70 protein-coding genes are annotated in these 80,793 nt (G+C 69.9%); 35 read left to right on the top strand and 35 right to left on the bottom strand.

Features of this window, described 5'->3' with window-relative positions:
• The 7 genes from AB0J91_RS23970 to AB0J91_RS23940 all read right to left on the bottom strand — a co-directional run.
• The coding region (locus tag AB0J91_RS23970) for an FAD-binding protein (protein ID WP_363872736.1) at nt 1-101 on the bottom strand (101 nt) is incomplete at its 3' end.
• Nucleotides 102-268: 167 nt separating this feature from the next.
• The gene (locus AB0J91_RS23965) at nt 269-1,093 is read right to left on the bottom strand and encodes a hypothetical protein (protein WP_363872727.1); all 825 of its coding nucleotides are present in this window, start codon (nt 1,091-1,093) and stop codon (nt 269-271) included.
• Nucleotides 1,090-1,695, bottom strand: a complete 606-nt coding sequence (sigM, locus tag AB0J91_RS23960) for an RNA polymerase sigma factor SigM (RefSeq protein ID WP_363872724.1) — start codon at nt 1,693-1,695, stop codon at nt 1,090-1,092. Before sigM ends, AB0J91_RS23965 begins: the two co-directional genes overlap by 4 nt.
• A 129-nt stretch (nt 1,696-1,824) precedes the next feature.
• Nucleotides 1,825-3,384, bottom strand: coding sequence for a protein kinase family protein (locus AB0J91_RS23955; protein WP_363872720.1), 1,560 nt, complete (start codon nt 3,382-3,384; stop codon nt 1,825-1,827).
• 84 nt (nt 3,385-3,468) lie between these two features.
• Nucleotides 3,469-5,277 carry a murein biosynthesis integral membrane protein MurJ gene (gene murJ, locus AB0J91_RS23950; RefSeq protein WP_363872717.1) on the bottom strand — a complete coding sequence of 603 codons (1,809 nt, stop codon included), beginning with the start codon at nt 5,275-5,277 and terminating at the stop codon, nt 3,469-3,471.
• A 102-nt stretch (nt 5,278-5,379) separates the two neighbouring features.
• Nucleotides 5,380-7,593: a DUF6049 family protein gene (locus AB0J91_RS23945; RefSeq protein WP_363872714.1), complete on the bottom strand. Its 2,214-nt coding sequence runs from the start codon at nt 7,591-7,593 to the stop codon at nt 5,380-5,382.
• Nucleotides 7,590-8,162, bottom strand: coding sequence for an NUDIX hydrolase (locus AB0J91_RS23940; protein WP_363785394.1), 573 nt, complete (start codon nt 8,160-8,162; stop codon nt 7,590-7,592). The genes AB0J91_RS23945 and AB0J91_RS23940 overlap by 4 nt, the downstream gene beginning before the upstream one ends.
• 124 nt (nt 8,163-8,286) lie before the next feature.
• Between AB0J91_RS23940 and AB0J91_RS23935 the strand changes: the two genes are divergently transcribed.
• A complete protein-coding gene (locus AB0J91_RS23935) occupies nt 8,287-9,771 on the top strand; it encodes a CCA tRNA nucleotidyltransferase (RefSeq protein ID WP_363872711.1) in 1,485 nt (494 codons plus the stop codon).
• A 151-nt stretch (nt 9,772-9,922) separates the two neighbouring features.
• Nucleotides 9,923-10,495 carry a YqgE/AlgH family protein gene (locus tag AB0J91_RS23930; protein ID WP_363785399.1) on the top strand — a complete coding sequence of 191 codons (573 nt, stop codon included), beginning with the start codon at nt 9,923-9,925 and terminating at the stop codon, nt 10,493-10,495.
• A gap of 124 nt (nt 10,496-10,619) precedes the next feature.
• Here AB0J91_RS23930 and AB0J91_RS23925 read toward each other — a convergent pair whose 3' ends face one another.
• Nucleotides 10,620-11,021, bottom strand: coding sequence for an SdpI family protein (locus AB0J91_RS23925; RefSeq protein WP_363872708.1), 402 nt, complete (start codon nt 11,019-11,021; stop codon nt 10,620-10,622).
• 290 nt (nt 11,022-11,311) lie between these two features.
• Between AB0J91_RS23925 and leuS the strand changes: the two genes are divergently transcribed.
• From leuS to AB0J91_RS23910, 3 genes are all read left to right on the top strand, one after another.
• On the top strand, nt 11,312-14,215 hold the full coding sequence (gene leuS, locus AB0J91_RS23920) for a leucine--tRNA ligase (protein WP_363872705.1): 2,904 nt from the start codon (nt 11,312-11,314) through the stop codon (nt 14,213-14,215).
• A gap of 256 nt (nt 14,216-14,471) precedes the next feature.
• Complete coding sequence (locus AB0J91_RS23915) at nt 14,472-16,415, top strand: acyl-CoA dehydrogenase (RefSeq protein ID WP_363872702.1); 1,944 nt, start codon at nt 14,472-14,474, stop codon at nt 16,413-16,415.
• A gap of 166 nt (nt 16,416-16,581) precedes the next feature.
• Nucleotides 16,582-17,589, top strand: a complete 1,008-nt coding sequence (locus tag AB0J91_RS23910) for a hypothetical protein (RefSeq protein WP_363872699.1) — start codon at nt 16,582-16,584, stop codon at nt 17,587-17,589.
• Here the strand turns inward: AB0J91_RS23910 and AB0J91_RS23905 are convergent, their stop codons facing one another.
• Genes AB0J91_RS23905 through AB0J91_RS23890 form a run of 4 tightly spaced genes read right to left on the bottom strand, consistent with a single transcriptional unit; the run spans nt 17,590 to nt 20,782 of the window.
• Nucleotides 17,590-18,870, bottom strand: a complete 1,281-nt coding sequence (locus AB0J91_RS23905; protein ID WP_363872697.1) for a cytochrome P450 — start codon at nt 18,868-18,870, stop codon at nt 17,590-17,592.
• A gap of 15 nt (nt 18,871-18,885) precedes the next feature.
• Complete coding sequence (locus tag AB0J91_RS23900; RefSeq protein ID WP_363785415.1) at nt 18,886-19,236, bottom strand: DUF742 domain-containing protein; 351 nt, start codon at nt 19,234-19,236, stop codon at nt 18,886-18,888.
• Nucleotides 19,233-19,640: a roadblock/LC7 domain-containing protein gene (locus AB0J91_RS23895; RefSeq protein ID WP_363785417.1), complete on the bottom strand. Its 408-nt coding sequence runs from the start codon at nt 19,638-19,640 to the stop codon at nt 19,233-19,235. The genes AB0J91_RS23900 and AB0J91_RS23895 overlap by 4 nt, the downstream gene beginning before the upstream one ends.
• The gene (locus tag AB0J91_RS23890) at nt 19,637-20,782 is read right to left on the bottom strand and encodes an ATP-binding protein (protein WP_363872694.1); all 1,146 of its coding nucleotides are present in this window, start codon (nt 20,780-20,782) and stop codon (nt 19,637-19,639) included. The genes AB0J91_RS23895 and AB0J91_RS23890 overlap by 4 nt, the downstream gene beginning before the upstream one ends.
• A 679-nt stretch (nt 20,783-21,461) precedes the next feature.
• Between AB0J91_RS23890 and AB0J91_RS23885 the strand changes: the two genes are divergently transcribed.
• A complete protein-coding gene (locus tag AB0J91_RS23885) occupies nt 21,462-21,776 on the top strand; it encodes a hypothetical protein (protein WP_363872692.1) in 315 nt (104 codons plus the stop codon).
• 7 nt (nt 21,777-21,783) lie between these two features.
• On the opposite strand, the gene AB0J91_RS23880 is transcribed toward AB0J91_RS23885, so the two are convergent.
• Nucleotides 21,784-22,482, bottom strand: a complete 699-nt coding sequence (locus AB0J91_RS23880) for a TetR/AcrR family transcriptional regulator (RefSeq protein WP_363872689.1) — start codon at nt 22,480-22,482, stop codon at nt 21,784-21,786.
• 185 nt (nt 22,483-22,667) lie between these two features.
• Between AB0J91_RS23880 and AB0J91_RS23875 the strand changes: the two genes are divergently transcribed.
• Nucleotides 22,668-22,934 (top strand): glutaredoxin domain-containing protein, encoded by a 267-nt coding sequence (locus tag AB0J91_RS23875; RefSeq protein ID WP_363872685.1) that lies wholly within the window; start codon nt 22,668-22,670, stop codon nt 22,932-22,934.
• 238 nt (nt 22,935-23,172) lie between these two features.
• Here AB0J91_RS23875 and AB0J91_RS23870 read toward each other — a convergent pair whose 3' ends face one another.
• A complete protein-coding gene (locus AB0J91_RS23870) occupies nt 23,173-23,457 on the bottom strand; it encodes a hypothetical protein (RefSeq protein ID WP_363785431.1) in 285 nt (94 codons plus the stop codon).
• Nucleotides 23,458-23,713: 256 nt separating this feature from the next.
• Between AB0J91_RS23870 and ptsP the strand changes: the two genes are divergently transcribed.
• Entirely contained in the window at nt 23,714-25,348 is a 1,635-nt protein-coding gene (gene ptsP, locus AB0J91_RS23865) for a phosphoenolpyruvate--protein phosphotransferase (protein WP_363872682.1), read from the top strand.
• Nucleotides 25,349-25,470: 122 nt separating this feature from the next.
• Here the strand turns inward: ptsP and AB0J91_RS23860 are convergent, their stop codons facing one another.
• Both AB0J91_RS23860 and AB0J91_RS23855 read right to left on the bottom strand, forming a co-directional pair.
• Nucleotides 25,471-26,148 carry a response regulator transcription factor gene (locus AB0J91_RS23860; RefSeq protein ID WP_363872679.1) on the bottom strand — a complete coding sequence of 226 codons (678 nt, stop codon included), beginning with the start codon at nt 26,146-26,148 and terminating at the stop codon, nt 25,471-25,473.
• A complete protein-coding gene (locus AB0J91_RS23855; protein WP_363872676.1) occupies nt 26,145-27,320 on the bottom strand; it encodes a DUF5931 domain-containing protein in 1,176 nt (391 codons plus the stop codon). The genes AB0J91_RS23860 and AB0J91_RS23855 overlap by 4 nt, the downstream gene beginning before the upstream one ends.
• A 207-nt stretch (nt 27,321-27,527) precedes the next feature.
• Between AB0J91_RS23855 and AB0J91_RS23850 the strand changes: the two genes are divergently transcribed.
• Nucleotides 27,528-28,724 (top strand): GGDEF domain-containing protein, encoded by a 1,197-nt coding sequence (locus tag AB0J91_RS23850; protein WP_363872673.1) that lies wholly within the window; start codon nt 27,528-27,530, stop codon nt 28,722-28,724.
• Nucleotides 28,725-28,826: 102 nt separating this feature from the next.
• Here AB0J91_RS23850 and AB0J91_RS23845 read toward each other — a convergent pair whose 3' ends face one another.
• The gene (locus AB0J91_RS23845; RefSeq protein WP_363872670.1) at nt 28,827-30,017 is read right to left on the bottom strand and encodes an AI-2E family transporter; all 1,191 of its coding nucleotides are present in this window, start codon (nt 30,015-30,017) and stop codon (nt 28,827-28,829) included.
• A gap of 326 nt (nt 30,018-30,343) precedes the next feature.
• On the opposite strand from AB0J91_RS23845, the gene AB0J91_RS23840 reads away from it, so the two are divergent.
• Nucleotides 30,344-31,099, top strand: a complete 756-nt coding sequence (locus AB0J91_RS23840) for a hypothetical protein (RefSeq protein ID WP_363872667.1) — start codon at nt 30,344-30,346, stop codon at nt 31,097-31,099.
• A 161-nt stretch (nt 31,100-31,260) separates the two neighbouring features.
• A complete protein-coding gene (locus AB0J91_RS23835) occupies nt 31,261-32,385 on the top strand; it encodes a hypothetical protein (protein ID WP_363872664.1) in 1,125 nt (374 codons plus the stop codon).
• A gap of 69 nt (nt 32,386-32,454) precedes the next feature.
• Here AB0J91_RS23835 and AB0J91_RS23830 read toward each other — a convergent pair whose 3' ends face one another.
• The gene (locus AB0J91_RS23830) at nt 32,455-33,750 is read right to left on the bottom strand and encodes a glycosyltransferase family 87 protein (RefSeq protein ID WP_363785453.1); all 1,296 of its coding nucleotides are present in this window, start codon (nt 33,748-33,750) and stop codon (nt 32,455-32,457) included.
• Between the two features lie 341 nt (nt 33,751-34,091).
• Here AB0J91_RS23830 and AB0J91_RS23825 point away from each other — a divergent pair, with 341 nt between their 5' ends.
• Nucleotides 34,092-34,949 carry a sensor domain-containing diguanylate cyclase gene (locus AB0J91_RS23825; protein WP_363872661.1) on the top strand — a complete coding sequence of 286 codons (858 nt, stop codon included), beginning with the start codon at nt 34,092-34,094 and terminating at the stop codon, nt 34,947-34,949.
• 133 nt (nt 34,950-35,082) lie between these two features.
• On the opposite strand, the gene AB0J91_RS23820 is transcribed toward AB0J91_RS23825, so the two are convergent.
• Nucleotides 35,083-36,180 carry an inositol-3-phosphate synthase gene (locus tag AB0J91_RS23820; RefSeq protein WP_363786341.1) on the bottom strand — a complete coding sequence of 366 codons (1,098 nt, stop codon included), beginning with the start codon at nt 36,178-36,180 and terminating at the stop codon, nt 35,083-35,085.
• 20 nt (nt 36,181-36,200) lie between these two features.
• Nucleotides 36,201-36,824 carry a PadR family transcriptional regulator gene (locus tag AB0J91_RS23815; protein ID WP_363785458.1) on the bottom strand — a complete coding sequence of 208 codons (624 nt, stop codon included), beginning with the start codon at nt 36,822-36,824 and terminating at the stop codon, nt 36,201-36,203.
• Nucleotides 36,825-37,036: 212 nt separating this feature from the next.
• Here AB0J91_RS23815 and AB0J91_RS23810 point away from each other — a divergent pair, with 212 nt between their 5' ends.
• The 5 genes from AB0J91_RS23810 to AB0J91_RS23790 all read left to right on the top strand — a co-directional run bounded on the left by AB0J91_RS23810 (nt 37,037) and on the right by AB0J91_RS23790 (nt 43,063).
• Nucleotides 37,037-37,441, top strand: coding sequence for a DUF5318 domain-containing protein (locus tag AB0J91_RS23810; RefSeq protein ID WP_207918906.1), 405 nt, complete (start codon nt 37,037-37,039; stop codon nt 37,439-37,441).
• 103 nt (nt 37,442-37,544) lie between these two features.
• Entirely contained in the window at nt 37,545-40,565 is a 3,021-nt protein-coding gene (locus AB0J91_RS23805; RefSeq protein ID WP_363872658.1) for a transglycosylase domain-containing protein, read from the top strand.
• Between the two features lie 144 nt (nt 40,566-40,709).
• Nucleotides 40,710-42,284, top strand: a complete 1,575-nt coding sequence (locus AB0J91_RS23800; RefSeq protein WP_363872733.1) for a glycosyltransferase 87 family protein — start codon at nt 40,710-40,712, stop codon at nt 42,282-42,284.
• 29 nt (nt 42,285-42,313) lie between these two features.
• Complete coding sequence (locus AB0J91_RS23795) at nt 42,314-42,718, top strand: hypothetical protein (RefSeq protein WP_363872656.1); 405 nt, start codon at nt 42,314-42,316, stop codon at nt 42,716-42,718.
• 150 nt (nt 42,719-42,868) lie between these two features.
• Entirely contained in the window at nt 42,869-43,063 is a 195-nt protein-coding gene (locus AB0J91_RS23790) for a PspC domain-containing protein (protein ID WP_363785466.1), read from the top strand.
• On the opposite strand, the gene AB0J91_RS23785 is transcribed toward AB0J91_RS23790, so the two are convergent.
• The 4 genes from AB0J91_RS23785 to AB0J91_RS23770 are packed head-to-tail and all read right to left on the bottom strand — an operon-like array spanning nt 43,027 to nt 46,624.
• On the bottom strand, nt 43,027-43,692 hold the full coding sequence (locus AB0J91_RS23785; protein ID WP_363872653.1) for a hypothetical protein: 666 nt from the start codon (nt 43,690-43,692) through the stop codon (nt 43,027-43,029). The genes AB0J91_RS23790 and AB0J91_RS23785 overlap by 37 nt on opposite strands.
• Nucleotides 43,689-44,519 (bottom strand): ABC transporter ATP-binding protein, encoded by an 831-nt coding sequence (locus AB0J91_RS23780; protein WP_363872650.1) that lies wholly within the window; start codon nt 44,517-44,519, stop codon nt 43,689-43,691. Before AB0J91_RS23780 ends, AB0J91_RS23785 begins: the two co-directional genes overlap by 4 nt.
• Nucleotides 44,516-45,931 (bottom strand): M20/M25/M40 family metallo-hydrolase, encoded by a 1,416-nt coding sequence (locus AB0J91_RS23775; RefSeq protein ID WP_363872647.1) that lies wholly within the window; start codon nt 45,929-45,931, stop codon nt 44,516-44,518. The genes AB0J91_RS23780 and AB0J91_RS23775 overlap by 4 nt, the downstream gene beginning before the upstream one ends.
• A 54-nt stretch (nt 45,932-45,985) precedes the next feature.
• On the bottom strand, nt 45,986-46,624 hold the full coding sequence (locus AB0J91_RS23770; RefSeq protein ID WP_363872645.1) for a GPP34 family phosphoprotein: 639 nt from the start codon (nt 46,622-46,624) through the stop codon (nt 45,986-45,988).
• Nucleotides 46,625-47,080: 456 nt separating this feature from the next.
• On the opposite strand from AB0J91_RS23770, the gene pdhA reads away from it, so the two are divergent.
• The 3 genes from pdhA to AB0J91_RS23755 are packed head-to-tail and all read left to right on the top strand — an operon-like array spanning nt 47,081 to nt 50,695.
• Nucleotides 47,081-48,322, top strand: coding sequence for a pyruvate dehydrogenase (acetyl-transferring) E1 component subunit alpha (gene pdhA / locus AB0J91_RS23765; RefSeq protein ID WP_363872642.1), 1,242 nt, complete (start codon nt 47,081-47,083; stop codon nt 48,320-48,322).
• Nucleotides 48,322-49,338, top strand: a complete 1,017-nt coding sequence (locus AB0J91_RS23760) for an alpha-ketoacid dehydrogenase subunit beta (RefSeq protein WP_363785480.1) — start codon at nt 48,322-48,324, stop codon at nt 49,336-49,338. Before pdhA ends, AB0J91_RS23760 begins: the two co-directional genes overlap by 1 nt.
• A 13-nt stretch (nt 49,339-49,351) precedes the next feature.
• The gene (locus AB0J91_RS23755) at nt 49,352-50,695 is read left to right on the top strand and encodes a dihydrolipoamide acetyltransferase family protein (protein WP_363872640.1); all 1,344 of its coding nucleotides are present in this window, start codon (nt 49,352-49,354) and stop codon (nt 50,693-50,695) included.
• Nucleotides 50,696-50,737: 42 nt separating this feature from the next.
• Here the strand turns inward: AB0J91_RS23755 and AB0J91_RS23750 are convergent, their stop codons facing one another.
• The 3 genes from AB0J91_RS23750 to AB0J91_RS23740 form a co-directional block, all read right to left on the bottom strand.
• A complete protein-coding gene (locus AB0J91_RS23750; RefSeq protein ID WP_363872637.1) occupies nt 50,738-51,208 on the bottom strand; it encodes a pyridoxamine 5'-phosphate oxidase family protein in 471 nt (156 codons plus the stop codon).
• A gap of 102 nt (nt 51,209-51,310) precedes the next feature.
• Nucleotides 51,311-51,583, bottom strand: a complete 273-nt coding sequence (locus AB0J91_RS23745; RefSeq protein ID WP_363872635.1) for a hypothetical protein — start codon at nt 51,581-51,583, stop codon at nt 51,311-51,313.
• Nucleotides 51,584-52,066: 483 nt separating this feature from the next.
• Nucleotides 52,067-52,621: an SCP2 sterol-binding domain-containing protein gene (locus tag AB0J91_RS23740; protein WP_363872632.1), complete on the bottom strand. Its 555-nt coding sequence runs from the start codon at nt 52,619-52,621 to the stop codon at nt 52,067-52,069.
• Between the two features lie 119 nt (nt 52,622-52,740).
• Here AB0J91_RS23740 and AB0J91_RS23735 point away from each other — a divergent pair, with 119 nt between their 5' ends.
• The gene (locus AB0J91_RS23735; protein ID WP_363785490.1) at nt 52,741-53,418 is read left to right on the top strand and encodes a TetR/AcrR family transcriptional regulator; all 678 of its coding nucleotides are present in this window, start codon (nt 52,741-52,743) and stop codon (nt 53,416-53,418) included.
• Nucleotides 53,419-53,483: 65 nt separating this feature from the next.
• Here AB0J91_RS23735 and AB0J91_RS23730 read toward each other — a convergent pair whose 3' ends face one another.
• Together AB0J91_RS23730 and AB0J91_RS23725 are read right to left on the bottom strand one after the other, a co-directional pair.
• The gene (locus AB0J91_RS23730) at nt 53,484-54,320 is read right to left on the bottom strand and encodes a MaoC/PaaZ C-terminal domain-containing protein (RefSeq protein WP_363872629.1); all 837 of its coding nucleotides are present in this window, start codon (nt 54,318-54,320) and stop codon (nt 53,484-53,486) included.
• A 14-nt stretch (nt 54,321-54,334) separates the two neighbouring features.
• Complete coding sequence (locus AB0J91_RS23725) at nt 54,335-55,666, bottom strand: 3-oxoacyl-ACP reductase (protein WP_363872626.1); 1,332 nt, start codon at nt 55,664-55,666, stop codon at nt 54,335-54,337.
• A 126-nt stretch (nt 55,667-55,792) separates the two neighbouring features.
• Between AB0J91_RS23725 and AB0J91_RS23720 the strand changes: the two genes are divergently transcribed.
• Together AB0J91_RS23720 and AB0J91_RS23715 are read left to right on the top strand one after the other, a co-directional pair.
• Nucleotides 55,793-57,070, top strand: a complete 1,278-nt coding sequence (locus AB0J91_RS23720; RefSeq protein WP_363872623.1) for an acetyl-CoA C-acetyltransferase — start codon at nt 55,793-55,795, stop codon at nt 57,068-57,070.
• Between the two features lie 352 nt (nt 57,071-57,422).
• The gene (locus AB0J91_RS23715; RefSeq protein ID WP_363872620.1) at nt 57,423-58,613 is read left to right on the top strand and encodes an ATP-binding protein; all 1,191 of its coding nucleotides are present in this window, start codon (nt 57,423-57,425) and stop codon (nt 58,611-58,613) included.
• Nucleotides 58,614-58,897: 284 nt separating this feature from the next.
• On the opposite strand, the gene AB0J91_RS23710 is transcribed toward AB0J91_RS23715, so the two are convergent.
• Genes AB0J91_RS23710 through AB0J91_RS23700 form a run of 3 tightly spaced genes read right to left on the bottom strand, consistent with a single transcriptional unit; the run spans nt 58,898 to nt 61,433 of the window.
• Nucleotides 58,898-59,302, bottom strand: coding sequence for a glycosyl hydrolase (locus AB0J91_RS23710; protein WP_363872617.1), 405 nt, complete (start codon nt 59,300-59,302; stop codon nt 58,898-58,900).
• Between the two features lie 21 nt (nt 59,303-59,323).
• A complete protein-coding gene (locus AB0J91_RS23705) occupies nt 59,324-60,058 on the bottom strand; it encodes a phosphotransferase (protein ID WP_363872614.1) in 735 nt (244 codons plus the stop codon).
• Nucleotides 60,015-61,433 (bottom strand): MFS transporter, encoded by a 1,419-nt coding sequence (locus AB0J91_RS23700; RefSeq protein WP_363872611.1) that lies wholly within the window; start codon nt 61,431-61,433, stop codon nt 60,015-60,017. The genes AB0J91_RS23705 and AB0J91_RS23700 overlap by 44 nt, the downstream gene beginning before the upstream one ends.
• 72 nt (nt 61,434-61,505) lie before the next feature.
• Between AB0J91_RS23700 and AB0J91_RS23695 the strand changes: the two genes are divergently transcribed.
• Nucleotides 61,506-62,417, top strand: coding sequence for a LysR family transcriptional regulator (locus AB0J91_RS23695; protein WP_363872608.1), 912 nt, complete (start codon nt 61,506-61,508; stop codon nt 62,415-62,417).
• A 2-nt stretch (nt 62,418-62,419) separates the two neighbouring features.
• Here AB0J91_RS23695 and AB0J91_RS23690 read toward each other — a convergent pair whose 3' ends face one another.
• On the bottom strand, nt 62,420-64,294 hold the full coding sequence (locus AB0J91_RS23690; RefSeq protein ID WP_363872605.1) for an arabinofuranosyltransferase: 1,875 nt from the start codon (nt 64,292-64,294) through the stop codon (nt 62,420-62,422).
• 175 nt (nt 64,295-64,469) lie between these two features.
• Here AB0J91_RS23690 and AB0J91_RS23685 point away from each other — a divergent pair, with 175 nt between their 5' ends.
• From AB0J91_RS23685 to AB0J91_RS23650, 8 genes are all read left to right on the top strand, one after another.
• Complete coding sequence (locus tag AB0J91_RS23685; RefSeq protein WP_363872602.1) at nt 64,470-66,317, top strand: NHL domain-containing thioredoxin family protein; 1,848 nt, start codon at nt 64,470-64,472, stop codon at nt 66,315-66,317.
• Nucleotides 66,318-66,531: 214 nt separating this feature from the next.
• Nucleotides 66,532-66,852, top strand: coding sequence for a co-chaperone GroES (locus tag AB0J91_RS23680; RefSeq protein ID WP_132672051.1), 321 nt, complete (start codon nt 66,532-66,534; stop codon nt 66,850-66,852).
• Nucleotides 66,853-66,940: 88 nt separating this feature from the next.
• Nucleotides 66,941-69,025 carry a VanW family protein gene (locus AB0J91_RS23675; protein ID WP_363872599.1) on the top strand — a complete coding sequence of 695 codons (2,085 nt, stop codon included), beginning with the start codon at nt 66,941-66,943 and terminating at the stop codon, nt 69,023-69,025.
• Nucleotides 69,026-69,565: 540 nt separating this feature from the next.
• Nucleotides 69,566-70,351: a basic amino acid ABC transporter substrate-binding protein gene (locus AB0J91_RS23670; RefSeq protein ID WP_363872730.1), complete on the top strand. Its 786-nt coding sequence runs from the start codon at nt 69,566-69,568 to the stop codon at nt 70,349-70,351.
• Between the two features lie 144 nt (nt 70,352-70,495).
• Nucleotides 70,496-71,293 (top strand): amino acid ABC transporter permease, encoded by a 798-nt coding sequence (locus AB0J91_RS23665; RefSeq protein WP_363786347.1) that lies wholly within the window; start codon nt 70,496-70,498, stop codon nt 71,291-71,293.
• On the top strand, nt 71,290-72,033 hold the full coding sequence (locus AB0J91_RS23660) for an amino acid ABC transporter ATP-binding protein (RefSeq protein ID WP_363872596.1): 744 nt from the start codon (nt 71,290-71,292) through the stop codon (nt 72,031-72,033). The genes AB0J91_RS23665 and AB0J91_RS23660 overlap by 4 nt, the downstream gene beginning before the upstream one ends.
• Before the next feature lie 385 nt (nt 72,034-72,418).
• Nucleotides 72,419-74,695, top strand: a complete 2,277-nt coding sequence (locus tag AB0J91_RS23655) for an oxidoreductase (RefSeq protein WP_363872594.1) — start codon at nt 72,419-72,421, stop codon at nt 74,693-74,695.
• A gap of 205 nt (nt 74,696-74,900) precedes the next feature.
• Nucleotides 74,901-75,770: an SGNH/GDSL hydrolase family protein gene (locus AB0J91_RS23650; RefSeq protein ID WP_363872591.1), complete on the top strand. Its 870-nt coding sequence runs from the start codon at nt 74,901-74,903 to the stop codon at nt 75,768-75,770.
• Nucleotides 75,771-75,992: 222 nt separating this feature from the next.
• On the opposite strand, the gene AB0J91_RS23645 is transcribed toward AB0J91_RS23650, so the two are convergent.
• Nucleotides 75,993-77,207 (bottom strand): ROK family transcriptional regulator, encoded by a 1,215-nt coding sequence (locus tag AB0J91_RS23645; RefSeq protein ID WP_363785522.1) that lies wholly within the window; start codon nt 77,205-77,207, stop codon nt 75,993-75,995.
• Nucleotides 77,208-77,328: 121 nt separating this feature from the next.
• Here AB0J91_RS23645 and AB0J91_RS23640 point away from each other — a divergent pair, with 121 nt between their 5' ends.
• From AB0J91_RS23640 to AB0J91_RS23630, 3 genes are read left to right on the top strand one after another with little or no spacing between them, the layout of a single operon-like run.
• A complete protein-coding gene (locus tag AB0J91_RS23640) occupies nt 77,329-78,663 on the top strand; it encodes an extracellular solute-binding protein (RefSeq protein WP_363872588.1) in 1,335 nt (444 codons plus the stop codon).
• Nucleotides 78,609-79,541, top strand: a complete 933-nt coding sequence (locus AB0J91_RS23635) for a sugar ABC transporter permease (RefSeq protein ID WP_363872585.1) — start codon at nt 78,609-78,611, stop codon at nt 79,539-79,541. Before AB0J91_RS23640 ends, AB0J91_RS23635 begins: the two co-directional genes overlap by 55 nt.
• A complete protein-coding gene (locus AB0J91_RS23630) occupies nt 79,541-80,380 on the top strand; it encodes a carbohydrate ABC transporter permease (protein WP_363872582.1) in 840 nt (279 codons plus the stop codon). Before AB0J91_RS23635 ends, AB0J91_RS23630 begins: the two co-directional genes overlap by 1 nt.
• Nucleotides 80,381-80,431: 51 nt before the next feature.
• Here AB0J91_RS23630 and AB0J91_RS23625 read toward each other — a convergent pair whose 3' ends face one another.
• Nucleotides 80,432-80,569, bottom strand: coding sequence for a hypothetical protein (locus AB0J91_RS23625; RefSeq protein ID WP_363785532.1), 138 nt, complete (start codon nt 80,567-80,569; stop codon nt 80,432-80,434).
• Between the last annotated feature and the right edge of the window lie 224 nt (nt 80,570-80,793).

Raw genomic sequence — 80,793 nt, 5'->3', positions numbered from 1 at the left:
AAGATCACCGGCTCCAGCTCTGCCCGTGCCGCGTACACCGCAGCGGTGTAGCCGGCAGGACCGGAACCAACGATGATCACGTTGCGGACGTCGCTGGTCACCGCGCCCCTTCCCTTCGTAGCGTCTCCGCCGCGCTGAGCGCGACCGTATTGGCATCAACGCGATCCTATTCGGCGATGTTCCCGAACCCCGGGACCGGTGCGTCACAGCACAACGCGCCCGGTGCCTCCCACGATGCGGGAGCCGGGCGCGTTGCGGGCGGTGCTGTTCAGCCGCCGAAGGTGCTGTCGGAGACGGTCGAGGGGTTGCCCGGGCCGCAGTCCGCGCCGACCGCTAAGAGGCGGAACTTGCCGAGGCCGCCGCCCGGCAGGATCAGCAGCTGGGCGGGTTCGCCGTTGAGGGTGATCTCGCGAGCGCCCATCGGTTTGCCGCCCCGCACGCCGTTGGCCTGCAGGCAGCCGATCAGCTGCTGCGGGTCGGCGAGTGTGGACACGTACTGGTCCGAGGCCATGACCTGCGAGAACTGCTGTCCGTCGAGGGTGACCTGGTCGCCGGCCAGGGCCAGCGGAGCGCTGTGGCCCCCACCCGGCTGGGTGGCGGTCGGGACCGGTGGCTGGGCGGTGTTGTCGTTGTCGCCGGTTCCGGGCAGCACGGCGAAGACCACGGCGGCTGCCGCCGCGGCGACGCCGACCAGCCCGGCACCGATGGTCGTCCTGCGGCGTCGGCGGGCCTTGGCCGCGGCGAAGTCGACGACCTGCGCCTCGTTCCCGGCGGGCGCCGACATCGTTGGCATCTGCTGCGCGGGTTGCGCGGGCGCGGACTCGCGGGTCCAGTTCCGGACCTCGTCCTGCAGCGCCGCGTCGATGCGCGCCGAGACGTCGTCGGGAATGGTCAGCGGGGGCAGGTCGGCGAGATCGGTGGTGGTGGCGTCGAGCGCCGCCATGATCTCCCTGGCCTCCGGGTCCGCTTCGACCTGACGACGCAGTTCGTCGGCGGTCGGTCCGTCCAGCACTCCTGCGTGCAGGTCGGCCAGCAGGTCCAGGGACCAAGGTGGTCCCTGCGGCGCCCCCGTGCGCCGGCTCTCCCCACTCATCGTCCCTCCCGTCGACGCATGGCCATCGCGTCATCTGGGACGTTCGCATCTGCACTTGGGTTCCGCAGGTGTCCCAGAAGTTTCGCGAGTCTTGCTCGGCCGCGTGCACATCGGCTCTTGACGGTGCCGTCGGCGATGCCGAGCATCACCGCGGTTTCGGCCACCGAATACCCCTCCACGTCGACCAGCACGATCGCCGCTCGCTGGTCCTCGGGGAGCTGGGACAGCGCTTCCTGCACGACCATGCTGGTGTCCCGATCGGCGATCGCGTCGCGCGGGACGGCAGGTTCGGGACCGGTCTCGGGCAGCGGAACCGTGGGCCGCGCCTGGCGGCGCCGGATCCGGTCCAGGCACGCGTTCACCACGATCCGGTGCAGCCAGGTCGTGACGGCCGATTCGGCGCGGAACGACGCGGCGTTGCGGAAGGCCGAGATCATCGCGTCCTGTAACGCGTCCGCCGCTTCATCGGGGTCGCGCATGGTCCGCAGGGCCACGGCCCACAGCCGGTCCCGATGTCGGCGGAAGAGCTCGGAGAACGCATGTGGATCCCCGTTGGTGTGCGCCGCTATGAGATCGGCGTCTGAGAGGGCAGGGACAGACACGGCTCAAGACAATACTGACTGTGAATCACGGGCAGGTCCCCGTGCGGGAATGGAATCGAATTCCCCTGGTCAGCCAACGAAAAAGCGGATGTGATCGTGACTGCGATCACATCCGCTTCGTCGTGTCGGTCAGGCCACCGAGCCGGTGACCGTGACCTCGTTGATCTGCGAGGAGAACTCGCTGCCCTTCTGGGGCAGCTGGGTGAGGACCACCATGATCTTGCTGCTGGGCGCGACCGCCTCCAGCTTGATCGGGGTGTCGCCCGCGGCGAGGACTCCGCTGCCGAGCAGCTTGGAGTCCATGCTCGGCGAGCCGTCGACCTGGCGGATCTCGACCTTCGAACCCGCGCTCGGCGAGTTGATGACGACCTGCTGCAGCACCGACGGGCGTTCCAGCGTCAGCACGGCACCGGTGGCGGTGTTGATGCCGCCGGGACCGAGCTGCTGGAAGTAGCCGAAGGTCGACCAGTAGGTGCCCGGGTCGCCGTCGAAGAGGTTGTTGATCCGCGCCGGCGCGTCCGGATCGCCCTGGGCGGTGAACGACGTCCCCTCCGTGACCCGCACCGGCGCCGCCTGCGAGGGCGGTTGCTGGGTGGCGGTTCCGGGGTTGTTGCCCTCGATCACCTGGCCGGAGCCGCTGGACTGGTTCGACTCGGTGAAGATGCCGATCACGCCGACCGCGATCCAGCCGATCACCAGGATCGTCGCGACCGCGAGCACGCCGACGCTGATCGCCAGCTTGCGGCGTTTGGCCTCGTCCGGCTTCGGGTCGTCGCGGCGCCACACCTCGTTGGACTCGGCCGGTGGCGCGCCGTTGGCCAGCGTGTTCGCCGACTCGTAGGTCGCGTACTGCTCCAGCACCCGCAGCACGGCGGCACCGGTCCGGACTCCCCCGGTGGTGCCGGTCGAATCCGGGTTGCCCAGCGCGCGAACCGCGACGGTGGACAGCTCCATCGGCACGGTCGGGCGAAGAGTGCGCGGTGCGACCAGGTTTCCGTCCGGTCCGGTCGGAGCCGACGGCAGGCCCTCGGGCGTGTCGCCGAGCGCCCAGCGCCCGGTCAGCAGCAGGTACAGCGCGGCGCCGAGCCCCCGCACGTCGTCGCTGGAGGAGGCGTGCGAGAGCGGACCCGGGAACGCCATCCGCACTTCGCCTTCGGGCGTGACCCGGATGCGCTGCGGGTGGTCGGCGCCCAGGACCAGACCGGCGTGGTGCGCCGATTCGACCGCCGCGGCCAGCGGTTGCATCAGCCGAGCGGCGGTTCCGGGAGGCAGCGGTCCTTCGGCGACCAGGTCCAGGAGGTCCGTGCCGTGCGTCCACTCGGCGATGACCAGGCCGAGAACGCCGGGCGGATCACCTGCGGACTGCGTGACGACGTCGAGCACCCGCGCGACGCCGACGTGGTTGAAGGTGCTGGCGTGCATCGCGCGTTCCAGGGTGCGTCGCGCGTTGGTGGCGGCCTGCGCGTCGGCGCGATCCCCGATCAGGATCGTCAGCGCGACGTCGCGGCCCAGGACTCCGTCCTTGGCACGCCACAGTTCGGCGTTGCAGCGCTCGTCCGAGCCGACCTTGGAGAGCAGCCGATACCGGCCGTGGTCCAAGACCCGACCCGGTGTGAGCTGCTCAGCCGAAGAATCGGCTTCCGGTTCGTCGCTGTCCGCCGCGATCCGCTCGGTGGGTTTGCTGGTCACCTTCCCTCTCCCGCTCCTTCCGGTCCGCCTACGGGTTGCCCTCACGGAAGGAGACTTCCTAGACGAGGGTACGTGACGAGAATGTCAGCGACGACGCAGCAAACCGGTGAGGCGCCCGATCGCGGGTTGAAGTTCGGCCACTCGAAGCATCGACATCAGCCCGAAGATCACCGCGAAGCCCACCACGCTGCCGATCAGCAGCTGGAGCCATCCGGTTCCGGCGCCCGCCGAGCCCGGGACGAGCGCGTCGATGCCGACCGCGACACCCCACGCGGCGAGTCCGCCGACCACCGAGGCGACGAGAGATTTGGTCAGGGTGACGAGGAATCGGCTGCTGCCGAGCGGGCCGAGCCGGTGCCGCAGCCACGCTTCGCCGACCAGCCAGCCGACGATGAAGGTGAAGGAGTTGACGAAGGTCAGGCCGAACACGATCTGGTTCGACGGCAGCATCGCGGCGACCAGGACCGCCAGCAGCACCTTCGCGACCGTCATCACGACCATGATCAGCGTCGGCGTGCGGGCGTCGTTGAGCGCGTTGAACGTCCGCATCTGCATCATCGTCAGCGCGTACGGCAGCACGCCGAAGGCCGAAATCGCCAGCGCCAGACCGAGTGTCGTGGCCGATCCGGTCTCGCCGCGCAGCGCGAACAGCGACAGCGCCAGCGGCACGCCGAGCGCGGTCATCACCGCGCTGACCGGCATCAGCGTCACCGTCGACAGCCGGTTGCCCAGCGACAGGTCGTCGATGACCTTGGCGTAGTCCTCGTCCGCCGCGGCCGCCGACATGCGCGGCAGGATCGCGGTCATGATCGAGAATCCGATGACGCCGTAGGGCAGCTGCAGCAGCATCCACACGTAGTTGTAGGTCGACCAGCCGCCCGCGTCGCCGGTGAAGGCCACGCGGCTCAGCGCGATCAGGCCGACCTGGCTGACCGCGACGTAGGCCAGCATCCACAGCGCCAGCCCGCCGAACTCCGACAGCCGCGAGTCCCAGCCCCAGCGCCAGCGGAAGGTGAATCCGGTGGCGCGCAGCGCGGGGACCTGGATGGCGGCCTGGCTGACCACGCCGAGCGTGACGCCGATGCCCAGCACCAGCACGTGCGCGTCGGTCATCGACACCGGGTTCACCGACATCTCGCCCGGCAGCAGCATGTAGACGCCGATCGTGACGATCACGACCAGGTTGTTGACCACCGGTGCCCAGGCCGGTGGGCTGAAGATCTGCTTGGACTGCAGGATCGCGCCGGCCAGCGCGGACAGGCCGTAGAAGAAGATCTGCGGCAGCAGCAGGTAGGCCAGGACGTTGACCAGCTCGGTGTTCGAGGTGTCCGACTCGGTGACGAAGATCCAGGTCAGCAGAGGGGCGCAGACCACGGCGATCAGCGTGCCGATGCCCAGCACCACCACGGCCAACGTCATCATCTGCTGAACGAACCGCTCGCCGCCGTCGGCATCGGCCTTCTGCGAGCGCACCAGGACCGGAACGACGACGCTGGTCAGCACCCCGCCGATGAGCAGCTCGAAGATGCTGTTGGGCAGCGTGTTGGAGACGTTGAACGAGTCGTTGACGACGCCGAAGCCGACCGCGAAGGCCAGCAGCAGCTTCCACAGGAAACCGGTGATCCGGCTGATCAGCGTCGCGATGGCCATCGAACCGCTGGCCTTGAGCAGCGAGGGCTTGCCGGGTGAGACCGGCCGGATGACCTGGGTCTGCTCGGCTGACTGCTCGAACGCCTGGTCCGGTCCCGGCTCGGCGGGGATCGCGGCGATCGGCTGCGTCTCGGCGACGTGCCAGCCCTGCCTGCTGCCCGCGCCAGGCACGGAGGTGCGGTGGATCGGCATGGTCGGGCCGTCCGGCTGCCCGCTCGTCCGCCGTGGATCTGGTCGGTTCACTGCCTCAATCCTTACCCGCCTGCGCCACCCGGGAGCACCGGGACGTTCGCACCAGGATCTCAGAAGCAGTTCGCGAACTTCCTTCGGTTCTCGGCCACCCCGTCAGCCCTGGTCGCGGTCGCCCTCGGGAGCGGACGGAGTGGACGTCACCGCGTGCGCCAGCGGCTGCGTCTCGGCCTCCTCCACCGACTTCTGAGCTACCGCGGTGCGCTCCCGGCGGGCCTTGGCCTTCTTCACGATCCGGCGCACCGACATCAGCACCAGCACGGCTCCCGCGATGCCCGTGAGCCACGGGATCATCGCGCCGTACTCGGTGGACTCCATCGGCAGCCGCTTGGTGGTGCCCAGCGGGGTGCCCGCATCGGCGGTCACGCTGATGTCGACCATGAACCGGCCGGCGCGCTGCGCGGAGGCCTCCAGCATGAACTGGCGTCGCCCGTTGGCGGGCACGGTGGCCAGGCCGCCGCCGAAGTCGTGCTGCACCTCCACGCCGGGAACCGTGGGGATCTTGAACCGGATGCCGACGGTGAACGGCAGGTCGTTGACCACGGTGACCGGGATCGGGCTGTCCGAGGACAGCCGGTTGGTGGTGCCCGGGTACTCCTCGATGCGGACCTTGCCGAGCATGTCGTTGATCGGCGAGGTCGCCCGGCGGACCCAGTCCTCGGCCGCGCCGGAGTTGCCGCGCCAGGCGCTGGAGACGCCGTGCAGCAGGCCGTTGCGCAGCGGTGTGGTGACCCGGCCGGGCGAGACGGTCTGGGCGCGGTCCGATTCGGAGGATCGCGCCAGGTCGCCGACCTTGAAGTTCTGCGCGGCCAGCTTGTCGATCGCCTCGCGCGAGATCTCCGAGCCACCTGCCTGCACGGGGTAGGTCAGTTCGGCCTCGTCGAGCGTCGCCGGGTTCGGCGAGGGCAGCGCGGTGAGCCGGATCAGCCCGTCGGAGTCCAGCTTCGACATGCCGGTGAGCAGTCCGCGCAGGTCGTCGGCCCGCATGTTCCAGCGGCGGGGCGGCACCAGAACAGAGGTCGCGTTCGGGACGAATCCGTCGGTCGCCCGGAAGGCCAGCGCACCGAGCGCGTTCTGCGAGGTCAGCGCGCCGCCGCTGGGCGGTGAGGGCTCGGTGACCTCCTGCTTGGTGTCGCGGTTGGGGTCGAGCGCGGACGCCAGCAGCGGGTCGATCGGGATCGCGGTCCGGTTCTGGCCGCGCAGCTTGACCGGGGTCAGCGAGCCCGGCGGGACGTTCACCGCGCGGGTGTCCAGCAGCATCGTCGACGGCAGGTCGCCCACGGGCCGCTCGGTCAGGGCGCCTTCGATCGGCCACATCACGTCGCGCGGTTCAACGCCGAGGCCGTCCGGGGCGCTGAGCAGCTTGGCGCCGTCCATCGCGCCGTTGACGAGGTCGCCGAGCCCGGCGCGTCCCAGCGCGACCACGTCGGCGTCGGCGTAGGGCAGCGGGATCACGCAGCGGCCGGTGGTGGCCTGCCGCAGCTTGGTCAGCCACAGGTCGGCGGCGGAGCGGCCGATGCCCTCGACGAGGGCTCCGTTGGGTTGGCGGACCTGGTAGCCGCCCTGCATGGCCTTGGCGGTGATCAGCAGGTCCGGGTCGATGGCGAAGCACAGCGCGTTGCCCAGCGAGGAACCGGCCGGGGCGCTGTCGCTGATGGCCTGCACGAGGTCGTAGAGCCGGCCTCCGGGCGCCAGCGAGGTGGACAACTGGTCGTCGACGAGGACGGCACGACCGCCCGGCAGCGCCTCGCGCTCCAGCCGCGGCGTGTCGACGATCGGCACGACCAGGGTCGTCGGGGTGGCCTGCGCGGGGCGCATCGGCGGTTGCCCGGGGAGCGAGGTGACCGGCAGCAGGAACTCGGACTCGGCGACCGTGCTGCGCCCGGCCTGGATGTTGACCACCAGCGGGTAGACGCCGGTCTGGCTCAGCTGCAGCGAGTTCGAGCCGGTCAGCGGGATGCGGACCTGGACGGGCAGCGACTGACCGGGTTCGAGCCGGTCGGTGACCGGCGAGAAGGACGGCTCGGTGATGCCGGTGACGCCCTCGCGCATGGCGCGCTGGACGGCGGGTTCGCCGTTCGGCGGGATGCCGCGCTCGATGCGGGCCTGGACGCCGTTCAAGGCGTGTCCGCTGCGGTTGGTCAGCCTGCCGCTGACGACGACCTCGCCCGGCGAACCCCCACCCACCACGGAGGGCGTGACCTTGGTCACTTCGAAGTCGGCTGAACTGCCGCCCTGCGCGGTCGCCGGAGTGACCGGCAGCATCGCGACCATCAGCAGCGCGCACAGCGCGGCCAGCAGAAACCTCACGCCTGCTCCGTCCCGCTCCCTCTCGTCGGTCGTGCCCCGAGGCGCTCGCCTCCAGCGAGACCCACACCGCCGCGATCGCCGTCGTCGCGCAGGCTCAGGGCCCGGCGCACCAGCCGGCGTTCGTCGGCGTAGGCCAACACCTCGTCCAGCTCACCGAGCGGCACCCATGCCACCTCGGTGACCTCCACGTCCTCGTCGGACAGCTCTCCGCCCACCGCATCCATCAGGAAGTGGTGCACGGTCTTGTGGATTCGTCGATTTCCCGCGACGAACCAGTAATCGATGGTGCCGATCGCGGTCACAACACGGCCGATGATGCCGGTCTCCTCAGCGACTTCCCGCACCGCGGTCTGCTCCGGCGTCTCACCAGGCTCGATGTGCCCCTTCGGCAGCGACCACAAAAGTCGCCCCCTGCGATCAAGCCTCCCGATGATCGCAGCCAGCCCGTGGACGCCGTCGACCACCAGCCCGCCCGCCGAGGTCTCGTCGACAGTCCGCAGCCGACGCCGTCGGCGCCGGTTTCGACGCCCCGGCTGGGAACCGCCGGAGCGGCCGGGCGACGGGGGCATGCCCTGATGGTAGTTGCTCCAGGATCGCGTGGTCGTCTTGCTCAGCGGCGCGGGCGGTGGAACCTCGGCGCACTTACGGGCGTGCGTCGTGGGTGGCCTCGCGTGGCCGATACCCTGGTTAATCGTGTCTAACGAGCAGCCCATCGGTTCCGGCCCGACGTCCTTGGAACGGGACGCCCAGCGCAACGCGGTCGTCGAGCTGATCAAGGTCGCACCGGTCGCCGAGGAGCTCGGCAAGCGGTTCGCCGCAGCCGGTCACCGGCTGTACCTGGTCGGCGGCAGCGTGCGGGACGCGCTGCTGGGGCGCCTGGGCACGGATCTGGACTTCACCACCGACGCTCGGCCCGAGCGGGTCCGCGAGCTGCTGGCCGGGTGGGCGGAGACGATCTGGGACACCGGGATCCAGTTCGGCACGCTCGGCGCCTTCCGGCACGGCACCACGGTGGAGATCACGACCTTCCGCGCCGACAGCTACGACCGCGTCGGCCGCAATCCCGAGGTGGCCTTCGGCGACACCATCGAGGGCGACCTGGTGCGCCGCGACTTCACCGTCAACGCGATGGCCATCCAACTGCCCGAGCGCGCCTTCGTCGACCTGCACGGCGGCATGACCGACCTGGTGGACAAGCGGCTCGACACCCCGGCCGCGCCGGAGGACTCCTTCGCCGACGACCCGCTGCGGATGCTGCGCGCCGCCCGTTTCGTCGCCCAGCTCGGCTTCACCCCGAGCGACCGGGTGGTGACGGCGATGACCGAGATGTCCGCCGAGATCGCCCGGATCACCCCCGAGCGGGTGCAGGTGGAGCTCTCGAAGCTGCTGTGCGGCGAGTTCCCGAGGCGAGGCGTGGAGCTGCTGGTGTCGTCCGGCCTGGCCGATCACGTGCTGCCCGAGGTGCCGGCGATGAAGCTGGAGATCGACGAGCACCACCAGCACAAGGACGTCTACAGCCACTCGCTGACCGTCCTCGACCAGGCCATCGACCTGGAGAAGGCGGCCGACCCGGACGCCGAACCCGACCTGGTGCTGCGGCTGGCCGCGCTGCTGCACGACATCGGCAAGCCGGCGACGAGGCGGTTCGAGTCGGGCGGCGGGGTGAGCTTCCACCACCACGAGGTGGTCGGCGCGAAGATGACCCGCAAGCGGATGCGCGCGCTGCGCTACCCCAAGGACGTCATCAACCAGGTCGCCGATCTGGTGTTCCTGCACCTGCGGTTCCACGGCTACAGCGACGGGCAGTGGACCGACTCGGCGGTGCGCCGCTACGTCAACGACGCGGGCCCACTGCTGCCCCGGCTGCACAAGCTGGTGCGCGCCGATTGCACGACCCGCAACAAGCGCAAGGCCAACGCCCTGCAGCGCGCCTACGACGATCTCGAGGAGCGGATCGATCGGATCGCCGCCGAGGAGGACCTGGCGAAGGTGCGCCCGGACCTCGACGGCAACGAGATCATGGGTCTGCTCGGGGTCGAGCCGGGACCGGTCGTGGGCAAGGCGTGGAAGCACCTCAAGGAGCTCCGGCTGGATCGCGGACCCATGTCCCGCGAGGAGGCGATCGAGGAACTCCATCGTTGGGCACGGGAGCAGGGAATCGAAACCCCAGGTCAGTGAGCTTCCAGCGGATCGGTATTAATATCGAACGATGACTATTGAGTGGAAATGCTCGATGTTCATCATTCGTTCGTATCGATTTCCCGTTTTCCGCCCATCTTGTTGCGCGAGGACGGGGTCACCTCCGCCCATCCGGTGAGATCATGCGGAGGTGGGATCGGACGCTGAGGTGGAGCCGGGGACGCTGCTGGTCGCTGCTCCGCAGCTGATGGACAAGAACTTCCGGCGAACCGTCGTCTACGTCATCCACCACCGCGCGGAGGGCACCCTCGGCGTCGTGCTGAACCGGCCGAGCGAGGTCGCGGTGCACGACGTGCTCCCGAAGTGGGGCGACCACGCCACGCTCCCCCAGTCGCTGTTCGTGGGCGGGCCCGTCGAGCAGCGCACGGCCATCTGCCTGGCCACGCTGCGAACGGGCGAGGACCTCACGGCGATCGACGGCGTGGTGGGAGTGCGAGGCCCGGTGGGCATGGTCGACCTGGACGGGGATCCGGAGGAGCTCGCGCCCAAGGCTCGCGGGCTGCGCTTCTTCGCCGGCTACGCGGGCTGGGACGCCGGCCAGCTGGCCGGGGAGATCGACAGGGGCGACTGGCTGATCGTTCCCGCGCTGCCGGACGACGTCATCGCCGACCCCGACACCGAGCTGTGGTCGAGGGTGCTGCGCAGGCAGGGGCCGCCCCTGGCGTTCCTGGCCACGCACCCCGGCGACGTGAAGCTGAACTAGTGGTCGCTTCGCTCGGCGGTGCGAGCTGAGTCCCCACCTGGAACAGCGGCTCCGGCGCGCTGGTTCTCCACAGCCTGTGGATAAACAGCTGTGGATAACTTGGGGACAAGTGCGGAAGTGCTGGTCAGCCGCCGCAGCAGCCGCCCGCGCAACCGCCGCAGCCACCGGCCGGAGCGGGGGCGGGCACGGTTTCCGCCGCGCGGTTGCCCACGACCCCGCCGAGGGTCATCAGCACGAACGCGCCGACCAGCCCGAGCACCGCGACCATCGCGACGCTGAAGCCGCTCGCCAGCGCGGGCATCGAGGCCCCGGCCAGCGCGGCGATCGCACCGGCGGCCAGCATCGCCGGACCGGCGGCGCGGTTGGCGAGCTCGAACGCCTCCTCGCTGCGCATCGCGGCGGGAGTCCGCACGCCGACGTAGGTGTTGAGGGGCAGCGAACCCCGAAGGCCCCGGAACCCGAGCAGCAGCAGGGCCGCTCCGCCGAGGATCAGAACCGCGCAAAGGATCACCTGAACAGCGAGCACCCCAGCAGCCTAAACCTCCGCTCGCGGCCGATCCGCCGGACATCGGCTTGAGGTGCCCTGCCCCACACGTCCGCCGCACGGCTGAGCGGAAACCGTTTTGCCTGGTCCGCTACCCTGGAAGCATGCACGCGAGGCTGCTTCTTGCGAGGCCGCGTTGAGTCGATAGGACCGGTTCGGCGCGGCGACCCCTCATGCCCGATCAGGGCCTGGGGGGTTTTCCGTTTTCCGGGGGCGGCACACTAGAGCGCACGAACGCGCGCGTTCCGGCGGAGCAGGGAAGGACGCAGAACATGACTGGCCAGCCAGAAGAGGTCAACACAGCGGGGCCGGCCTCTTCTTCAGAAGAGGTGCCGCCGTTCCGCTACACAGCGGGCACCGCGACCGAGATCGAGCAGCGCTGGCAGCGGGAGTGGACCGAGCGCGGCACGTTCCACGCGCCGAACCCGGCGGGCTCGCTCGCCGACGGCGAGGTGCCCGCGGACAAGCTGTTCGTCCAGGACATGTTCCCGTACCCGTCCGGTTCCGGTCTGCACGTCGGCCACCCGCTGGGCTTCATCGGCACCGACGTCTACGCCCGCTACCACCGCATGCTGGGCCGCAACGTGCTGCACACGATGGGCTTCGACGCGTTCGGCCTGCCCGCCGAGCAGTACGCGGTGCAGACGGGCACGCACCCGCGGACCACGACCGAGCAGAACATCGAGCGCTACCTGGGCCAGATCCGCCGATTGGGCCTGGGCCACGACGAGCGCCGTCGCATCGCGACGACCGACATCGAGTTCTACCGCTGGACGCAGTGGATCTTCCTGCAGATCTTCAACGCCTGGTACGACGCCGACGCCGACGGCGGCAAGGGCCGCGCCCGCCCGATCAGCGAGCTGGAGGCCGAGTTCGCCGCCGGTGAGCGCTCCACCCCGGACGGCCGCCCGTGGGCGGAGCTGTCCGACGACGAGCGCCGCGAGGTCGTCGACTCGCACCGGCTCGCCTACCTGTCCGAGGCGCCGGTCAACTGGGCGCCGGGTCTGGGCACCGTGGTGGCCAACGAGGAGGTGACCGCGGACGGGCTGACCGAGCGCGGCAACTTCCCGGTGTTCCGCCGCAACCTGAAGCAGTGGATGATGCGGATCACCGCCTACGCGGACCGCCTGGTCGACGACCTGGACCGGCTGGACTGGCCGGACAAGGTCAAGACGATGCAGCGGAACTGGATCGGCCGCTCGCAGGGCGCCAACGTGGTGTTCCCGGTCGGCGAGTCCGGTCGTTCCGTCGAGGTCTTCACGACCCGTCCGGACACCCTCTTCGGCGCGACCTACATGGTGCTGGCGCCGGAACACCCGCTGGTCGACGAGCTGACCGCGGCTTCCTGGCCGGACGCCACCGATGACCGCTGGACCGGAGGCGCGGCCACCCCGGCGGACGCCGTGGCCGCCTACCGGCGTGCCGCGTCGATGAAGTCGGACCTGGACCGGCAGGAGAACAAGGAGAAGACCGGTGTCTTCACCGGCGCCTTCGCCACCAACCCGGTCAACGGCACCCGCATCCCGATCTTCATCGCCGACTACGTGCTGATGGGCTACGGCACGGGCGCGATCATGGCGGTCCCGGGCCAGGACCAGCGCGACTGGGACTTCGCCACGGTCCTGGGACTGCCGATCATCCGCACCGTGCAGCCGGCCGACGGATTCGACGGCGAGGCCTACACCGGCGACGGGCCGGCTATCAACTCCGCGTCGGACACCACCGGCCTGAGCCTCAACGGCCTGGACATCGCCGACGCCAAGAAGACCGTGACCGCCTGGCTGGAGGAGCACGGCCACGGCCGCGGCACCGTCCAGTACAAGCTGCGCGACTGGCTGTTCGCCCGCCAGCGCTACTGGGGCGAGCCGTTCCCGATCGTCTACGGCTCCGACGGCGTGCCGCGCGCGCTGCCGGAGGACCAGCTGCCGGTCGAGCTGCCCGAGGTCGAGGACTACTCGCCGCGCACCTTCGACCCGGAGGACGCCGACTCGCGCCCGGAGCCGCCGCTGGCCAAGGCCGAGGCGTGGCGCCACGTCGAGCTGGACTTGGGCGACGGGCTCAAGCACTACGAGCGCGACACCAACGTCATGCCGCAGTGGGCGGGTTCCTGCTGGTACCAGCTGCGCTACATCGACCCGGACAACTCCGAGCGCTTCGTCGACCCGGCCAACGAGCAGTACTGGATGGGCAAGAACGCGCAGGCGCACGGCGGCAACGACCCGGGCGGCGTGGACCTGTACGTCGGCGGTGTGGAGCACGCGGTGCTGCACCTGCTGTACTCCCGCTTCTGGCACAAGGTGCTGTTCGACCTGGGCCACCTGTCCTCGGAGGAGCCGTACCGGCGGCTGTACAACCAGGGCTACATCCAGGCCTACGCCTTCACCGACCCGCGCGGCGTCTACGTCCCGGCCGAAGAGGTCGAGGAGTCGGAAGGGAAGTTCTACTTCCAGGGCCAGGAGGTCCGCCGAGAGTACGGGAAGATGGGCAAGAGCCTGAAGAACTCGGTCTCCCCGGACGAGATGGCCGACGCCTACGGCGCGGACACGTTGCGGCTGTACGAGATGTCGATGGGCCCGTTGGAGGCCTCGCGGCCGTGGGCGACCAAGGACGTCGTCGGCTCGCACCGGTTCCTGCAGCGGCTGTGGCGCAACGTCGTCGACGAGAGCACCGGCGAGCTGCGGGTGACCGACGAGGAGCCGGACACCGAGATGCTGCGCGCCCTGCACAAGACGATCGCGGGCGTCCGGGAGGACTTCGCCGAGCTGCGGTTCAACACGGCCGTGGCGAAGCTGATCGAGTTCAACAACCGGATCACCAAGACCTACGCGTCGGCTGCGGGCACGCCGCGTTCGGTGGTGGAGCCGCTGGTGCTGATGGTGGCGCCGCTGACTCCGCACCTGGCCGAGGAGCTGTGGACCCGTTTGGGCCGCACCGAGAGCCTGGCGCACGGGCCGTTCCCGGCCGCTGACGAGCAGTACCTGGTCGAGGACTCGATCGAGTACCCGATCCAGGTCAACGGCAAGGTGCGCTCCCGCATCCAGGTCCCGGCCTCGGCCGACCAGGACGCGGTCAAGGCCGCGGCCCTGGCCGACGACAAGATCGCGGCGGCCCTCGACGGCAAGGACCCCCGCAAGGTCATCGTCGTCCCGAACCGCCTGGTCAACATCGTCGCCTGACCTCATCCCACCTCGTAACCCGGAATGCGGCGGTGATCGGGGACCTGATCATCGCGGTATTCCGGGTTGTCCGGGTCGGGCCGGGTGGTGTGAGCGTGGTGTGGAGGGGCGTCCCCTTTGGGGGCGCCCCTTCGTCGTGTCCGGGGTGGGAGTGGCGGGTGCGGCACTACGCTGCGTGGTGAGTTACGTCGCATAGCAGGGTTACCCGTCGGTAACTACGGTGGGCGGCACACGGGACGAGCTAGTGGAGGCCGCGATGACCAACGCCGCATTCGACGCAGGTGAGCTCCGCAGTCTGCTGGACGGCCGGTGGGCGTCCGTGCGCGAGAAGGTCCGCGACTCGCTCGGCGAGAACGAGCTCGGCAACGCCGACGACCTCGACACCGAGAGCCATCGGGCGCGGACCCTGGAGCAGCTGCGCCTGCTGGCCAAGTCCGGCGTCCCCGAGCTCGGCTTCCCCGTCGCCCAGGGCGGCAGCGGTGACCAGGGCGGTTCGGTGGTCTCGCTGGAAATGCTGTGCGGGAACCTGTCGCTGATGGTCAAGTCCGGCGTGCAGTGGGGCCTGTTCGGCGGTGCGGTCGTGGCGCTGGGAACCGAGCACCACCACGAGCGCTACCTGCGCGACATCATGAGCGCCGAACTGCCGGGCTGCTTCGCGATGACCGAGACCGGCCACGGCTCCGACGTGCAGAGCCTGCGCACCACCGCCACCTACGATCCGGCGACCCGCGAGTTCGTCGTCCACACCCCGCACGAGGCGGCGCGCAAGGAGTACATCGGCAACGCCGCGCGCGACGGGCGCATGGCCGTGGTGTTCGCCCAGCTCATCACCGCGGGAGAGAGCCACGGCGTGCACGCGCTGCTGGTGCCGATCCGCGACGGGAGCGGGAACACCTGCGAGGGCGTGCGGATCGAGGACTGCGGGCGCAAGGCCGGTCTCAACGGCGTCGACAACGGCCGCATCTACTTCGACCAGGTGCGGGTGCCGCGCGAGAACCTGCTCAACCGCTACGGCGACGTCGCCGAGGACGGCACCTACAGCAGTCCGATCGACAGCCAGGGCAAGCGGTTCTTCACCATGCTCGGCACCCTGATCCGCGGCCGGATCTCGGTGGCCGGCACCTCGGGCGCCGCGGCGAAGCTGGCGCTGGAGATCGCGCTGCGCTACGCCGACGCGCGCCGCCAGTTCGACCGGCCGGGCACCGGCGAGGAGGTCGTGGTCCTCGACTACCTGGCGCACCAGCGCAAACTCCTCCCGGCACTGGCGAAGTCCTACGCCCTGCACTTCGCGCAGGAGGAACTGGTGCAAGCCCTCGACGAGGTCGGGCGGGGTGACGACGAGCGGGCCCAGCGCGAGCTGGAATCCCGCGCCGCCGGGCTGAAGGCCATCACCACCTGGCACGCCACCCACACCATCCAGACCTGCCGCGAGGCGTGCGGCGGAGCCGGCTACCTCACCGAGAACCAGCTGGCGGGGCTCAAGGCCGACACCGACGTGTTCACCACGTTCGAGGGCGACAACTCGGTCCTGCTCCAGCTGGTCGCGAAGGGGCTGCTGACCGACTACAAGGACCAGTTCGACGGGATCGGCACGCTGGGCCTGGCGAAGTTCGTCGCGGACCAGTTCGTCGGCGCGGTCATCGAGCGCTCCGCCGCGCACTCCATCGTGCAGCGCATCATCGACGCCTCGAACAAGGACGACATCCTCGACCGCGGCTGGCAGCTCAAGCTCTTCGACGACCGCGAGGCGCACGTCCTCGACGGCCTGGGTCGCCGGTTGCGGAAGGCCAACAAGGACAACGCCTTCGAGGTGTTCAACAACGCCCAGGACCACGTGCTGCGCGCGGCCCGGGTGCACATCGACCGGCTGGTGCTGGAGGCGTTCGTCGCCGCCGTCGACCGCTGCCAGGACCCGCGCAACGCCGAGATCCTCGACAAGCTCTGCGACCTCTACGCGCTGTCCACCATCGAGGAGGACAAGGCGTGGTTCCTGGAGCACGAGCGGATCAGCCCGCGCCGCGCGAAGTCCGTCACCCAGGCCGTCAACGAGCTCTGCGGTGAACTCCGGCCGCACGCCGTCGACCTCGTCGACGCCTTCGGCACGCCGCGCCAGTGGCTCACCGCGCCCATCGCCACCGGCGCCGAATCCTCCCGCCAGGAAGCCCAACGAGCCCACGACAAGGCCAATCCCCTCCCGTGACCAGGCTTTTTCGAATTTCGCGCGAAATTCGAGTCCGAACTTCGGGGCTCGAACTTCGCGCGAAATTCGAATTTCGGGACTGGAGTTGTCGGAAGCGGAGGGAACCGAATCGACTCGGGTGCGTCTGAGGTGGTGTTCGTGTTGATCGCCACTGAGGGAGAGAGCGATGAGGGTGCTGGTTCGGAAGAGCGTCGTGGCCGCTGCGTGCGGTGCGTTGCTGGTGGGGGTTCCGGCCACCGGTGCGGCCGCGGGCGGGGACGCTGGAGCCGCCGCGATCCCGGCCGCGGTGGCAGGGGCCGGCGCTGCCGCCGGGCCCGCGGCGATCGCCTGCGATGACGACTCCAGCGGCCAGGACGCCTCCTTCTACAGCGGGCCGTCGGCGGGCTACACCTACGACGAGAAGTTCAGCGCGGGCCCGAAGATCCCAGGACTGCCCGACCACACCCCGCAGGGCCTCGCCGCGTGGAACGACTGGGACGGCGCGGGCAACGGCCTGCTGCTGGTCAGCGCCTACGGCAAGGACGGCTCGAACGCCAAGATCTACGGCGTCGACCCCTCCTCCGGCAAGACCGTCGGTGACGTCGAGATCGCCGAAACCCACGCCAGCGGCATCGCGATCGCCCGGGGCTGGGCGTTCGTGACCGGCAGGAACAACGCCGAGGGCCACTACACCATCCGCAAGTACAAGCTCAGCGAGCTCGCCGACGCGCTGAAGGCCGAGGGCAGCCCCTACGTCAAGCAGACCGGCCAGGCCCGCGAGGTCTACGGCGCGTCGTTCCTGTCCGGCGACGGGAACACGCTCTACGCGGGCAAGTACAGCCGCGACGGCCGCGAGAAGATGTACGCCTACAGCGTCGCCGCCGACGGCGGGCTGACCACCGGCAAGTCCTTCGAGATCCCGAAGGGCACGCAGGGCCTGATGGTCACCGGCGACAAGTTCGTCTACAGCACCTCGCTCTCCCGCGACGTGCGCAGCAACCTGTACGTGATCGACAAGGGTGCCACCGACATCGACATCCCGTCGACGCGCTGCTTCCGCTCGCCGAGCATGTCCGAGGGCATCGACGACCTGGGCGGAAACGCCTACGTGCTCTACGAATCCGGTTCCTACCAGTACCCGGACGCCCGCAACGTCATCGACGAGCTGCACAAGGCGCCGGTCGCGGGTCTGTGATCAACCGCCGCGCAGCCACCTGCTGAACGCGGCCCACCGCCCGCCGGGCCGGTAGGTGTCGGGTTCGCGTCGGACGACGGGCGCGGGTGAGCCGAGCCAGGGCCGGATCTGCCTGGGCGGCGGCGGGAACCGCACCGGCAGCGAGGCCAAGGACCGGTGGAACGGGCCGGACTTCCACTCCAACGCCTCCGAGGGCACCGCGGGTTCGAGGTCCGGTAACCGGTCCAGGACGCGTTCGACGGCCGCGGTGCCCGTCATCCGCGCGATGCGCTGCGCGGGTGACGGGCACGCGTGCCTGCCCGCGCCGAAGGCGACGTGCGCCCGATTTCCCACGCGGCCGCCTGAGTCGACGGCGGGATCGGTGTTGGCCCCGGCGAAGCTGATCAGGAGGGGTTGGTCGGCGGGCACCGGGTTGCCGCCGACCTGCACCTCCCGGGGCGGGAAGACCGTGCCGAAGTTGGCGATCGGCGGATCGGACCACAGCACCTCGTCGAGCGCGTCGGCCACCGGCAGGCTGCCACCGGAGAGGTCGCCGGCGAACCGCTCGTCGACCAGCAGCAGCCGCAGGGTGTTGGCGATGAGGTTCTGCAGCGGCTCGCTCCCGGCGCTGCACAGCAGCGCGATCTGGTGCACGGCTTCGTCATCGGTCAGCCCGGCCTGGTGCGCCAGCAGCCACGACACGACGTCGGGTCCCGGTCGGTTCCGCTTCGCGGCGACGAGCTCGGCGACGGCCGTGCCGATCCCCCGCCCTCCGTCGACGCCGTCGAACAGCGCCAGCGCGCCGGAGACGATCTTCTCCGAGATCACCGGTGGCGCCCCGCAGATGCGGGTGACCATCAGCAGCGGCAGCACCCGCGCGTACTGCTCGACCAGGTCGGCCTCGCCGTCGGGGGCGAACCGGTCGATGAGCGCATCGCCGGTCTCCTCCAGGTGGGTGCGCAGTTCCCGGGTGTCGACCCGCGCGAGCGCGTCGGTCACGGCGCCGCGCAGCCGGGCGTGGGTGGCGCCGTCGGTGAACATGCAGTTCGGCCGGTAGGTCATCAGCGGCAGCACGGGGCAGCCCTGCGCGACGGTGCGCTGCCAGGTGCGCGGGTCCTTCGGGAAGTTCGCGGCATCGCGCAGCACCTGAAGTGCTTCGGCGTAGCCGAGCACCAGCGTGGCGGGCACGTCGGGCGCGATCTCCACCGGAGCCGTCGGACCCGCCCGGCGCAGCCGCCGGTAGACGGTCTGCGGGTCGGCGGCGAATTCCGGTCCGTGCAGCCGGGTTCGATCGTCGGTCACGAAGTCTCCTGCTCTCTACAAGCTGGCCCGAAGCCCGTCCAGGACGTTCTGCAGCAGCCCGACGTCCGGTGCTTCCAGGTCGTGCCGGGCGCTGCGGGTGACGATGTGGCCGCTGTCCAGCAGGTCGCCGAGCAGCACTTTCGTGACGCTCATCGGCAACTTGAGGTGTCCGGCGATTTCGGCGACGGACATCGCCCCGTCGCTGCAGAGGTGGAGCACGCGCCGCATCTCGGGACCTGCCGTGCCGGGCGGGGCTTCGCGCACCGCGTAGACCTGGGTGTCCATCTCGAAGGTGTTGCGCGACGGTCGTGCCCGGCCGCGGGTGACGACGTGCGGCCGGACCAACGCGCGCTCGCCGCGCTTCACGCGAACTCACCGACGCGTTGACCGGCGCTGAGCTCCTTCCCGAGCCGTTGGACGAGTTCCATCAACCGGTGGGTCATGGTCTCCACGTCCACGCCGTGTCCCGCGGATGCGGCGACGTAGGCGCGCGGACCTGCGGCGACGAGGAACACGTAGCCGTGGTCGTACTCGGTGATGGTCTGCCGCCAGGACTTCTCGGTCGAGCCGCAGAACGCGGAGTTGGCCCGTGCCAGCGATTGCAGGCCGGACATGGCGGCGGCGTGCCGCTCGGCGTCGTCGGAGGTGATGTCGGCGGAGTGGGCCATCAGCAGGCCGTCGGAGGACAGCAGGACGGCGTGCCTGGCCTCCGGGATCCGCAGTGCCTCGTCGAGCATCCACCCCAGGTCGTGTTGTCGGTTGCTGTTCATGATGCGGAGGTTCCCTTTTCGTCGTCCGGTTCGTCCTCGGACCCGCGACCGGTGAGGCTGCCGCGCTGCCACGCGCCCATCACCGATGGCTTGCCCGTTCCCCAGGACCCGTGCTCGGCGGACTGCGCGGGCACGGCGTGGCTGCGGCGCTGCCGCTTGGGCAGGCCCGTGCTGGTGTGCTGATCAGCGGCCGGTTCGTTCATCGCCGGTGCGGGCGCCGGTGTTTCGGCCTTGGTGAGCAGTTCGTTGGGCAGGAACAGCACCGCGCGCATGCCCCCGTAGGGCGAGGCGGCCTCCACGAAGACCTTGAACCCGTAGCGCGCGGCGAGCACGCCGGCGAGCGCGAACCCGATCTGCGGCGGGTCGCCCAGCTTGTTGATGTCGACGACTTCCCGTCCGGTGAGCAGCGCTTTCGCGCGTTCGCGGGCTTCGGGGTTCATGCCGACCCCGGCGTCGTCGACGACGATGGACAGCCCGTTGTGGGCGGGCTGGAAGTGCACCTGGACCTGCGTGGCGGGCTGCGAGTAGCGCGCCGCGTTGTCCAGCAGTTCGGCGAGCGCGAGCACGACGGGTTCCACGGCCCGGCTGGACACCGAGAGCTCGCTCTCGGAGTGCGCCTCGATCCGCAGGTAGTCGCGGATCCGCGAGGTCGCCCCGCGCACGACGTCGAGCACGGGCGCGGCGGATCGCTGCTGGCCGGGCCAGGTCCCGCACAGCACGGCGGTGGCCTGGGCACGCCGCACGAGCTGCGAGTTCGCGTGGTCGATCTTCATCAGGCCGGCGAGCACGGCGGGGTCGTCGTGCTCGTGCTGCATCTCGGTGATGGCGAGCTGCTGCTCGTTGGCGAGGCTCTGCACGCCGCGCATGGTGGAGATCATGGTGGCCTTGGCGGCGCGATCGGCGCGCTGCCTGGTCTCGTCGGCGAAGCCGGCGAACTGGCCGATGACGGTTTGCATCTCCTGGTGGAAGGGGGTGTCGGCGAGGTTGGGCCGCAGTGGTCCGGGCACGTCGATGGGCAGGCCCCGCTCGGCGTCCATCAGCGCTGGAAGTCGCCGCGTGACCAAGTGGTGCGCTTCTTCGTCGCGCAGCCGGCTCTGGAACTTGAGGCGCTGCAGGGAAACCAGGAAGGCCAGCAGAATCACTACGATTGCCGCGAGGGCAACCCACAATGCCACGTCCACTTGGGAGTGCTCCGTCGTTAGCGTGCGTGAATGAATTCGAAAGCGCTGGGATCGTCGAAGTTACCACGGTGGCGGTGCGGCAATCGAAAGTGATTCACCGCGCAAACAAACACTGATCGTGACGGATCACGTGGTATGACCAGCGAATATGTGACCTGTGTAGCGTGCCATTGCGACACCCGCGTGATTCGCGGTGCCCGTCTGACCGTCATTCAGACGCGCTCAGTGACAACGCGGTGGTGACCGCCTGGCACTCCGCCGAACGACGGAAATTCGCGAACCGGAGCAACCGAATTGACCGCCGGAATCACAACCCCTCGAGTACTGGATTCCCCGATCTGATGAACCTCGAGTAATCGCCCAGTCCAGTAGTTACAATGCCCCGTTTCTGATCGACTCAATCCCCGAAAATGATCAGCGAGCGTCTCTTCTCTCCCCCCTGATCTTCGGGCGTTTCTGGCCTTCGCCCCGGTGCCTCCCCCGCCCGCGAGATCTGGCGGGATCCCCTTCCGGGCTCCGCGGGCGGGTCGCTAGTCTCTCCACATCGGACTGATGAAAGTGGAGGTATGGCAACATGTTTCATGGATTCAATCTTCTGGAGCTGTCTTCCGGGTGGCTCGTCGTGGCGGGATCACTCTTCGTGACAGCGGTTTTCCTGCTGACCTTCCCGCTGCGCGGGGGTCACGGTCAGCACGCGGGTTCCGGACCGGGTGCGCTGACGGTGTGGGCGCTGCGCGAGTCGTTGAAGCCGCGATCGCCTCATTTCCACGAGATCGCAGAGCTTTTCCGCCTCATGAGCCTCGAACCGAAGCCCGTCGGGCCCGCGCGCGTGCGGGAAAGGCTGGAGCCACCGCCCTACGTCGGAGCGCACCGCAGCCGGGTCGACGACGTGGTTGAGCTCATTCACCCCAGGGTGGAGGTCTACCTGGACCCGGCGGCGCTCCGACCACACTGAGTCAGGATCAGGTCAGGCCGCTCTCCGCCGCCAGCTCGTGCAGGGTCGCGTCGAAGAGCTGATCGGCGTGGAACAGGTCGAACGGGAAGCGGCCGAAGACCTCCAGCGCGATGTGCCCGTAGAGGCGCACCCACCAGCGCATCAGGAAGTAGACCGCCTCGGCGTCCATCGCCTCCGGCGGCATGTCGATGCCCTCGTGGGAGAAGGCGTCGGCCAGCGCCTTCTGCTGCACCGAGAGGTCCGGCAGGTCGATCGGTGCCTTGACCTTCTCCTCCGCGTTGGGGTTCTCCGACATCATCGGGGCGACGATGCTCAGGAACACGCTCGCGAACCGGTCCGGCTGCCGGGAACGGTCCTTCGGGGTGGCGAAGACCAGCGCGAACTCCTTCGGGTGCGCCAGCGCCCACGCGCGGAACCGGCGGCAGACCGCGAAGGTGCGGCCCAGGAAGTCCTCGCTGGACGGGTCGAACGCCGTCGACAGCTCGTCGGAGAGATCCGCGCAGATGTCGTCGCACAGCTGTCGCAGCAGGTCTTCGCGGGAGGCGTAGTAGCGGTAGAGGGCGGGCGCGGTGATGCCCAGCTCGCGCGCGATCGCGCGCAGCGTCACCGCGTCGCTGCCGTGCTCGACGAGCAGCGTCCGAGCGTGCCGCCGGATGTCCTGCTCGGTGGCTGCCCGCGCTCGTTCGCGCGGTGACAGCTCCGTCATGTCCCCAACCTCTCGGTCCGCGGAATGCGTCCACCTCGTAGGACGTCGGTCAGACCGTAACGGGCGTCACCACCGGGCTCCAAGGTCGGCCGCGCAAGCCATGAGCTGCGTCTCGTGCGAATGAATTCGGCGCCGCGGTTGTTCAAGCTCGAGAGGAAGAGCCGTGCGGGAAACCTGGAGGTCGGATGTCCGCCGAGCAAGTCACCGTCTACAGCAGGCCGGGCTGCCCGTTCTGCATGTCGCTGCGCGCCGGGCTGCAACGCTCCGGTCTGGAGTTCAACGAGGTCGACATCTGGCAGGACCCGGATGCGGCGGGCGTCGTGCGCTCCATCGCCGATGGCAACGAGACGGTGCCGGCCGTGGTGATCGGGGACTGGAAGGCGGTCAACCCGTCGACCCGCGAGGTCGTCGCCGCGGTGGCCGAGCACGCCCCGCACCTGCTGCCCGTCTGAGGTTTCGAGCTGAGGGCCGACCGCACGGGGGGCGTTGCGGCCGGCCCACAGCAGGTTGCGATCGTCGATGGCGCGAATACCGACGAGCGACAACCTGTTCAGTTTGACGGCAACTCCCCTGGGAAAGATCCACCTTGACCCCTGAATTCGCTCGAACGGTGGATCAAAGGCGGAATAATCATTTGTGTCCGAGAGCACAGGATTTTCGCGATTCACGGTGTCGTCCCTGGTGGGAGCTTTAATCGCGCCTTTTGTTCGATCTTTTGCGGGATTTCCGCAGATCGTGTTTGTCGGGTGCCCCGGTCGAAGCGACCGGGGACTGGGACGCGTCGTGATGGCTGGTGTCGACCGGCTCTCCTGGAACGGGATCCACCCGGCCGGGGATTTCGGCGCGAGGGTCCGTTTCCCGATCATCATCAGCCGGTTTGGGCTGGGCCGCGAAGAAGCTCGCGAGGGCGGTGAGCTGTTCGGCGAGCCGGTCGACGTCGAGTCTCGGTTCGGTGAGCGTCGCGGTGAATGTCATGGCTCTAGCCTGCGATTTCAGGGGTGCGAGCCGGATCCGTACGGCTACTCAGTTGTTACCTATGAGTAATGCCACCCGCTGCTGCATTCGGGTGACGTAGGAACCCACGGCAGGTAGCGGGACTGCCCCCTGGCTCACACGATCAAGCCAAACGTCGAACACGTCCTTACGCTGGTTGTCAGCGGTGCGTTCTCGTGTGTGTCGTATCCGCGCCGGGCGCTTCTGCTGTGCAACTCGGAAAGGTATGGTCTAGACCATGTCGCGTTTGACTGGTGTCGGAGTCAGCTCCGGCCGCGCCGCCGGGCCGATCGTCCGGGTCGCCGAACCGCTGCCCGAGCCCGCCGCCACGCCCGCCCCGGTCGACCAGGTCGCCGAGGCCGCGCGGATCCGCCCCGCCGCCGACGCGGTGGCCGAGGGGCTGTTCCAGCGCGCCGCCAGGGTCGGTGGTGACGCCAAGGCCGTGCTGGAGACCACCGCCGCCATGGCCATGGACCCGGCTCTGATCTCGCAGGCCGAACAGCTCGTCGCCACCCGGTCGCTGCCCGCCGTCCGCGCCGTCTACGAAGCCGCCAACGGCTTCGCCGACGCGCTGCGCGCCGCCGGAGGCTACATGGCCGAACGAGCCCGCGACGTCCACGACGTGCGAGACCGCATCATCGCCGAGATCGACGGCGTCACCCCGCCCGGCGTTCCCGAGCTCTCCACCCCGAGCGTGCTGGTGGCGCGCGACCTCGCGCCCGCCGACACCGCCGACCTGGATCCGAAGCTGGTGCTCGCGCTGGTCACGGAAGAGGGCGGGCCCACCAGCCACACCGCGATCCTCGCGCGTGCGCTGGGAATCCCGGCGGTCGTCGCGGTGCGCGGGGTGCTGACCGCATCCGGCGCCGGCGCCACCGTCGACGGCGACGCGGGCGACGTCGAGCTCTCCGACACCGAGGTGGCCGTGCGCGTCGCCGAACGACCCGAGCACGCCGACTGGAACGGCGTCGGCCAGACCTCCGACGGGGTCCCGGTCAAGGTGCTCGCCAACGTCGGATCGGCCACCGACTCCACCACCGCGGTCGCCGCGGGTGCGCAGGGAGTCGGCCTGTTCCGCACCGAGTTCTGCTACCTCGGGGCAGACGTGGAACCCGACGTCGCCACCCAGCGCTCCGCCTACGGCGAGGTGCTCACGCCGTTCGCCGGCAAGCCCGTGATCGTGCGGACCCTCGACGCCGGTGCCGACAAACCGCTGTCGTTCCTCGACATGAGCGCCGAGCCGAACCCGGCGCTGGGCGTGCGCGGTCTGCGAGTGGCCTTCGACCGGCCCGACCTGCTGGACTCCCAGCTCGAAGCGATCGCCGGTGCCGCGCAGGACTCCGGTGCCGAGGTGTCGGTGATGGCGCCGATGGTCGCCACCGCGGACGAGGCCGGTTGGTTCGCCGAACGCGCTCGCGCCAACGGAATCGATCGAGTCGGCGTGATGATCGAGGTCCCGGCCGCAGCGCTGTCCGCGGCGGAGATCCTGCATGCGGTGGACTTCGTCAGCATCGGCACCAACGACCTGGCCCAGTACGTCTTCGCCGCCGACCGCATGGTCGGGGCTCTCGCCGGTCTCAACGACCCGTGGCAGCCGGCGCTGCTGCGGCTCATCGCGATGGTCGGGTCGACAGGTCGACAGGTCGACAAACCGGTGGGTGTCTGCGGCGAGGCCGCCTCCGACCCGCACCTGGCCGGAGTCCTCGCGGGCCTGGGCGTCACCAGCTTGTCGATGAACGCCTCCGCCGTCCAGGCCGTCGGCGCCGCGCTCGCCCAGCACCCGCACGCCGCGTTCCGCAAGGCGGCCGAAGCCGCGCTGGAAGCACCGAGCGCGGCAGCGGCGAGGCAGACGACAAAGACGACCCTGGTCTAGGGGCTGTTGAAGAACGCGGCGGAGCCGCTGTTTCAAGTGCGGGACTCAGCTCGCACCGCCGCAGGTTCTGCCACTGGCGTCGCCAGGCAACGCAATTCCTCAACAGCTCCTAGGGACCGGCGTCAGTTCTCCTCTTCGGGCTCGCCGTCCTGGTCGAGTCCGTGCTCGATGGCGTAGCGGGCCAGCTCCACGCGGTTGTGGAGCTGCAGCTTGCGCAGGGTCGACTGGACGTGGTTCTCGACCGTGCGGTGGGAGATCACCAGCTTGTTCGCGATCTGCCGGGCCGTCATGCCCTTGGCGACCAGCCGCAGCACCTCGGTCTCGCGCTCGGTGAGCTGCGGCGCCTGGTGCTCGGAATCCGGCGTGATCGCCATCCGGCGGTACTCGCCCAGCACCAGCCCCGCCAGGCCCGCCGTGAACACCGCGTCGCCCGCGGCGGTGCGGCGGACCGCGTCCACCAGCTCCTCCGCCGAGGCGGACTTGACCAGGTATCCCGAAGCGCCGGCCTTCACCGCCTCCAGCACGTCGGCGTGCTCACCGCTGGCCGACAGCACCAGCACCCGGGTCCCGGGGATCTCCTGGGTGATCTGCAGCGTCGCCTGGACGCCCGAGGTGTCGCCGAGGTTGAGGTCCATCAGCACCACGTCCGGCGTCACCGTCTGCGCGATGCGCAACGCCGACGCGGCATCGCTCGCGGTGGCGCGGACGTCGAAACCGCGCTCGCTCAAATCGCGCGCGACCCCGTCCCGCCACATCGGGTGGTCGTCGACGACCATCACGGTGACCGGCGGTTCGCTCATCGCTGTCCTCCTCGGCGGCGTTTCGGCTCCGGAACGCGCGGGATCCGGACCTCCCACTCGGTGCCCTCGCCCGGCGCGGTGTCGAGACTGATCTTCCCACCCAGGGCGGCGACCCGACCCCGGATGGATTTCGCAATCCCCATCCGCCCTTCGGCGGCAGCCTCGTCCAACCGCCCGTCGGGGATGCCGGGTCCGTCGTCGCGGACGCTGAGCACCACCTCGTCCGGCAGCTCCTCCAGCAGCACCCAGGCCTGGGCCTGAGCGCCCGCGTGCCTGTCGACGTTGGCCAGCGCTTCCCGGGCCACCGCCGCGAGGTCGGCGCTGAGCTGCTCGCTCAGCCGGACCGGGTTCCCCGGCACCGACACGTGCACCCGCGCGGTGCGGAACCCCTGCAGGCGGGCCGCCAGATCGGTCTCACCGTCCTCTGTGGTCTCCGGCTTCGTGGCGATCAGGGAACGCAGCTTGATCTCCTGCTCCCCGGCCAGTTCCGCCAGTTCGGCCGCCTCCCCGCCGAGCTCCGCGCCGCGCCTGCGGACCCGCGCCAGCACCTGCAGCACGCTGTCGTGGATGGACCGGGCGAGCCGTTCCCGTTCCGCGGTGGCGGCTTCGGCGCGCAGCGCCTGCGCGAGCCGTTCGGTGGATCGGCGCGCGGTGTCGGAGTTCAGGCCGATCACCAGGCCCACCCCGACCAGCAGCAGCGTGTCCAGCGCCATGTCCGATCCGGTGCGGCCCCGGACCAGCAGATTGCCCGCGGCGGCGAGGATTCCGGTGACGACACCGCCCTTCATCCCCCACTGCACAGCAGCCGCGGTGACCCCGGTGGAGTGCCAGACCGTCACCACCGAGGGATTCGAGGAGTTCATGTGGGCCTCGGTGAGGATGAACTCGTTGAGCAGGAACAGCGCGTTGACCACCACGACGTCGGCGGCCACCAGCCGGTTGGTGCGCCCGGCTCGGGTCCGGTAGCGCCAGACCGTGAAGGCCGTCCACACCGCCATGCAGCCGATGCAGATCGCCGCCAGCCACGGCCGCTCGTAGGCGTCGAAGAACACGGCGAACCACACCGCGGCGTAGAGGAACGTCACGACGCGAAAGACGTTGTGCCCCCGCCACAGCGGCGTTCGGCCGTCGGCCACCTGAGGTGGCGTCGGCGATGCTTGCCAACCGGTCAACTCGAACTCCTCCCGAGCGCCCATCCTGCCCCACGAGGGCTCCGTTGCGGAATCGCGTGGTCGGGAAAGCGAAATGCGTCGCACTGCTCCGAACCGCCGATCCGCGACGCCCGGTTGGGGGCGTTCACCGAGAAACGCCGTTCCCGTTTTCACGTTGTGCTTCGGTGTGCTCATTCGCTGTGCCAGGCTCCCGGCGGGAGGTGACTGATGGGCGGTTGGTTGCTGTGGCGCATGCGTCCTGCTGCGATCGGCTACGTCCTGTTGGTCCAAGCGCTGGCGCTGGCGCTGGTCGTGCTGGTGTTCATGACCGGGCGACGACCCGCCCCCGACGACCTGCTGAACTTCGCGGCGCTCGCCTCGACCGCCGGCGCGACCATCGTGATCACCTCCGTGTCGATCAACCTCCGGCGGCAGATCCGGCGCAACCCGTGGACCCTGCACATCGTCTACCTGGCGGCCGGAATCCTGTTGCTGCCGACCAACCTCCTGGTCCTGCTGCTGCTCGGGCCCGCGCTGCACGGCGTCCTGCACGACCGGCCGGAAGCGCACCGCTGGCTGTTCACCACCGCGGCCACCACCGTCGCCACGTTCGCCGCGCGGCTGGTCGCCGGGTGGAACGAGCCTGTGTGGACGGCGGTGAACTTCTTCGCCATCGGCGTGGTGCTGCTGGTGGTGCGCGCCTCGGTGGTCGCGGGCGGGATCCGGTTGCGGACTCCCGGAGCTCCGCGCTCCACAGTGCTGGGTGAGCCGATCGACGTGCTGCTGGGCATCGTCGCGGCCAGCCTCGGCGGACTGCTCGCGGTCGCGATGTCCGCGGAGCCGCTGGCCGCGCTGCTCGCCGGGCCCCCGATGATCCTGCTGGACCTGGCCGGCCAGCTGCCGCAGTGGCGGCGGACCGCCCAGCACGACGGCAAGACCGGTCTGGCGAACTCCTCGCACTGGGAGCGCATCGCGCGCGTGGAGCTGATGCGCGCCCGGCAACGGCAGCAGCCGGTCGCCCTGCTGCTGCTGGACCTGGACCGCTTCAAGCGGGTCAACGACGAGCTCGGCCACCTGGCCGGTGACACGGTGCTGGCCAAGTTCGCGAACATGCTGCAGGACAACGTCCGCGGCGAAGACCTGGTCGGTCGCTTCGGCGGCGAGGAGTTCGTGGTGCTGCTGCCCGGAACCCAGGGCGAGACGGCCTACCGGGTCGCGGACCGGATCCGGGTGTCCACGGCCGCTCTGTCGGTGGAGACCCGGGACATCCACGGCGACCAGCGGGAGCTCACCGGGCTGACGGTGAGCATCGGCGTGGCGACCACCGGCCGGTTCGACTACGAGCTCACCGACCTCCTGGTGGCCGCCGACGCCGCGATGCTCGCCGCCAAGGCTGCCGGCCGCAACGTCGTGACCGTCGCTTGAGCGCTGTGGGGAAATCACCTCGTGGGTGGCGGGACCCCCCCGGACCGGCGTCGCGGCGTCCTCCCCGGAGAACCGCTGAGAAATCCCCCCGCGGCAGATCCTTCAGTCCTTCTTCTGGTCGTCCTCGGGTTCTTCGTCCGCGGTCTTCTCCTCGGCGGGCTCGGCGTCGGCGGGTGCGGACGGTTCCAGGGGGATGCTGCCGGTGGTGTCCGGGAGCTCCTCCTCGGCCGCGATCAACGCCCGGATCGCGGCGTTGAGCACCGCGACCAGCGGGATCGCCAGCAGCGCGCCGACGATGCCGTTGATGACCACGCCGATGCTGATCGCCAGCACGACGCCCAGCGCGTGGATGTGCACCGCGCGACCGAGGATCAGCGGCTGGAGCACGTTGCCCTCCAGCTGCTGGACCAGCAGCACCATGCCGACCACGATCAGCGCCACGACCCAGCCCTTGGTCACCAGCGCCACCAGCACCGCGACCGCACCCGAGGCGACCGCGCCCACGATCGGCACGAAGCCGCCGAGGAACACCAGCGCGGCCAGAGGGATCGCCAGCGGAACGCCCAGGATCACCAGGCCCAGGCCGATGCCGAGCGCGTCCACCACCGCGACCAGCGCGGTCGCGCGCACGAAGCCGACCAATGACGTGAACCCGGCGATGCCCGCGTTGTCCACCCGGTGGCGGACCTGGCGCGGCGCCAGGCGGACCACGAACAGCCACACGCGGCGGCCGTCGTAGAGGAAGTAGATGAGCGTGAACAGCGCCAGCACGATCCCGGTCAGCAGGTTGCCGAAGGTGCTCGCGGTGGACAGCGCGCCGCTGGTCAGGATCGCCTGGTTGGACTGCAACCAGTCCCGTGCCTGCTGGATGTAGTTGGCGATCTGGTCGTCGTTGAGGTGCAGCGGCGAGACCGCCAGCCACTGCCGCATCGCCTCGAGGCTGGCCACGACCTGGCGCTGCAGGTCCGGGAAGCCGTTGATGAAGGCGTTGACGACGAAGGTCAGCACACCGCCGACCACGGCGAGACCGCCGACGAGCACCATCGCCGTCGCCAGCGCCCGGGGCACCTCGCGGCGCGCCAGCCAGGACACCAGCGGTGCCAGCAACGCCGCCAGCAGCAGCGCGATCGCCACCGGGATCACGACCACGTAGATCCGCGTGATGATCATGCCCGTCACGTACAAGGCGGCGGCGATCACCAGCATGCGCCAGCTCACCGCCGCGGAAACCCGCAGAACCCGGGGGATCGCCGTCGAGGCGTCGTCGGGCTCGCTGATCTTCAGGTCGCTCACACCGCCACCGTATCGCCGATCTCCACCCCGCATCCCCACAGCGGGCACCCCCACGAGCCTCCGCCGCCAACCGGGTCGGGGTGACCGGATCACTGCGGTGTTCAGGTCCCCGAATACCGCGGTAATCCGGGTCGGCCGCCCGGGGCCGGTTGGTGGCGGGATGTCCGGTTCGGGCGGGTCGGCAAGTCGAGCGGTGTAACACGATGTAGCGAACTGGCTTCTCTGCGCTTACGGAAGACGACCTTGTTTTGAAAGAGTTCCCGTCGCGAGGGAGGACGAAGCTCCGTGGGGGAGCCACAGCAGGCCGAGGAGGTTCTGGCACCGCGATGTCCGTCCGTGACCGTACGACGCAGACCGCCCGACGGCGGTTGCTGGGCCGTGCCCTGGTCCTGGCGGGCACGGCGGTCGCCGGAACCTCCGCGGCCTTGCTGGTCGGTCAGCCCGCGGAAGCCGAATCCGGGACGCCGACGGACGCACTCGCCGAAGCTCCGGTGCTGTCCGAGGCCGCCGTACTTCCCGGCGATGCCGCGGACCTCCCGGCAACCGCGCTGGAGCACGTGCGACAGGCGGACCCCGCTTCGTTCCCGCTCGACGAACTGGACCCGCTGGCCCTGGTGCCCGACGAACCGGTCGGACACCTCCTCCCCGGCGGCAACGACGACGCGACCGCCGCACCCGCCCAGACGCCGCAGGACACCGAGCCCGCGGCGTCGCCGGTCGAACCCGCAGACGGGCCGGACCGGCAGGCGGACGGCCCGCCGCCACCGGCGGCCGCGACCACCCCCGATCCCGAGCCGTCCACGGCATCCCCGCAGGTGGACGCTTCGGTCCGGGTGGCCGGACATCCCGTTCCGGACACCCCGAACACCCCCGAGCCGGAGCGTCCGGCCGTGAACACCGCACTGCCCGCGTCGAGCGGCTGCGCCAAGACGGCGGACGGTCAGCAACCGGGCGCCGGCCTCCCCGGCCGGTACCCGGCGGCACCGCTCGCCGACGGGGCGCGTCCGGACGCGTGCGCGCACGACCGCGCCGAAGTGCTGCGAGGGGTGCCCTCCCCTCGCCCCGGCGCGACCCCTGACTGACCCGCCGGCCGGCACCGATTCGCAGCGTGGCGAACGCGCGTGCCGGCGACTTCGCGATCTGAGTCCAACGCCGACCGATCATGATCAAGTTCTGATGACGGTGCGGCGCTCGAAGTTGATTTTCCCCCGGAACGCGGGGAGCCTGGTTAAGGAGAAGATCCATGCAGACTTGGGCGAAGCGCGGCGTTCAGACCGCGCTGGTCACTGGTGGCATGCTGGCCGTCGGTACGGGGGTCGCTTCCGCCGGGGATGCCTGTCAACAGCGTCCGATGCCGTTGGGAGAGTCGGTGTTCCCGCCCGCGCTCGACGACACTGCGCCGCTCGGCCGTTGCCTGGCCGGAGACCTGTTCTCAGAGGGTGCGCAGCACAACAGCCCGGTGGTCGAGTCCGCCCGCGGGCAGCTCGACGAGTCCGCCAACGAGCTGACGCGCGAGATCCCCGCGCTGCGGTTCCAGGACTCGCCGCTGAAGCTGGCCGGCTGGGCGGCGGACCCGTCCGAGGCCACGCCGCTCGACCTGCGCCGCTCGCCGCAGGGCAGTGCGCCGACCACCCCGGCACAGGGCTTCCACCGCTCGCTGAGCTGGTCCGCGCCCATCGGTGACGTCGTCCGCGACCGGCTCCCCGCCGGCGGACCGCAGACGGCCGAGCTGGTCATCCCGCACGACGACCTCGTCTACTTCGACGGCTTCGCCCCGGCCAACGGGATCATGGAGCTCTACGAAGGCGCCCTCGCTCCCCGCGAGGAGGCTCCGGTGGAGACCGGCGGCCTGCTGGCCACCGACTCGGTCGACCTGACCTCCGCCGACGTGGGCGGACTGCGCAGCGAGCTGCGCACCGTGCCGCCGCTGGTGCTGTCCGCGGCCCTGGCCGAACCGCCCGCTCCGCCGGCCGCGCCGGTGGAGTTCGTGCCGCTGGACGTGCCGGGCGAGCGGCAGGCCCCGGTCACCGAGGTGCCGCCGCTGTCCGGGCTCTCGCTGCTGGAGCTGTCCAAGGTGCCCGGCACGGTCGAGCGCGGCGGTCCCGGCCTGTCCGCTCCGATCCCGGGCCTCGGCGAGCTCAACGCGCTGCAGAACGGCCAGACCGCGGCGCCGACCGCCAGCCGGATCACCGCCGCTCTGGAGGACACCGTCCTCCCGGCGCACACCATGGTCGCGTCCCGGTCCGAGCTGCCGCTGCTGTCCGGCACGGCCGGTGCCCCCGACCTCACCCTGCCGATGCCGGCCATCAGCCCCGAGCTGATGCACCGCTTCGACAACGCCGAGACCGTGGTCATGCCCCGCGCCTGACCTCGCGCAGCAGAAGGCCCCGCCCGCTGTGGAAGCGGACGGGGCCTTCTCGCGTCAGGGGGTCACCGGTCAGGGGGTCACCGCGGGCTTCTCGGACCGCGGGATGTCGACCGGTGTCCGGTCGCGTTCGCGCCACCACAGGTAGCCGTTGTAGGCCAGGTAGGCGACGCCGAAGTAGACGTAGGAGTTGCCGACGAACTGCTCGAAGACGTTCCAGGTCAGCTCCAGGCCCTTGCCCTGGGGCATCTTCCAGTGCGGGCCCATCATGAAGAACCCGCTGATCAGCGTCGTCATCAGCAGCATCGCCCAGTCCCGCCGCACGTACGCCGCGCCTGCCAGCAGCACCAGTCCGGGGATGGCCCAGACCCAGTGGTGCGACCAGGAGATCGGCGAGAGCAGCAGACCGAGCACGCCGTTGAGCACCACGGCGGTGGGCAGATCTCGCTGCCGGACCGCGTTGATCATCCCCAGCACCGCCAGGCCCAGCACGAGCACCGCGAGCACGCCCAGCACGAGCGTGAGGTTCGGCGCGCTCAGCTTGGACAGCAGCGACTTCAGCGACTGGTTGCCCGCGTAGGTCGAGGCGTCGCCGGTGAACTTCGGCCCGAAGTTGACGTGGCTGTTCGCGAACATCTCGTGCAGCCAGAACCGGCGGGCGTTGTCGAAGGTGATCAGCAGGCCGACGAGGGCGGTGCCGACGAAGGTCAGCAGCGACACCGCGATCGTCCGGAAGTCCCGTCGCAGCAGCGGCAGCAGCAGGAACACCAGCGGCGTGAGCTTGATGCCCGCGGCGATGCCGATCAGCAGGCCGCGCGGGTAGGGCAGCTTCTTGGTGCCCTCCACCCGCCACAGCAGGTCGACCACCACCAGCGCCATCAGCACGATGTTGATCTGCGCGTAGGTGATCGTCTCCATGATCGGTTCGCTGATCGTGGCGATCGGCAGCACGGCCGCGGTCACCATCAGCACCCGATCCCGGTGAGCCTGCAGGAACGTCGACTCCCGCAGCACCACGTACAGCGTGGTCAGCAGCGCCAGGTGGCTGACCAGCATGATCACCGCGGTGGACACCACCTTGGGCACCAGCGCGAGCGGCGCGAACACGATCGCCGCGAACGGCGGGTAGATGAACGGCAGCTTCAGGCCCGACTCGGTGGGCGGCAGGTTGTGGTAGAGATCGCGGCCGCCCAGCAGCGCTTGGGCGCCCTGCCGGTAGACCTCGCCGTCGATGTGGTCGTGGGTGTTGACCGTCGAGACCACCACGATGGCGATCAGCTCCGCGATCGCGATGACCGCCAGCAACGACCTGTGACTACGCAATCGTTCGGCCAGCGGAACCAGATCCGCGGTTCCGGGCATTGGCATGCACCATCCTCTCGGCTACCACTGCCGCTCAAGGGTAGAGATGGGCTCGACGCGGTCGGACGCTCGGCGTCGCGCGGAAGCCCTTTCGTGACGCACTCTCTATCGGGAGCGGCTCCGAGGTGTTTCGCACAGGCCTTCTCGATCGTGTTTCACCTGCATGAATGATCAAAATTCGATCATCGAGGTGACTTGTGGGGAAGCTGTGGTCAAGCCCCTGACACTGCGTTATAAGCGGAGCGTGAAACCACCATTACGGGTGGTCGCTTCTCTCTTGAAATGCGCCCCACCACAAGGGGAGGCTCAGACGGACTGCTCCGTTTGGTGGGGAGGGAGGGGGCCGAATGAGTGTCCTTGACGTGGCTGCTGCCCAGCTGGCACCCGTGTGGGACGAGCTCGTCAGCGGGCTGAACGTCGGGGTGCTGCTGACCGATGACCGCGGCCAGGTGCTGGCCACCAACGACGTCGCCGCCGAGCTGATGCAGCTGGACCGGGCCGATCTGCTGACCGGAACCCGTCCTCACGGCTGGCAGGTCCGCGACGACACCGGCTCGCCCATGCCGGACTGGGCCGACCTGGCCGGTCAGGTGCTGCGCGCGGGCTGCCCGCTGTCCATCCCGCTCGTCATCATCAGCGGTCGCACCGAGAGCCGCATCTGGGCCGACTACCACGCCGTCACCGTGCAGGGCCGCAGGCGAGTGCTCGTCCTGCTGCAGTCCGTGCACACCGACGTCTCGCACTCCTCCGGCCTGCTCGACCCGCTGACCGGTCTGCCCGGTCGCGTGCTGCTGCTCGACCGGCTGCAGCAGTCGCTGGTCCGGTCCCGCTCCCGCGGCACGCTGTCGACCCTGGTGCTCATCGACGTGCAGCGGCTCGCCGACTTCAACGCCGCGCACGGCTTCGAGCGCGGCGACGAGCTGCTGTCGACGCTGGCCGGGCGGCTGCGCGAAGGCCTCAAGGACGAGCACACCGTGGCCCGCTACGGAGGGGACGAGTTCGCGGTGGTCGCCGAACACCCCAGCGGAACGGGTGAGCGGATCGCCGCCCAGGCGCGCGAGGTGGCCGGCTGGCCGATGCGCGTCGGCCGCAAGCGCGTCCGCCCCGACCTGCGGGTCTCCTGGGTGACCACCGACGGCCTCGCCTCGGTCCACTCGGTCCTGGCCCGCGCGGAACAGCAGCTCACCGCGAAGGCGCGGACCTGACGACCGCTGGGTCGCCCCGAAGAGAGCCTGGTCGTCAACCAGGAAGGAGGTACTGCGTGGGTCAAGTAACCCCTGCTGAACGAAGCGGGGCACCCACGGTGAGGTGGGTGCCCCGCTTCCTGTTCGCGACGGTTCAGCGCTCGGCCTCGCCCGAGATGAAGTCCTCGACCGCCTGGTAGGCGTCGGAGTCGGAGTACTGCTCCGGCGGCGACTTCATGAAGTACGACGAAGCCGACAGGATCGGGCCGCCGATGCCGCGGTCCTTGGCGATCTTCGCGGCGCGGATCGCGTCGATGATGATCCCCGCCGAGTTCGGCGAGTCCCACACCTCGAGCTTGTACTCCAGGTTCAGCGGCACGTCGCCGAAGGCGCGTCCCTCCAGCCGGATGTAGGCCCACTTGCGGTCGTCCAGCCACGGCACGTAGTCCGACGGACCGATGTGCACGTTGCGCTTGCCCAGGTCGCGGTCGACCTGCGAAGTCACCGACTGCGTCTTGGAGGTCTTCTTCGACTCCAGGCGCTCCAGCTCCTTCATGTTCAGGAAGTCCATGTTGCCGCCGACGTTGAGCTGCATCGTGCGGTCCAGGTGCACGCCCCGGTCCTCGAACAGCTTGGCCAGCACGCGGTGCGTGATGGTGGCGCCGACCTGCGACTTGATGTCGTCACCGACGATCGGCACGCCGGCCTCGGTGAACTTGGCGGCCCACTCCGGGTCGGAGGCGATGAACACCGGCAGCGCGTTGACGAAGCCCACGCCCGCGTCGATCGCGCACTGCGCGTAGAACTTGTCGGCGTCCTCCGAGCCCACCGGCAGGTAGGACACCAGGACGTCGACCTCGGCCTCGCGCAGCGCCTGGACCACGTCGACCGGCTGCTCGTCGGACTCCTCGATGGTCTCCCGGTAGAACCGGCCGAGACCGTCGTGGGTGTGCCCGCGCTGCACGGTGACGCCCAGCGGCGGCACGTCGGCGATCTTGATGGTGTTGTTCTCGCTGGCGACGATGGCCTCGGAGAGGTCCCGACCGACCTTCTTGGCGTCCACGTCGAACGCGGCGACGAACTTCACGTCGCTGACGTGGTAGTCGCCGAAGGCGACGTGCATCAACCCGGGAACCCTCGTGTCCGGATCGGCGTCGGAGTAGTAGTGCACGCCCTGCACCAGCGACGCAGCGCAGTTCCCAACGCCGACGATCGCCACTCGCACCGAGCGACCGGGACGATCTCCGCCCATGGCAGGGCCCTCCTTCTTGGTCATCTGTCGTGTCCTTGCTTGATTCGTGCCGGTGGCTGATTACCCACATCTGGGCGTCCACAGGCATCGGGCCGCCCGGACGTCGAGGCAGCTGCCTGCTCGACGCGTTCGGTCTCGATGATCTCGTCCAGCCAGCGAACCTCGCGCTCGCTGTGGTCCAGCCGCAGGCGGTGCAGTTCCCGCGTGTAGCGGTCGAGGCATTCCCCGGAACGGGCCAACGCGCTGCGCAACCCCTCCTGGCGCTCCTCCACCCGGCGGCGCCGGGCCAGCAGGATGCGCATGCGCGCCTCGGCGGGCGTGCGGGAGAAGAACACCACGTGCACGCCGAAGGCGTTGTCCTCGCAGGAGCGGGGGCCGCTGTCGGCGACCAGCTCGTCGAAGCGCTGCTCACCTGCGGCGGTGATGCGGTACACGCGGCGGGCGCGGCGGCCCCACGCCTTGGACTCCTCGGCGTCCGATTCCTCTTCGATCAGCCCGGCCCGGCACAGCCTGCGCAGCGTCGGGTACAGCGACCCGCAGGAGAGCGCGCGGAACACGCCGAGCGTGTCGTTCAGCTGTTTCCGCAGCTCGTATCCGTGCATCGAGGAGCTGTGCAGGAGCCCGAGCACCGCGAGTTCGAGCATCTGCACCTCCTACGAGCGTCTAATAGGCGCCGCGAATAATAAGGACTGCCAGCGCTGGCAGGGGCACCCGGCGGAGTATATCGCGCCGATATATCGCGACTCGCAGTCGAGCGGTGCCAGAGGTGGTCGGCGTCACCGCACGTGGTGGCGGAGATGCCCGCCTGCCCTGAACGGCGCATGGAGCGCGCGGGGGCGGCACGTACCCTGTGGTCGTGCGGACCCAACGGCAAGTGGTCGACTACGCGTTGCAGCGCCGAGCGCTCCTCGCGCAGTTGCACGCTGGCCGCGTCGGGGTGATGGAGGTCTGCGACGCCGACCCGTACTTGCTTCAGGCGGCGAAGTTCCACGGTGAACCCAGCGACACCACCTGCCCCGTGTGCAGGAAGGAAGAGCTGACCCAGGTCTCCTGGGTGTTCGGCGACGCTCTCAAGCACGCGTCCGGATCGGCGCGCAAACCCGAAGAGCTGGACCGGATGGCCAACCTGTTCGAGGAGTTCAACGTCTACGTCGTCGAGGTGTGCCGCACATGTAACTGGAACCACCTGGTGCTGTCTTACGTTCTCGGGACCAACGGCTTGAACGACGGCCGATCCGGGCGCAAGACTGCAGCGGAGTGAGATTCGGTCGTGCACCCGGCACGCCCGCACGCGCCGATGCGGCGCACCCCCGACGTGAACGCATCACCGGCGTCGCCCCGACGCCTGTCCTGGAGGCCAACTCGTGAACGACGAGCGTGACGACCATGCCAAGGGCCGCCACTCCCGGCATCCGAACCCCGACGGTCGCCCCACGCCACCCCCGCCGCAGAACCCCGGCCCTCCCGGCGGTCAAGCAGGACCACCGCAACGGCCGGCCGGCGGACCCCCGCCGCCCCCGCCCGGTGGTCCGGCGTGGCCGGGAGAGCAGCCCGGTGGTCGTCCGGGAGCCGGTGGGCAGCCGCCGCCGCCCCCGCCGGGACGTCCCGGCGGCCAGCCCGGTGGGCAGCAGCCGCAGTGGCCCGGGGCCGAGGCCCCGGAGGAGACGACCGGCGCGTGGACGCCGTCCTTCGACGACGACTCCGCGCCGGGTTCGAGCCCGTCGCCGCTGACCAGCAAGTTAAACGGGGAGGACGACGCGACGAGCTACTCGCCGTCGCCGCCGCCTCCTCCCCCGGGCGGTCCGGGACAGCCACCGGCGGGGCAGCAGCCGCCCGCCGGTCGTCCCGCGCCGCCGCCAGGTGAGGCGCCGACGCAGAACCTCCCCCAGACGCCGGGCGCCGACCGGGGCGCTGCCGGTGCCGCAGGTGCGGCCGGTGCTGCGGGCGCGGCCGGAGCCGGTGGTGCCGCTGCCGGTGCGGCCGGTGCTGCCGCCGGTGCGGGTGCCGCTTCGGGCGGTGCCGGTGCCACCCGTGAGCCGAATCTGCTGACGCACTCGGACCAGGCGACGTACAACTACTACGCCGACGACTTCGACGACGACCCCTACGGCGACGACGATCGGTTCGGCGACCACCAGAGCGGCGGTGCCGCAGATGTCGGCAGCGCCGGTTTCCCGGGCAGGGACGACGACGAGGATCCAGACGACGACATGAGTGCCGCCCAAGCCAAGCGCGCCGTCCTGTGGCGGCGCATCCGCAGGGCCTGCTACGTGGGCGCGGCCGCAGCGGTGATCATCCCGACGCTGGTGTTCATCTACGGCTACCTGTTCTGGGAAGCGCCGGATGAGCAGAAGCTGCTGAACATGAAGCAGCCGATCACCATCACCTACGCGGACGACTCGCCGCTGGCGACGGTGAGCTCGGACGGTTCGCGCGAGGTCGTCCGCGATCTCAACCAGGTGTCCAAGCCGCTGCGGGACGCGACGATCTCGGCCGAGGACGCGAGCTTCTACACCAACCCCGGCTTCGACTTCCAGGGCATCGCCCGCTCGGTGTTCTTCATGTTCACCGGCTCCGGTGTCGGTGGTGGTTCGACGATCACCCAGCAGTTCATCAAGCTCGACCTCGAGCTGAACAAGTCGGATCCCGACTACGTCCGCAAGATCAAGGAGATCGTGCTCGCGTTCAAGATCACCAACGAGCGCGAGAAGGACGACATCCTCCTGTCGTACCTCAACACCGCCTACTACGGCCGAGGCGCCAACGGCATCACCGCGGCGGCCAACGCCTACTTCGGCAAGAAGCCGAGCGAGATCACCCCGGCCGAGGCTTCGGTGCTGGCGGGCATGGTGCAGCGCCCGAAGGGCAACGACCCGCGCGAGGACATGGAGCAGGCCACCTCGCGGTTCGACTACGTGCTCGACCAGATGGTCAAGAACGGCTTCCTGCCCGCTGCCGAGCGCGAGGGCCTGCAGCTGCCGGAGACCCGCGGTCAGAGCGACTGGCGGATCGACCGGCGGCTGACCCCGGACCAGTTCAAGATCAAGGACCAGGTCCTCCGGGAGCTCGAAGAGGCCGGCTACGACGAGGACACGCTGGCCCGCGAGGGCTTCAAGATCAAGACGACGATCGACCCGAAGGCCCAGAAGGCGGCGGTCGAGGCCGCCACCACCCAGGCCGAGAACACGCTGCCGGACAACATCAAGACCTCGCTGGTGGCGGTCGAGCCCAAGTCCGGTGAGGTCAAGGCGTACTACGGCGGCGGCGGGGACGTCGGTGGCTACGACTGGGCGGTCGCGCCCACCGAGCCCGGTTCGTCGTTCAAGCCGTTCGCGGTGCTGGCGGGTCTGCACAAGGGCATCGGCATCGGCGAGTTCTACGACGGCAGCAGCCCGCAGACGATCGCGGGAACCGAGTTCGCCAACGCCCCGAACGTGGCCTGCGACGTGCCGAACCACTGCGGTGTTCGCGAGGCGATGACGAAGTCGGTGAACACCGTGTTCGTCAACATGGCGTCCCGGTTCGGGCCGCCGGCCATCGCCGAGGCCGCGCACGCCGCCGGCGTCCCGACGGAGTACAAGTCGGGCAAGGGCTCGACCAAGACCCTGCAGAACGCCGACGGTCAGACCCAGTCCGGTGTCGCGCTGGGCATGTACCCGGTGAAGCCGATCGACATGGCCAACGCGTACGCGACGCTGGCGAACCAGGGCAAGTCGCACACCCCGCACCTGGTTCGGGAGATCACGCCGCGCGAGGGTCCGGCGATCAAGATCCACAACGAGCCGGTCAAGACGCTCTACGACGAGTCGGAGTCGGAGGCCGCGAAGCTGGCCTACAACACGATCGCGTCGATGTTCGACGTCGCCGACCACGCCAAGCGGGGTCTCGAAGGCGGCCGGCCGGTGATGTCCAAGACCGGTACGCACCAGTACCTGGACACCAAGGACAACTCCACCGCGTGGATGATCGGTGCGACTCCGCAGCTGTCCACCTCGGTGTCGATGCTGGCCAGCGAGAACGGCCGCAACATCCCGCTGCAGGACAACTCGGGCACCAGCTTCTACGGCGGCAAGTACCCGGCGATGGTGTGGCAGCAGTTCATGAACAGCTACCACAAGGGACTCAAGGTGGAGCAGTTCAAGAAGACCGACACCATCGGTCAGTTCCAGGACATCCCGCTGCCGCCGCCCCCGACCTCGTCGGAGCCGCCGTCGAGCTCGGCGCCGCCGCCCACGATGCCGAGCGACTCGCAGGACCAGGAGCCGACGACCAGCCGGGAGAAGCCCGGTGACGGTCAGGACTGCGGTGGGTTCTTCGAGCCGCCGTGCGAGTCCGAGACGAGCAGCCCCGGTGACGTCGCACCAACGCGTCGGTTCGGCGAGTAGTCGGAGCTGAAACAGGAAGGGCACCCGTCCACCCGGCGGGTGCCCTTCCTGCTTTTCGGGGCCAAGTAGCATCCGGGCGTGTCCACCAACGAATCCGCCGATCGGGAAACAGCGGCGTCCTCGGGGAACGTGCTCGCGGCAGCGGTGGACAGTTCGTCCCTCTCACCGGCGGATCGGGTCCCGCCGACCTGGACGGAGTCGTTCCCGCGCAAGGTGAGTCGGCTCTTCGGCGGTCCGCTCGGCAGGCACGCGCAGGTCGGGCGGCAGTGGTTCTGGACGCCGCTGCGGGTGATCCTTCTGCTGGCGGTGCTGACGCTGGCCGCGGCGTGGCTGTTCAAGGCGCCATGCCAGGTCACCTACGACACCAGCAGCGGTCCGCAGCTGGACTGGCGGAACAGCAAGCAGTACGTCGCCATGTGCTACACCGACATCATCCCGCGCTACGGCGTGGGAGATCTCGCGCCGGACAACGCCTTCCCGTACAAGACCGGCTGGGTGGAGAACCAGGGCACGCCGAACGAGCAGGTCCGCTACATGGAATACCCGGTGCTGACCGGGCTTTTCCAGTGGATCAACGCCCGCACCGCCGACGGTTGGGCGACGCTGGCCGGTTTCGGCTGGCTCCCGGGTGGACTCACCAGCGTCCTGTACTTCAACATCACCGCGCTGTGGCTGGCGGCGGCCTGGCTGGTGACCGTCTGGGCGCTGGTCCTGCTGGCCCGCCGCCGCGTCTGGGACGTCGCGCTGGCCGCCGCGTCGCCGCTGGTCTTCGCGCACGCCTTCACCAACTTCGACGCCCTGGCCGCGGCGCTGGGAACCGCCGGTCTGCTGGCCTGGGCGAGGCGACGACCCGCGCTGGCCGGGGTGCTGATCGGCATCGGCGGCGCCACCAAGCTCTACCCGCTGTTCTTCCTCGGACCGCTGCTGATCCTGGCCTGGCGCGCGGGGAAGCTGCCCGACGCCGCGCGCGCGGTGCTGGCCGCCGCGGTGGCGTGGCTGGCGGTGAACGTCCCGATCCTGCTGGCCTACCCGGACGGCTGGGGCGAGTTCTTCCGGCTGAACAGTCAACGGCCCGCCGACCCGGACTCGCTGTACAACGCGCTGATGCACTTCACCGGTTGGGGCGGTTTCGACGGGCAGCTGCCGGCGGGCGCGACGCCGGTGGTGCTCAACGCGGTCAGCCTCGGGCTGTTCCTGCTGGCCTGCCTGGCGATCGGTTGGCTCGCGCTGGCCGCTCCGACCCGGCCGCGCGTGGCTCAGCTGTGCTTCCTGGTGCTGGCGGCGTTCCTGCTGACCAACAAGGTGTGGAGCCCGCAGTACTCGCTGTGGCTGGTTCCGCTGGCGGTGCTGGCGATTCCGCGCTGGCGGTTGCTGCTGACCTGGATGGTCGTCGACGCCGCCGTGTGGGCGCCGCGCATGTACTACTACCTGGGCACGGCCAACAAGGGACTGCCGGAGGGCTGGTTCCTGGGCGCGGTGCTGATCCGGGACGCGATGGTCGTGCTGTTGTGCGTGCTGATCGTCCGCGAGATCCTCGATCCGGCCCGCGACAAGGTGCGCACCGCGCTGACGGTCCGGGGCGAGCACCCCGGCGGCATCGACGACCCGTGCGGCGGTCTGCTCGACGGCTCCCGGGACCGGTTCGTGTTACGCGGTGTCGCTCGTTGGGGGCAGCGAACTCTCGCTGCGGGCCGGGGGGCTCTAGCTTCGAAGCGCTGATCCGCTCGTCTCGTGGAGGTGCTTCTCAGATGTCAGGTCGCATGCTGACCGTCGTTCTCGCCGCAGTCGCGGTGGCCATCCCCGCTGCGGCCACGGCCGCGACGGCCGCGCCACCGGCCCCGGTCCAGGTCCAGCTCGGTGAGGCCAAGTGCCAGGACATGTCGGCCATGGTCGCCTCGATGCCGATGCTCGCGCCCGCGTTCCCCGACGCGGCCCACACCCCGGTCGTGGAGTACCGGATCACCGCCGCGCCTGACGCTCCGATGACGCCTTACGAGGTCAAGGTCAACGGCGAGACCAAGGGCTCCGGTTCGGTGGGAGCCAAGGGCCTGATCGTCTCCAGCACCTCGGTGCCCAACAACACCACCACCAAGTTCGAGGTCACCTCGGGCGAGAAGGTCCTGGCGACCCGCACCTACACCCCCGCCTGCTGATCGGACCAGCGCTGATCGTCGCGGCCCCCGGGACTCCCGAGGGCCGCGACGGCGTTTTCGCGGTGCCGAGGGACGCCCAGGGGTGTGGTCCGGGGTTGGTCAGGGCTCTCCCCTGAGGTTTCGCGGGCGCTCGCAACGCATTCTGAGTGCATGACGACCTACCAGAAGATGTCCCTGTCCCGTCCGAAGGACCAGGCGGTGATCGCCGGGGTCTGCGCCGGTCTGGCGCGGCGCTTCGGCATGAAGCCGACGACCGTCCGGATCCTCTTCCTGCTCTCCTGCCTGCTCCCGGGCCCGCAGTTCGTGGCCTACATCGTCCTCTGGGCGCTCATCCCGAAGTCCTGACGCCACGCGGTCAACGCCGTGGTCAGGACGAGCAGCAGCACCGCCGTGAGGGCGGCCTGCACGAGCACCGCAGGGGGTGCGGTGTCGGCGCCGAGGGCGAACAGCAGTGGGAACGCGAGGGGAACCCACTTCGCCAGCAGCGTCACCGTCAGCAGGACCACCGCCGCGACCAGGGTGTATCCGATGCGGGAGATCACCAGGGCCGAGCACGGCAGCGCCACGGCGACGCCGAAGACCGAGCAGATCAGGTGCACCAGCAGGCCGAGGACGAGCGTGGTGAGCGGGACGTGGGCGTCGTGCGTGACGGCGCCCCAGCCCACCGCCAGCACCGCGAGCCCGGCCGAGCACGACAGCGCGGTGAGCACCACGCCGACCAGCACGCGGGTGGACGAGCCCGCGTGCGCGGCGATGATCATCCGCTGCTCCGGGCCGGACAACCCGGCCAGGGCGATCGTCAACCAGCACGCCGCCACCAGCGACGAGGCGGCCGTGACCGCGTACCCGGGCAGCGCGGGACCCTGGTTCGTGCTGCAGAAGACAGCGAGCAGTCCGATGTGGACCAGCGCGGGCGGCACGTACCGCTGGGAGTGCCAGAGCTCGGCGAGCTGGTAGCGGACCAGCGCGATCACCGCTGCCTCCCGGGGGATTCCACCGCGACGACCGAGCAGCCGAGCTCGATCGCCTCCGCCAGCACGGCTTCCCGCCGGGTCGACTCCACTTCCAGCTCCACCGTCCGCCCGCGGCGGACGTCGAGCACGCCGTCGCAGCCGGACCAGTCGGCCGCCCGGCCGCCGTGCAGCACGATCCGGCTGGTCGCGACCCCGGCTTCGAACTCGACGAGCCGTCCGCCGGTCAACCGGTACGACCGGGTGGCCGCGGTGCGCACGAGCTCCGGGCGGTGATCGGTGAACACGACGGCGGCGCCGTCGGCCGCCACCTCCGCGATGACCTCGGTGAGCACCGGGCGGGTCTCGACGTCCAGTCCGGACCACGGCTCGTCGAGCACCAGCAGCCCCGGTTCGGTCAGCAGCGCCTGGGCGAGCGCCACCTTCTGGGCGTTGCCCTTGGACAGCTCCCGCAGCGGCGCGTCCGGACCACCGGCCAGGGCGAACCGCGCCAGCCACCGAGCCGCGCGTTCATCGGCGTCGGAGCTGGTCAGGCCGCTGATCCGACCGAGGTGGCGGAGGTAGGCGCGGGCGCTCATCCGCTGCCGCGCCGGGAACCGGTCCGGCACGTAGCCCACGCGCGGCACGGTCCGGACGGCACCGCCGGACGGCCGGGACACCCCGGCCAGGATCCGCAGCAGCGTCGACTTGCCGGACCCGTTGGAGCCCAGGACGCCGACCACCTCGCCGGGGTGGACCGCCAGGTCGACGCCGTGCAGCACCGCGCGCCGACCGTGCCGCTTGGTCAGGCCGGACACGGCCGCGACGGGCTGCACGGCGGTGCTGCTCACCGAGTCGCGTGGGCGTCGAGCACGTAGGCGATGGCGCTGGTGATCTTGGCGGCGAAGGCGAGGTTCAGGTTCTCGTCCGGGACGTGGGCGTTGCTGTCCGGGCCGAGGGCGCCGGTGACCACGAACTGCGCGTCCGGGTAGGCCTCGTGCAGCAGCCCCATGAACGGGATCGAGCCGCCCAGGCCCAGGGTCCGCCAGCCTGCGCCGAAGATCTCCTCAGCCGCGGTGTCCAGCGCCCCGGACAGCCACGGGGCCGGGTCCGGCGCGTTCCAGCCCAGGCCCGCTTCGGAGTGCCCGAAGCCAACGCGGGCGCCGTAGGGCACCTCCTCCGACAGCCGCCGCTGCACGGCGGCCAGCGCGGCTTCGGGGTCGGCGGTCGGCGGCAGCCGGAAGCTCAGCTGCAGCGTCGTCGACGGGCGCAGGACGTTGCCGGCGTCGGCGGGCTTGGGCAGCCCGTCCGCGCCGATCACCGACAGGGTCGGGCGCCAGGCGTTGTTCAGCGCCAGCTCCACCTCGTCGTCGGTGACCGGCCGCATGCCCTCCGGCCACGGCACGGAGCCGGTGACCATGCCGGGCACGGCCTCGATGGCCGCGCGGGTCTCCGCGATCCGGTTCTCCGGGATGGACACGGTGAGCTCGGGCAGCAGGATCTCGCCGGTGGCGGAGTCCTCGATGCGGTCGAGCAGCTGCCGCATGATCCGGAACGAGCTGGGCACGATGCCGCTGGCGATGCCGGAGTGCAGCCCGGAGTCGAGCACCTGCACCTCGACCTCCAGCTGGACCATGCCGCGCAGCGAGTTGGTCAGCCACATCCGCTGGTAGTCACCGGCGCCGGAGTCCAGGCACACCACCAGGGACACGGCGCCGAGCCGGTCCCGCAGGTGTTCCAGGTAGGCGGGCAGGTCGGGGCTGCCGGACTCCTCGCCGGTCTCCAGCAGCACGACGCAGCGCGCGTGCGAGCCGCCGTTCGCGCGGACCGCCTCGATCGCGGTGACGGCCGCGTACCCGGCGTAGCCGTCGTCGGCGGCACCCCGGCCGAAGAGCTTGCCGTCGCGCACCACCGGGGTCCACGGGTCCAGGCCCTCCGACCAGCCGCCCAGCGGCGGCTGCTTGTCGAGGTGGCCGTAGAGCAGCACGGACTCGTCCGGGGCGTCGGCCGATCCGGGAACGTCCACCAGCAGCAGCGGGGTCCGTCCGGGCAGCCGGACGACGTCGATCTCGGCGCCTTCGATGCCGCGGCCGTCGATCCACGCCCGCACGTGCTCGATGGCGGCGTCGAGGTGTCCGGTGTTCTCCCAGTCGGCGTCGAACGACGGCGACACGGCGGGGATCCTCACCAGCTCGGACAGACTCGGCAGAATCGCTTCGTCCCACGCCTGGTCAACGGTCTTGGAAACAGCAGCTCGATCCACGAGCGCGATCCTATGCCCGCGCCCGGAGGCGCGTCGGCCCGTGGCGTGAGTCGGTCAGCTGCTCGAAGCCGCCGCACCGGCCACGGTCACCGCGGTGATCGTGGCGGTGGTCTGCGCGATGACGTCGCGGACGGCGCCGCCGAGCTGCTCGCCCTTGCTGATCTCCTTGAGCCGCTTCCGCTCGGCCCGGTCCAGGCCCAAGACCACGTACAGCCCGGTGGCGTGCGTGAGCGCCGCGAGCAGGGCCAGGCGTTCGTCGAGTTCCACCTCGTTGCGAGCGGCGGCCCTGACGCGGGCGATCAGCGCGTCTCGCGTCCCCGGATCCGGCGCGAACCTGTCGTAGGAGATCCGCAGGAACGACTTCTGCTCGCGGTGCATCAGTCGGCGTTCGGCGAGGGAAGCGGCGTGCACCTTGCGCGCACCCCGGCGGCTCTGGATGAACGTCGTGGCCGCCACGGGTTTCCGCTTCGGGCCCGCCTTGTGCTGGAGGATCCCGACGGTCTGGTCGATCCAGCCGACGCCGGCCGGTTCGGCGTCCAGCACGGTCAGCTTCTTCTTCTCCAACCCGACGCGCTCGGTCAGCACCAGCTCGCCCAGCTCGGCGGCGCCGGTGTAGTCGGAGGTCGAGTAGTAGGAGCCGTTGGGCTTGTGCAGCAGCAGCACGAACTCCTCGGGCAAGCTCAGCGCGGTCATGCCAGGAGTCTGGCAGTCATCAGGGCGCGACGGCGGTCTTCAGCGCGAGCTCGTGACGTTTGTCAGTCCAACTCGTGCACTGGTCTGTTCGGGGGGCGTCACCGGGGTGGGGGTTGTCGTATTCGCGCAAGCTGAGACGCGGCCTCCCCAATATCGGTACTGCAATGGTCCGTAACTCGTTAGTTGGTCCTCCATTAATTCGATGACCTGCGAATTCGGTCCGTCCACAGAAGAACTACCGTGATCTCACGGGAGTTGATCGCTCGCTGCTGTACCGATCCACTCCCTGTGGCAGGGCTCACGGCCCACGCGGTTTTCGTGCCAGGATGACGAGGAGCGATCCATCGCTCCGCTCGGCCGGCCGGGTGACCCACCAGGTCAACGGCAGGTCGGCGGAGCAAGCCGGTCTCCACCGCCACAAGCGGTGGTCGTCGGCGTGACACGAGGAGATCACACATGTCCCCCGAGCAATGGACGTCCTCTTCAGGTAATCCGCCCGCGAAGCGCACCGACCTCCCTGCCGCAACCGCAGCCAAGCCCACACGGGAGCAGGTGATCGCCGGTTTGCGCGCGACGAGTGAAGGCGGGGCTGACCTCGTTCAGCTCCTCACCCCAGAAGGCCAGCGGGTTTCGCACCCCGACTTCGACATCGACATCTCCCCCGAGCAGCTGCGCGACCTGTACCGCGACATGGTGCTGGTCCGTCGCGCCGACCGGGAGGGCAACGCCCTGCAGCGCCAGGGCCAGCTGGGCATCTGGGTGCCGCTGCTGGGTCAGGAGGCCGCTCAGATCGGGGCGGGCCGGGCGATGAAACCGCAGGACATGGCGTTCCCGAGCTACCGGGAGCACGGCGTGGCCTGGACCCGCGGCATCGACCCCACCGAGCTGCTGGGCATCTTCCGCGGCACCGACCACGGCAGCTGGGACCCCACGAGCACCGGGTTCCACCTGTACACGATCGTCATCGGCAACCAGTGCCTCAACGCCACCGGGTACGCCATGGGCCAGCGCTTCGACGGCAAGGTCGGCGATCCCGACGGCGAAGCCACGATGGTGTTCTTCGGCGACGGCGCCACCAGCCAGGGCGACGTGCACGAGGCCATGGTGTGGTCGGCCGTCTACGACTCGCCGGTCGTCTTCTTCTGCCAGAACAACCAGTGGGCGATCTCCGAGCCCCTGGAGCGCCAGACCCGAGTACCGCTCTACCAGCGCGCCAGCGGCTACGGCTTCCCCGGCATCCGGGTGGACGGCAACGACGTGCTGGCCAGCCTCGCCGTCTCGAAGTGGGCGCTGGAGGAGTGCCGCAACGGCAACGGACCGGTGCTCATCGAGGCGTTCACCTACCGGATGGACGCCCACACCACCTCCGACGACCCGACCCGCTACCGGATGTCCGACGAGCAGGAAGCCTGGAAGCTCAAGGACCCGATCGAGCGACTCCGTGTGCACCTGATCCGCGAGCACGCCGCTGACCAGGACTTCTTCGACTCCATCGACGCCGAGTCGGACCAGCTCGCCGCGCGGTTCCGCGAGTTCTGCTTCAACATGCCAGAGCCGCCACCGGAACGGCTGTTCTCGCAGGTCTACGCCGAGGAGACCCCGCAGATCGCCGCGCAGCGCGAGGACTACCTGCGCTACCTGTCCGGATTCGCCGACGAGGCTGCCAGCGGAAACGCGGTGGCGGGAGGTGTTCACTGATGGCCGCGCCCGCTCTCGAACGCCCGACCACCCCGTCGGGGACCCAGACCGTCACCATCGCCAAGGCGCTGAACATGGGGCTGCGCGCTTCGCTGGAGCGCGACCCGAAGGTGCTGATCATGGGTGAGGACGTCGGCAAGCTCGGCGGCGTCTTCCGCATCACCGACGGCCTGCAGAAGGACTTCGGCGAGCACCGGGTGCTCGACACCCCGCTGGCCGAGTCCGGGATCATCGGCACCGCGATCGGCCTGGCCATCCGCGGCTACCGGCCGGTGTGCGAGATCCAGTTCGACGGCTTCATCTTCCCCGGCTTCGACCAGATCATCAGTCAGCTCGCCAAGTTGCACTACCGCAGCCAGGGCAAGGTCAAGATGCCGATCGTCATCCGGGTCCCCTTCGGCGGCGGCATCGGTGCCGTGGAGCACCACTCGGAATCGCCGGAGTCGCTGTTCGCGCACATCGCCGGCCTGAAGGTGGTGTCCTGCTCGAACCCGGTGGACGCCTACTGGATGCTGCAGCAGGCCATCGAGTGCGACGACCCGGTGCTGTTCTTCGAGCCCAAGCGCCGCTACTACGAGAAGGCGGAGCTCGACACCTCCATCGATCCGCTGCCGCTGCTGAGCTCCCGCGTCGTGCGGTCCGGCTCGGCGGTGACCGTCGCGGCCTACGGCCCGATGGTGCGCACCTGCCTCGACGCGGCGACCGCCGCGGCCGAGGACGGGCTGGACCTGGAGGTCGTGGACCTGCGCGCGCTGTCCCCGCTGGACCTGGGGCCGGTGTTCGAGTCGGTGCGTCGCACCGGCCGGTTGGTGCTGGTCAGCGAGGCGCCGTCGGAGTCGTCGGTGACCTCGGAGATCGCCAGCCGGGTGCAGCAGGAGTGCTTCTACTCGCTGGAGGCCCCGGTGCTGCGGGCGACCGGGTTCGACACGCCCTACCCGCCGTCGAAGTTGGAGGAGGGCTTCCTGCCCGACCTCGACCGGGTGCTGGACGTCGTCGACCGTTCGCTGGCGTACTGAGGGGAGTTCATCGATGGCGCTCAAGAAGTTCCCGCTGCCCGACGTCGGCGAAGGCCTGACCGAGGCGGAGATCGTCGGCTGGAAGGTGCAGCCGGGCGAGAACGTCACCGTCAACCAGGTGATCGTGGAGATCGAGACGGCCAAGGCGTCGGTGGAGCTGCCCTGCCCGTGGGCGGGCACGATCCGCGACCTGCTGGTGGAGCCGGGCCAGACCGTCGAGGTCGGCACGCCGATCATCAGCATCGACATGGCCGGTGCCGACCCCGAACCGGAACCCGAGCCGGACGAGGGCTCGGGCAAGATCGGCGAGGAGTCCAACGGTCGGATCGCCACGCTGGTCGGCTACGGTCCGCGGACCTCGGCGGCCAAGCGGCGTCCGCGCAAGGACCGGCACCCGGCCACCAACGGCACGCCGACCAACGGCACCGCGACCGCCACCGCCGTCGCACCGCCGGAACCGGAGGAACCGCAGGTCGAAGAGGCCGGTGGGTTCGTGCCGCTGGCCAAGCCGCCGGTCCGCAAGCTCGCCAAGGACCTCGGCGTCGACCTGCGCTCGCTGGCCGGGTCCGGCTCGGGTGGCGTGATCACCCGCGACGACGTCCAGGCCGCGGCGGCTCCGACCGCTGCTCCGGCCACGCCGGCCGCCGCTCCTTCCGGTGACCGCGAGCGGCGGGTGCCGATCAAGGGCGTCCGGAAGGCGACCGCGCAGGCGATGGTGGACAGCGCGTTCACCGCGCCGCACGTCACCGAGTTCCTGACCGTCGACGTCACGCCGATGATGGAGCTGCGCGAGCAGCTCAAGTCGGACCCGGCGTTCCGCGGTGTGAAGATCACGCCGCTGGCGTTCGCGGCCAAGGCCATGTGCCTGGCCGCCCGCCGGACCCCGGACGTCAACGCGACCTGGGACGAGGCGGCGGGCGAGATCGTCTACAAGGACTACGTGCACCTCGGGGTCGCGGCGGCAACGCCCCGCGGACTGGTGGTGCCCAAGGTCCGCGACGCCGACCGGATGTCGCTGCGCGAGCTCGCCGAGGCCCTGGAGCAGCTGACCAACACCGCCCGGGAGGGCAAGACGACTCCTGCGGACATGGTCGGCGGCACGATCACCATCACCAACGTCGGCGTCTTCGGCGTCGACACCGGCACGCCGATCATCAACCCCGGTGAGTCCGCGATCTTCGCGTTCGGCGCGATCCGCGACATGCCGTGGGTGGTCGACGGCCAGGTGGTGCCGCGCAAGGTGTGCCAGCTGGCGCTGAGCTTCGACCACCGCGTGGTCGACGGTCAGCAGGGCTCCCAGTACCTCGCCGACGTGGGCGCGCTGCTGGCGAACCCGAGCATGGCGTTCACCTTCTGATGCACAGCCGAGGGGCGTTCCCGGGCGAGCCCGGGGCGCCCCTCACGTGCGCTTGAAGATCCGAATCCCCTGCTCGGGGGTCCACGAGGTGATCACCAGGTGGGTCTGGTCGTCGGAGAGCCTCGTGGTGACGACCTCGGTGATCGCGCAGCGGAAGAGGTGGGCGTCGGTCTGCGGCGGCTGCGCCTCGGCCACCCACGCGGCCTGCTCGTCGCCGGTGACCTCGACGGCCACGCCGGAGATCTTGACGTCCGGTGCGGACATCGTCCCGTCGCCGGGGTTGGTGTGGAGCGCGAAGCGCCCGTCGCGCTGCAGGTCGCGGGCCTTGCGGGCGCCGGGCATGGACCCGAACGTCAGGTCTCCCCCGTACCAGCCGGCCTCCGTGCCGCTCACGCGAGGCGCGCCGTCCTGGCGCAACGTCGCCAGCACGTGGTGCTGCATCGACTCCAGCCGAGCCCGAGCGGCCGAGGCCAGCTCAGGTGCCTGTTCGGCGAACTCCTGCCATCCGGTCATGCCGACCAGAGTGGCAGGCGGCACCGACAGTCCCAGGGCAGACGAACGGCCCGCTCCCGCCATCCCCCCGGATTGCGGTGCGGGCCGTTCGGCCAAGTCTGGTCAGTTCCCCTTGCGACGGCGTCCGCCGCGGCGGGATCCGGAGTTCCCGGAGCTCGAAGATCCGGAACCGGAGGCGGAGCCTGCCGACACGGCGACGGGTTCTCCCGCCTCCGCCGAGGTCTCCTGCTCGGGCTCCTGGGACTTCTGCTCGTCGTACTCGCGGAGAAAGTCGAACGCGTGCTTGTCGAAGTCGTGGATGTCGATCTCCGGCAGTTCGCCGAGCTCGTTGTTGAGCTGCTTGAAGATCGGCGTTTCCACCTCAGGGGTCGTCAACTTCTTCACCGCTTCGCCCTCCCGTTCGTCATCGAAGCGTTGGCCGAGCCGAGCTCTCCCCGCGGAGCTCGTTCGATGAGCGTTGGACCTCGCGGGTCCTTCACCCACCGGTGGGACGCATGCCGCCGCTCATCCTGACGCGGCGGCACGCGGTTCACCCAATTGGATCAGTGCCTTGCACCTGCCCACGCACATGGTGCAACAGCGATCCCGATCCAGCCGGATGAATCGATCTCACACATCCGCCAAGCCGCATACTGCCCTCTACCACGTCAACACCGGTACCCGTTGTGCAATTCCGCACCGTGTCATATGCCACTGACCTGCGGTTAACCTCTGGAACAAGTTGATCTGCTAAAGGGGTGCGATCGGGAAAACGCGAACGGACCGCCTCCACTTGGGGGGTGGGGAGCGCGGTCCGTTCGCTTGGTGCCGGGTCGCCGTGGGGGGCTTTTTCCGCCGACCCGGTGTCCGAGGGGAAGTTCACGCCTTCGGTATCTGGAAGAGCTTGGGCAGGTTGACGGCGAAACCGATGTCGCCGGCGAGCCTGACCCGCCGCGCCATCACCAGCTTCGGGGCGGTGGTGTTGCCGGAGGTCAGCTGCAGGAAGTCCAGCGGGACCATGGTGATGGTGACCGTCGCGGCGTCGTGCTGAGCGCCCTTGGTCACCTGGCAGCGGCCGTCGGAGAGCGCGCACTCGTAGTGCAGCAGGTCCTCGCCCTTGCCGATCCGCCAGTTGACCACCGCGTGACGGCGCTTGGCGTGTTCGGGCTGGTAGTGCTCGCTCATGCGCCGGAAGATCTCGTCGATGATGCTCTCGCGCAGTTCCGGCCTGGCGAGCACTGCGTTGAGCTGATCCTCCGAGGCGCGCGAGATCAGCCGCGCGAACTGGTCGGGGGTCAGTTCGCTGAGGTCGATCCCGCCGTCGGCGGCGGATTCGGAGGCGGCGCGCAGCAGCTGGACCAGCTCGGCCTTGTCGATCTCCCGCGGGTCGACGTGGGCGAGGGTCGCGATGGGGTCCGACGGGGATTGAGGCATCGCTGCCCACCTCCATTACCTACCGGAGGGTAAGACTACGCACGAGTAGGTTGGCGGGCAAGGCACCAGAACTGAGTCGCTCCACTAACCTGAGGCGAATTACCAGGGTATGAGGTGAGATGGAAGATCATCGGGACAGCGAGCGCCCGCGTTCCCGGCGTTTGCCGAGGGCCGTTCGCGAGCGGCAGATTCTCGACGCAGCCGTGGAGGTGTTCGCCAAGCACGGTTTCCACAACGCGTCGATGGACGAGATCGCCGAGACCGCGAGCATCTCGAAACCGATGCTCTACGCCTACCTCGGTGCCAAGGACGAGCTGTTCGTCGCCTGCGTCCGCCGGGAAGCCGCGAAGCTGGTCGAAGCCATCGGCGCGGACATCGGGACCGGTCTGGCCCCGGCCGACCAGCTCTGGCACCGCCTGCACATGTTCTTCGAGTACGTGCACGTCAACAAGGCGGGCTGGCAGCTGCTGCACCGCCAGGGAGACGTGCCCGGCGAGCCCTACGTCCAGGAGCTCTCCGAATGGCGGGAGCGCGCCACCCAGCTGATCGCGGCGCTGCTCGCCGAGGCGACCACCGACCAGCCGCAGCCGATGCAGTCCGAGCAGACCGAACCCTTCGCGGCGGCCCTGGTCGGAGCGGGTGAAGCGCTCGTCGAGTGGTGGTTCCAGCACCCCGATTTCACCGCCGAGGGCATGGCCATGCGACTGATGAACATGCTCTGGCTCGGCTTCGGCGAGCTCGTCGAGGGCCGCTCGTGGTTCCCGTCCTCCCAGACCGAGGACCCCACCGGCTCCTGACCACCGCGCCGCGACGGACCGGCCCCCTGCGACGGGTCGTCCGCGGCAGGGGGCCGGTCGTCGGGTCAGCTCGTGATCGAGCCCGTGAGGTGCGGTTTTCCGGATCGGGAGTGCAGGGCGAAGTCCCAGCCGGAGCCCGTCGGGCGCATCGTGAAGTCGGCCTTCGACGGAAGCAGCAGGGGCTTGGCGAAGTCGACGTCCACCGTGAACGCCCCGGGGATCCGGCCCTCCAGCGCCGCCAGGCAGCGGGCCTTGGACCACATGCCGTGCGCGATCGCCTTCGGGAAGCCGAAGACCTTCGCGGTCAGCGGGTGCAGGTGGATCGGGTTGCGGTCGCCGGACACCGCCGCGTACTCGCGGCCGATGTCGGCGGGGACCCGCCACGTGCCCGACGCCGCGCCCGGCTCGATCTCCCGGCGCCGCTGCTGCGGGGCGTTCTCGTCCCGCTTGCCCACCCGCAGGTAGGTGCTGGTCTCCCGCCAGACGATCTCGTCGTCGACGCTGGTCTCGGTGACCACGTCGAACTGCTTGCCCTTCGGGTGCGGGCGCAGGTCGGCGACCCGGACCTTCTGCGTCAGCTCGTCGGTTACCAGCAGCGGCCGGTCCTGCTGGATCCGGTTGGCCACGTGCACCAGGCCGACCAGCGGGAACGGGAAGCCCTTGTCGGTCATCAGCTGCACCGACGCCGGGAACGACAGGATGTGCGGGTAGGTGATCGGCAGCTCGTCGCGCAGCCCGAACCCGCAGACCCGGTTGTACTCGGCGAGATGCACGGGATCGATGGTGATCCCGCGCCGCACGTACTCGGTGTCGGGGAGCTCGCCGCCCCGGCGGGTCGGGCCCGTCGCGGCGGCCTTGAGGTACAGCGACCCCAGGTTCGGAGCGGTGGAAAGTTCCGGCATGTCCTCTCCCGACCTCAGGCGCCGAGCAGGCTCTGGCCGCAGACCCGGACCACGTTGCCGTTGACGCCGCCCGACGCGGGGTTGGCGTACCAGGCGATGGTCTCGGCGACGTCGACCGGCTGGCCGCCCTGCGACATGCTGTTCATCCGGCGACCGGCCTCCCGCACGAACAGCGGGATCGCGGCGGTCATCTTGGTCTCGATGAAGCCCGGCGCGACCGCGTTGATGGTGGCGCCCTTCTTCGCGGCCAGCGGCGCGGTGGACTGCACGTGCCCGATCACACCGGCCTTCGACGCGGCGTAGTTGCCCTGGCCGACGTTGCCGGCGATGCCGCTCATCGACGACACGCAGATGATCCGGCCACCGGCGCGCAGCGGGGAGCCCTTGCCGAGCAGCTTCTCGTTGATGCGCTCCTGCGAGGTCAGGTTCACCGCGAGCACCGAGTCCCACTGGGCCTCGCTCATCCGGCCGATCGTCTTGTCGCGGGTGATGCCCGCGTTGTGCACCACGATGTCCAGGCCGTCGTGCCGCTCGCTGAAGTGCTCTGCGAGCTTGGCGGGGGCGTCCTCAGCGGTGATGTCGAGCTGGAGGGCCGAGCCGCCGATGCGGTTGGCGACCTCGCTGAGCTCGCCGCCCTGCGCGGGCACGTCCAGGCAGACCACGTGGGCGCCGTCGCGCGCCAGGGTTTCGGCGATGGACGCGCCGATGCCCCGGGAAGCACCGGTGACCAGCGCGATCTTGCCCTGCAGCGGGCGGTCCTGGGCGATCTCCGGCACGTCGGCCTTGCCGATGCGGACGACCTGGCCGGACACGTAGGCGGACTTGCCGGACAGCAGGAAGCGCAGCGTGGAGTCGGTGGCCTTCTCGGCGCCGTCGGCGACGTAGACCAGCTGGGAGGTGGCGCCGCGCTTGAGCTCCTTGCCCGCGGTGCGGGTGAAGCCCTCCAGCGCGCGCTGAGCGGTGGCCGCGCGCGGGTCGGACAATGCTTCCGGCTGGGTGCCGAGGACGATCAGCCGTCCGCAGCGGTCCATCTGCCGGATCGCGGGCGCGAAGAACTCGTACAGGGCGCGCAGGCCCTCGCTGGAGGTGATTCCGGTGGCGTCGAAGACCAGGGCGGCGTAGCGCTCGTCGTCGGCGCGCTCCTTGCGGACGTCGGCACCGACTTCCTGCAAGGTCGCGTTCAGCGAGTCGGCGAGCCGGCCCGAACCGCCGAGCAGCACCGGACCGGTGATCAGCGGCTCGCCGGGCTTGAAGCGGCGCAGCGGGGTCGGGTCGGGCAGGCCAAGCTTCTTGACGAACTGGCGCCCGAACGCGGACTGGGTGAACTGCTGGTATCGATCGGACATCTCTGGACACTCCCGAGGAGGCGGTTCATGAGGGTTCGGACACGAAGTCGCGCGGTCGCTCGACGGCTAACCTACCCGCGAGTAGATTAGATTGGCCAGGAACGAACCAGCAACGAGGGAGTAGGTATGACCACCGTTCGGCGAGTCGCGATCCTCGGCGGCAATCGGATCCCGTTCGCGCGATCCGGCGGTCCCTTCGCTCGCGCGTCCAACCAAGACATGCTCACCGCCGCGCTCGACGGGCTGGTCGCGCGGTTCGGCCTCGCGGACAAGGCCGTCGACGAGTTCGTCGCCGGCGCCGTGCTCAAGCACAGCCGTGACTTCAACCTCGCCCGCGAAACCGTGCTGGGTTCCAAGCTCGACCCTCGCACGCCGGCCCACGACGTGCAGATGGCGTGCGCGACCGGGCTGGAAGCGGTCGTCTCGGTCGCGAACAAGATCGCGCTCGGCCAGATCGAGGTCGGCATCGGCGGCGGCGTGGACTCCGCCAGCGACGCCCCCATCGCGGTCAACGACGACTTCCGCCGGGTGCTGCTCAAGGCCAACCACGCCAAGACCACCGGCGCCAAGATCAAGGCGCTGGCCGGCGCCCGGCCGCAGCACGTGGTGCCGGAGATCCCGCAGAACTCCGAGCCGCGCACCGGTCTGTCCATGGGTGAGCACGCGGCGAAGACCGCGCTGGCCTGGGAGATCACCCGCGAAGCCCAGGACGAGCTGGCCGCGCGCAGCCACCACCGGCTCGCCGCCGCCTACGACCGCGGCTTCTTCGACGACCTGATCACCTCGTTCCAGGGCGTGGCCAAGGACCAGAACCTGCGCCCGGACAGCTCGGTGGACAAGCTCGCCAAGCTCAAGCCGGTGTTCGGCAAGGGCGAGGGCGCCACCATGACCGCGGGCAACTCGACCCCGCTGACCGACGGCGCCTCCACCGTGCTGCTGGCCAGCGAGGAGTGGGCCAAGGCCAACAACATCCCGGTGCTGGCCTACCTGTCGGACATCGCGCCGGCCGCCGTCGACCACGTCAGCGGTGACGAGGGCCTGCTGATGGCCCCGGCCTACGCGGTCCCGAAGCTGCTCGACCGCAACGAGCTTCAGCTCGGCGACTTCGACTTCTACGAGATCCACGAGGCGTTCGCCTCGCAGGTGCTGTCGACGCTGAAGGCCTGGGAGGACCCGGACTTCTGCAAGAACCGCCTGGGCCGGGACAAGGTCCTGGGCGAGATCGACACCGCGAAGCTCAACGTCAACGGATCCTCGCTGGCCGCGGGTCACCCGTTCGCCGCGACCGGTGGTCGCATCGTCGCCACGCTCGCCAAGCTGCTGGCCGAGAAGGGCAAGGGCAAGGGCCTGATCTCCATCTGCGCGGCAGGTGGTCAGGGCCTCACGGCGATCGTCGAACGCTGACGCTCCCGCCTGACGCGAAAGCCCCGGTGCACCTCGGTGACCGGGGCTTTCGCATGCTCATCGGGCAATATACAGATCTCTAGCAAAATCACTACACACCCGGATACACCCCGATCCGGAACCTCGATCGACCGGATTTCAGTGGAAACCAGGGCTCCGATTTCAGTGGAAGTCGGGTTCCGGGTTTCCACTGAAATCCGGCATCGGCACCGGCACCGGCACCGGCACCGGCATCGGGACCGGGATCGGGACCGGGAACGGGACCGGGGTCGGTGGGGAGGTGAACACGCCTGTACCGGAATCTCGCCAAGTATCGAATCTGAGCTAGAAACGCGGATACAGTCCGACGGTTATGGACCCGGTCCGCAACCCCTTCGCCCCCGGCGCCGGACAGCGACCGCCTGAACTGGCCGGACGCGCTCGCGAGCTGGACGCCTTCGACGTCGTGCTGGAACGAGTCGCCCGAGGCCGTCCGGAGCGGAGCCTGGTGCTGACCGGACTCCGCGGCGTCGGCAAGACCGTGCTGCTCGGCGAACTGCGCTCGATGGCGGTCCGGCGCGGCTGGGGCGCGGGCAAGGTCGAGGCGCGCCCGGAGGCCGGCCTGCGCCGCCCGCTGTCCGCCGCCCTGCACCGCGCGATCCGCGACCTGGCCGTCCGCCACCGCGCCCCGGACCGGGTCGAGGAGGTCCTGGCGGTGCTGAAGGCGTTCGCGCTGAAGGCCAACCCGGCCGACGCGAAGCTGCGCGACCGCTGGCAACCGGGCATCGACGTGCCCGCCGCGGTGGGCCGGGCCGATTCCGGAGACATCGAGATCGACCTCGTCGAGCTGTTCACCGAGGTCGCGGACCTCGCCGCCGACGTGGGCACCGGCATCGCGCTGCTGCTCGACGAGATGCAGGACGTGCAGGCCGAGGACGTCTCCGCGCTGTGCGCGGCGTGCCACGAGCTGTCCCAGTCCGGCGCGCCGCTGGTCGTCGTCGGGGCCGGACTGCCGCATGTGCCCGCCGTGCTGTCGGCCAGCAAGTCCTACTCGGAGCGGCTGTTCCGCTACGTCCGCATCGACCGGCTGGACCGCTCCGACGCCGACCGCGCCGTGATCGCGCCGATCGAGCGGGAAGAAGCCGAGATCACCCCGGCCGCGCTCGACACGCTGTTCACCGTCTCGGGCGGTTACCCGTACTTCGTGCAGGCCTACGGCAAGGCGACCTGGGACGCGGCCGTGCGCACCGAGATCGCCGAGGAGGACGTCCGGCTGGCGGCTCCGGAGGCGGAGTCGGAGCTGGCGGTCGGCTTCTTCGGCTCCCGCTACGAGCGGGCGACTCCGGCGGAGCGCGAGTACCTGCGCGCCATGGCGGAGCTCGTCGAGGGCAAGGACGAGCCCGCTCCCACGGCCAAGATCGCCGAGTACCTGGAGCGACGTCCGTCCTCGTTGTCCCCGGCCCGCGACGCGCTGATCAAGAAGGGGCTCGTCTACTCCGGGGAGCGCGGCCAGATCGCCTTCACGGTCCCGCACTTCGGTCGCTACCTGCTGACCCAGGACTAGCGGTCCATCGCGATCTCTAGCCTCGTATAGGAAGAGCGCTAGATCGCCTGATGCGAGGCGATGGACGGCCAACATCGACACGAGCCGTGCGGTTTCCGCGCCCTTCCGCCGCCGGAGCGGGTGAATAACAGTGACCTAAGACACATCGTGCAACGTGTGTAACGAACCCAGGGTGGGTGTCGATATTCATGATGACCCCGCGGTGCTGTCGGACCCCCGACCTGGCAGCATCGCGGGGCTTTCCAATTTCCGGGGTCCTCCAGCCCGCCTCCGCCGCGTTCTGATCAGCGCCGCATCTCGTCGAGGACGAGGACTCGGTCGTCCCAGCAGGTGCGCTGGACCTCGGCGGGATCGTTCTGGTCGAGGTACTCGGCCCAGAGCATGAAGTACGACCAGTCCGGCTGGGCATCGAGGAGCTCGGGCGCGGGGACCGCGCCGACCTCGCCGAGCGCGATCGGGCGACCGGCGGCGACCTGCCGCATCGCGTCGTGGTCGGCCTGCGACGGCGCCGCCTTCTCCCAGATGTCGGTGCTGGCGACGTCCACCCGGTCATCGGTGGGCCAGTAGTCCCGCAGCCCGGTGATGCTGGAGTCCTTGACGTTCCAGTTCCGGTCTCCGCAGCGCGCGGACCCCGGGGAACGGCGTTGACGGGTATTCGCCGCGCACTGCTCCGATCGCCGCGCCCGCACCGAGCGCGAGGGCTCACCGGTTCAGCCGCTCAGACCCCCGGCGAACGGGGTGGTCCGCCACTGCTCGATCGCGGGCCGCACCGCGTCGGCGAGCATCGGCAGCTGCGGCACGAGAGCCAGGCACGCGACCGACCGAAGCGCGCCGACGGCGTTGACGAACCGCAGCACGCGCCGGTCGAGCCGCCGCAGGCCCAGCGACCGGGCGCGGGCGTCGTAGGACGCCTCGCACTCGGGGCCGAAGGCCGCCAGGTCCCACTCGACCGGACCGAGCGTGACCAGCTCGAAGTCGGCGCAGAGCTCGCCGTCGGGGGTGCGGACGATGTTGAACGGCGGTGCGTCTCCGTGGATCGGCTGGAGTTCCGCTCCGAACTCCGCTTCGAACGCCTCGCGCGCACTCACCAGCGGTTCCAGCACCGCCCACTCCCGCCGGGCGCGGTCGAGATCGGCCGGGTCCAGCAGGTCTCGCCGCGCTTCGAGGTCGACCAGGGCATCGGTGATCATCCGCGGCTCGGCTGCCGACAGGAACGGCAGCTCGCCGGGGTATCCGCGCAGCGCCCGGTGCAGGTCGGCGACCAGCCCGGAGTTGCGCGCGTAGTCGGGCTCGGTGGCCTCGACGATCTCGGTGAACTGCCAGAACGTCATCGAGAACCCGTCGCGCTGGACGGGTTCGGCAGGCACCAGCGGACTCGGCGGGATCACCGGATGCCCCTGCTCAGCCAGCCACGCCACCACGTCGAGCTCGGTCCGCTGCCGCATCGCCTGGACCGCGATGCCGCTGGAGCGGGGCAGCACCACCGGCACCCGGACGACCACCGGCGCCGGTGCGAGGTGCACGACGACGGAGAACAGGTCGTGCAGCACTCGCGCCTCGCTCACGTCGAGGCCGAGCTCCCGGCCGGCGGCCACCGCCGCGCTCAGCGCTCGTGAAGTGCGTTGTCGATCGCCCGGTCGCATCCCGCTGATGTTGCCGCGCGGAGCGACCCGGCGCGAGCGAATTCGCGACGAGCAGCGTCAGCAGCACGAGGCCGGCCGCCGCGACCGCGACCCAGGACGTCGCCGTGCCCAGCGGTTCGCCGAGCGTGATGAGGCCGACCGCGATCGCCGGGCAACCCGCCCCCAGGTAGAAGGCGAGGTAGAGCGCTCCGGTGATCGCGCCGCGCTGCGCCGGAGGTGCCGCTCGCTCGACGGCAGCGGCGGCGCCTCCGTACGCCAGCCCGTGCCCGGCGCCCGCCGTGACCGCCGCGATCAGCGTGACCAGCGCGGAGCCGCCGCCCGCCAGCGCCAGCAGCACGAGGCTGACGAACAGCGCCCACAGCCCGAGCAGCTGCGCCCGGTGCGCTCCCCAGCGGCTCACGAGCGGCTGGGTCAGCACCGAGCAGATCAGGACCGCGCCGAGCACGGAGCCGGACACCGCCAGGTCGGTGTGGCCGGCGCGGTCCAGCAGGGCGGGGATCAGCGAGAGGAACAGGCCGACCACGGTCCAGGCGAGGAACCCGGTCGCGGCGGACACGCCGAACACCGAGCGCATGCCCGACGGGATCCGCGGCCGGGTCGGCCGCCACCGGCCGCCCGGCGCGGACGCTGACAGGGCGGAGACGCGGGACCAGCCGTACCCCAGCGCCACCAGGTGCAGGAGGAAGGGCAGCACGAACGGCGCCGGGGCGTGCTCGGCGAGCACCCCGCCCACGATCGGACCGGCGGCGGTACCGGCCACGAACGCGGTGCTGGCCAGCAGCGCACCTCGCTCACGGACGTTCTGGCTGATCAGCACGCTCGCAGCGCCGGTCGCCGCGCCCAGCGCGACGCCCTGCGCGGCACGCCCGGCCACCAGCCACAGCGGACCGGAGGCTAGCGCGAAGCACAGCGAGGCGACGGCTCCCGCGAGGAGGCTCGCGCGCAGCACCGACCGCGGTCCCACGACGTCGGTGGCCGGTCCCAGCAGCAGCAGAGCAGGTGCGCTGACCAGCGCGAACGTGGCGTAGATCAGCGTCATGGACAGGTCGCCGAACCCGAAGTCGTGCTGGTAGCCGGGCAGCAGCGGGCTCGGGAGGTAGGCGCCGACGGTGAGCACGACGAGGACGTAGAGGCCGGTGCGGGTCGAGCGGGACGGGGCGGGAGCTGTGAGCGTCACGTGGCCAGCTTGCCGAGCATGAACGCTGAGGAAAATCAAACGTTTCGCGCGAGGACCGTGCAAAATGGTCGCATGATCGATCCTCGGCTCAAGGTGCTGCAGATGGTCTCCCACCACGGCACCGTCACGGCGGCCGCGGCGGCGCTGAACTACACGCCCTCGGCGGTGTCGTACCAGCTCCGCCAGCTCGCCGACGAACTCGGAACGGAGCTGGTGATCCAGTCCGGCCGCGGCATCAAGCTCACCGCCGCCGCCCGTACCGTGCTGCGCCACGCGGAGGTGCTGCACGCCCAGGTCGAGCGCGCCTACGCGGAGCTCGCCGCCACGGCGGAACACCCCAGCGGCTCGTTCGCGCTGTGCGGCTTCTCCACCGCCGCCACCCGCCTGCTCCCACCGGCCGCGGCGGCGCTGCGCGAGCACTACCCGCAGGTCCAGGTCCGGGTGATCGAGGCCGAACCGGCGCGCTGCTTCGACCTGCTGCTCTCCGGCGACGCCGACCTGGCCCTGGTGATCAACACCGCGGATCTGCCGTCGTCCGCGGACGAGCGCTTCGAGCAGCAGCAGCTCCTCGACGACCCGCTGGACCTGGTGGTGCCGGTCGGTCACCGGCTGGCCGAGCGCTCCCGGGTGTCGCTGGCCGACGTCGCCGACGAGCAGTGGATCGTCGGACGCCCCGGCAGCACCTACCACCAGCTGGTGCGCGCCGCCTGCATGTCAGCCGGGTTCAGCCCGAACGTCGCGCACCACGCCGACGAGTGGGACACCGGAACGGCCCTGGTCGCGCACCACTTCGGCATCATCCTGGTCCCGCGCCTGGCACGCTTGCACGACTGGCCGGTGGTGCGCATCCCGCTGCACGGCGAGCCCGCCCCGGCCCGCAGGATCCTCGCCGCCACCCGGCTCGGCGGCAGCAGCCACCCGTTGGCCCGAACGGCGCTCGCCACGATCACCGCCACGGCGAAGACCCTGCTGCCCACGCCCTGAGCTCAGCGCACCCCGATCACCGCGAACGGGCCCACGTCCTGCCGGACGATCCCGGGCGAGTCGAACAGGGCGGGGTCGAACCGCACGTCGTAGACCTGCACGTTGGGCTGGTGCGGGAACGCGTCGTGGGACAGCGTGATGTGCAGGCCGTCCGGCCGCCGCCGCAGCACGAACGCGTTCGGCGGCGCGAACTCGCCGCGTCGCAGCAGCTCCCGCAGCCTGCGCGGATCACCGGCTTGGGCCCACCGGGAGATCTCGGCGGAGCGGTCCTCGTACCGGGACAGCGGGTTGGCGTAGTGCGGGGTCTCCTGCTGGAAGCCCCAGAAGGGCGCGAAGGACAGCAGCGGGTAGTGGTCCGTCAGCAGCACGGTGTCCGAGGGTTCGCGGCCGGTCGTCTCGCGCACGGCGCGCAGCAGGTCGTCGTGCCAGGCGCCGTCGACGGCGGGGTCGTCCTGGCGCTGCGCGTTGCTCCCCGTCGGGTAGTAGTCGGTGTGGGCCGGCTCGGCGGCCTCCGCGATCTCGGAGGTCAACGCCGTCTCCACGACGCCGACCGCGCCGGCCAGTCCCAGCAGGAACGTCAGCGCCGCCGCTTGAACCCGCACGCGTTCCGGCAGCAGTGGCTGGACCCGCCGCCGCAGCTCCAGGATCCCCAGCACACCGGCCACGGCCAGCGCCACGTCGAGCACCACCGCCACCCGGAACGCCAGCAGCGTCGTGTGCGCCGCGACCGCCACCGTCGACAGCCCGAACCACAGGTAGACCACGCCGGTGAGCACCAGCAGCGCCGCGGCCACCTCGCTGTGCCGGAAGGCCAGCACCGACCAGCAGAAACCGGCCAGGCACAGCACCCCGAACAACGAGGGCTCCAGGAACGGCAACGGCGGCACCGACTCCGGCGGCAGGTAGTTGTTCGCCGCTCCCGCCGAGGGCGCCCCGCTCAGCCGCGCCACCAGGAACGGACCCCAGCAGATCAGCGCCACCACCCCGGCGACCGCGCCGATCCCGAGCACGCGGGGCGCGAGCTCCCGGAGGGGACGGCTCCGCCGCGCGGCGAGCACGACCGCCATCGTCACGACCACGGCGGTCGCGAACGCCAGGTGCAGCGCGTAGGTCAGTCCCGCGAAGCCGAGGAACACGCCGACGCCGATCACGGCCCGGGCGTGCCGGTGCGCCCGGCAGCGCAGCAGGTGCCAGGCCACGACGGCGACCGGCGGGAGCCAGGCCGCCGCCATCCACGCGTACGGCTCGTCGAACCCGTGGAGGAACCCCGACAGGCCGGTGGCGACCGCGGCCAGCACCGCGATCCGCCGCCGCAGGACCGCGCTCCACAGCACGAAGGCGACGACCGAGGTGATCGCGACGGTCATCAGCGCGAACGGTTTGAACGCCGCCCAGGCGGGCATCCCGGTCAGCTCGGCGAAACGCCCGCCGAGCCAGAACCAGCCCGCCGGGTAGTACGGCGGCAGATCCGCGTAGTTCATGTCCGCGAGCACCGGCGAGTCCGCCAGCCGCGTCAGGTACTGCGTCCGGAACATCTGGTCGATCGAGGTGCCGCCGTAGTAGAGCCGGGTCGGCTCCAGCGGCCACGCCAGCACGGAGGTGACCAGCGCGGACAGCGCCACCCACACCGCGGGCACCAGCTTGCGGCCGGCGACGTCGAGCAGCGCGACGCCGAGCAGCAGCGCGAGGACGACGACCGCGCAGGCGGTGGCCGCGACCTCCGGCAGGGCGGTCGGCTCGCTGAGCCCGAACCGCGCGATCGGCAGCTGCACCGCCAGGCTCGTGGCGGCCGCGACGACGACCGCCGCCCCCAGCTCACCGATCAGCCGCACCGCCGACCGCGACCGAAGGCACCCCTGCGCAGCCGAATGTTCCACGATCAAGTGACCTTAGGTGGTCACGCCCGCATCCCGAGCTCGCAAACGGAGTCCCTCGTCCGCCCGATCGCCCCAGCGGTCCGGTGCTGTTGCCGTCCGAAGGCGGCAGTGAGGCGCGACTCAACGACCCCGGCCCCTGGGAACAGTCGTCGTGGGGGTGTTGTTGACTCCTGTTGTGAGTGTTGAGCAGCAGAAACGTCGGGGTCGGGTTCGTGCCGCCGAGCTGGTGGGACGGCAGTGGTTGAACACCGGAGGCAAGGAGCTCCAGCTCCAGGACTTCCGGGGCAAGGTCGTCGTCCTGGACTTCTGGACCTACTGCTGCATCAACTGCCTGCACGTGATCGACGAGCTGCGCCCGCTCGAAGCCGAGTTCGCCGACGAGGTCGTGACCGTCGGCGTGCACTCGCCGAAGTTCGAGCACGAGGCCGATCCGGACGCCCTGATCGCCGCCGTCGAGCGCTACGCCGTGCACCACCCGGTGCTCGACGACCCCGAGCTGACCACCTGGCAGAACTACGCGGTGAAGGCGTGGCCGACGCTGGTCGTCATCGACCCCGAGGGCTACGTCGTGCACGTCGCCGCAGGTGAGGGCCACGTCGAGGCGCTGCGCAGCGTGATCTCCGAGGTCGTCGCCGAGCACGAGGCCAAGGGCACCCTGCACCGCGGCGACGGCCCGTACGTGCCACCGCCCGCGCCGGAGACCACGCTGCGGTTCCCCGGCAAGGTCATCGCGCTGAACAACGGGAACCTGCTGGTCTCGGACTCGGCGAACCACTCGCTGGTGGAGTTCGAGTCCGACGGCGAGACCGTGGTGCGCCGCATCGGCACCGGTGAGCGCGGACGCGCCGACGGCGTCGAGCCGACGTTCGCCGAACCCGCCGGGCTCGCGGCGCTGCCGGAGGAAGTGGCGGCGGCCGTCGGCTACGACGTGGTCGTCGCCGACACGGTGAACCACCTGCTGCGCGGCCTGCGGCTCTCCGACGGCGCGGTGACGACCCTGGCCGGCACCGGCGAGCAGTGGCGGGACGGGTCCGACAGCGGCCCGGCGCTGGAGACACCGCTGACCAGCCCGTGGGACGTCGCCTGGTGGGAGCCCGCCGGTGGCGTGGTGATCGCGATGGCGGGCAACCACACGCTCGGCCTGTTCGACCCGAACACCGGCGAGGTCCGCCGGTTCGCGGGCACCACCGTCGAAGGACTGCGCGATGGTGCCGCTGACCAGGCGTTCTTCGCGCAGACCTCCGGTCTCGCCGACGGCGGCGACCGGCTGTGGCTGGCCGATTCGGAGACCTCCGCGCTGCGCTGGGTGGAGGCCGACGGCGACGGCTTCGCGATCCGCACCGCCGTGGGAACCGGCCTGTTCGACTTCGGCCACGCCGACGGTCCGGCGGGCGAGGCGCTGCTCCAGCACCCGCTGGGCGTCGCCGTGCTGGCGGACGGTTCGGTCGCGGTCTGCGACACCTACAACGGCGCGATCCGTCGCTACGAGCCCGCCACCGACGAGGTGTCGACGCTGGCCACCGACGTCTCCGAGCCCTCCGGCGCGACCGTCGTCGACGGCGAGCTGATCGTGGTCGCCTCCGCCGCCCACCGGCTGGAGCGCCCGGTTCCGCCCGGCCTGGCAGCGAAGCTGATCAGCGGTGCGTCGCAGCAGGTCAAGCGGCCTGCGACCGAGATCGCTTCGGGCGAGGTGGAGCTCGCGGTGGTGTTCACGCCGCCGCCGGGCACGAAGCTCGACGAGCGCTACGGGCCCTCCACCCGCCTGGAGATCACCTCGACGCCGGAGGACCTGCTGGTCGAGGGCGCGGGTGTGGGAACCGACCTGACCCGTCGTCTCGTGCTGGCCGACGGGATCGAGCAGGGCGTCCTGCACGTGGTCGCTCAGGCCGCCAGCTGCGACGACGACGATGAGGTCGAGCACCCCGCGTGCCGGCTGACACGGCAGGACTGGGGCGTGCCGATCACGATCTCGGCCGGCGGCCCGGACCGGCTGCCGCTGGTGATGGGCGGTCTCGACGCCTGACAGGCACTGCTGGGACGGCTGGGACGAATTGAGACCTATCTGGTATTTGAGCTCGAAACCCCAGGTCATCGGGATGTGGACGGGGCTGCTCTCAGTTGAGGGCGGCCCCGTCGTCGCGCGTTGCCCAGGAGAATCGCGAATCGCGTGGTCAAGGCCGTGTTTTGAGGGCCCCCTGGCCCCGGGGTCACCCGGCGGTGGCAAGTAAACTTTTCGGGTGACCGATGCCAAGCTCGAAATCCAGATGCTGCACGACAGGGTCATGGTGCGCATCGCTGCTGAATCCGGGGAACGCCGCAGCAGCGGCGGCATCGTGATTCCGGCGACCGCGCAGATGGCCAAGCGGCTGATCTGGGGAGAGGTCTTCGGCGTGGGAAGTCACGTGCGGACCGTCAAGGTCGGCGACCAGGTCCTGTTCAACCCCGACGAGCAGTTCGAGGTCGAGGTCCAGGGGCAGGCGTACCTGGTGATGCGGGAGCGGGATCTGCACGCCGTGGCCACGGAACAGACCGAGCAGGGCACGGGCCTGTACCTGTAATCGGCGCCCCGAGCCGGAACCCCGGCCAGAGCGGGCGAGCGAGCACTTCCACGCCCCCACCGCACGACCGACAGGAGAAGGGGAAGCGGTGCCGGAAAACCACGACAACCGCACTGGTGCGGACCCGTCCACCGAACGGCTGCGCACCGACTCGGGCCAGCAGCACGCGTCCGACACCGGGACCACGCAGGCCTGGCCCGTCCAGGACCCCCAGGGCCAGGGCGGATCACCCGCGCCGGAGTCGGACAGCGAGCGCACCCAGCAGATCGCCGCGCTGCCCGGGGACTTCAGCGGCTTCCCCATCGGCGCCACGCAGACCATCCCCGCCGTCGGCTCCGATCAACCCACGGCCTACCACGGTGCCGAGCAGACCGATCCCGGTGCGACGCAGATGTTCGGCGGTCAGCAGGGCGGTGTCGGGGGCAGCCAGCTGAGCTGGAACACCTCCGACGAACCCACGCCCGCCGACGAGAAGCGGCAGAAGCTGCTCAAGGGCGGCCTGATCGCCGGTGCCGCCGCCGCTGCCCTGGTGCTGCTCTACGTCGGCGACCTGCTGTTCACCAGCGGATCGCTGCCGCGCGGCACCGTCGTCGCCGGCGTCGACGTCGGCACCCTCGACCCGGCCGCCGCCGAGAGCAAGCTCCGCGACGAGCTCGAACCCGGCCTCGACAAACCGGTCCGGCTGCAGGTCGGCGACCGCGGCGCCACCGTCAAGCCCGACGACGTCGGGCTGCAGATGGACTGGGCCGAGACGGTCAAGAAGGCCGACGACGAGCCGCTGAACCCCTTCACCCGGATCGGCTCCCTGTTCAGCACCCACGACGTGACCCCGGTCAGCCGCAGCGACCGCGAGCAGCTGGTGGCGGCGCTGCAGGAGGTCAGTCCGCAGCTGGGCCTGGAGCCCACGGACGGCGACATCCGCTTCGAGGGCACCACGCCGATCCCGGTGAACCCGGTGCCCGGCCAGAACCTCGACATCCAGCACGCGGCCGACGCGGTGCAGGCCAAGTGGGCTGAGGGCCGGCCGATCTCGCTGCCGGTCACCCAGCTCCCGGTGAGCACCACCCGCGAGGGCGTGCAGAAGGCGCTGCACGAGATCGCCGAGCCGGCCGTGGCCTCCCCGGTGACCGTTCGCGGCCAGGGCAAGAACGCGACGCTGGCACCGGAGGCGATCGCCGAGGCGCTGCGCTTCACCCCCGACGGTCGTGGCGGCCTGAAGGCGAGCCTCGAAGGTCCCGTGCTGGTGGGAGCCATCGAACCGCAGCTGCGCGACACCATGAAGCCCGGCAAGAACGCCGAGATCAAGCTGGAGAACGGCGCTCCGGTCGTGCACCCGTCGGAGGACGGCGTCGGTGTCGACTGGGAGAAGAGCCTGGCGCCGCTGCTCGACACGCTGCGCAAGCCGCAGCAGCGCGCGGTCCAGGCGGTCTACGTGCCGGCACCGGCGCAGTTCACCACCGACCAGGCCAACCAGCTCGGCATCCGCGAGGTCGTCGGCGAGTTCCAGACCGGCGGTTTCGAACCGGCTTCCGGTGTGAACATCCGCCGGGTCGCCGAGCAGGTCAACGGCGCGATCCTGCGTCCGGGCGAGACGTTCAGCCTCAACGGCTACACCGGACCGCGCGGCGTCCCGCAGGGCTACGTGGAGTCGGGGATCATCGAGGACGGCCACCCGGGCAAGGCGGTCGGCGGTGGCATCTCGCAGTTCGCGACCACGCTGTACAACGCCTCGTACTTCGCGGGCATGCAGGACGTCGAGCACAAGGCGCACAGCTACTACATCAGCCGCTACCCGGCCGGTCGCGAGGCGACGGTGTTCCAGTCACCGAACGGCAAGAGCATCATCGACGTGAAGTTCAAGAACGTCGCCAAGAGCGGCATCATGATCACCACGGAGTGGACTCCGTCGTCGATCAAGGTGAAGCTGTGGGGCACCAAGCAGTTCGACGTGCAGTCGTCGACGGGCCCGCGCACCGAACCGACGCCGCCGATGGAGAAGCCCGGCCCGCCGACCGGCCCGTGCAGCCCGAGCAAGGGCACGCCCGGCTTCACCGTCGTCGACACCCGCACCATCCGGGACATCACGACCGGCCAGGTTCGCACGGAGAACCAGAAGGTCAAGTACAACCCGCAGCCGATCATCCACTGCCCACCGCCACCACCACCGCGCTGATCAGTGACGACGAGGGCCCTTCCCGTTCCGGGAGGGGCCCTTTCGTCGTCATGGGGACATGTCGACATCGCACCACGGGGCGGTTCTGGTCCGAAACGCCCATGATCAGAGTCCTCTTCGTCCGGACAGTTCGGACCAGAACCGCCACTGGCCACCGCCGGCGGGACCACGCCCCCGGGAGTGGCGGGATGTCGACATATCGCTCTTCAGCGCTGCGAGTCGGCAACTGTGCGTGGTGGTCGCGTTGGGCTCGGGCCGTGGTGGTGGCCACAGGTCGGCGGGGTTCGGCCTGGTGGGGAGGGTGTGGTTCTGGTGCGAAAGCGGTGCGAGCGCGGGAAATCCTTTCGCTCGGCCAGTCCTGGTGAGGCAGGTTTGCCGCGCGGTGACCGCCGGGTTGATCGCGGATTTCGACGAACTTGATGGATTCGCAACACGAGGTATTGGGTTTACGTCCGATCGAGTGGCACCATTCGAGCACCCGCGTTCTCACCTACTAGGAGTTACATCGTGGCGCGTCGCAGGACCCTCCGTGCGCTGGCAATGTTGCCCGCGCTGACCCTGGCTGTGGCAGTGACAGGTTGTGTCGAATCCACGACGGGCGGCGGTGCCCCAGGCGGCGGCGAACTGAGCCTCATCGCTCCTGGTTCGCTGACCACCTGCACCCACCTCCCCTACGAGCCGTTCCAGTTCCCCGGCGAAGGCGGCAAGATCGTCGGCTTCGACGTCGAGCTGGTGGACCTGGTCGCGCGCGACCTCGGTGTGCAGCAGAAGATCGTCGACGCGCCGTTCGACGAGGGAATCCAGTCGGGTGAGTCGCTCAACAGCGGCCAGTGCGACGTGGCCGCCGCCGCGATGACCATCACCGACTCCCGCAAGCAGAACCTGGACTTCTCCGACCCGTACTTCAACGCGGAGCAGGCCCTGATGGTCAAGAAGGGTTCGGGCATCACCGACCTGCCCCAGCTGCGCGGCAAGAAGCTGGGCGTGCAGGTCGGCACCACCGGCAAGGACTACGCCGAGGCGCACAAGGCCGAGTTCGGCTACGAGGTCGTGGACTTCGACGACCTGGCCCTGCAGCAGACCGCGGTCAAGACCGGTCAGGTCGACGCCGCGGTGAACGACAACGGCGTGCTCTACAACTTCGCCAAGAACAACCCGGACACCGAGGTCACCAAGGAGTTCGTGACCGGGGACAAGTACGGAATCGGCGTCCGCAAGGGCAACGCCGCGCTGCTGGCCAAGGTCAACGAGTCGCTCGCCAAGGCCAAGCAGTCCGGTGAGTACGACCGCATCTACGAGAAGTGGTTCGGCAAGAAGCCGGAGTGACCCGCTGATACGTGGCATCTCGGGGCCGGCGTCGAACACGCCGGCCCCGAGCGGTGCAGCGGGGCCGCGCACACCGTCGCGGTAGCCCGCCGGACACATGGAGAGAAGTCGATGACAACCGAGATCGAGCGGCCCAAGGCAGGCATGGGCCGACGACAGCGGGCGCGGCTCAACCTCGGAATCCAGTACGCGGTGCTGGTCGTGGTTCTCGCCCTGGTGATCTTCATCGCGGACTGGGGCCAGATCGGCCGGGCGTTCTTCAACATCGAGGTCGCCAAGGCGCAGTTCCCCGACGTGATCACCACCGCGCTGCTCAACACCCTCATCTACACCGCGGTGGGCTTCGCGTTCGGCCTCGGCCTGGCGATCGTGCTGGCGCTGATGAAGATGTCGCCGGTCGCCCCCTACCGGTGGATCGCCACCGGCTACATCGAGCTGTTCCGCGGACTTCCCGCCCTGCTGGTGTTCATCGCGTTCGGCTACGGCATGCCGATCGCCTTCGGGCTGAAGTTCAACAACCTCTCGACCGTGATGCTCAGCCTCGGTCTGGTCGGCGCCGCCTACATGGCCGAGACCATCCGGGCGGGCATCCAGGCGGTGCCGAAGGGGCAGGTCGAGGCGGCGCGCTCGCTGGGCATGTCGTCGAGCCGCACGATGGTGACCGTGGTGCTGCCGCAGGCCTTCCGGATCATCCTCCCGCCGCTGACCAACGAGCTGATCCTGCTGACCAAGGACTCGTCGCTGATCTACCTGCTGGGTCTGTCGGTCGGGCAGTACGAGCTCGCCAAGTTCGGGCGCGGAGCGCTGAACCAGTACCAGTCGCTGACGCCGATCCTGATCGCCGGTCTGTGCTATCTGATCATCACGATTCCGCTGTCGCGCGTCTCCGACCTGCTGGAGCGCAAGTTCGGCGGCGTCCGGACCAAGGGGGCCACCAAGTGAGCGACGTGATGATCGAGCTCTCCGGGCTGAGCAAGTCCTTCGGCTCGCTGGAAGTGCTGCGCGACATCGACCTGCAGGTCCAGCGCGGCGAGGTCGTGTGCGTCATCGGGCCGTCCGGGTCCGGCAAGTCGACCCTGCTGCGCTGCGTGAACCTGCTGGAAGAGCCGTCGGCGGGCAAGGTTTCGGTCGACGGCACCGAGCTGACCGACCCGGACACCGACCTCGACGGCTCCCGGCGTCACGTCGGCATGGTCTTCCAGCAGTTCAACCTCTTCTCCCACCTGTCGGTGCTGGAGAACCTGACGGTGGCGCAGCGCAAGGTGCTGGGCCGCTCGAAGGAGGAATCGGAGAAGGTCGCCGAGGAGAACCTGGCCAAGGTCGGGCTCTCCGAGAAGGCCGGTTCTATGCCCGCGCAGCTCTCCGGCGGTCAGCAGCAGCGGGTTGCGATCGCACGGGCGCTGTCGATGAACCCGCACGTGATGCTCTTCGACGAGCCGACCTCGGCGCTGGACCCGGAGCTGGTCGGCGACGTGCTCGGCGTGATGCGGCAACTCGCCGACGAGGGCATGACGATGCTGGTGGTGACCCACGAGATGCAGTTCGCCCGCGAGGTCGCCGACCGCGTCCTGTTCATGGACGGCGGCGGCATCGTCGAGCAGGGCCCGCCGGCCGAGGTCATCGGCAACCCGAAGGAGGAGCGCACCCGCACCTTCCTAGCCCGAGTGCTGGACCCGCTGTAGACATCCGTGGTCATCTTGCGTAGCGGTGCGGGTGGGGGAACCTCAGACGTCCTCTGGCTCCGGGATCCGCGACTTGAGTATGTCTAATACGCGGCGCTGCGGCTGTCCTCCCCAGAGGACGTCTGAGAACCCCCGGCGCTGCAGGTTGCTCAGGTGGGGCACTGAGAAAGCACCTTCGGTGCTTGCCTGACGTGGGGCTTGTGCAATTGGGCTTCGGACGACCCTGGCGTGTTGGTGTGCGACACGCCGGGGTCGTTTCACGTGGAACGGGAGGTCAAGTAGGCCATCCCGGTGTTTTCTGGTGCGGGGCGAAACCTCATGTCGTGGTCAGACGTCCTAATAGGTAGATGATCGACAACGCGTCACGCGGTTTCGGGGGCTACGGGTGCCTAGCGGCAAGGTGAGGGAGAACGGCAACGGTCCGCTGACCGCGGCCGAGCGACGAGTGGACGAGCTGCTGCGGCAGGGCAGACCGGAGACGCCGGAAGGCGAACCGCTCGACGTGCTGGCCGAGGAGTTCGAGGCGGACAAGGAGATCCGCGGCGAGTTCCTCACGCGGCGGCTGATCGACTCGCCGGACGAGGCGAGCTGGCGGCCCTTCACCAGGAAGGCCCGGCAACAGCCGGTGATCCTCATCAAGGACGCGGTGATCAGCGGTTGCCTGGAACTGCGCGCCGCCGAACTGCCCTACCTGCTGGAGTTCGTCCGCTGCCGGTTCCTCGAAGCCCCCGACGTCCGGCAGGCGTCGCTGGCCGGACTGGTGCTGCGGAACTGCCTGCTGCCGGGGATGCAGGCTCGGAACCTGCGCACCACCAGCGACACCCACCTGCTGCACTGCACCAGTCGCAACGGCGTCATCGACCTCGCCGACGCCGAGCTCGGCGGCTCGCTGCTGCTCAACGGCAGCGACCTGAACAACCCCGGCCGGCGCGCCATCTACGCCGACCGGCTGACGGTGGCCGGGGCGATGCTGGCCATGGGGATCAGCGTCGCCGGCGAGATCCGCATCCCCGGCGCCAAGATCGGCGGCAACCTCACGCTGGCCGGTGCCACGCTGCGCAACCGGGGCCGGTTGGCGCTCAACGCCAACGGCATCCAGCTCGGCGGTTCGCTGCGCTGCGACGCCGACCCGAACACCGGGAAGTCCTTCACCGTGGCCGGGCTGGTGTTCATCCCGAGCGCCACCATCGCCGGTGATCTGCGGATGCGCGACGCCGTGCTGGAGCCCGGGATGAGCCCGCCGAGGCGGGGCGAGTCGCCCTACGACGACCCGACCAGCACGCTCATCGCCGACCGCAGCCACGTGCACGGCGACGTCGAGATGGACGAGAACTTCCGCAGCGGCGGGACGATTCGCATGGTCAGCGCCCGCATAGAGGGGGACCTGCGGTTGTCCGGCGCTCAGATCGACCTGACCTGGGCGCAGTCCGCTCGGGCCGCGGTGGACCGCTCGCTGCGCGCCCTGCACATCGACGGCACCGAGATCCGCGGCAACCTCGCGGCGGGCCGGGTCAACGTCTGGGGCGAGTGGCGGATGACCGACGTCCAGGTGCACGGCAGCTTCCAGCTCAACCGGGCTCGGCTGACCGGCGCGCGGACGGATGTGCTGCAGGCGAGCCGGATGACCGTCGGCAGCAACTTCGATTGCCGGGAAGCCGACATCAGCGGGTCGATCCAGCTGCAGGGCGCCTCGATCGGCGCCAACCTCGACCTGCGGGCCAGCGAACTCACCAAACCCGCCTGGCACCGCCACAAGCTCGCCTACAAGCCCTCGGTGGACCTGCGCGGAGCGCGGATCGCGCGGGACCTGGTGTGCGCCTCGGGCGTCCGGCCGTTCGTGGCCGAAGGCGAGGTGCAGCTGCGCCGGAGCGAGATCGGCAGGCAGGCCAACTTCTGGGGAGCTCGGCTCGGAGACGGGTTGAGCCGCAACGCCATCAACGGGTTCGGCCTGGTCGCCCAGGAGCTGACGCTCAGCGTCGAGGACCCGCCGAAGGGCCGGATCCTGTTGCGGCAGGCCCAGTGCGAGCTGCTCGCGGACAACGCGCGGCTGTGGGAGGCCAGCGGCGGAGTCGACGTCGAGGACTTCAGCTACGACAACTTCACCGACAGCGTCGAACCCACCGACGCGGACAAGGTCAAGGAGCGGCTGGCCTGGCTGCGCGCCAACTCCGGCGACCGCTACCAGCCCGGGTCCTACGACCAGCTCGCGCACGTCTTCAGCGGCAACGGCAACGAGGAGCACGCGGTCACGGTGCTGATCGAGAAGCAGCGCCACCGCTACAAGGCGATCGCGGCCTCGACCCGGCCCGCGTTCCGCCCGCCGGTCCGGTTGTGGAGCCTGCTGCAACTGGCGACGGTCAGCTACGGCTACCGGCCGCTGCGCGCCCTGATCTGGCTGGTGCTGCTCACGGCCGCGGGCACCACGTGGTTCTCGGTGCACGGACCGCTGCAACCGGTCAACGACGAGGACCACCCGCACTGGAGCCCGCTGCTCTACACCGTCGACCAGCTGGTCCCGATCATCAACCTCGGCCACGACGTCATGTGGCGGACCCAGGGTCCGTCGCAGTGGATCACCGTCGCGCTCATCGCCGCGGGCTGGATCCTCGCCACCACGGTCGCGGCCGGCATCACCAGAGCCCTCCGCCGGGACATCCAGTGACCCCTCACCCGGCCGGGGTGGGCGGATTCGAATTTCGCGCGAAATTCGAGCCCGAACTTTCGCACTCGAACTTCGCGCGAAATTCGAAAAGTCCCGCCCCTTCGGGGGATTCCTGCCCTCCGTGCGGGTGGAATCCGGGTTTTGCGGGCCGATCTCGTGCTCAGATCGAGGAGTTTGGTCGCCTTGATCGGCTCGGGAGGTCTTCGTGGTGGGGTTGCGGTTGCCGGTGCTCGCCGGTGTCGGCGTGATGGCGTTGATGTCCGCGGGAGTTCCCGCGGGGGCGCAGGAGGACGCGTTCGAGTACGTGGCGATGGGGGATTCGGCGGCGGCCGGCCCGCTGGTGCCGGGCCCGGACCCGAACCTGCTGTGCTTCCGCTCGACGAGCAACTACCCGCAGGTCGCGGCGGCCCGGTTGGGCGCGCAGCTCAAGGACGTGACGTGCTCCGGGGCGGAGACCGAGGACTTCTCCGGTCGCCAGCACCACGTGCTCTCGCCGCAGTACGACGCGCTGAGCGAGACCACCGACCTGGTCACGGTGACCATCGGCGGCAACGACGTCTCCCTGGTGCAGGCGGCGGTGTCGTGCCTGAACGCGCTCCCGGAGCCGGTCGGCTCGTCCTGCGCGGACAGCTTCACCGCCAACGGCGACGAGCTGGCCGAGCGGATCGACGAGTTCACCCCGGACTTCGACGAGGCGCTGGAGGAGATCACCGACCGGGCGCCGAACGCGCAGGTCGTGGTGGTCGGCTACGGCACCTACCTGCCCCCGGGCGGCTGCTACCCGAAGCAGCCGATGTGGGCGCGCGACGCCGACTACATCCAGTCCACCGTGGACCGTCTGAGCGCGCGGCTCGGTGAGCGGGCTCGTGCGCACGGCGCGACGTTCGTCGACCTCGGTCCGATCAGCGAGGGCCACGACGTCTGCCAGGCGCCGCAGGACAAGTACTTCGAGGGCGTCGTGCCGACCTCGTTTGCCGCTCCCCTGCACCCCAACGCCAACGGCATGACGGCCTTCGGCAACGCCGTCGCCGATGCGGTGTCGGGCTCGCGGCTAGGCCGCGTTCCCACGGCCTAGCCGCTGTTCAGGTATTTCGTTGCGTGGCGGTGCCAGTGGCAGAACCTGAGCGGCTCCGTGGACTCCGTGCGCCGCTCCTGATGTGTTCCGCTTACCCAGGGGGTGGACATCGGCGTCGCGGCGTACTCGCCACGAAGCCGCTCAGAACCTGCGGCGATGCGAGCTGAGTCCCTCACCTGAAACAGGCGGCTCCGCCACGCGAACCGAGCCATGAACAGGTAATCAGGAGCCCAGCAGCGTGTTCAGGCGGGGCGAGTAGGTGTGATCGAACACCAGTGATGCCGCGCCGACCGCTGCGGCGTCCTCGCCGATCAGCGCGTTCTCCACGCGCACCGGGCGCACCTGCGGCGCCCACACCTGCGCGGTGATCACCTTCGACACCCGGTTGCGGACCAGGTCGGAGACCTGCCGCAACGCGGGTCCGCCGAGCACGACGCGGTCCACGTCGAGGACGCTGACCACCGAGGCGAGCGCCTGGCCGAGGCGGGTCGCGGTCTGCCGCAGCACCTTGCGGGCCTCGGCCTCCCCGGCCACCGCGTCGCGGCACAGCTGGTCGTAGGCGGCGGCGACGGAGGTGGGCGCGGGTCGGCCGATGGCGGTCCGCCAGTCGGCGACGATGGAGCGCATCGAGCAGTACGCCTCCAGGCAGCCGCGCTTGCCGCAGTGGCACTCGCGGGAGCCCCCGCTGTGCACGTGCCCGATCTCGCCCGCGTTGTTGCTGACCCCGCGGTGCACCTGGTCGCCGAGCACGACGCCGATGCCCACTCCGGTGCCCAGGTAGACGTAGACGAACGAACCGGATCGCTGCGCGCAGCCCGACCAGCGCTCGCCGATCGCGGCGGCGGTGGCGTCGTTGTCCATCACCACCGGCAGCCCGAACCGCTCCTCGACGAGGTCGGCGAGCGGAACCTCCGTCCAGCCGTCGAGGTTGGGCGGGTCGAGGACCTTGCGGTGCGCGGGATCCAGCGGTCCGGGCACGGCGAGGCCCGCGCCGAGCACGCGCTCGGGTTCGAGCCCGGAGCGGCGCACCAGCTGCTGCCCGATGCGGGTCAGGGCGGCGGCGACCGAGGCGGGCGTGGCGTCGGAGGGAAGCCTGCGGGCGGTGCGCAGCCGGACGCCGCCGGCGAGGTCGACGAGCACTCCGGTGATGCGCTCGGGGTCGAGGTGCAGGCCGACGGCGGAGTAGGCGTCGGGCACCACCTTGAGCAGAACCCGGCGCTTCCCGCCGGTGGAGGGGGCGTGGCCGTTCTCGGTGACGAGCCCGTCGTCCATCAGGGCCCGCACGATGTTGGACATGGTCTGCGCCGTCAGCCCCGTGCGCTGGGCGAGTTCCACGCGGCTGATCTCGCCGTGGCGGCGGATCGTGTCCAGCACGACCGCGCGGTTGAACCCACCGACTCGGGGCAGGTTTGTGCCTTGCCACGACGGATTGGTCATGCAGCGCTCCTCGTTGAGACCCGCAAGATCATTGACTTGTGCAAACGTTTGGACTTATGTTGCCCACGAGTGTGATCCGGATCTCAGGTTAGTCGCAAGCGTCACAGGCCGGAGGAGCCAGATGCGCCGGAGAACCGCGTTAGCCGCCATCCTCACCGCTGCCCTGGGCCTTTCCGCCTGCGGCGGATCCGCCGAGGACCCGAACACGATCACCGTCGCCTACCACCGGTACGGCAACACGCAGCAGGTCGACGCGTTGATGCAACGCGTCAAGCAGCAGTACGAGCAGGCCAATCCCGGGAAGCTCGTCAAGCTCGACCCGGTCGTGGCACCGGAGAGCGAGTACCTGTCCAAGCTCCAGCTGCGGATGCGGTCGGAATCCACCGCGCCCGACGTGCTCTACGAGGACAGCTTCAACGTCAACTCCGACGTCGACGCCGGATACCTGCTGGCCCTGGACGACCGGCTCGCCCAGTGGCCGGACTGGAACTCCAGCTACATCGGAACCACCAAGCAGGCGGGCAAGGCCGCCGACGGCCGGATCTACGGCGTTCCGCTCGACACCGACACCCGAGGGCTCTGGTACGACCGAAAGCTGTTCGTCGAGGTCGGGCTGCCGGAGGAGTGGAAACCGCGCACCTGGGACGACATCCTCGCCGCCGCCCGCCAGATCAAGCAGAAGCGTCCCGACGCGATCGGCATCGACATGCCGCTGGGCAAGGCGGAGGGCGAGTCGGTGAGCATGCAGACCGTCGAGATGCTGCTCTACGGGACCGAAACCGGAACCCTCTACGACGAGCAGCAGCGCAAGTGGGTGGTGCCCAGCAAGGGGTTCACCGACGCGATGGGGTTCATCTCCACCGCGGTCGGCGAGAACCTGACGCAGAGCAAGCCGCAGATCGCCGACGCCCAGTACGACAAGAACCAGCGCGACCAGCTGGCCCGCGAGGGCAAGGTCGGCATCCGGCTCGACGGCAGCTTCGCCTCCGGCAACTGGCAGGACGCCGGTTGGACGGACTGGACGAAGACCATGTCCGCGACACCCATGCCCACCCAGTTCGGCCAGGCGCCGGGAACCGTGACGCTCTCGGGGGGCTGGACGCTGGCGGTCAGCGCGGCCAGCGACAAGCCCGACGACTCCTTCGCGTTCATCAAGCAGGCGTTGAGCGTGGACAACGTCGTGCAGTACTCGGCGGCCACCGGCAACCTGCCCGCGCGGGCCGATGCCGCGGCCGATCCCCGGGTGACCGAGGCCAACCCGCTCAACCAGTTCTGGATCGGCCTGCTGGCCAACACCCACTACCGGCCGGCGCTGCCGGAGTACCCGAAGGTGTCCGAGGAGATCCAGAAGTCCGTGCTCGACGTGGTCGGCGGGCGGACGCCCGCGGAGGTGTCCGACCAGTGGTCGCAGCAGGTCTCGCGGATCGTGGAACCGGCCAACACCCGGGCGGGCTGACGATGTCGGCGGTGCGGCGGTGGCTGGCGCCGATGGCTCCGGCCGTGCTGCTGCTCGGGCTGTTCGTGATCGGACCGATCCTGTGGAGCGGCTACGTCTCGTTCACCGACGCCGCCCTGACCGGCGCGGCGGCCAGCGATCCGGAGTTCGTCGGGCTGGACAACTACCGGCGGATGTTCGCCGATCCGGCGCTGTGGCACGCGGTGTGGGTGACGGTGGTGTTCACCGTGGGATCGGCGGTGATCGGGCAGAACTGCCTGGGCATGTTCATCGCGCTGCTGACCCGGCACCGCAACCGCTGGCTGCGCAACGCCGTCGGCATCGCGGTCGTGTCCGCGTGGGTGCTGCCGGAGCTGGTCGCGGCGTTCGCGATCTACGCGTTCCTCAACTCCGAGGGCACCCTGAACAACGTGCTGGTCGCGGTGGGCCTGGAAGGCGTGGACTGGCTGTACCACGCGCCGGTGCTGGCGGTGGTGCTCGGAAACGTCTGGCGCGGCACGGCGTTCTCGATGCTGGTCTACCAGGCCGCGCTGGCCGAGGTGCCCAGCGATCTCACCGAGGCCGCCGAGGTCGACGGCGCCGGGATGCTGCGCAGGTTCTGGCACGTCACGCTGCCGGTGATCCGCCGGACGATCGCCACCAACGTGATGCTGATCACGTTGCAGACCATCGGCGTGTTCACGCTGATCTACGTGCTCACGGCGGGCGGGCCGAACGCGGCGACGCAGACGCTGCCGCTGCTGATGTACGACTCGGCGTTCGAGTTCGACGAGATCGGCTACGGCGCCACGATCTCCCTGGTCCTGCTGGCGATCGGCGGTTCGTTCGCCGTGCTCTACGCCTTCAGCATCGGTGATCCGGACGAGGAGGGGTCGTGATGGCCGGAGTCACCGTCGCGAGGCGGCGCTCGGTGTCGGTGGTGGTGCACCTGGTGCTGGCGGTGGTCGCGCTGGCGTTCCTCGCACCGCTGCTGTGGCTGCTCACCGCGTCCTTCGACGCCGAGGCGCCGCTGTCGGCGCAGCTGCCGAGCGCGTTCACCCTGGACAACTTCTCCCAGGTGCTCACCTGGGAGACCAGCGTCCGTCCACTGTGGAACGGATTGCTGATGTGCGGTGGTGCGGCGCTGGTCTCGGTGGTCTCGGCGGTGCTGTGCGCCTACCCGCTGTCGCGCTACCAGCTGCGGTTCCGGCGACCGTTCCTCTACCTCGTGCTGTTCGCCTCCGGGCTGCCGATGACCGCGGTGATGGTGCCGGTCTACAGCATGTTCGTGCAGGTCGAGCTGGTGGATTCGATGTTCGGCACGACGTTGTTCCTGGCGGCCACCTCGTTGCCGATCGCGATCTGGATGACGAAGAACTTCATGGACGGCGTCCCGATCAGCCTCGAAGAGGCCGCCTGGGTCGACGGCGCGTCGGCGATGCAGGCGTTGCGCTCGGTGGTGCTGCCGCTGATCGTCCCCGGCATGGGCGTGGTCGCGATCTTCACGTTCATCAACGCCTGGGGGAACTTCTTCGTCCCCTTCATCCTGCTGCTCGACCCGGCGAAGCAGCCCGCCTCGGTGGGAGTCTTCGCCTTCTTCGGTCAGGGCGGGCTCATCGCCTACGGCCAGCTCGCCGCCTACTCGATCCTCTACACGGCACCGGTCATCGCCCTCTACCTGGTCGTCTCCCGCTACCTCGGCGGAGCCTTCAACCTGGCCGGGGCCATCAAGAACTAGGCAGGAGACCGGGTCGCGCGCGGTCGTTCTCGCGCCACCCGGCCTCGCGGGTCATCGCTCGACGGACGCCGCTCGATCGCGGTCGTCGGTCTCGATCGGGACGGTCGCGCCGTCACCCTCGAGCCGCAGCGAGACGTACACCGCTGCCGCGGCGACCAGGAACAACACCAGAAATGCCAAGCCGGCCATGAGACACCCCCTCGTCCGATGGGCCGCTGCGCAATCGCAGACATCCATGAGACGCACGTCATGGGCGGTCGGTTGCTCGGCCGTCGTCGAAGACGCGAAAGCGGCGCCTCCCCTCGCGAGGGGAGGCGCCGCGACAGGGAACCCCACGCGTATCGTCCCACTAAGACACGTGGGGGTAACGAGAATACCACCGCCAAACCCTGGCCCCCCCCGCCCAAGGAACA

This window comes from Saccharopolyspora sp. NPDC049357 (genome assembly GCF_040677225.1).
In the GTDB taxonomy this organism is placed as follows: Bacteria; Actinomycetota; Actinomycetes; order Mycobacteriales; family Pseudonocardiaceae; genus Saccharopolyspora.
The sequence above is the reverse complement of the archived record's forward strand: the minus strand, read 5'-3'. Positions and strand labels throughout refer to the sequence as shown.

Bases quoted from the DNA above. Each gene is read 5' to 3' on its own strand.
- AB0J91_RS23965 (WP_363872727.1), bottom strand. From the start codon at position 1,093: ATGAGTGGGGAGAGCCGGCGCACGGGGGCGCCGCAGGGACCACCTTGG.
- AB0J91_RS23940 (WP_363785394.1), bottom strand. From the start codon at position 8,162: ATGCCCCCGTCGCCCGGCCGCTCCGGCGGTTCCCAGCCGGGGCGTCGA.
- leuS (WP_363872705.1), top strand. From the start codon at position 11,312: ATGACTGGCCAGCCAGAAGAGGTCAACACAGCGGGGCCGGCCTCTTCT.
- AB0J91_RS23915 (WP_363872702.1), top strand. From the start codon at position 14,472: ATGACCAACGCCGCATTCGACGCAGGTGAGCTCCGCAGTCTGCTGGAC.
- AB0J91_RS23910 (WP_363872699.1), top strand. From the start codon at position 16,582: ATGAGGGTGCTGGTTCGGAAGAGCGTCGTGGCCGCTGCGTGCGGTGCG.
- AB0J91_RS23895 (WP_363785417.1), bottom strand. From the start codon at position 19,640: ATGAACAGCAACCGACAACACGACCTGGGGTGGATGCTCGACGAGGCA.
- AB0J91_RS23880 (WP_363872689.1), bottom strand. From the start codon at position 22,482: ATGACGGAGCTGTCACCGCGCGAACGAGCGCGGGCAGCCACCGAGCAG.
- AB0J91_RS23875 (WP_363872685.1), top strand. From the start codon at position 22,668: ATGTCCGCCGAGCAAGTCACCGTCTACAGCAGGCCGGGCTGCCCGTTC.
- AB0J91_RS23870 (WP_363785431.1), bottom strand. From the start codon at position 23,457: ATGACATTCACCGCGACGCTCACCGAACCGAGACTCGACGTCGACCGG.
- ptsP (WP_363872682.1), top strand. From the start codon at position 23,714: ATGTCGCGTTTGACTGGTGTCGGAGTCAGCTCCGGCCGCGCCGCCGGG.
- AB0J91_RS23860 (WP_363872679.1), bottom strand. From the start codon at position 26,148: ATGAGCGAACCGCCGGTCACCGTGATGGTCGTCGACGACCACCCGATG.
- AB0J91_RS23850 (WP_363872673.1), top strand. From the start codon at position 27,528: ATGGGCGGTTGGTTGCTGTGGCGCATGCGTCCTGCTGCGATCGGCTAC.
- AB0J91_RS23840 (WP_363872667.1), top strand. From the start codon at position 30,344: ATGTCCGTCCGTGACCGTACGACGCAGACCGCCCGACGGCGGTTGCTG.
- AB0J91_RS23835 (WP_363872664.1), top strand. From the start codon at position 31,261: ATGCAGACTTGGGCGAAGCGCGGCGTTCAGACCGCGCTGGTCACTGGT.
- AB0J91_RS23830 (WP_363785453.1), bottom strand. From the start codon at position 33,750: ATGCCAATGCCCGGAACCGCGGATCTGGTTCCGCTGGCCGAACGATTG.
- AB0J91_RS23825 (WP_363872661.1), top strand. From the start codon at position 34,092: ATGAGTGTCCTTGACGTGGCTGCTGCCCAGCTGGCACCCGTGTGGGAC.
- AB0J91_RS23820 (WP_363786341.1), bottom strand. From the start codon at position 36,180: ATGGGCGGAGATCGTCCCGGTCGCTCGGTGCGAGTGGCGATCGTCGGC.
- AB0J91_RS23815 (WP_363785458.1), bottom strand. From the start codon at position 36,824: ATGCTCGAACTCGCGGTGCTCGGGCTCCTGCACAGCTCCTCGATGCAC.
- AB0J91_RS23795 (WP_363872656.1), top strand. From the start codon at position 42,314: ATGTCAGGTCGCATGCTGACCGTCGTTCTCGCCGCAGTCGCGGTGGCC.
- AB0J91_RS23790 (WP_363785466.1), top strand. From the start codon at position 42,869: ATGACGACCTACCAGAAGATGTCCCTGTCCCGTCCGAAGGACCAGGCG.
- AB0J91_RS23770 (WP_363872645.1), bottom strand. From the start codon at position 46,624: ATGACCGCGCTGAGCTTGCCCGAGGAGTTCGTGCTGCTGCTGCACAAG.
- pdhA (WP_363872642.1), top strand. From the start codon at position 47,081: ATGTCCCCCGAGCAATGGACGTCCTCTTCAGGTAATCCGCCCGCGAAG.
- AB0J91_RS23760 (WP_363785480.1), top strand. From the start codon at position 48,322: ATGGCCGCGCCCGCTCTCGAACGCCCGACCACCCCGTCGGGGACCCAG.
- AB0J91_RS23755 (WP_363872640.1), top strand. From the start codon at position 49,352: ATGGCGCTCAAGAAGTTCCCGCTGCCCGACGTCGGCGAAGGCCTGACC.
- AB0J91_RS23750 (WP_363872637.1), bottom strand. From the start codon at position 51,208: ATGACCGGATGGCAGGAGTTCGCCGAACAGGCACCTGAGCTGGCCTCG.
- AB0J91_RS23740 (WP_363872632.1), bottom strand. From the start codon at position 52,621: ATGCCTCAATCCCCGTCGGACCCCATCGCGACCCTCGCCCACGTCGAC.
- AB0J91_RS23735 (WP_363785490.1), top strand. From the start codon at position 52,741: ATGGAAGATCATCGGGACAGCGAGCGCCCGCGTTCCCGGCGTTTGCCG.
- AB0J91_RS23730 (WP_363872629.1), bottom strand. From the start codon at position 54,320: ATGCCGGAACTTTCCACCGCTCCGAACCTGGGGTCGCTGTACCTCAAG.
- AB0J91_RS23725 (WP_363872626.1), bottom strand. From the start codon at position 55,666: ATGTCCGATCGATACCAGCAGTTCACCCAGTCCGCGTTCGGGCGCCAG.
- AB0J91_RS23720 (WP_363872623.1), top strand. From the start codon at position 55,793: ATGACCACCGTTCGGCGAGTCGCGATCCTCGGCGGCAATCGGATCCCG.
- AB0J91_RS23715 (WP_363872620.1), top strand. From the start codon at position 57,423: ATGGACCCGGTCCGCAACCCCTTCGCCCCCGGCGCCGGACAGCGACCG.
- AB0J91_RS23705 (WP_363872614.1), bottom strand. From the start codon at position 60,058: ATGCGGCAGCGGACCGAGCTCGACGTGGTGGCGTGGCTGGCTGAGCAG.
- AB0J91_RS23695 (WP_363872608.1), top strand. From the start codon at position 61,506: ATGATCGATCCTCGGCTCAAGGTGCTGCAGATGGTCTCCCACCACGGC.
- AB0J91_RS23670 (WP_363872730.1), top strand. From the start codon at position 69,566: ATGTTGCCCGCGCTGACCCTGGCTGTGGCAGTGACAGGTTGTGTCGAA.
- AB0J91_RS23665 (WP_363786347.1), top strand. From the start codon at position 70,496: ATGGGCCGACGACAGCGGGCGCGGCTCAACCTCGGAATCCAGTACGCG.
- AB0J91_RS23645 (WP_363785522.1), bottom strand. From the start codon at position 77,207: ATGACCAATCCGTCGTGGCAAGGCACAAACCTGCCCCGAGTCGGTGGG.
- AB0J91_RS23640 (WP_363872588.1), top strand. From the start codon at position 77,329: ATGCGCCGGAGAACCGCGTTAGCCGCCATCCTCACCGCTGCCCTGGGC.
- AB0J91_RS23630 (WP_363872582.1), top strand. From the start codon at position 79,541: ATGGCCGGAGTCACCGTCGCGAGGCGGCGCTCGGTGTCGGTGGTGGTG.
- AB0J91_RS23625 (WP_363785532.1), bottom strand. From the start codon at position 80,569: ATGGCCGGCTTGGCATTTCTGGTGTTGTTCCTGGTCGCCGCGGCAGCG.